Here is a 105258-nt window from a genome sequence, read left to right on the forward strand (position 1 = left end):
TTTTGTTAGGAAGTTTCCTTGAAAGTTCCTTGTTCTTCTTAGCTAAGCGTTTTTTCTTGAACAAATCATCGCTTCCCATTTTTAGGCCTCGACATTTGCAATGTATGGAACAGCACCGTAGCGCCCATCAAGATAACTCGCTTCAAGATTCTCTCTACCCTTACGTGGACTATAGTCTGTAAGCGGGTAAAGTCTTGATTCTCCTGCATTGTTCTTTTCACAAAACCAGATTTGATCCCTTCTAAAAACCTCCTGATTTAAAATAGATGTTTCATGAGTGGTAAAAATAAGTTGTGCACCTGATGTATTAACTGAAGGATTGTTAAATAACCCAACAAGATACATTACAAGCTTAGGGTGAAGGGCGTCATTTAATTCATCAATAAACACCACTCGACCTGTCTGGAAAGAGTCGATCCATGGACCGGCTAAAGAAAAAAGTTTTTGGGTGCCATGTGACTCATCTTCAATGTCAAAGGCAACTAACTCACCTTTGTTGTTTTTATGGTATGTTGTAATATCAAAAACATCTTTATCACTTAAGCTGTCTACCACGGCTTTTTTAATTTCTTCAGGCATCCCCGAAGGTAGGGAGTCAGCATTAAATTTATCCTTATCTACTTTAATGTCTGCAATATCAATATTTGCGTTATTAAGAAATTTTAGTACTTCACTCTTTTTCTCTCCTTGGCAAAGCAAAGCAGAGAATGTATTGTGCCAAACATTTACTCCTGAAATTCGAAGTGTATTACTGAACCAATAATAAATAGGTTTTAACTGGCTACTGTTTAACTGCACAGCCGTTGATAAGAAGAGAGCATTATCTCTAGTTGATTTTTGCCAAATGGCTTTTTCGCCTAGAAGATAGCCGCCATACTCCCAAGCATAATCTCTGGTTTCCTCATCCCATACTCTAGTAAACCATTTCTGGGGACGGCCTTTGGGATAAGCAAATAGCCATTCATCGTGAATCATATTATTGGAAGCAGAAAATCCGTATTGATACCTTACACCCTCAGCAATGAACATAACCTCGAATTCACTAGGCATTTCGATTGAGTCAGTATCTAAAAAGAATGGGGTCACACCCAGTTCATCACCTTCTTGATATTTAGATGCTGAATTTCTGACGATGTCCGCCATTGTTTTCATGGCTAGCATGAAGTTCGTTTTACCCGCAGCATTTGCGCCATAGATAGCAGCTGAACGCAAAACTTTCATGTTAGCGCTTCTGGTATCACTAAAAATGTTTCCTAGCTTATCGTCACTTTTGTTCGCAACTAACGTAAGTGTTTGTTTTTCATGTACTGATAAGTAGTTTTCTACACTAAATTCAACTAACATTTCATACTCCAAGTGACAATGAAACGATTGGCTATCACTTCAGTTTTAAGTTTCATTTTTGACATTCTATACCAAAAAGTTGATTTAGATAGCCGCTCAAGCGTTTACAGCTTGACACTGAACCCTCTAGCACACTTTTACAAGCAATCTTTGTTACTAATTTCAACTGTTGAGATTAAGTTGATAGAACGTTGCTAGTGCAAGATGGCCGCATTGACTGAGATTACCCTCTCAAGAGTAGGGGGGGCTTCAATTTTTCTCGCCAGTCCAACACCATACATTCTTGCGCGCACTCGTAGCCCCGCCACGCCTGCCCGCTTTGTGCAGCGGTTTTCATGCACCTGCATGAGTAGCTCTAAGCCGCGCCGCTGCTGGCCTTTCCTGCCGTTCCGGGGTGCCGTAGAATCATGCGTTTTCATGCAGCATAGACATGCAAGCTCACGCTGACGAGCGCAGGCACAAAAAAGCCCGGCACATGGCCGGGCATCTGTGGGATCTAAAATCAGAGACTCAGAAAATTTTGCGCTTGCGCCGGTCGGTTCTGGCTCCCCTGACAGGATAAGCGCCAGCCAGGCTGATAACGTCATCCCGGAACATCAGCGGCAGGTTTTTATGCGTCCACTTCTCAATGAGGTTCACGGCAAATTTACGGTACAGCGTATCCGCATCGTTCGCTCCTTCAATCACGCCGGGCGCATGAACCGATCCGTTTCGCTCAAACTGGCTGTACTTCATCCTGAGCAGGCTGCCGAGTTCAACGCCGTTCACCATAAAAAATTCATCAATGAGCGTGTCAATACGCTCGTCCGTAATGCCGTCATGGCAGAACACATAGGCATTTGCCTTGCGTCCGGTCACATCGGCCAGCGCGGGCAGCTGCTTTTCCCTTTCTGCAATCAGTCCGGCAAGGTCAGATGCCGTTTCCTGCTGCTCAAGATATTCTGCGCGCAGCGCTTTCATTTCCGGCGTGACGGTGCCGCCGTTCTGCTCGAGCAGCTCACGAAAGCGCGCACGGTTGTCCTGGCTGGCCTGCTCCGTTTCGGCCTGACGCTGGCGCAGCGCGCTGATGTTCTCCTCAGCGGCGGCTTCTGCCTGCTTTGCCTCCAGCCAGGCCAGCATTTTACACTGGAGGTCCTGTACGCGGGCCTGCCAGCCAGCGGGAAGGTCCTTCACCAGTGCGGCCGTGTGGCTGATAACGTCGGCCTCGGGCAGCTTCAGGAGCCATCCCGCATCCTGCAATGGCTTCCGGCTTCTTGCCACGAGCGAGCCAACGAGTTCAGCGGTTGCCTTCATCTCTTGTTCTGTCATGTTCTGCTGTGTCATGTTTTTTTCTCTCTGTCAGGGCTGTGCGTGGCGGTCGCGGCGGGTGCAGGCGTCGCCGTAGCGGCCCAGCGTCTGCGGCTGCCGCGCCGCGCTCAGTGGTTCAGCTGCGGGTTCTGACTCCGCAGGCTTCTGCGGCTTCATGATGATTTTCTCGACGCTTTCCAGCGCGGTGAACGTGCAGGAGCAGTCAAGGTTGGTGCACTGATACCAGGTGCGCTTGACGGTCGCTGACTCGTAGGCGCTGGTGCGTGTGTGCGCGGTGGTGCCGCACTCCGGGCATTTCAGGGCCATTACGCGCCCTCCTGCGAAATCCGGTCCCGGCGCTGCGCAAAGCGCAGGTGCTGTGCGGGCGTGTGGCTGCCCTGACAGTCGCGCAGCATACCGGCCTCCGGGGCAAGGCCCGTTTCGGCCAGCGCGTCCTGATAGGCTGCTGATACCGCCGGGCGCGCCCGCTGCACCTCACGGGCCACGGCGCTGCGCAGCAGCCGTGCGGCCACGTCAAGCCCGCCGGGGCCGTTCAGGAACGGGGCCAGCGCGGAGGTGAGCGTCGGGCCGTGTTCGCTCATAAAACCGCTGAGCGCATCCTCCGTGCAGGCCTCCAGCACCATCCGCTGTGCATAAACGCCCTCGCGCGCGGCGCAGTTAATCTGCCAGTCCAGCACCGCGATGCGCTCGCGCAGCTGCGGCACCCGTTCACTGTAATCAGCCGTATTTTCACCCGCTGTGAGCAGGGTATTCAGCGCCGTTTCGGCCTCCTGACGCTCACTCAGGTGCGTCTGCCACTGGCTGCGGGCGGCGCGGAACTGCTCCAGCGCCTGTGCGGGTGTGTCTGCAACGGTCATTGTGCCTGCTCCTTCTGCGCCATTTCGCGGCGGATCAGCATTCTGTTCCGCGCTGCCGGTGACGGGCCTCTGCTGAGGTCAGTGCGGGCTGCATGATCCGGGAACACACCTGCCAGCCTGAAGGCTGCATCCTCCTCCGGCAGGGCGTCGCACTCAAGCGCAGGGCGCATGATATGTTTTGCGATAAATTCCCTGAGCACGCTTTCCGGGTCGTTGACGCCCCGGACAACGCCGGTGGTGATGGATGCCTCGCGGCCCAGCGTGATTTTCAGCAGGCTCAGCGTCTGAATCAGCGGCCCGCCGTGCGCCTGCATGAAGTCCTGCCACAGCTGCATGGCGCGCAGCCGGACGAATTCGTTATGGGCGCTGATGTAATCTTTCGCGCGGTCGGCAGTCTCCCACGGCAGGAACTCACTTTCCTGTGCGTGCAGGGCCAGCAGGGCGTCAAACTCTTCCAGCGACTCGCGGTCGAGCGCAACTTCCGCGCGCAGCTTCTTCATCTCCGGCGTCATTACGCCGCCGTTCTCACGGAACAGCCTGCGCCATTCGTCATTCTGTGCGGTCGCGTTCGCCTCAGTCTCAGCACGGCGCTGGCGGATGGTGTCAGCCTGCGAGGCTGCTGACTCCTGTTTATGGCGCGTCTCAATCCAGGCGTTTCGGGTAGCGTTAACTTTTTCCAGCGCACTCTGCACGGAAGCAGGGAGCGCATCAGCTGCTGTTACGGTGGCGTTATCGGTCATGGGTATTCCTGTCGGGTTATTTTCGGTCAGTCAATTGTGCCGCGGCTGGCACAGTGCATCTATCTGCTGGTCGTGTGTGGTGGCTGGTACAACGCCGGGCGGTTTTACCGCTGTGGCTGATAACCTGCCTGCCAGAAAAAGAGGATTAAACGCTCCTGCACAACACTGACCTTCGTTTTCCGGTGTAACACGGGTAACAGGTGTTACAGCTATGAATTAAAAGGATATTTTCTTATTCTTCCGGTGTAACACGACGGGTAACACGGTGTAACAGCGCTGACGGATGCGTTACACCTGTTACACCTCACCAGTTAGAGAGGTGTAACAGGCTCAGGCCCTACTGAATGCGGCTGTTACACCCGTTACACCTGTTACCCTTTAAAAATAAGACTCACGCAAAGCCTTTAACGTCAGCCCGGCACCTCGCTGTTGAAGACGTAGAGCCTGCGTACGTTCATTTCTGGCGGGCGGATGCTGGTCTGAAGCTTGCCGTCGGCAGAGGCCAGCAGATAACCCCGGTCCGCGCAGAGGCGCGCCACCTTGCGCGGGTCAAACCCCCTGCAGATTTCCTTCCAGCCGGACGGCATGACGTAGAACGTCGTGGCCGCCTCGGTGCCCTGCGCGGTGTTGCCCTTGTCCACCCTGCGCCAGCCCACCATGTTGCCGGGGCGGTTGCGCTCGTCGTGCCAGTCGGCAAAGCGGCTGTACTGGTTGGCCGTGAAGAAGCTGCGCACCTGCTCCAGCGCGGCAATGTCTTCCTGGTTGGCGGTATGGCCGCGGTCTTTCAGCCAGGCATTCAGGCACACGCGGGTTGCCCGCAGCGCCTCACCTTCCTGCCAGCCCGTAATGCCCAGCCGGGTCGCCAGCTCACCGGCCATTGCCACCAGGGCAAAGCGGTTGACCGCGCGGCCCACCTGATTACCCGCATCCTGCGGGGTCAGGGCGGCGGTGTACTCCTTCAGCAGCGTTTTGGCCTGCGCCGTCAGCCCGTTCAGGTCGGCGGTCAGCGCCTTCAGCCACTCGCGGAACGGCGCGCCGTAGTAGCTGGCCGTGGCCCACTCCAGATGTTCGGCCAGCGCCTTGCCGCTCTCAAAGCCGTGCAGCTCCTCAAACACGCCGAACTTCCCGGAGTCGCTGGGTATCTGGATCATCCTCACCTCCATTCCGGCAAAGGTGCGCTCACCGGCCTTCGCGGCGTGCTCGGTCAGCGACAGTTCACCGGTGGAGAAGAACAGCAGGCGCCACTGCTTGCGGGTGCGCAGCTCGCCATCCGTACCGGCACGGCCCTTGCCCTGACCGTTTGCCAGCATGTAGGCGATGTTGCCCGCCTCGCGTCCGTCCACCTCGCGGATTTCGTCGAGCATCATGGCCGCATCATTGCGGCGGCTGGCGCAGCCCTCCAGCGCGTTGCCGGTAGCGCGCCACGTCTGCCAGTAGTCCGGCCCGCCGCACACGGAGGTGGCCGCCTTCATGGTGGTGGTCTTGCCGTCCGTGGATTCCCCCTTGAGGTGATAGCCGCCGCCGTCCATGCCGACCAGGCGCAGCAGCGGGGCGGCAAAGGCGAGACTGACCGCAAACGCTACGCGGGAGTTGCCGGTGCAGAAGCGGGAAACGTGCTCGCGCCACTCCTGCGCGGTGCCGGACACGCGGAAATCGCGCCCCTGTACGGAGGTGGTCTGGAGTATCACGGCGTCGGCCCCGTCGCCGCTCACCTCGTCCTGGAGGACGTAAACCTGACCGTGCCAGCCGGTGCGGCTCACGCAGGTCACGCGGCGCTCCGGCTTGCACAGCGAGATGTATTCCATCAGGCGCGCGCGGGCCTCGCCGGTGGTGCTGATGTACGACAGGCCGTTGACCAGCAGCACCCGGCGCAGCTCCTCGCCGCTGCCGCTCAGCATCTCCATGGGCATGGCCCAGCGCCTGCGCTCGCCCCAGGTGTCCTCCCACTCCAGCAGGCGGCCAAAGTTGCCGCCGTCGGCGTCGCAGGTGATGGCCGTGACGCGCAGCGGGTTGCAGATTTTGACGTTCTGGATTTCGGTTTCGCCGTTGCGCTGCACCTGCTTTTCATACCAGAGGTATTCCTGCGTCAGCCGGAACCCGTGCGGCAGCTGCGTGCGGCCCTCACCGCACAGCACCAGACCGTTACGGAAGGCTTCGCGGGCGCGGGTCACGCCGTGCTCCCGGTGAAAGTCGTTCCAGTCGGCCTTGATTTCGCCCGGCGGCAGGCTCACCCAGCCACTGACGGCTTTTGCTGCCTTCTCCGCAAACGTCCTGCCGGGGTTCTCACCCACATCCTGAAAATCGTTGTCACCGGCGATGATGATTTTCACCTCCGGCCAGCGCGCCCGCAGCGTCTGCGCCACGTTCGGCAGGTTGCCCGCCGATATCGCGGCCACGACGCACCCGGCGGTCAGCTGGCTTACCGTGAGCGCGGTGGCGTAGCCCTCCGTGATGACCACCTGCACCGGCGGCTCAGGCGGCAGCGGGCTGAGCGCCACAAATGCGCCCTTCATGGTGCTGCCGGGCAGCAGGCTCTTTTCACCCGTGGGAGCAATCAGCTGCGCGCCGGTCACCGCGCCCTCTGATGTGGTCAGCGGCAGCAGCAGGGAACCCGCAGGGAAGGCCGTGCCGCCAACGCGCTGTGCGCTGCCGGTCAGGCAGGCCGGATAACCGGCAAAGCCTTTGCCTGCGAGGTAGGCACTTTCACCGCTGTGGCTGGCCTTCACCAGCGCACCGACGGTGGCGGCCATGTCGCGCTTCGGGGCTTTTTCTCTGGCGGGCTTAACCGGCAGGGCCTGCACGTCACGTACGTCCAGCACCTCTGCCACCGCCTGCGAAGCCTGCTTTACGCCTTTGCCCGTCACCAGCTTCACCAGGTCAAGGCCGTCACCGTGGCCGCAGTGGCTGCAAATCCACGTACCCCGGCCCTCAAGGTCATCCATGCGGAAACGGTCTTTGCCTTCACACTTAGGGCAGGGGCCGTGCCTGCCGCCATCGGGCACGTTCACGCCCAGCATCTGAAGAATGACCGGCCAGCGGCCACGCGCGGCGGCTGTGATGTCTGATACTGAATGTACTGTCATAACGCCTCCTTAATGCCGGTACAGCGACGCGCCGGTGTCGCAGAACGATTCAAACGCCGCCGGAAGCGTGGCGTAAAGCCCTTCCATCACCTCACACCCGCGCGCCGTCAGAGCGGGCGGCGCGGTCAGGAGCGTCGGCTCCACCATGTCGGTAAGCAGGGCCAGCGCCGCCGCAGCGCCGTGCGCTTCGCCATACTCGTTAACCATCGCGCTCTCAATATGCAGGGCGATGGCCATCTCAATGCGCTCCACCGTCATGCGGTGCGGGCCGCGCATTTCGCTGCCGGTGACGGCCAGATGCCTGGCCCGCCATGCGGAGGCAATGGCGCGACGGTACAGTGCCGTGGTCAGCTCGGGCGGGAACACGGATACCTGTGGCTTTTTCATGCACGGTCCTCCTCAATCAGTGCGCAGCAGCGCGTGACGTCGGTCAGGTCGGCGCGCAGGTAGTCCATCAGTGCGGCCAGGCCGGGCACGCTGTGCGCGCTGAATGAACCCGGACAGGAGTGCTCAGAAAACAGGAGCTGGAGCAGGTCGCAGGCTTCCTTTGCGCGGGTCAGCTTCTCAAAAGCGTCTTCCGGCAGGCCGTAGGTAAAGGCGGCAAAAGTACCATTTTCAGGCAAGGGGATGCCCTGAGCACCGTTGTGCCCGATTGAAACTGTCATGATTTACTCCGTTAAAGCTGGCTGTATGTCAGAGGAATTTTGAGTAGTGGCCGTCGTCAGGCTCCGCAGGCTGCTGTGCAGCCCGCTCCCGCCAGCGCTCGTACTTCACCGTGGGATGCAGATTAAACGGGCTGAACCCGCCGCTGCCTCCGGCCGGGGCGGTGAGGCGATGCGGTGCACCGGCAAGCTGGGTGTAGTTTTCCTCAAACCACGCCAGCGGGGAGGAGGTCACCTGACCGTCGCTGTCGTAGCGATACAGCACCTCGTGACTGAACTCAGGGTTAGCGGATGCGACTGACGCAGGCGCATCGGTAAATCGCAGTACCGTCACCGTCCAGCCCTGCGAATGCTGCCAGCGTTCGCCGCTCTGAGGATATTCACGCATGACGGCCTCCGTGGACGGGCAGGCGGCCCGCAAATAGCAGGATGTAATCAGCCGCCATTCGGCTGCGTGCGCTGCGCTCGTCAATGTCAGTAATACGCAGCATGACGGGGCGGCAGGACAACTGAGAACGGTTGATTGCCGCGAAGATCCAGGTAGACTTTTGTCTAGCCATTTTCGTTACCTATTTAACGTTTTGGTTAGACGCCTCGGTGGTGCTGCAAACACTCCGGGGCGTTGCTATTTTTTTTCTATGTGTGTAATGTGTAATTACACACAAACACATTACAACGGGTGTAATTAGCGTGTCAACACACAAAAGCGAAAGACGTGGCAATCCACCATTCCAGTTCCGACTAGATCCTGAATTACGCGAACTCATGGAGCAGGCACAGCAGCAAGATGGTGATGAATCGCTCGCAGCGTGGATCAAGCGCATTCTGCGTAAGGAGCTACAAAATCGAGGATTGGAAACAAGCAATTGATTAACTAAAGGGGAAATTTTTTCTCCCCTTTTTCTCGTTTTCATCATTAAATCTCTCTCATTCTCGGAGATTGATCTTTGACCCATTGCCTGATTTCTTGAGCATCGTAAACAGATACTCTTGTTGAAATGCGTGTAGATTTGGGAAATGAAGGGTTGTTTTTCTCCCATCGCCAGAGAGTAACCGTGCTGATTTGTAGAAAATCAGCAGTTGCGCGTGGGCGGGCATGTCCGTTAATAGGATAAGTTTTTAATGTCATGTAAGTATCTGCCGTATAATGTAATAAACACGGCAGATACTATTCTTGAATAAAAGACTTGAGTAGGTAGCGTAATCAACTTTACCCGTAGAATGCTTTAACTCTACCCCTTTCTTTTTGAACCAGCATGATTAACAGCCAGCCTTAATTTTCTTAAAATTTCTTGCTCGTTTGTAATGAATATTGGTGGTAATTCGCTTAGATGATTTAATATTGAGTTTGTCCATTTTTCAGGGCTTATTTCTTTCCTTGAGCCGCGACACTCTTCGGGATATCTTGATAAAATATATATTGCGGAGTTTAACAATCCTTCTCTGTTTCTGGCATGATGTTCAGCTGTATTATTGATAGATTTTGATATTTTTGTTTTTGAAGACATATTTCCCGTCAATATTCCGGGTAAAGGTCGTCCAGTTTTTACTGATTTCCAGATCAGTTCCAAGTCTCTTCTCATAATTACTAGTTCTTCAAAAGGAATTTCAATGTCAATTTTCCCTTTGTATCTAGCAGTAGCACTAACAATATCATCTCGTATTTTCACTGGCTTAAAAGTGGCCCCGTATTCGGTTTCGATAAAGAATCCATCTTTAACTTCAGGTAATACATAATCGGCATACCAGATACCACATGCAAATCCATCAATATGATATCCATTTTCAAAATGAACAATCGCGTTGTCATCAAATCCATAAAGTATGGTGGATGATTCCATTTCTAGATTTCTGTTTGTTAGTGCTGGGTGCAATAAGTCAGAATCATTTTTTTTATCAGCCTTATCGAAATCAACAGTGAATTCAACATCGATTCCGTCCAGCTTCAAACCAACATTGAATGCACCTATTTCATATAAATGAATTAGATCATCAACCTCGCATCCTAGGAGTCTACCAGCCCTCTCAAACGAACAGTATTCCAAGGGGGGTATTTTTTTTTCGATCCACAAGCTTCCTAAAAAGGTGCTTTCAGTATCTGTTAATGATTGCATAATTGCCTCTGTTTTATAGGGTTATTTTTTAAGGATGCTGACATCTGGCAAATTATAAGGAGGATGATATTCATCTTTGTTTATATCTAAATAGTTCGACCACCATTGCATCATTCGACGTCGTTCCTGCATGTGCTGTGCCAAATGAACATAAGCTGCGCGCACCTCGTTTCGTTCCTGATGACTCATCTGTCTTTCAACAGCATCACGTGACCATAATCCTGATTCAGTTAGGGCAGAGCATGCCATGGCACGGAAGCCGTGTAGGCATACATCAGATTGCGTATCGTAACCCATCGTGCGTAGAGCCTTATTTACGGTGTTCTCGCTCATTGGTTTGTAAGGATTACTGTCACCAGGAAATATAAGTAAATATTCCCCGCTAATCTTTCGAATGTTTTCAAGTACCTCAATTACCTGAGTAGAAAGTGGTACGCAATGTGCTGCGCCCATCTTTGCACCCCGCTCTGAATATTTAACCCCTATTATCTCTTCCCGTTGTCCGGGTATTGTCCAAACCCCTTTTTCAATGTCTATTTCATCCCACCGGGCATGACGCAACTCACTAGACCGCACAAACGTATGCAGCGATAAAAACACTGCCAGCCGTGTCAAAGGCCTACCAGTATAATTTTCAGCTTTTGCCATTAATTCTGGTAAGCGTTCGAGCGGTAGAGCAGGGCGATGTCGTGCTTTAGGTGTAGTGACTGCGCCTTTTAAATCTTGGGCCGGATTGTAATCAACAATGCCTCGCTGTACGGCATAACGGAAAATACTTGCCATAGTGGTTTTTACACGCCCCGTGGTTGTACCAATGCCCACTCTTGTCATTTCAATTAACAATGGCAGCAAGTCACGAGTTTTGAGTGCAACGATGGGTTTTGAACCGATGGCCGGAAACAGATGATTTTCCATTTCACGCAGTATTTTTTGGCGGGTAATTTCTTTCCACTCAGGGTGTCCTATGGAACCTTGATGCCACTCCCGGGCTATAGCCTCAAACGTTGGGGATTTCTCCTCATTAGCAACTGCATTCTTTGCGATCCTTGGGTCTTTATCATCAGCGAGCATTTGCCTAGCTTCATCGCGGCGTTTACGAGCAATTGAAAGCGGTACATCTGGATAAACCCCTAACGCCAAAGTCGCCTGCTTACCATTGAAACGATAATTCATTCTCCAAGCTTTAGTCCCGTTCTTTTTGACTAACAGGTAAAGGCTCCCGCCATCTGTAAGTTTGTAATCAGTTTCTTTAGGCTTGGCGTTTTCAATCTTTTTGGGTGAAAGCTGGTTCAAAGCCATTTCACTAGTCTCATTGCTAAAGTTGATGGTATCGGCATATCGAACCGACGAATACCATCAACGATACCATCACAGAGATGTAATGTCATGAAGGTAACTGAAACCACTATCATGATGCTAAGCTCTGATTTTTCTGGTTTTAAGAGTTTTTTTGGAAGGTTATGAAACATGGTGAAATGAAAGGATATTGTCCCCTGCAGGAATCGAACCTGCAACTAGCCCTTAGGAGGGGCTCGTTATATCCATTTAACTAAGAGGACCGCGGCGTGGAGTATAACGCAAACAGGCCAGCAGATTCACTACATCGCTGTGCGTTTGCTCATTCCGCCAGCAATCCGGCAGTTTGCCTGAGCATGACCAGCCCGGCGGGGCAGAAACCATCGTATCAGGGATAGCGGTGAGTTGTGGGTTGCGGAGGCGGGAAATAACGGCAGAAAGAGGGGCGCGCTGCCAGAGCGGGGTCGGGTTTTACCGCGCTGTTAAAACCCTGTAGCAGCCTGACAGCCTGGTTGCCGTATCATCTGAAAGGCAGACAGGCCTGCTAAAGTGGCGCTGTCTGCCTGATCGTTATTCTGCCTTCTCCTTCTCTTCACTCTGACGGCGCTTCTCCTGTTTACGCTTCTCCGCCTTGGCTTTCGCCACGGCGGCTTCACTCATGTCATTACGGATCTGTGCGTGACTGATCAGAGCAAAAATCAGCGTGCCGCCGGTGATGTTGCCAAGCAGGGTCGGCAGTGCAAACGGCCAGAGGAACTCCTGCCAGCTTATGCTGCCACTGAACACCAGATAGAGCATTTCCACCGATCCCACGACGATATGTGCCAGATCGCCCAGCGCAACCAGCCAGGTCATCATCACAATCACGAGCAGTTTTGCCCCGCCCGCAGATGGAAACATCCAGACCATGGTGGCGATAATCCAGCCGGAGATCACCGCATTGGCAAACATCTCGCCGGGCGTATTCTCCATCACTTTCATACTGATCTCTGTAAACGCCTGACGGGTTGCCTCATCAAATATCGGCATCTCGTTGAATGCCAGCGCACCCAGTGCCGTGCCAATCAGGTTACCGAGCAGAACAATTCCCCACAAACGTAACAGCAGCCCGACATTACCCCAGGTTGGCTTGTGCATCACCGGTAATACGGCCGTCACGGTATTTTCAGTAAAGAGCTGCTGGCGGGCCATGATGACGATGACAAAACCAAAGGTATAGCCGAGATTTTCCAGCAAGAATGCACCCGGTACGCCGTCAAGATGAACCTTAAATATGCCTTTCGCCATCAGTGACGCGCTCATAGAAAGGCCCGCAGCAACCGCGGACCAGAGCAGCGCCATGCCATCGCGCTCCAGCTCTTTTTCCCCATCCTGGCGGATCTCCTCATGGATCGCTGCGGCACGGGAGGGAAGTGCCTCCTCATCGACTTCGATGTCAGTCCCCTGTTCTTTCTCTTCACTGTCTACGTCGTTAGGACCCTGTTCATTACCTGATGAAGGCTTCATATTTTCTCCTGGTGATAATGCTGTCGCGTAATAAGCGTAGCCCTTTTTTATCTGCCGATAATGTTACGGTTAATGCGAATAAGCGTAACAACCTTTTTCGGAACTGCATTTTTATTCAGACACAGAGCGATACCGCACGAATAAGCCGCTGAGAGTAAAACTGAGCGTTGGCTCACACTTCGGCCCACAGCAACATTGTGGTAATATCCCGGCCACTTTTTAGCTGGTGCGATTCCCCCCCTGATGTTGGAAATCATTACGCTCACTTGTGCTTATGACGAACGTTCGCTGTTCCGGCGGCTCTCATTCCGCGTTTCCGCAGGTGACATTGTGCAGATTGAAGGCCCTAACGGCGCAGGCAAGACGTCGCTGTTGCGTCTGCTGGCGGGTCTGAGCCGTCCGGAAGAGGGTGAAATACGCTGGCAGCAGCAGCCAATTCTGCGGCAGCGTGAAAACTGGCATCAGTCGATGCTCTACCTGGGGCATCATCCGGGTATCAAAGGCGTACTCACGCCGCTGGAAAATCTGCGCTTCTTTCATCCCGACTGCAGTGATGCGCAGATCTTTGCGGCGCTTGAGGCAGTCGATCTCACGGGAGAAGAAGAGGTAACGGTCAGCCGATTATCGGCGGGGCAGCAGCGTCGTGTGGCGCTGGCGCGACTCTGGCTCAGCCAGGCGCGCATCTGGATCCTCGACGAGCCACTCACCGCCATCGACAAAGCGGGTGTTGAAAAATTAATGGTGAAATTTTCCCGCCATGCCGATAACGGGGGCGCAGTGATCCTGACTACCCATCAGGATCTGCCCGCGGCGGCGCGGGTGCGTAAAATCCGTCTCGGCGATGAGGAGGCTGACTGATGCTGTTTCGCCTGATCCAGCGTGAGCTACGTATCGCCTTTCGCGGCGGGGCGGATGTGATTAATCCGCTCTGGTTTTTCCTGATTGTGATTACGCTGTTTCCGCTGGGTATCGGACCCGATCCACAGCAGCTGGCGCGCATCGCACCAGGCGTTGCCTGGGTGGCTGCCTTGCTGGCGTCGCTGCTGGCGCTGGAGCGGCTGTTTCGTGACGACTTCAGCGACGGATCACTGGAGCAACTGGCGCTGACGCCCACGCCGCTGCCGGTCATCGTCATCGGCAAAGTGGTCGCGCACTGGCTGGTGACCGGCGTACCGCTGATCGTCCTGTCGCCGCTGGCCGCGCTGCTGCTGTCGCTGGACATGAACGGCTGGTGGGCGATGGCGTTAACGCTGCTGCTTGGCACACCGACGCTCAGTTTTCTTGGGGCGATTGGGGTGGGGCTGACCGTAGGCTTACGGCGCGGCGGCGTGTTGCTCAGCCTGCTTGTGCTGCCGCTGGCTATTCCGGTTCTGATCTTCGCCAGTGCGGCGATGGAGGCGGCCAGTCAGGGATTACCAATCGGCGGCTATCTGGCGATCCTCGGCGCGATGCTGCTGGGCAGCGCCACGCTCTCGCCGTTCGCCACGGCGGCGGCGTTACGCATTACTTTGCAATAACCGGGGTTGCACTCACGCGCATAAAAGACGCGGCAACTCCCTTTTTTCGTTAATGTGAGCACTTGATATGTGGAAAGCGTTACATCAGCTGGGCAGGCCGGAACGGCTCTATCAGTTGTCGGGGCGACTGGTGCCCTGGTTCGCCATTTCAGGGCTGGCGGCGTTGCTGCTGGGCTGGATCTGGGGATTTGGGTTTGCACCCGCTGACTATCAGCAGGGTGACAGTTTTCGCATCATGTACATTCATGTGCCTGCCGCGATGTGGTCGATGGGTATTTATGCTTCCATGGCCATCGCTGCGTTTATCGGGCTGGTGTGGCAGCTGAAAATGGCCGATCTGGTTTCTGCTGCGATGGCACCGGTGGGCGCGATCTTTACCTTTATTGCGCTGGTCACGGGGGCCGCCTGGGGCAAGCCAATGTGGGGCACCTGGTGGATCTGGGATGCACGCCTGACCTCGGAGCTGGTGCTGCTGTTCCTCTATATGGGCGTAATTGCGCTTTATCACGCGTTCGACGATCGCCGTACCGCAGGCCGGGCCGCGGGCGTCCTGATTCTGGTTGGCGTGGTGAATCTGCCCATCATTCACTTCTCGGTGCAGTGGTGGAATACCCTGCACCAGGGGTCGTCGGGCATTCTCCAGCAGGCGATTGCGCCAGTCATGCGCACGCCGCTGCGCTGGGCCATCATCGGTTATCTGCTGCTGTTTGTGACGCTGACGCTGATGCGGCTGCGCAACCTGATTCTGTTAACAGAACGTCATCGTCCCTGGGCGCTGGCGGTCGCGAAAGGGGGAGAGCAGGGATGACGCCAGCCTTTTCCTCCTGGCACGCCTTCTTTGCGATGGGAGGCTACGCCTTCTACGTCTGGCTGGCGGTCGCCTTTACGCTGCTTCCGCTAATCGGTCTGACGCTGCACACGCTGCTGCTGCGCCGCCGCCTGCTGGCTGAGATCCGCCAGCGCGAGGCGCGTGAACGTCGTATCCGCGCAGCTAAATCTAAAAAAACTGCTGCTGAAGCGACAGGAGAGACACTGTGAATATCCGTCGACGCAACCGCCTTTATGCGGCGGTGGCCGTTCTGCTCGGCCTCAGCCTGGCCACTGCGCTGGTCATGTATGCGCTGCGCTCAAACATCGATCTCTTTTATACACCGGGTGAAATTCTTTACGGCAAAGGCGAGGCGCATGAGAAGCCCGAGGCGGGCCAGCGACTTCGCGTGGGCGGCATGGTCATGCCGGGCAGCGTCCGGCGCGATCCGGAAACACTGGCCGTCTCCTTTAAACTTTACGACGCTCGCGGTGTCGTCAGTGTCAGTTTCGAGGGCATCCTGCCGGATCTGTTCCGGGAAGGGCAGGGCGTGGTGGCGCAGGGCGTGCTTACGGCGGGCAACCGGATTGTCGCCAAAGAAGTGCTGGCGAAACATGATGAGAAATATACGCCGCCGGAGATCGAAGACGCGATGAAGAGCAATCCGGGTGGCCCACAGTCGCCTTACTCCGCAGGACGTAAATCATCATGATGCCAGAGATTGGAACCTTTCTGCTCTGCCTGGCGCTGAGCCTTGCCCTGCTGCTGAGCAGCTATCCGCTGTGGGGCGCCGTGCGTCAGGACGCCCGCCTGATGGCGATGGCGCGACCGCTGGCCGCTGGCCTGTTTGTCTGCATCGCGGCGGCGTTTGCGCTGCTGGTCTGGGCCTTTATCCGCAACGATTTTACCGTTGCCTACGTCGTCACCAATTCCAACAGTCTGCTGCCGGTCTATTATCGCATTGCTGCCACCTGGGGCGCGCATGAGGGCTCACTGCTGCTCTGGGTGCTGCTGCTCAGCACCTGGACACTGGCGGTGGCGCTCTTCAGTCGCGGGATGCCGCAGGATGCGCTGGCGCGGGTGCTGGCGGTGATGGGGATGATCAATCTCGGCTTCCTGCTGTTTATCCTGCTGACCTCCAATCCATTTGGCCGCACGCTGCCCGACTTTCCTGTAGATGGTCATGACCTGAACCCGATGCTGCAGGATATTGGCCTGATCTTTCATCCACCGCTGCTTTACATGGGCTACGTCGGTTTTTCCGTGGCGTTCGCCTTTGCCATCGCCTCGCTGATGGCCGGACGGCTGGACACCGCCTGGGCGCGCTGGTCGCGTCCCTGGACAACGGCGGCCTGGGTCTTTCTGACCATCGGAATCGTGCTCGGCTCCGCCTGGGCCTATTATGAGCTGGGCTGGGGCGGCTGGTGGTTCTGGGACCCGGTGGAAAACGCCTCCTTTATGCCGTGGCTGGCGGGAACGGCCCTGATACACTCGCTGGCCGTCACTGAAAAGCGCGGGACCTTCAAGGCCTGGACCGTGCTGCTGGCCATCACCGCGTTTTCACTCAGCCTGCTGGGCACCTTCCTCGTGCGTTCCGGCGTGCTGGTGTCGGTGCACTCCTTTGCCTCCGATCCGGCACGCGGCATGTTTATCCTCGCGTTCCTGGTAATCGTGATCGGCAGTTCGTTGCTGCTCTACGCCATCAAAGGCGGGCAGGTTCGTGGTCGGGTACAGAATGAAACCTGGTCGCGTGAATCGTTCCTGCTGGGGAATAACGTGCTGCTGATTGCCGCCATGCTGGTAGTGCTGCTCGGCACGCTGCTGCCGCTGGTGCATAAACAGCTGGGTCTGGGCAGCATCTCGGTGGGCGAGCCGTTCTTCAATACCCTGTTCAGCTGGCTGATGGCCCCCTTTGCACTGCTGATGGGCATCGGCCCGCTGGTGCGCTGGCGGCGCGATGAGCCGCAGAAGCTGGCAAAACGCCTGGCGCTGGCGCTGGTCGTGACCCTGGCCTGTTCCGTCATTATTCCATGGTGGCTGCAGGATCGCATCGCGGCGATGAGCGTGGTGGGTCTGCTGATGTCTCTCTGGATTATCATCCTGACGCTGCTCGAACTGCATGAGCGCGCCACGCATCGCCATCGTTTCTTTGCCGGTTTACGACACCTGTCGCGCAGTCACTGGGGAATGGTGCTGGGGCATCTGGGCGTGGGCGTCACGGTCATCGGCATCGCGTTCAGCACCCAATACAGCGTGGAACGCGATGTACGCATGAAAGCGGGTGACAGCATTGATATCCACCACTATCACTTTGTCTTCCGCGGCGTGCAGAATCTGCAGGGCCCTAACTACAGCGGCGGCATGGGCATCATTGATGTCACCCGCGACGGCAAACCGGAAGCGACACTGCAGGCAGAAAAACGCTATTACACGGCTGCCCGCACCATGATGACCGAAGCAGCAATCGATGGCGGCTTCAGCCGCGATCTCTATGCGGCGCTGGGTGAAGAGCTGGATGACGGCGGCTGGGCCGTGCGCATCTATTACAAACCCTTTGTGCGCTGGATCTGGGCCGGTGGCGTACTGATGGCGCTGGGCGGCCTGTTCTGCCTGTTTGACCCCCGTTATCGTTCGCGCAAGAAAGCCGGACGTGAGGAGCGGACGTGAATAAAAAAATTCTGTTTATTCCCCTGATGCTGTTTCTGCTATTGGCAGCGGCGCTGCTGTGGCAGCTGACACGCAACGCGGAGGGCGACGATCCCACCCGTCTCGAATCTGCCCTGATTGGCAAGCCGGTGCCGCTGTTCCGGCTGGAAGCACTGGATCAGCCGGGCCAGACCTACGACCAGCGCGTGCTGACGGATGGTAAACCGATCCTGCTGAACGTCTGGGCAACCTGGTGTCCGACCTGCCGCGCCGAACATCACTACCTGAACAGCCTGGCGGAGCAGGGGATTCGGGTCGTGGGGCTGAACTATAAAGACGACCGTCAGAAAGCGGTGAACTGGCTGAATACGCTGGGGAATCCCTATGCGCTGAGTCTTTATGATGGTAACGGCATGCTGGGGCTGGATCTCGGCGTGTATGGTGCGCCGGAGACTTTTCTGATCGACGGCAAAGGCATTATCCGTTATCGCCATGCGGGCGATCTCAATGCGCGCGTCTGGGCGCAGGAAGTGAAACCGCTGTGGGAAAAATACAGTGCGGAGGCGGGATCATGAGATCGCTGATGCTGATCTGCGGCCTGCTGTTCAGCTTTTCACTGTGGGCCGCCATCGACACGTTGCAGTTTGACTCGGTGGCGCAGGAGGAGCAGTACCGCGATCTGACCGCCTCGCTGCGTTGTCCGAAGTGCCAGAACAACAGTATCGCCGATTCGAATGCCATGATTGCCGCTGATATGCGCCTGAAAGTTTATCAGCTGATGAAGCAGGGCCAGAGTCGCCAGCAGATCATCGACTATATGGTGGCGCGTTACGGCAATTTCGTCAGCTATTCGCCGCCGGTTACGCCCTCAACGCTGATTCTGTGGGTGGGGCCTGCGCTGTTTGTCCTGCTGGGCGGCACGGTCATCATCCTGCGTAGCCGTCAGCGTAAAACCCGCAGTGAGCTGAGCGAAGATGAACAACAGCGTCTTAATGCGCTACTGAAATCCGACAGGAAACCGTCATGAGTGCATTCTGGATCACCCTTTTTCTGTTACTGCTGGCGGCCTGTTTGCTGTTTCTGGCCGCAGGCTGGCGGCAGCGTCAGGCCAGCACGGGCGATCGCGACCGTCTTAACCAGCGTTTCTACCATCAGCGGGTCGAAGAGCTGGCGCAGGATGAAGCTCAGGGCGTCGTCGCTGAGCGACCGCTAATGGAGCGGGAACTGCAGCAGACGCTGCTGGCCGATATTCCACTGGCAGAAGCGCAGCCGTCACACCGCAGCAGCCGCTGGATTCTGCTGCCAGGCGTGATGGTGCTGGTTGCGGTCTCGCTGGGCACTTATCTGAAAACCGGCGGTTTGGCCCAATTCACCGGCTGGATGCAGGTCCGACAGGCGTATCCTGAACTGCGGGCCCGGCTGATGGATCCCGGCGCTAAACCGCTGAGTATGGAGGAGCTGGCGCGTTTACAGCTCGGATTGCGTACCGCGCTGCAGAAAGAACCGGATAATCTGGCCGACTGGACGATGCTGGGACGGCTCGGCATGGTGCTCAATAATGCGGAGATCGCCAGCCAGGCATTCGAGCGTGCGCTGCAGCTCGCGCCCAACGATCTGGCGCTGAAGCAGGATTATGCGGAGGTGCTGACGCGATCTGCCGATCCGCAGGATAACCGTCAGGCGACACTGCTGCTGCAATCGCTGCTTAAAGCGGATCCGCAGAATCTGCGGACGCTGAGCCTGCTGGCGTTTAACGCCTATGGACAGCAACAGTACGATCAGGCCATCGGTGCCTGGCAGACTCTGCTGGGGCTGCTGCCCGCGGATGATTCGCGCCATACCATGATTGCCCGCAGTATCGAAAAGGCCCGGAGTGCTGCCGGGCAGCAGAGTCGTCAGCTGGCGCTGACGGTGACGCTGACGCCACAGGCAGAAAAAATGTTACCGCAGGACGGAGTATTGTATATTTCGGTTTCTGACGGGGTTTCATCGGTGCCGGTGGCGGTTAAACGTCTGCCGCTCAGCCACTTCCCGCTGACGCTGACGCTGGATGACAGCAACGCCATGATACCGGATCGGCTGCTGTCGGCGCAGCATCAGGTGGCAGTCCGGGTGCGGATCTCCCGCGACGGCAGCGCCACTCCTCAGCCAGGCGACTGGCAGGGCCAGAGCGCGGTCACGCCCTGGGACGGGCAGCAGCCGATAACGGTAGAGATTAATCAGCAGACCCCCTGATGACGCTCAGCGACAACATCAACAAAGATTCGTGCCATTGCCTGCTGCCTCTGGCACAAAGTCAGCTATGCTCATCGGGTAAGCCGCTTCGATACCCGGCTTTAACCTGCAAGATGGGCAGTTCTTTTTCATCCGCACAGGGAGATTGGAATGAATTATCGCCTGACCAGCCTGGCAGTGGCCAGCGTTCTTCTGGTGGGTTGTGCCAGTTCAAAGCCAGCGAATAGTGATCCTGCCGAGCGCAGCGACCCGTTCGAAAGCTTTAACCGCACGATGTTTAACTTTAACTACAACGTGCTGGACCCCTATCTGTTGCGTCCGGTGGCGGTGGCCTGGCGTGATTACGTACCGGTGCCGGCACGTACTGGCCTGAGTAACTTCCTGGGCAACCTGGAGGAGCCAGCCAGCATGGTTAACGCCATTCTGGTGGGAGATGGACGGGATGCGGGCATTCACTTTACCCGTTTCTTTCTGAACAGCGTGCTGGGCCTGGGCGGTTTCATCGACGTGGCCGGTAAAGCGAACCCGGCGCTGGCGCGTGAAGAGCCGCACCGTTTCGGTACCACACTCGGACACTACGGCGTCGGCTATGGCCCTTACGTTGAACTGCCTGCTTACGGCAGCTTCACGGTCCGTCAGGATGGCGGCGACTATGTGGATACGCTTTATCCGATTCTCGGCTGGCTCACCTGGCCGATGTCAATCGGCAAATGGACGCTTGAAGGGATCGAGACCCGCGCGCAGCTGCTGGACTCCGATGGCATCCTGAAACAGCAGCGCGATCCTTACGCCTTTATCCGTAACGCCTATTTTCAGCGTCACAACTTCCTGGCGCGTGGCGGCAAGTTGAAACCGGAAGAGAATCCAAACGCAGCTGCGATTCAGGATGATCTGAAGGATATCGACGCGCCGTAACGGCAGGGCGCCAGGCGCTCAGAGCCGGTAAGCGATCCGCAGCCATAAAAAAAGGGCGACTCATCAGAGTCGCCCTTTTTGCCAGCGGTCTGTCAGAACTTGTAGTTAAAGTTCGCGCCGTAAAGCCAGGCCTTGCCTTCTGAGTTAAAGGTATAAGGGCCTTCTTTGACGGTGACTTTCTGTCCATGCATATAAGAGATGCCTAAATCCACCGAGGCATCATCGTTAAAGGCATAGGAGGTCCCGGCGCTCAGCCACAGGCGATCCTGGTCCGGAATAGAGATTGAACGCTTATCGGCCGGAACCGGACTGTCATCAAACGCAATACCGGTACGGAACGTCCAGTTTTTGTCGTAAGAGTAGGTGGTGCCCAGTGCAATGCGGTAGGCGTCGTGGAAACTTTCATCTTTATAGAACAGCGTCTGGCCATTCGAGCCGGTCGCTTTCAGCTCCTGGAACTGACTCCAGCTGGTGTAGGCCATGCTGTAGTGCACCGCCCACTGCGGAGCCACTTTATGCCAGCCTGACACTTCCCACATCTCTGGCAGATTCAGGGTTAACGCGCCCGGAACGGTCGTGCCGCTGGTGCCATAAGGGATACCGGTCACGCTCGGATTGTTGACCGCATTCAGACGCGATGAGAGGTTGCTCTTATAATCACCGTCGAAATCGACTTTCACTTCTGAACGGTAGGTAAAGCCGAAGCGGTTATTTTCATCCACTTCATACAGGACACCGGCGTTCCAGCCGTAGCCCCACTCGTCACCTTTCAGGTGGGCTACCTGGGTATCCGCCGGTACGCCCAGTCTGGCGCCGGATTCACCCGCATAGCGCTCAATTTTAGCTTTCGCGTAGACTGCATCAAAACCGACGCCCACGCTGAAATGCTCATTTAACCGATAGGCGGTGCTCAGGTTGAAGTTGCCGGTGACCAGGTCGGTCTTACCGCCATAGCCGCCTGCGGTGTAACCGTTATTAAACTCTGTTGCTAAGCCGTAGTTAGAGGTGGCTGATGCCCCGATCCACCACTGATCGTTAATAGGCTGAACATAATGAATATTCGGCACCCACTGATTCGGGGCAATATTATTCGCATCCAGGCTGCGTCCGCTGGGACTGCGACCACTGATATCCACATCCGGCGCAATATAAACTGCACCGATAGAAAACTCAGGGCGATCCATTAACGCCATGGTTGCCGGGTTACGACTGGCAGATGCTGCCGTATCACCCATTGCCCCTTCGCCTGAATATGCGCGACCTAAACCAATCGAAGAGAACTCATTTAACTGAAATCCAGCTGCGTAAACGTGTGAAGAGACAAGCGCCACTGCAGCCGCCACGGCTGACTTTGCAAACAGGTTTTTATGGTTCATGACCACAACCTCACGTGAATTATTATTTAACGCTATAACGTCGCGTAACATAGGACGGCGGATTGTAGGGACTGACGTAAAGCGCACATATCAGACCAGTGCGGAGAGTATAGGTCCGACCTGTGTACAGGTTGCAATATTGTTTTTAAAATATTTCAGGTTTGATCGTTTAAAATTCGATCTGCATAACAAAACTGCCCTGAATCTCTACAGCATACCGATTCCAGTTTGTTCTGGATCAATTTTTATTGTGATATTCGTCACTTAGCATCCGGCGCGTGGCACATCCTCAGGCAGGCGGGTAAGATTTTGGTCAGAAAATCGCTTCACCACCCGTTTACAGGCCTGGAGAATGAAAATGAGTGATGCCATGAAAAAATGCAGTGCGAATGAAACCGCCGCCTGCTGTTGTGTCGATGTGGGTACGGTAATGGATAACACGGACTGCACTGCCAGCTGGTCAGAGTGGTTCGCCGACCGCGCTGAAGCGGAGGTAAAATTAGCACAGCTGACCCAGCGAGCCCGGGCGGCAGAGTCAGAGCCCTGTGTGATTGAGTCCCGCTTCAGCGACGTCAATCAGGGCGTACAGCTTGATATCGATTTTACCTTCAGCTGCCAGGCGGAAACCCTGATTTTTCAGCTTGGCTTGCGTTAATCCGTCCGACGCCGCGCCCGTGCGGCGTTTTTCATTTTCGTGTTTCTCTTCGCACTTTTTCCTTTCCGGTATTGGCGGCTCACCCGCTTGTGGTTAACACTGATCAGGTCAGACCTCTTCAGGCAATGATGCCATAGTCCCAGCCACAGGTGAGAACAATGAGTAAAGCGCAGCCGCTGCTGACGCGCGATGGTGAACGCATCGCAATAACCCACGGGTTACGTACCCCTTTCCTGCGTCAGGCCACCGGCTTTCATGGCATCCCCGCCGTTGAGCTGGGACGCATGTTAATCAGCGAATTAATGGCGCGCAGTGAGCTACCACCGGCAGTCATCGAACAACTGGTCTTTGGCCAGGTGGTTCAGATGCCGGAAGCACCCAATATTGCGCGCGAGATTGTCCTGAGCAGCGGGCTCGGTGTACAGACAGATGCCTACAGCGTCAGCCGCGCCTGTGCCACCAGTTTTCAGGCGGTCGCCAACGTGGCGGAGAGCCTGATGGCGGGCACCATTTCAGCGGGCATCGCTGGTGGCGCGGACTCCTCTTCGGTGCTGCCGATTGGTGTCACCAAAACCCTGGCGCGTGCGCTGGTGGATCTCAACAAAGCCCGCAGCCTCGGACAAAAACTGCAAATCCTGCGCCGCCTGCGCCCGCGCGACCTGCTGCCGGTTCCGCCTGCGGTGGCAGAGTACTCAACGGGTCTGCGGATGGGTGATACAGCAGAGCAGATGGCGAAGAGTCACGGCATTACGCGTGAAGCCCAGGATGCGCTGGCGCTGCGTTCTCATCAGCGTGCCGCCAGAGCCTGGCAGTCAGGCGTTCTGCAGCAGGAGGTGATGGCAGCCTTCGTGCCGCCGTGGAAAAGCGCCATCGATCAGGACAACAATGTGCGTATGAACGCGAAGGCAGAAGATTACGCCCGTCTGCGTCCGGCGTTTGACCGTCAGCACGGCAGCGTCACCGCCGCCAACAGCACGCCGCTGACCGATGGCGCGGCGGCGGTGGTTCTGATGCGTGAAGGCCGCGCCCGGGAGCTGGGTATCAGCCCGCTGGGCTATCTGCGCAGCTACGCCTTTACGGCAATCGATGTGCAGCAGGATATGCTGCTGGGCCCCGCCTATAGCTCACCGCTGGCGCTGGATCGGGCCGGGGTCACGCTGAACGACCTGACCCTGATTGATATGCACGAAGCCTTTGCGGCCCAGACGCTGAGTAACCTGCAACTGTTCCGCGATGAGCGTTTTGCCCGTGATGTCCTGAATCGTCCGCATGCGCTGGGCGACGTAAATGAAGAGCGCTTCAACGTGCTGGGCGGCTCGATCGCCTATGGTCATCCGTTTGCCGCGACAGGCGCGCGCATGATCACGCAGACACTGAATGAACTCCGGCGACGCGGTGGCGGGCTGGGGCTGGTCACGGCCTGCGCGGCGGGCGGCCTGGGTGCGGCAATGGTTCTGGAGGCCGAATAATGGAGCAGAAAGCGTTTCATCTGACGATGCGCGGGGATCATGTCGGCATCATTACTATCGATGTTCCCGGCGAAAAAATGAACACCCTGAAAGCGGAATTTGCCGCAGAGATAACGGCCATCATTGCGGAAGCACGGCGCGATCCGCAGCTGGCAGGCCTGGTACTGATCTCCGGTAAAGCGGACAACTTTATTGCTGGGGCAGATATCAGCATGATTGATCGCTGCCAGAGCGCGCAGGAAGCCGAGGCGCTGGCAAAGCAGGGCCAGGAGGTGATGGCCGCGCTGGATGCGCTGCCGTTTCCGGTGGTCGCGGCGATTCACGGTGCCTGTCTCGGTGGCGGGCTTGAACTGGCGCTGGCGTGCGACGCGCGTATCTGCTCGCTGGATGATAAAACCCGGATCGGGCTGCCGGAAGTTCAGCTCGGCCTGCTGCCGGGGTCGGGCGGCACCCAGCGATTGCCGCGACTAATCGGCGTCCGCCAGGCGCTGCCGCTGATCCTGACCGGCAAAAGCGTGCGGGCGAAACAGGCACGTAAGCTGGGGATTGTGGACGACGCCGTTCCCCGATCGATTCTGCTGGAAACCGCCATCGCCAGGGTAAAGAAAGGCAAGGTCAGCGGACGAACACTGCCGCTGCGCGATCGTCTGCTGCAGGGACCGGCCGGTCGTCAGGCGCTGTTTACGCTGGCGGCCCGCCAGACGGCTGCGAAAACCCAGGGTAACTATCCGGCCGCACAACGCATTATCGACGTGGTGCGCACCGGGCTGGCGCAGGGCAGCCGGGCCGGACACGACGCGGAAGCACGCGCCTTTGGTGAGCTGGCAATGACGCCTGAATCGGCGGCACTGCGCGGGATTTTCTTTGCGACAACGGCCATGAAGAAGGAGCGGGGCGGGGAGGCCGAACCCGCCAGCGTCAGCCGCGTCGCGGTTCTCGGCGGTGGCCTGATGGGCGGCGGCATTGCAAGCGTGACGGCGATACATGCCGGCTTGCCGGTGCGCATTAAAGATATCAGTCTGGAAGGGGTCAACCACGCGCTGAAAACCAGCTGGGAACTGCTGAGCAAAAAGGTCCGGCGTCGTCAGCTTACCCCGGCACAGCGGCAGCAGCAGATGGCCCGCATCACCGGCAGCATCGATTATCAGGGCTTTTCCCGGCGCGATGTGGTGATCGAAGCCGTCTTTGAGGATCTGGCGCTGAAGCAGCAGATGGTCCGCGACGTGGAGGCACACTGTCAGCCCCATACGCTGTTTGCCTCCAATACCTCTTCACTGTCCATTGCGGAAATCGCCGCTGGCGCGCAGCGTCCGGAGAATGTGATCGGGCTGCACTACTTCAGTCCGGTAGAGAAGATGCCGCTGGTAGAGGTGATCCCTCATCTGAATACCTCCACCGCGACGCTGGTAACTACGGTGGCACTGGCGCGCAGCCAGGGCAAAACGCCGATCGTGGTGGCGGATAAGCCTGGGTTCTACGTTAATCGTATTCTGACGCCTTACATCAATGAAGCAATGCATTGTCTGCTGGAAGGGGAGCCGATTGACCATATTGATCGCGCGCTGGTGAAAGCCGGTTTTCCGGTGGGCCCGCTGCAGCTGCTGGATGAGGTGGGCATCGACGTCGGCAGTAAAATCAGTCCCATTCTGGCGCAGGCTTATGGCGAACGCTTTGCCGCGCCTGCCGCGTTTGCTGCGGTGCTGAAGGATGGGCGTAAAGGCCGCAAAAACCGCAAAGGCTTTTATCGTTATGATCAGCCCCGCTGGCAGCGCAAAAAAACCGATGCCTCACTCTATGCGCTGCTGAAGGTGACGCCGCAGGCCCGGCAGAGCGAAGCAGAGATTGCGGAACGCTGCATGATGATGATGCTCAACGAGGCGGCCCGCTGTCTTGATGAACAGGTGATTGGCAGTGCCCGCGATGGGGATATTGGTGCGGTGTTCGGCATCGGTTTTCCGCCTTTCCTGGGCGGCCCGTTCCACTACATTGATCGGCTGGGGGCGGCAGACGTCGTCAACAGGTTAACCCGGCTTACGCAGCGTTATGGCGAGCGTTTTACACCCTGTGACGCGCTGATTGAGGCGGCCAGAAAATAGACGAAATTTTACATTTCGTAAGACAGTGGAATAACCAACCCAATTCAGCGGGTTAGAAATGCGCCCTCATAGTGTGCGGCGCAGCATGATTCTGAGAAGTGCTTATTTAATAAACAACCGGTTGACTATACTGAAGTCATTAGGGTAAAACACAGCGTTCACTCGCAGAGTGAAGAGTCAGGCGCGACGCGCCGGGCGATATCGACAAACAACAGCGGTGCTTTATGCAAGTTTTTATCATGCGTCACGGCGATGCGGCTCTGGAAGCAGCCAGTGATTCAGTCAGGCCTTTAACCTTATGTGGCTGTGATGAATCCCGTCAGATGGCACACTGGCTCAACAGCCAGACGCCGGAAATTGAGCGTGTCCTGGTGAGTCCCTATTTACGCGCGCAGCAAACGCTCGCTACCGTGCGTGAAGCTTTCTCCCTGCCTGAAAATCAGGATGTTCTGCCGGAGTTGACACCGGGCGGCGATCCGGAGCAGGTCGGATGCTATCTGCAGATGCTGGCGAACGAAGGCGTGAAATCGGCTCTGGTGATCTCACACCTGCCGCTGGTCGGCTATTTAGTCTCTGAGCTCTGCCCGCAGGAAGCGCCGCCGATGTTTGCCACGTCTGCAATCGCCTGCGTAGAGTTCGATCCTGCAGAGCACGGCGGTAAACTGCTCTGGCAGGTCAGTCCGAAAAAGCTGGCAAAAGCCATCTGATCACGCTGGGCCGACCCCATCGGCCCTGTCCTTAAGGGAGTTCTGGCGGTTGCCACTCCTCAATCTCAATCAGCACCAGCAGCGCGGCGTCGCCACCGAAGAGTTTCGGTGCCTGATGAAAGGCCATGACCCACGGATGCTGAGCCAGCCACAGCGGCGTCTGCTGCTTCAGAATATGTTTTCCATGACCGGTCATGACGCTGGCGCAGAACAGATGTTCACGGCGGCAGGCGGCGATCAGTGCGCCCAGTTCCTGTTTAGCCTGCTGCTGAGTCAGGCCGTGCAGGTCGAGGAATATCTCCGGCGTGTAGTCGCCACGACGCAGTTTTTTCAGCTCAAAGTGGCTGACATCAGCGCGCACGTAGCGGGTTGCGCCTTCGGTCGACAGTAGCGGCTGAAACTCATCCGAGAAGTAGTGGCTGTTGTCCGCCTGCTCAGAAAGCAGACGTTTTATCGGCACCTGGCGCGTTTTTACGGGCGCTTTGTGGACAAATGTGTCCTGTTTCAACTGACGCGTGCCAGTCATTAACTGGCGAAACAGCGCCTGATCATCCGGGCTTAAGGGCGTTTTTTTACTCATCGCAGGTCAGTCATATCAGAAAAGGCTGTCATACAGCAGAGCCGATACCTTACCGTTAAGCAGGATTAATTGTCAGCTTTTTCACCTCCCTGCGCTGAATTCTCTGCGGCTTCATGGCACACTACTGGCCGATTTAGCAAAAGGCCTGCGGAGGGCTACGTGGACAAAATTTTCGTCGATGAGGCAGTGAATGAACTGCACACTATTCAGGACATGCTGCGCTGGGCGGTCAGCCGCTTTTCCGCTGCCGGAATCTGGTACGGGCATGGCACAGATAATCCCTGGGACGAAGCCGTTCAACTGGTCCTGCCGTCACTCTGGCTGCCGCTGGACATTCCGGAAGATATGCGCAGTGCGCGTCTGACCGCCAGCGAGCGTCTCTTAATCGTCGAGCGCGTGATCCGTCGCGTAAACGAACGCATTCCTGTCGCCTATCTCACTAACAAAGCCTGGTTCTGTGGCCACGAATTCTTTGTGGATGAGCGCGTGCTGGTACCGCGTTCACCGATAGGCGAACTGATCGAGAACCGCTTTGCCGGTCTGGTCAGCGCGCCGCCACGTCATATTCTGGATATGTGTACCGGCAGCGGCTGTATCGCGATTGCCTGCGCCTACGCCTTCCCGGAAGCGGAAGTCGATGCGGTCGATATCTCTACCGGTGCGCTGGCGGTGGCCGAGCAGAACATTGAAGATCATGGTCTCATTCACCAGGTGACGCCAATCCGCGCTGACCTGTTCCGCGAACTGCCACCGCTGAAATACGATCTGATTGTCACCAATCCGCCTTATGTGGATGCGGAAGATATGGACGATCTGCCCAATGAATATCGCCACGAGCCGGAGCTGGGTCTGGCCGCGGGCAGCGACGGCCTGAAGCTGGTGCGCCGCATTCTGGCCTGCGCGCCTGACTATCTCAGCGAGCAGGGCGTGCTGGTCTGCGAAGTCGGTAACAGCATGGTGCACATGATCGAGCAGTATCCTGATGTGCCGTTCACCTGGCTGGAATTTGACAATGGCGGAGATGGTGTCTTTACACTGACGCGCCAGCAGATTGTCGACGCACAACACCATTTCTCTTTTTACAAAGACTAAAAGTGGGGCGAAGTCTCGCCCGCCGAACTCTGACAAGGAAACAGCATGGCCGGAAACAGCATCGGGCAATTTTTTCGAGTAACCACCTTTGGCGAATCCCACGGTCTGGCGCTGGGCTGTATCGTTGATGGCGTGCCGCCAGGCATTCCGCTGACGGAAGCAGATATTCAGCACGATCTCGACCGCCGTCGTCCTGGCACTTCGCGCTATACCACGCAGCGTCGCGAGCCGGATCAGGTGAAAATTTTGTCGGGTGTTTTTGAAGGGGTCACCACCGGTACCTCTGTTGGTCTGCTGATTGAGAATACCGACCAGCGTTCGCAGGATTACGGTGCTATTAAAGATCTCTTCCGTCCGGGCCATGCTGATTACACCTACGAGCAGAAATATGGTCAGCGCGACTATCGGGGCGGCGGCCGCTCGTCGGCGCGCGAAACCGCCATGCGCGTGGCGGCCGGCGCGATCGCTAAAAAGTATCTGCAGATGAAGCATGGTGTGGTGGTACGCGGTTATCTGGCACAGATCGGTGACGTCGCCTGCGAGCTGAAGGACTGGAGCATCGTCGAACAGAACCCGTTTTTCTGCCCGGATGCCGACAAGCTGGATGCGCTGGATGAACTGATGCGTGGCCTGAAAAAAGAGGGCGATTCCATTGGCGCGAAAGTGACGGTCATGGCGGATAACGTGCCGCCAGGCCTCGGTGAGCCGGTCTTTGATCGGCTGGATGCCGATCTGGCGCATGCACTGATGAGCATTAACGCGGTAAAAGGCGTTGAAATCGGTGATGGCTTTGCCGTGGTGAATCAGCGTGGCAGCCAGCATCGCGACGAAATCCGCCACAATGGTTTCCAGAGCAACCATGCGGGCGGCATTCTGGGCGGCATCAGCAGCGGCCAGACCATCAGCGCCAACCTGGCGATGAAACCGACCTCCAGCATCACCGTACCGGGCAAAACCATTACCCGCGACGGCGAAGAGGTGGAGATGATCACTAAAGGCCGCCACGATCCCTGCGTCGGGATCCGCGCCGTGCCGATCGCTGAGGCGATGATGGCGATCGTCCTGATGGATCATCTGCTGCGCCAGCGGGCGCAGAACGGTGACGTCAACAGCACCGTGCCACGCTGGTGATGGAATGAAGAGACTTCTGCTTATCCTGAGTGCGCTGCTGGTCAGCGCCTCCAGCCTGGCGGCGACGCCGTGGCAGCGTATTCAGCAGCCCATCAGTGGCGCACCGCAGTCCATCGGGGGCTTCGCCAATGGCTGTATTATCGGCGCCGAGGCGCTGCCGCTGAATTCACCGGATTATCAGGTGATGCGTCAGGATCAGCGTCGCTACTTCGGTCATCCCGATCTGATCCAGTTTATTCAGCGACTCAGTAACCAGGTGCATAACCTGCAGCTGGGCAATGTGCTGATCGGCGATATGGGAATGGCAGCAGGCGGCCGCTTCAGCAGCGGTCATGCCAGTCACCAGACCGGACTCGACGTTGACATCTGGCTGCAGCTGCCGAAAACCCGCTGGAGTGCGCAGCAGCTGCTGAAGCCACAGCCGCTGGATCTGGTGGGGCCGGGAGACCGCAATGTGATTGCCCGTCACTGGCAGCCCGAAATCGACAGCCTGATCAAACTGGCGGCGAAAGATGACGACGTCACACGTATCTTCGTCAATCCGGCGATTAAAAAGCAGCTATGTGCCGATGCGGGAAGCGACCGGGCGTGGCTGCGGAAAGTGCGTCCATGGTTCGCTCACCGTGCCCACATGCATGTGCGGCTGCGCTGCCCGGCGGGCAGCCCCGGCTGTGAAGAGCAGCCTGAACCGCCTGTGGGTGACGGCTGTGGCGCCGAGCTGCAAAGCTGGTTCCTGCCGAAGCAGCCGGGTTCAGGCGCACCGGTGAAACGCGAGCCGCCACCGCTTCCGCCTGCCTGTCAGGCCCTGCTGGATAAACATCTACTGTAAGGGATTTCATGGATTGGTTTGTGGTCAGCCCTCTGCTGGTCGTACTGCTGTTTTTAATCGCCATGCTCGCCGGTTTTATCGACTCCATCGCGGGCGGTGGCGGTTTACTGACCGTGCCTTCACTGCTGGCTGCGGGCCTCTCTCCCGCCCAGGCGCTGGCGACCAATAAGCTGCAGTCAGTCGGCGGATCCTTTTCCGCCAGCCTCTATTTTGTCCGGCGCGGCGCGGTCAAACTGAATGAACAGTGGCTGAACATCGCCATGACGCTGCTGGGCTCGGTGCTGGGCGCGATCCTGATCCAGCGACTGCAGGCCGATTTCCTGCGCCAGATGCTGCCGCTGTTCCTAATCGCCATCGGCCTGTGGTTCCTGTTGATGCCGCGCCTGGGAGAAGTGGATCAGACGCGTCGCCTGCACGGCCTTGCCTATGCGCTGGTCGGCGGCGGAGCCGTGGGATTCTACGACGGATTTTTCGGACCCGGTGCAGGATCTTTTTATGCGCTGGCGTTCGTTACGCTCTGCGGCTATAACCTCGCCAAAGCGACCGCCCATGCCAAGGTGCTTAACTTCACCTCTAACGTGGGCAGCCTGCTGTTCTTTATGTTCGGCGGCAAAGTCGTCTGGGGAACCGGCCTGGTAATGATGCTGGGTGCTTTCTGTGGCGCACGTATGGGCGCGCGACTGGTGCTGAGCCGCGGACAGAAACTGATCCGCCCGATGGTGGTAATTGTCTCCGCCGTCATGAGCATCAAACTCCTGTGGGACAGCCACGGCAGCGCCGTTATGGCCTGGCTTGCCACGCTGTAATCGTAACTTTTCACGTGAAATTGTCATGAACCCGACTCACCATTATGAACAGCTGATCGCGCTGTTTGATCGCTGTTTCAGCGAGGACTTTCAGACCCGCCTGATTAAAGGCGACGATGAACCGATCTATCTTCCCGCTGACGACACGTCACCGTGGAACCGGGTGATCTTCGCCCACGGCTTTTACGCCAGCGCCCTGCATGAAATTTCTCACTGGTGCATCGCCGGGGAAGCCCGTCGCAGACTGGTCGATTTTGGCTACTGGTATTGCCCGGATGGCCGCGATGCACAGACGCAGAGCCAGTTTGAAGCGGTGGAAGTGAAGCCGCAGGCGCTGGAGTGGATGTTTTGTACCGCGGCAGGCTTTCCCTTCAACGTGAGTTGTGACAATCTCGACGGAGATTGTGAGCCGGATCGCATTGCGTTCCAGCGCAAGGTGCATGCGCAGGTGATGAATTATCTGACCTCGGGTATTCCCGATCGTCCCGCGCGTTTTATTACCGCTCTGGCGGAATTTTATGGCAGACCGCCATTAACCGCGTCGCAGTTTCCCTGGCCGGACGATCTGTGATGCAGCAAGGCATGATTAAAAGAGGAATTGAGATGATCGCAGAATTTGAAGCGCGTATTCTGGCCCTGATTGACGACATGGTTGATCACGCCAGCGACGATGAGCTGTTCGCCAGCGGTTATCTGCGCGGGCACCTGACACTGGCGGTCGCGGAAGTCGAGCAGCTGGATGACCATAGCCCGGAGGCGCTGCAGATTCAGGTTTCGCGCAGCCTGCAAAATGCCATTGCGGCGGGTGAACTCTCGCCGCGCGACCAGGCGCTGGTCGTCGGCATGTGGGATAACCTGTTTGTTCAGGCTCGCCAGCTTTCCGCCTGATGGTGGCGGGCGGCGTGCCGCCCGTTGCGCCCGCTAGACCGCTTTTCCCTTCAGTAATTTTCTTACCCAGTAACGATTCGGATTGAGCGCCGCCAGCGTGGCAGCATCCAGTGGCTGCGGTTCGCCCGCCAGCTGGGCGGCCAGCACTTCGGCCACCAGCGGCGCACTGCACAGGCCGCGTGAACCCAGGGTACCCGCAATAAACAAGTCGGGCAGGTCGGGCGCTTCAGCGACCTCACCGCCACTGGCCAGACGGCTCTGCAGATCGGCATACTGCGCCAGCGTCGCCGCATGATCGGGCACGCCGCCTGCCATTGGCAGGTGGTCACGCGACGCGCAGCGGACACCCATTCTCGCTTCGCCGTCACTGATATCGACGGCTGCGGCCCATTCGCCGTCCGGCAGACAGTGCATCAGCCGGCTGCGGTTCTCCTGCTGATCTGCTTCGCGATAATCCGTGGTTGTTTCGCCGCGACGATAGCTGGCACCGATGCAGTGGGTGCCGAACTGCGGGCTGATGGGCGTCAGATAACCGTCATAACAGAGCACCGTCTGCAGTGCATCCAGGCCAGGCGTGGAGGGAACATGGCTGACCTGACCCGCCACCGCATAGGCTGGCAGCGGGGCGCTCTGGATAAAGTCAGCAATCGTGTGACCGTTCGCCAGTACGACGCTGGCGTGACGAACCGCCGGACGATCGCGGAAGGTGAGCGTCCACTGCTCATCGTCCCGTGAAAGCGCCTCGACACGATGCAGCCAGTGAATGCGCAATCCCTGGGTTTCACCCCAAGCCAGCATCGCGGTGGTCAGTTCGGCCGGTGAGAGCCAGCCACCCTCTGGATAGAAAATACCGCCGTGACCATGCTTAACGTTCGCCAGCCTTTCTGCCTCGGCCACATCGACTCGATGGGCCATCGTCTCAGGCAGCCCCATTGCCAGCATCTGATCGATCTTTTTGCGGCTCTTCTCATCCCATCCCAGCTGCAGCACGCCGCTCCAGTCATGTTCAAAGCTGACGTTCAGCTGGTCATAAAGCCGCCGGGCGAAGCCAAAGGCCGCCGGGAAGAACGTCGCCAGCGCCGGATCGTGCTGATTGAGAAGCGGATAGAGCGCCCCCTGACGATTGCCGGAGGCGCCCAGCGCGGGGGCGTCATCGGCACAGTAAAGCGTCACCCGCCAGCCACGACGCAGCAGCGCCAGCGCCAGGGTAGCACTGGCCACGCCGCCGCCGATCAGGGCCACCTCGCGCTGTTTAGCGGCGCGGCGGTGATACCATGGCTGCGGACTGGGCAGCGAAGGCGCATCCTGTAATGTGCCGCACAGCATCTCGCGTTTTGGGCCAAATCCTTTACGGCGGATGACCTCAAAACCGGCCTGCTGCAGCCCGCGCCGCACAAAACCGGCGGCGGTGAAGGTGGCAAAGGTCCCCTCCGGTCGCGCCAGCCTTGCCATCATGCCAAACAGCTCTGGCGTCCACATGTCGGGGTTCTTCGCAGGAGCAAACCCATCCAGAAACCAGGCATCTACCTGTCGATGCAGACTTTCATCCAGCTGCCCCATCAGCGCGTTAATATCCCCCAGCCAGAGATCCAGCGTGATGCGGCCGCCATCAAACAGCAGCCGCTGACAGCCGGGCAGGGCAGCGGGCCACTGCGCCTGCAGTGCTTCGGCCCAGGTTGCCAGTTCAGGCCAGTGCTGATGGGCCGCGGCTAAGTCTGCGCGGGTTAATGGAAATTTCTCAAAGCTGATGAAGTGCAGCCGTTTTACTGTGGCATCCGGCTGTTCACGCTGAAAAGCGTCGAACGCCTGCCACAGCGTCAGGAAATTGAGGCCGGTGCCAAAACCGCTTTCCGCCACGATCAGCAGATCGCGCGAATGCTCAGCAAAACGCTGGGGGAAACCGTTGCCGCCAAGAAAGACGTAGCGCGTCTCTTCCAGACCGTTCTCATTAGAGAAATAGACGTCATCAAACGCTCGGGAAACAGGTGTACCCTGTTCATTCCAGTTCAGCTGTGCATGTTCAACCGGGGATAATTTCACGGCAAAGGCTCGTTTTTCAGGCAGTGGCGCGATTTTAACGACCCACGTGACATGACGCAAATTTACAAAAGGAAATAGCTGATCGGACTTGTTCGGCGTACAAGTGTACGCTAGAGTGCATGCCAATTAAGAAGAAGTGGATGAGGAAGATTGAATGAAACGTGCTGTGATTACTGGCTTAGGGATCGTTTCCAGTATTGGTAATAATCAGCAGGAAGTGCTGTCATCTCTGCGTGAAGGACGCTCTGGCATCACCTTTTCTGAAGAGATGAAAGATTCCGGCATGCGTAGTCACGTCTGGGGTAACGTTAAATTAGATACCACCGGCCTCATCGATCGCAAAGTTGTGCGTTTTATGAGTGATGCGTCCATCTATGCTTATCTCTCCATGGAAGAAGCGATTAAAGATTCTGGTCTCAGCGCTGAAATGTATCAGAGCAACCCACGTGTGGGTCTGATTGCAGGTTCAGGCGGCGGTTCGCCACGTTTTCAGGTCTTTGGTGCTGACGCTATGCGCAGCCCGCGTGGTCTGAAAGCCGTGGGTCCCTATGTCGTAACCAAGGCGATGGCTTCCGGTGTCTCTGCCTGCCTCGCCACGCCCTTTAAAATTCATGGCGTAAACTACTCGATCAGCTCCGCCTGTGCCACCTCTGCGCACTGTATCGGTAATGCGGTTGAGCAGATCCAGCTGGGCAAACAGGATATCGTTTTTGCTGGTGGCGGCGAAGAGCTGTGCTGGGAAATGGCCTGTGAGTTCGACGCGATGGGCGCATTGTCTACCCGCTACAACGACACGCCAGAAAAAGCGTCACGCACTTATGATAACGAGCGCGACGGCTTTGTTATCGCCGGTGGTGGTGGCATGGTCGTGGTTGAAGAGCTGGAGCATGCGCTGGCCCGCGGAGCGCACATCTATGCCGAAATCGTCGGTTACGGTGCGACTTCCGATGGCGCAGACATGGTTGCGCCGTCAGGCGAAGGCGCAGTGCGCTGCATGAAGATGGCGATGAATGGCGTGGATACCCCAATCGACTATCTGAACAGCCACGGCACATCTACCCCGGTGGGCGATGTGAAAGAGCTGGGTGCCATCCGCGAAGTGTTCGGCGATAACACGCCTTACATCTCTGCGACCAAAGCCATGACCGGTCACTCTCTGGGTGCTGCGGGCGTGCAGGAAGCGATTTACTCACTGCTGATGCTGGAACATGGTTTTATCGCGCCAAGCATCAACATCAGTTCACTCGACGCGGCGGCAGAAGGTATGAACATCGTTACGCAGCCGATGGAAAAAGAACTGACCACAGTGATGTCCAACAGCTTCGGCTTCGGTGGCACCAACGCCACGCTGACCATGCGTAAATATCAGGCGTAATCATTACGTCAGGATGCTGAAGGGCCGGCTTGCCGGCCCTTTTTATTTGCCCGGCGTCGTGCGGCGCGCTGCTGTGGCGATGACGTTTCGACTGACCTGAGCCGCTTATCCTTCTGACATTTCCCCCCTGCTTAACCCGCCTGAAGCAATGCCAGCAAGGTATCGCATCCCGCCACAATTTCATCCGGCGTCAGCGCCGCGAAACCCAGCATCCAGCCCTGCTGCGCAGTGGAACCGGCATAGAGCGGGCTCAGGCGCGGCAGCAGCAGACCGCGTTGTGCCGCCAGCGCCGTGAGTTGCGCCTCTGTCTTTGACACGTTCTGCTGGAGTTTTACCGTGACCTGCAGGCCACCGCCGCTGGCCATCGGGATGATCCAGGGCGACAGCCGCTGCGTAATCTGCGTCAGTAAAAGATTACGACGGCTGTGATAGAGCTGACGCATCAGCCGCAGATGGCTGGCGAAATGGCCCTGCTGCAGAAAAGTGGCGGTAATCGCCTGCGGCAGCAGGGCACTGTGCCCGTCCAGCACGCTGCGCGCCTGGCCGAGGGGAGTAATCAGTGCAGGCGGAACAACCATCCAGGCCAGCCGCAGCGAAGGAAAAAGCGATTTGGAAAAGGTGCCCAGCGTGATCACCCGCTGATAGCGATCCAGGCCCTGTAATGCCGGAATGGGGCGTTCGTCGTAATGAAATTCGCTGTCATAATCATCCTCGATCAGCCAGCTCTGGTGGCGCTGCGCCCACGCCAGCCACGCCAGACGCCGTGGCAGGCTCAGCGTGACGCCTGTGGGATAGTGATGCGAGGGAGTCAGATACATCAGCCTCGCGCTGCCGCTGGCGGGCAGGGCACCTTCAGCATCCACCTCAATGCCGCGCACTTTTGCGCCTGCGGCCAGAAATGCATTGCGGGCACCGGGATAACCAGGCTCCTCCATCCATACCTCGTCACCGGGATCGATCAGCATCATGGCCAGCAGCTGAAGCGCCTGCTGGGAACTGGTGAGAATGATCACCTGCTCCGGCTGGCACACGACGCCCCGGGCGAGCGAGAGATAATCGGCGAGGGCACTGCGCAGCGGCAAGTAGCCGCACGGGTCACCATACCCCATGGCAGCACTGCCCAGGGCGCGCTGCACGCTGCTGGTCAATCGTCGCCAGAGGTCGTGGGGAAACGCACGTAACTCCGGCGAGCCGGCGGCAAAGGCATGGGGAAAAGGGGGATCCTGACAGCCTCCGGTCGCCAGTACCTGCCAGCCCCGCGCCGAAAAGCGGGCAGGCTGAGGGGGAGCTGGCGGCGAGGGAGGGCTGACGGGAACGGTGATGGCGACAAAGGTACCACGGCCGGTCTCGCGTCGCAGATAGCCTTCACTCTCCAGCTGCCCGTAAGCCGCTTCCACCGTGACGCGAGAGAGCCGCAGGTCCTGCGCCAGCTGTCGGCTGGAGGGTAACTGCTGCCCGGCGTGCAGATGGTGACGGTGGATAGCCAGCCGTAGCGTCGCGCAGAGGCGTTCACGTACGCCGCCGCTCGCCTGATGCTGAAAAAGTTGTAACAGCGGAGAGGTCATATCGGTCTTATGTCTGATGAAATATGGGTATCAGTAATCAGTCCAATTTGCCGTAAACTGCCTGTTCACTACAACAGGAGAATCGCGATGTCATCAGTTTTACGCGTGGCGGCCGCTACGCCGCAGCAAAGTCTTGAGTATCTGCAGGCAAAACTCGCCTGGTATACCGACGCCTGGGATCTGGCGGAAGACCTGGGGCAGCAGCTTACCGATATCGTGGTGATCGATGCACGCGCCCCGGATGCCTATCGCGCCGGGCACATCTGTGGCGCGATTAACTTTCCGCATCGCGAAATGAATGCGGAAACCACGGCCCGACTCGACGCCCGCAAAGTCTATATCACCTATTGCGATGGTATCGGCTGTAACGGTTCAACGAAAGCGGCCCTGAAGCTGGCCTCGCTGGGATTTCAGGTAAAGGAACTGATTGGCGGGCTGGATTTCTGGAAACGGGATGGGCATCCGCTGACCTGGGGAGAGGCGGCGGGAGAATGGCCCGTGACCGGGCCTGCAGCCTCCTGTGGCTGCTGACTCAGAGCACCAGCCAGAAGAGCAGAAAGAGGATTAACAGCGCAACAGACAGGCCCAGCAGAGGACGCTGAGCCAGGGGTTGCAGACCCGCGGGCAGCGAGGCGACAAACGGCGACCAGATGGGCTGAGGCTTGATTTCGCTGGGCGCCAGCGGCTGTTCATGCAGTTTCTCTGCCCGCTCGGCGCGACGGCTGAACAGGAAGTTAAGCAGATCCTGCGTCTGGGTCACGGTAAGCACGGTCTGTGGCATCGCCTGAAAACGCTGCTGGCTGTACTCCTCCAGCTGACTCTGCTCCTGCTTATCCAGCGGCTGTTTCAGGGAGGCTTCCAGCAGCTGCAGCGTCGGTGCGCTGTGCTGACTCAGCGTCTGGCGCACCTGCAGATACTGGGTCAGCAGCGGGAAGTGGCGCGACGGGATCGGATCGCCGCTGGTCAGATTCACCAGCTTCAGGGCCGCCGCCCACAGCTTACCTGTCGATTCACCCGTGGCGGCCGCCAGACGGATCACCTGCTGATTCAGCGTATGATGCTCGGCAGGCAGTAAGGTGCGATCGCTGACGCGGGTCTGCTGCGGCTGGGGAATCGCCATCTGGCCGTTCTGCAGCATGGTCAGCACCTGGTGCAGCTGATCCTGACTCAGTGCACTCAGCACAGTCTGACCAAACTGCTGACGAATAAAATCACTGACCGCCTGACGGTTATTGCCTTTTGGCAGCAGCTCTGTGAGCTGGGTCATCAGCTGACGTGTGCCATGCCCGTTCTGCGCCTGGGTCAGACGACTGTTAAGGTACTGTTCCGCCAATGGAAAATGGCGCGACTGCAACTCAGCTTCACTCTTCACACCGACTTCATGCCGTACGCCCGCCCAGAGTTCAGGCGCTTTGAGATTGCTGAGCGAAGAGATACGCACGATCAGACGTTCTAAGGTGGTGCGCTGGGCAGGGGAAAGCGGCTGCTCACCGGCCACCGAACCGTGACGCGAAGCGCCGGTTTGCGGATTGACAGATGAACGCTCGCCGACCGGCACACCGGGGCCGCTGAGAGGTTGCATGGCGGATTCCTTGGAAAACAGAACAGCGTGGGGTGCGCCGGAAAAAGAATAGGCCATGATAGCAAAAGCCCCCGTGAAATCACACGGGGGACAGCGGTTTGATGCGAGATTTACTCTTCCGCCAGCTTAAGGCGGTGACGACGCCAGCGTTTCCAGAGTGGCGGAACAAGCAGGACCGCGATCGCCAGCACCAGCAGTACTTTGCAAATCAGGCTTTCCCACAGGATCACCAGATTACCATTGCTGATTGACAGGGCGCGACGCAGGTTCTGTTCCAGCATTTCACCCAGCACAAAGCCCAGAATCAGCGGCGACATCGGGAAGTCCATTTTGCGCAGGATATATCCGAATACGCCCAGGCCGACCATCAGCAGCAGATCGAAGGTCGTACTGTGTACGGCGTACACGCCCACGGCGGAAATGGCGGCGATGGCCGGCACCAGGAACCAGAGCGGAATGCTCAGCATCCGGGCAAAAACGTTGATCATCGGGATGTTCATCACCAGCAACATGACGTTACCAATCAGCAGTGCCGCAATCAGACCCCAGACGATATCCGGCTGCTCAACAAACATCGCCGGGCCTGGCGTAATGTTATAGAGCGTTAAGGCGCCGACCATCACTGCGGTGGTGCCGGAGCCAGGGATACCCAGCGTCAGCATCGGGATAAAGGAGCCGCAGGCTGAGGCGTTGTTTGCCGCTTCCGGGGCGGCCACGCCGCGAATATCGCCTTTGCCGAACTGATCGCTGCCGCTGATTTTTTTCTCCGTCATATAGGCGATGGCGCTGGCGATGGTCGCACCGGCTCCGGGCAGAACGCCGACAAAAAAGCCCAGGAAGGAGGAGCGCAGCGTGGCACCGGTTGCCATCGCGGCCTCTTTCAGGTTGAACATCATGCGGCCGCTTGCCCGCACCGCTTTCTGACCGCTGCTGGTGGATTCCAGCATCAGCAGAATTTCACTGACCGAGAAGAGGCCAATCACGACGACCACAAACTGAATGCCGTCGGAAAGGTGAACGCTTTCAAAGGTAAAACGGTAGACGCCGGTATTCGCATCCACCCCGACCGTCGCCATGCCCAGGCCGATTAAGGCGGCAAGGAACGATTTCAGCGGATTGTGGCTCATCATGCTACCCAGGCAGGCGATGGCGAACACCATCAGGGCAAAATATTCAGCCGGTCCGAACGCCAGCGACCAGCTGGCCAGCAGCGGAGCGAACAGAATAATACCCACGATAGCGATGGTAGAGCCGATAAATGAGCTGACTGCTGAAATCGAGAGGGCGACGCCCGCCTTGCCCTGCTGCGCCATCGGATAGCCATCCAGCGCGGTCATGATGGCTCCGGCATCGCCCGGCACGTTGAGCAGAATCGAGGAGATGCGTCCGCCATATTCACAGCCGATATAAACCGTCGCCAGCAGGATCAGCGCCGATTCAGCCGGCAGGTGCAGTGCAAACGCCAGCGGCATCAGAATCGCCACCCCGTTAATCGGGCCCAGGCCAGGCAGCAGACCGACAATGGTGCCGATAAAGCAGCCGATCAGGGCGATCAGCAGATTCTCTGGCGTCATGGCGACGGCAAAGCCCTGCATTAAAAAGGACCAGGTATCCATGATGCTCTCCTTAACTCAGCCAGCTGCCGACCGGAAGCGTAACTTCCAGCAGACGGTCAAATGCATAAAACAGCGCGGTGCCCATCACCAGTCCGGCCAGCGCAGCGGCCCACCAGCGCGCCCCGAACAGCAGGCCGATGCCGAAGGTCAGCAGCGTCGTGCAGATGGGAAAGCCCAGCGTCTCGAACAGCCAGCCGTAGAGCATCATCATCCCCGCCAGCGCCGCCAGCCGTTTTAGCGTACCGCTGGCAGGCCACTGAATCGCATCCGGTTTACGAAATAGCATCAGTACGGCGCAGATGGCCATCAGGCCGAGGATGGCCATCGGGAACGGACGCGGCCCCACCGGTTCGTAGCTGTATTCACTCTGAATCTGCCAGGCCACCACCATGCCGCCAAGGCACAGTGCCAGCCACAGGACAGCAAAAATACGATCGCTCATCATCTGCTCCGGTTATTTAGCCAGGCCAAAGGATTTGGCCTGCTCACGGTAATCCGCTACCTGTTTCTTCACATAGCTGTCGAGCGCCTGACCGGTCAGGTTAAATTCGAACAGTCCGCGCAGGTCGCGCTGCTTTTTGAACTCTGGCGTCTCGACCATCTTTTTAAACGCCGCCTCCCACCACTGATAATCGGCATCGCTGACCTTCGGACCGAGGTAGTAGCCGCGGATTACGGGCCAGACAACGTTAAAACCCTGCTCTTTGGCGGTGGGTATCTCCGCCAGCTGACCCGGCAGACGCTGATCGGCCATCACGGCCAGTACCCGCATTTTGCCGCCCTGTAAGTGCGGCACCATCTCACTCATATCACCGGAAACCACCTGAATATGGTTGCCGAGCAGCGCTGTTACCGGCTCACCGCCGCCCTCAAAGGCGACATAGCGCATCTTGCGGGGATCGATACCGGCTTCGCGTGCCAGCAGGGCGGTCTTCATCCAGTCCTGGCTGCCGATTGACGCGCCGGCACCAACCACCACTTTGGTAGGATCCTCTTTCATGGCAGCCATCAGCTCACCCAGCGTTTTCCACGGCGCATCCTCACGCACCGCCACCATGCCGTAATCGGTGCCGACAGCCGCCAGCCACTTCACGTCGTCAACGGTATAGCGGCCAAATTTGCCCTGAGAAAGGTTGAGCAGCGAGCCACCGGAGAACGCGACAACGGTGCCCGCTTCGGCCGGACGCTGGGCGATAATGGCGTTATAGGCGACCGCGCCCACGCCGCCGGGCATATAGGTGACACGCATCGGCGTCTTAATCTGGCCGGTTTCCTGCAGAGTGACCTGCAGCAGTTTACAGGTCAGATCAAAACCCCCACCGGGTTTCGCGGGCGCAATACATTCGGTACGGCCCGGCTCGTCAGCGGCGACGGCATGCGTCGCCATCAGCGTCAGCAGGGTAGTGGCGAGGGCGGCAGGCATTAATTTTTTCATTGCGGACTCCATTCGTTCATCCAGAGTGTGATTGCGGCTGAAACATCAGCGTTATCGAATTGTTAAAACAGCTACCTTTCATTTACCTTTCAGGAACCGGATTTAATGACAGGATGTGATATGCGTCTCTTACTGGTGGAAGATACCCTTGACCTGGCGCGCTGGCTGCAGAAGGCGCTCACCCAAAAAGGGTTTGCGGTTGATTGGGTGGCAGATGGCGTGGCGGCCGATCACGCATTGCAATGTGAAGCCTATGCACTGGTCGTGCTGGATGTCTCTCTGCCACGGATTGATGGCCTGGAGGTACTGACCCGTCTGCGGCGACGGGGGCAGAGCGTGCCGGTCCTGTTGTTAACGGCGCGCAGTGCGCTGGACGACCGGGTGCGCGGCCTGAATCTGGGTGCGGATGACTACCTGACGAAACCCTTTGAGCTGGATGAGCTGGAAGCGCGGTTGCGGGCGTTGCTGCGGCGCAGCCAGAGCCCGACAGCGCAGAATCAGTCGCTGGGCCAGCTGAGGCTGGACAGTGAGGGCTATTTTCTGCTGGCCGACAGGCCGCTGGCGCTGACCCCGCGCGAATCCAGCATTCTGACGACGCTGATGCAGCGTCATGGCCGGCCGGTTTCACGCCAGTATCTCTATGAGCAGACCTTCAGCCTGACGGATGAAGCCAGCCCGGAAAGTATCGAGCTCTACGTGCATCGCGTAAGGAAAAAACTGGCGGGCAGTGATGTGGCGATCGTGACGCTGCGTGGGCTGGGTTACAGCCTGGAAACGCTGCCATGCGGCTGACGCATTCGCTGCGGGGGGAGCTGCTGGCCTGGTTTGGCCTGCCGCTGCTGTTGCTCTGGGCGCTTTCGGTTTACACCCACTATCAGAGCGGACTGGCGGCCGCGAATCAGGCCTACGATCGTTCGCTGCTGGCGTCCGCGCGGACGGTGGCGGAGCGGCTGGTGGTGCGGCGGCAGCATCTGGAGGTGGACGTGCCCTGGGTCGTGCTCGACAGTTTCGAGCGCAACATGAATGATCAACTCTTCTATCAGGTGATCTCTCCGGAGGGAAAAACTTTATCCGGCTACAACGATTTGCCGCCAATCCCCATCACCAGCAAAATGTCGACCGCCTATCCGGCGCTGGTGCACTTCTATGACGGGCGCTATCACCAGCAACGTATCCGGGTTGCCGCGCTCTGGCAGCCGGTGAGCGAGTCAGGAGTGGATGGCATGGCGCTGGTGCTGGTGGCTGAAACCGTTCACTCCCGCCAGGAGTTTGCCCGCGGGCTGATGCGGACCGCGCTGATCAGCCAGAGCGGACTGGTGCTGATGACACTCCTGCTGGCAGGCCTGATGCTGCGCCGGGTGTTGCGCCCGCTGCGGCGGCTGTCGCGTATCGTGTTGCAGCGCGACGGCGGCGAACTGACGCCACTTCCCTCACTGCCCTGGTCGGAACTGCAACCGCTGATCATCGCCTTTAACCGCTATCTTGCCCGACTGCGGGGGCTGCTGGCACGGCAGGATCGCTTCAGTGCTGACGCGGCGCACCAGCTGCGCACACCGCTCACTATCCTTAAAACTCAGGTCAGCGTCGCGCTCAGCAGTGAACGTCCCGAAGTCTGGCAGGAGAGCCTGATCGGCATGCGCCATACGCTGGATGAAACCATTATTCTGACTGACCGGCTGTTGCAGTTAGCCCGGATCAAAGCGCGTCACGGCGAGGATAAACCGATGGCGCAGGTGGATCTGGCGGCCATCGTACGCGACGCCTGCTTCAGCCGCTATACGGCGGCCCGCACCCGTCAGATTGATCTGGGCTACGAAGGAGAAGAGATCAGCCTGGTCAGAGGCGACGGGGTGCTGATTGGCGAACTGTGTGCCAACCTGCTGGACAACGCGATCAAATATACCCCCTGTCACGGCATCGTTACCGCGCGGGTGGGAACGGACGGGCTGGAAATTGAGGATAGCGGGCCGGGCATCGAGGGAGCCGAGCAGCTGAAAGCGTTACAGCCTTTTCAGCGACTGGACAATGTCGGCATGCAGCCCGGAGCCGGTATCGGCCTGGCGCTGGTGCAGGATATCTGTGTCTGGCATGGCGCAACACTGCAGCTGGACCGCAGCCCGCAGCTGGGCGGACTGCGGGTGACGGTGCGGTTTACAGCCGATGCAGGCCAGCCGTTTTCCGGCGGGTGAGTGGTGTTCGCAGCCGCTGCGCCAGAATCACGCCGGCGAGTGTCAGACCCCCCCCAATCCAGTGATAGCTGTGCAGATGCTCATGCAGAAACAGCACGGCGATCAGGGCGGTAAACAGCGGGATCAGGTTCATAAAGATGCTGGTGGTGCTGGCGCCCAGCCGCTGCACGCCGTGGATCCACAAAAAGGGCGCAATGATCGAGGCGAACAGGCCAGCAAACAGCACCAGCGGCAGGTTATGCAGGTTCAGGGCGACCGCTGGCGCCAGCAGGAAGCCGGGCAGCAGCAACAGCACACCAAAGAAAATCTGCACGTAGAGGCTGTGCCAGATCGGTAGCGGCAGTGCCCAGCGGCGGGTCAGCACGCCATAGAGCGCATAGGCGGCCGAGGCGGCCAGCATCATCAGTTCTCCCGCGCCTAACCCCTGACTCAGCAACTGCGTGACGTTGCCCTCACTCACCAGCCACACCAGACCGGTGAAGGAGATGATGCTGCCGAGCAGGATCCCGAGCGTCGGCGCAATCCGCAGGATCACCACGCTCAGCAGCACGGTAAGCAGCGGGATCAGGGCACCAATGATTCCCATAAAGAGCGCGCTGACGCTGTGCGCGGCGTAATAGGCCAGGCTCTGATAAAGCGCCATTCCCAGCAGGCCGAGCAGTGCCAGCCGTCCCAGGTGCGGCTTAATCGCCTGACGCGCGCGCCAGACGCCGGGCAGCACAAACGGCGTCAGCACCAGCAGCGCCAGCAGCCAGCGATAGAAGGAGATCGCCGAGGGATCGATCGCGCTGGCCGAAAGTTTGCTGACAATCGAGTTGATCGACCAGATCACAACCGCTACAAGCGGATAAAGAAAAAACATGCTGACGCTCCGGATACCCTTAAAGAGGCGCAGTGTACGCTTGTCCGGATTTATCCAGATAGTTAATATCGGACAAAATAAAACACCGGGCGGACAGAATGAGCCTGAAAGTTATTTACCAGCCCCCAGCAGATGCGCCGCAGTTACGCTACTTTATGCGTTATGAGCAGGCCAACGCCTGCACCGAGTATCTGCCGCACACGCACGCCTGGGGCCAGCTGATCATGGTAAAAAGCCATGTGCTGGAGATGCAGGTCGAAGGGAGGCGGCTGCTGACACCAGCAGATGTTCCTGTCTGGATCCCGCCGGGTCAGCAGCACAGCAGCTATAACCATCGTCAGGCCCAGTTCCGGACCTTCAACCTGGCCGCTTCGCTATGCCGCGAGCTGCCGCAGCGCGCCTGTCTGATGCTGGTCGATCCGATCGCGCACGCCATCATGAATGCCTTCGCAGATCAGCAACTTGAGCAACCTGAAACCGAGGCGCAGTGGCGGCTGTGTGAGGTGCTGCGCGACCGGCTGCAGCTGGCGCAGGTTCAGGAGAGCTATCTGCCCACCTCCACAGACAAGTTTCTCGCGCCGGTGTTACAGGCGCTGGAGGCCTGTCCGGGTGATAACACTACGCTGGCAGGCTGGGCGGCGCGGGTCTTCACCACCGAGCGGACGCTGGCCCGGCGCTGTCAGCAGCAGCTGAATATGACGTTCGGCGAATGGCGGCAGCGGCTGCGCTTTCTGCGCGCCATCGGGCTGCTGGCGCAGGGCGAAAGCGTGCAGAGCATCGCGTGGGAACTGGGCTACAGCTCCGCCTCGGCGCTGATCGTGATGTTTCAGCAGCAGGCAGGCACCACGCCGGATCGCTACCGCGCACGGTTGGGCTAACGCGCTGCTTTGTGCCAGAATAATCCCCCTCTTATGTTACTGACAGGAAAGCCGTGGTGAAAATTCTGGTCGATGAAAATATGCCCTATGCCCGTGAGCTGTTCAGCCGGACCGGCGAGGTGGTCACGGTGCCGGGGCGCCCGCTGCCGGTGGCAGAGCTGGCCGATGCCCAGGGGCTGATGGTGCGCTCCGTCACTCAGGTAAATGAGGCGCTGCTGGCGGGCACGCCGGTGACGTTTGTCGGCACCGCCACGGCAGGCACCGATCATGTCGACGAGGCCGGGCTGCAGCGGGCGGGCGTTGCGTTCTCCGCCGCGCCCGGCTGTAACGCCATCGCGGTCGTGGAGTATGTCTTCTCTGCGCTGCTGCTGCTGGCGGAACGCGACGGGTTCCAGCTGCGCGATCGTACCGTCGGGATTGTCGGCGTCGGTAACGTCGGTGGGCGGCTGCAAAAGCGGCTCGAAGCCTGGGGCATCCGGACGCTGCTGTGCGATCCTCCGCGCGCCGATCGCGGTGACGAAGGCGAGTTCCTGTCGCTGGACGCCGTGGCAGAGCAGGCCGACATCCTGACGTTCCACACGCCGCTGTTTAAAGAAGGCCCTTACCGAAGCTGGCATCTGGCCGACGCGGCGCTGCTGATGGGGCTGAAACCCAATACCATTCTGATCAACGCCTGTCGCGGCGCGGTGGTGGACAACGGGGCTCTGCTGGAGGTGCTGAACATGCGGCACGATCTGAGCGTGGTGCTCGATGTCTGGGAGCCGGAGCCGGATCTCTCGCTGGCGCTGCTGGATAAGGTCGATATCGCCACGCCCCATATCGCGGGTTACACGCTGGAAGGTAAGGCGCGTGGCACGACCCAGGTGTTCGAAGCCTGGTGCGACTTCATCGGGCAGCCGCAGCAGGTACCGCTCAGCGACTTACTGCCGCTGCCGGAGTTCAGCGAGATCACGCTGAATGGCCCGCTGGATCAGCCAACGCTGAAACGCCTGGCGCATCTGGTGTATGATGTGCGCCGCGATGATGCCCCCTTGCGTAAAGTGGCGGCAAAACCCGGTGAGTTTGATCGCCTGCGCAAGCAGTATCAGGAGCGCCGCGAGTGGTCATCGCTGCAGGTAAACTGTGATGATGCCGCCACGGCCGCGATGCTGAACCAGCTGGGCTTTAACGCACGCTTCTCCCCGGAATAACGCCCGCTGCGGGCCGGTTGACCGCTTCCTTATGGAATCAGACGGAACAGAGGCGGTGCGCAGTGCTGACGCCCGACAGGGCGGCGGGTTAAAGGGGGGGATAAATCTGAATCCCCGGGCGGTGAATATCACCGCCTTCTGTTTTTATGTCATTGTCTGGAGTAAACCAACATGTCTGACGGCTGGAATATTGCGCTACTTGGCGCGACAGGCGCAGTAGGGAACGCTGTACTGGAACTGCTGGCGGAACGCCAGTTCCCGGTTGGTGAATTATATTTACTGGCCAGCGAGAACAGCGCGGGTGAAACAAAACGCTTCGACGGCCGCTCGCTGCGGGTCGAAAATGCAGAGTCGTTCGACTGGTCCCAGGCGCAGCTGGCCTTTTTCGTGGCGGGACGCGACGCCTCGGCACGCTATGCCGATGACGCCGCCAACGCGGGCTGTCTGGTGATCGACAGCAGCGAGCTGTTTGCGCTGGAACCCGATGTGCCGCTGGTGGTGCCGGATGTGAACCCGCACGTGCTGGCGGATTATCGCAATCGCAACATCATCAGCGTGGCCGATAACCTGGTGAGCCAGCTGCTGACGGCCATCAAACCGCTGGTGGATGCGGCGGGCCTGGGGCGTCTGCAGGTCACGAATCTGCTCTCCGTCTCCAGCTACGGCAAAGTGGCCGTGGATGCGCTGGCGGGTGAAAGTGCCCGTCTGCTGAACGGTATTCCGGCCGATGAGCACCATTTTGGTCGTCAGCTGGCCTTCAACCTGATGCCACAGCAGACCGATGCCGAAGGCAGCGTGGAGAGTGAACGCCGTCTGATTGATCAGGTGCGTAAGGTGTTGCAGGACGACGGCTTACCGATTGCGGTCAGCAGCGTGCAGGCACCCGTGTTCTACGGTAATGCGCAGATTGTCCACATCGAAAACCTGCGTCCGCTCTCGGCGGAAGAAGCACGTGCCGAGCTGGCGCTGGCGGCAGATATTCGCCTGAGCGAAGAGGATGAGGTACCGACGCCGGTGACGGATGCGTCGGGCAATGGCGAGCTCAGCATCGGCTGCGTGCGTAACGACTACGGTATCCCGGAACTGTTGCAGTTCTGGTCTGTGGCGGACAACATTCGCTTTGGTGGCGCGCTGATGGCGGTAAAAACGGCTGAGAAACTGGTTCAGGAGTATCTGTAACCATGTCAGAAGGTCAGACGCACAAGCTGGCGCTCGGCATTGAGTATGACGGCAGTCACTACTATGGCTGGCAGCGCCAGAATGAAGTCCGCAGCGTGCAGGAGAAGGTGGAACGCGCTCTGTCGAAAGTGGCCGACCATCCGGTCAGCATTTTCTGCGCGGGCCGCACCGATGCGGGCGTACACGGAACCGGACAGGTGGTGCATTTCGAAACCACCTCGCAGCGGCCGGATGGGGCGTGGACGCTGGGTGTTAACGCCAATCTGCCGCCGGATATTGCGGTTCGCTGGGTAAAGGCGGTGCCGGACGCGTTTCATGCCCGCTTCAGCGCCACGGCGCGCCGCTATCGCTACCTGATCTACAATCAGCGCCTGCGTCCGGCGGTGCTGGCGAAGGGAGTGACGCACTTCTACCATCCTCTGGATGTGGAGAAAATGCATCGCGCCGGGCAGTGCCTGTTGGGCGAGAATGATTTCACCTCGTTCCGCGCAGTGCAGTGTCAGTCACGTACGCCGTGGCGCAACGTGAGCCACCTTAACGTGACGCGTCAGGGCGCGTACGTCATTGTGGATATCAAGGCCAACGCCTTTGTGCATCACATGGTGCGCAATATCGTGGGCAGCCTGATGGAGATAGGCTGCGGCAATCAGCCGGAGTCATGGATGGCAACGCTGCTGGCGGCGAAGGATCGGACATTAGCCGCCGCCACGGCCCGGGCAGAAGGGTTGTACCTGGTCGCGGTGGATTACCCATCGCATTTTGCGTTACCACAGCCGCCGATGGGACCGTTGTTCCTCGCGGATTAATTCACTTTCAGGACTTTAAAGGGCGCACTATGGAGTTTCTCCATTTTCTGGTTGATTTTATTTTGCACATAGATGTGCATCTTGCCGAACTGGTTGCACAGTACGGTGTCTGGATTTACGCTGTTTTGTTCCTGATTCTGTTCTGCGAAACCGGCCTGGTCGTCACGCCGTTTCTGCCAGGTGACTCGCTGCTGTTTGTGGCAGGCGCACTGGCAGCCCTGCCGGGTAACGATCTCAATGTGCATCTGATGGTGACATTGCTGGTGGTGGCGGCGGTGCTGGGCGATGCGGTGAACTACACCATTGGCCGTCTCTTTGGCGAGCGGTTGTTCAGTAATCCGGACTCGAAAATTTTCCGTCGCAGCTATCTGGATAAAACCCACGCGTTTTATGCCCGTCACGGCGGAAAAACCATTATCCTGGCGCGTTTTGTGCCGATTGTCCGGACCTTTGCGCCGTTTGTGGCCGGAATGGGCCACATGTCCTATCGCCACTTTGCGCTGTTTAACGTCACCGGTGCGCTGCTGTGGGTGCTGCTCTTCTCCTATGCTGGCTATTTGTTTGGCGATCTGCCGGTGGTGCAGGAAAACCTGAAGCTGCTGATTGTGGGCATTATCCTGGTCTCGATTCTGCCCGGTGTCATCGAAGTCTGGCGTCATCGCCGTCAGGCTAAGCAGCAGAAGCTGCCCTGACGTTTCGCTCAGGGGTAAGACCAGATTTTTATCCACAGTCTGAACAGGTTGTGGTTTAATGAGCGACATTTACCGTCTGCTGAAGCGGTTTTCAGCAGTATCAAGACGACTGGACCAGGTCAGTTTTAAACAGAAAGGTCATCAATGAGCTGGATTGAACGCATTCTTAATAAGAGCACCACAACGCCTGCGCGCAAAGCTAGCATCCCGGAAGGGGTGTGGACGAAGTGTGACAGCTGTGGACAGGTGCTTTACCGCGCTGAACTGGAGCGCAACCTTGAGGTCTGCCCGAAGTGTGACCACCACATGCGTATGCATGCCCGTGAGCGCCTTGGCAGCTTCCTCGATCAGGGCACCATGGTTGAGCTTGGCAGTGAACTCGAGCCTAAAGATCTGCTCAAGTTCCGCGATTCCAAAAAGTATAAAGATCGTCTGGTCGCCGCCCAGAAAGACACCGGCGAAAAAGATGCATTGATCGTAATGAAAGGTCAGCTGCACGGCATGCCGGTTGTGACGGCCGCCTTTGAATTTGCCTTTATGGGCGGTTCCATGGGCTCTGTTGTCGGTGCACGTTTCGTCCGTGCCGTTGAGCAGGCGCTGGAAGATAACTGCCCGCTGATCTGCTTCTCCGCCAGTGGGGGTGCCCGTATGCAGGAAGCGCTGATGTCGCTGATGCAGATGGCGAAAACCAGTGCGGCGCTGGCAAAAATGCAGGAACGCGGTCTGCCTTACATTTCTGTGCTGACTGACCCGACCATGGGCGGCGTCTCCGCCAGTTTTGCGATGCTGGGCGACCTCAACGTCGCGGAACCGAAAGCGCTGATCGGCTTTGCCGGTCCACGCGTGATTGAGCAGACCGTGCGTGAAAAACTGCCGCCGGGCTTCCAGCGCAGTGAGTTCCTGATTGAGAAGGGCGCGATCGACATGATCATTCGCCGTCCGGAAATGCGCTATAAACTGGCGAGCCTGCTGGCAAAAATGATGAACCTGCCGGCACCGCTGCATGACGGTGAACAGTCCGTTCCTGCGACGACTGAATCGGAAAGCAACGAGGCCTGACAGGAGATAGAGAGGCACGCCCGTCGTGCCTCTTACCAATGCACCGTATACCGCAGCATCAGTCTGGCGGGTATCAATAAGCAAAACGGGACATATGGACAATCTTCACCTTCCTCAAGCCACGTCGCCTTTGGCCACGTGGCTTTATTATCTTGAGCACCTGCATACTCAGGCCATCGAACTGGGTCTGGACCGTATTCGTCAGGTAGCACTTCGTCTCGACCTGCTCAAACCCGCTCCCTTTGTCTTTACCGTGGCCGGAACCAATGGCAAAGGCACCACCTGTCGCACGCTGGAAACGCTGCTGCTTGCCGCAGGCTATCGCGTGGGCGTCTACAGTTCGCCACATCTGGTGCGCTACACCGAGCGCGTCCGGGTACAGGGTAAAGAGCTGAGTGAGGCGCAGCACTGCGCCAGCTTCGCGGAAATTGAGGCCGGACGGGCAGATATCTCACTGACCTACTTTGAATTTGGCACGCTCTCGGCGCTAAACCTGTTCCGCCAGGCGCAGCTCGATGTCGTGATCCTGGAAGTCGGTCTGGGCGGACGGCTGGATGCCACCAATATTGTGGATGCCGATGTTGCCGTTATCACCAGCATCGCGCTGGATCACACTGACTGGCTTGGCCCGGATCGCGAAAGCATCGGGCGAGAGAAAGCCGGTGTCTTTCGTGCCGGAAAGCCTGCTGTGGTCGGTGAAGCCGATATGCCGCAGAGCATTGCCCGCGTCGCGCAGGAAAAAGGCGCGCAGCTGTTACAGCGCAATGTGGAGTGGTCCTGGCATGCGCAGACGGAGAGCTGGTCGCTGCGCGATGCGCGCGGTGAGCTGAACGATCTGCCGCTGCCGCAGGTGCCGCTGCCGAATGCGGCGACTGCGCTGGTGGCGCTGCGGGTTTCCGGCCTTGCGGTCAGCGAGGCGCAGATCCGCGCCAGCCTGCCGCTGGCGATGCTGCCGGGGCGTTTTCAGACACTCAGCGAGTCACCGCGCGTGATTCTGGATGTCGCGCACAATCCGCACGCGGCGACGTATCTGGCGTCGCGGCTGGCGGCGCTGCCGAAACGCGGCAACGTGCACGCCGTCGTGGGTATGCTGCATGATAAAGATATTGCCGGTACGCTGGCGGCGCTAGCGCCGGTAGTCGATGCCTGGTACTGCGCGCCGCTGGCGGGGCCGCGCGGGGCCACGGCTGAGCAGCTGCTGGCCGTGCTGCCGCAGGGCGAGGCGTTCGATTCGGTTGAGCTTGCCTGGCAGCAGGCGCGCCAGCGTGCTGCGCCGCAGGATATTGTGCTGGTCTGTGGTTCATTCCACACCGTGGCACAGGTCATGGAATCGATTGAAACGGAGAAAGGACGTGGCAAGTAAGTTTCAGAACCGTTTAGTCGGTACCGTTATTCTGGTTGCCGTGGGCGTGATTGTGCTGCCCGGGCTGCTGGATGGGCAGAAGAAGCATTACAAAGAGGAGTTCGCCGCCATTCCGCTGGTGCCGAAACCTGACGATCAGCAGGACAGCGAGATGGTGCCGCCGGTCACGCAGTCGCTGCCGGCTCAGCCGCCGGAAGGCGCGGGCAGTGCGGTCAGCGGCAACAACAGCGGCAGGGACAGTGCTACGGCAGAGCAGGGGCGGACGCAGCCCGAGGAAGAGAGCGAGCCAGCCGTTGTGTCGCCGCCGCCGGTGCATCAGTCTGTGCCTGCACAGACGGTGACGAAGCCGAAAGTGGAAGAGACACGTAAGCCGAAGGTTAACGAGCAGACGAAGCCAAAAGCGGTTGAACAGCAGAAACCAAAAACGGTGGAGCAGCCTAAACCGAAGACGGCAGAGCAGCCAAAAGTGGTGGAGCAGCCGAAGCAGGAAGAGTCGCCGAAAGCCGCAGAGAGCACGGCCCCGGCCGGGCAGGCTTATGTTGTACAGCTGGGTGCGCTGAAAAACGCCAGCAAAGTGAATGAGATCGTCGCGCAGCTGCGTCTGTCGGGCTACCGCGCCTTTACCGTGCCTTCGACGCCGGTTCAGGGGCAGATCACCCGCATTTATGTGGGACCGGATGCCTCGAAAGCCAAAATGCAGAGTGCGGTGGGCGAGCTGAAAAACATCTCCGGGCTGGGTGGCGTCGTGAAGCCGTACAGCGCACGCTAACGCGTTCATTGGCGCTGCCGATAGCAGTAACAGGCAGCGTCTTTGGGCCGCAAGAACCGCCGGGTAAGCGAGTCTGCGGCAGGAAAATTTGAAGATTTTCAACGGATTGTCTGGCTGAAAATCATCCGGGCGATGGTCTTTTTTTTCATCGCCTTTTTTATGGATGCAGAAAGGGAAAACCGCTACGCAAACGTTTTCTTTTTCTGTTAGAATGCGCCCCGAACTGGATGCAGGGGTGCAATTGCACTGGCGCTGGAAAAGTTCATGATCTGGATTGATTACGTCATTATTGCGGTAGTTGGTTTTTCGGCTCTGGTCAGCCTGGTTCGCGGGTTTGTCCGGGAAGCCTTATCTCTCGTTACCTGGGGATGTGCGTTTTTTGTCGCCAGTCATTACTACGCCTACCTTGCAGTCTGGTTTACAGGTTTTGACGACGAACTGGTTCGTAACGGTATCGCCATCGGTGTGCTGTTTGTAGCTACCCTGATTGTGGGGGCTATCGTGAACTACGTTATCGGCTCGCTGGTGGAGAAAACCGGCCTGTCGGGAACCGACCGGGTGTTGGGCGTCTGTTTCGGGGCGTTGCGGGGTGTGCTGATTGTAGCCGCTTTGCTGTTCTTCCTTGATACATTCACTGGCTTTTCCAGAAGTCCGGACTGGCAGCAGTCCCAACTCATTCCCGAGTTCAGTTATATCATCAGGTGGTTTTTTGATTACCTGAAAAGCACGTCGAGTTTTTTACCCCGGTGATGTGACCGGGAGTGCGGCTTAATGAGGAAATGACAACATGTGCGGTATTGTCGGTATCACCGGTTTCATGCCGGTCAACCAGTCGATCTATGACGCGTTAACGGTGCTCCAGCACCGCGGGCAGGATGCCGCAGGCATTTGTACTATCGATGCGCTGAAATGTTTCCGCCTGCGAAAGGCAAATGGCCTTGTCAGCGACGTTTTCGAAGCACGCCACATGCAGCGTCTGCAGGGCAACATGGGGATTGGTCACGCGCGTTATCCTACAGCGGGAAGCTCCAGTGCCTCTGAAGCGCAACCTTTCTATGTAAATTCGCCCTATGGGATTACCCTGGCGCACAACGGTAATCTGACCAACGCCCACGTGCTGCGTAAGCACCTATTTGAAAAGGGCCGCCGTCACGTTAACACCACGTCAGATTCTGAAATCCTGCTGAATATCTTTGCGCAGGAGCTGGATCGTTTCCAGAATGACCCGCTGGAAGCCGACAACATTTTTGCGGCGGTCGCAGCCCTGCATCAGCAGGTGCGGGGTGCCTATGCCGTCGTCGCAATGATTATCGGTCACGGTATGGTCGCCTTCCGCGATCCGAACGGCATCCGTCCGCTGGTGCTGGGTAAGCGCGTGATCGCCGATGGCCGCACCGAATATATGGTTGCTTCCGAGAGTGTGGCACTGGATACGCTGGGCTTTGAGTTCATCCGTGACGTGGCGCCGGGCGAAGCGGTCTATATTACCGAGCAGGGCCAGCTCTCAACCCGCCAGTGTGCGGAAAACCCGAAAAGTAACCCGTGCCTGTTCGAATATGTCTATTTTGCCCGCCCGGACTCCTTCCTGGACAAAATTTCGGTCTACAGTGCCCGTGTCCGTATGGGCACCAAGCTGGGCGAGAAGATTGCCCGCGAATGGGAAGATCTTGATATCGATGTGGTGATCCCGATTCCGGAGACCTCAACCGATATTGCGCTGGAGATTGCACGCATTCTCGATAAACCCTATCGTCAGGGCTTTGTGAAGAACCGCTACGTCGGCCGGACGTTTATCATGCCAGGCCAGCAGTTGCGTCGCAGTGCGGTACGCCGCAAGCTCAACGCTAACCGCGCCGAGTTCCGCGATAAAAACGTGCTGCTGGTGGATGACTCAATCGTCCGCGGCACCACCTCTGAGCAGATTATTGAGATGGCGCGTGAAGCGGGCGCGAAACAGGTCTATCTGGCCTCTGCGGCCCCGGAGATCCGTTTCCCGAACGTCTACGGTATTGATATGCCAAGCGCCACCGAACTGATTGCACACGGTCGCGAAGTGGAAGAGATTCGCCAGCTGATCAAAGCCGATGCGCTGATTTTCCAGGACCTGGACGATCTGATCGAGGCGGTGCGCGAAGAGAACCCGGAGATTGCACAGTTTGAGTGCTCCGTGTTTAACGGCGTTTACGTGACCAAAGATGTCGATCAGCAGTATCTGGAGTATCTCGAATCCTTGCGCAATGATGATGCTAAAGCCCTTCAGCGTCAGAACGAAGTTGAGAACCTTGAGCTGCACAACGAAGGCTGATGCAGCACTGAGCCAGGTAGTGTAAAGCAGGGCGGGAGCAATCCCGCCCTGTTTGTTTTCAGAATCCCGCTGGCCGCGTATGATGGCGCACTGGCAGATATAAGGTTGGACTATGAAACGACTCATCATTGGCATCTCTGGCGCAAGCGGGGTGATCTACGGCGTGCGCCTGCTGCAGGTGCTGCAGCAGGTGGAAGGGGTGGAAACGCATCTGGTCATGAGCAACGCAGCGCGTCAGACCCTGGGGCTGGAGAGCGACTATTCGCTGCGCGAGGTGCAGGCGCTGGCCGATGTCGTGCATGACGTGCGCGATATTGCCGCAAACATCTCGTCCGGCTCGTTTAAAACCCTGGGCATGGCGATCCTGCCCTGCTCGATGAAAACGCTGTCGGGCATCGTGCACAGTTACAGCGATTCGCTGCTGACCCGGGCCGCGGATGTGGTGCTGAAAGAGCAGCGCAAACTGGTGCTGTGCGTGCGGGAAACCCCGCTGCATGTGGGACATCTGCGGATGATGACCACGGCCGCAGAGCTGGGGGCGATTATCATGCCGCCCGTACCGGCATTTTATCATCGCCCCGAAACTATCGACCAGCTGATCGATCAGACGGTGAACCGGGTCATTGACCAGTTTGATATTGAATTGCCGGAAGATCTTTTCATGCGCTGGCAGGGTGCATAAAGTTCCGCTGGCGCACTTATTTAGTGCATAAGCGCGCCAGGGATCACTCTTCGTGCATTTGATGCACCAAAAGTTAACAACGTCGCTTTTTCTCTTTTACTTCGCTGTTATATTCCCCTCACAAACACAGCATTTTCACCGGTCTGACGTCACGCTAACCGCGTGGATTACTTGCAGAACTGGCATGAAACATGCAGATTGATCTGCGCAAACACATCACGAACCACATAACAAAAAGCACTTTACTTGAGGGTAATCTATGAAAAAGCGTGTTCTGGCTCTTTCCCTGATGCTGGGCTTATCCAGTGCTGCCAGCGTTTTTGCGGCGGTGCCGGGTTCGATCCGTATTGGTACAGATCCAACTTACCCACCGTTTGAGTCGAAAAACGCGCAAGGCAAGTTAGTGGGCTTCGACATCGATCTTGCTAACGAAATCTGTAAACGCATTCATACTCAGTGTACCTATGTTGAAAGCGACTTTGATGCGCTGATCCCGTCGCTAAAAGCGAAGAAAATCGACGCCATCATCTCCTCACTTTCAATCACCGCTAAACGTCAGGAAGAGATCGCCTTCTCGGAAAAACTCTACGCCGCCAATGCGCGTTTAGTGGCACCGAAAGGATCTAAGATTGAACCCACCATTGAGTCGCTGAAAGGGAAAAATATCGGTCTGCTGCAGGGCACTACCCAGGAAACCTATGCCAACGAGAACTGGCGGCCAAAAGGCGTGACCATTACGCCTTATGCGAACCAGGATCTGGTCTATCAGGATCTGAATGCCGGGCGTATCGATGCGGCTTTCCAGGATGAAGTGCAGGCGAGTGAAGGTTTCCTGAAGCAGCCGGTCGGTAAGAACTACGCGTTTGCCGGTCCTGCCGTAAAAGATGACAAGATTTTTGGCGTCGGCACCGGCATGGGACTGCGCAAAGATGACAGCGAGCTGAAAGCGGCTATCGATAAAGCGTTTACCGAGATGCGCAAAGATGGCACCTACGACAAGATTGCGAAGAAATACTTCGACTTTAATGTGTACGGCGACTAACTATCCTGTCGCTTTATCCTCTGTGCCCTATGCTGTTCTGCCCGCCTGAGCCGGTTCGCTCGGGGCAAACGGTCTCTGCAAAGATGAGATAGAGCTAAACTGCCCGTCAAACGCTGGCGGGCAGCGTTTCGTTTTCACCTCACGACAGGACCCTCTCGATGCTGTATGGCTATTCTGATGTTATTCTTCGGGGCACCCTGGTAACGCTGGAGCTGGCGCTTACCTCCGTGCTGCTGGCGGTGCTGCTGGGCCTGATTGGCGCAGGCGCGAAACTGTCACGCAACCGCCCACTGGCGTTCATTTTTGAAGGTTACACCACGCTGATTCGCGGTGTGCCTGATCTCGTGCTGATGCTGCTGATCTTCTACGGCCTGCAGATTGTCCTCAATCAGGTGACCGATGCGCTGGGCATAGCCCAGTTTGATATCGACCCGATGGTCGCCGGTATCATCACGCTCGGCTTTATCTATGGTGCTTACTTTACCGAAACCTTTCGTGGCGCGTTTATGGCGGTGCCGAAAGGGCAGATTGAAGCGGCGACCGCGTTCGGTTTTACCGGTGCGCAGGTATTCCGCCGCATTCTGTTCCCCGCCATGATGCGCTATGCCCTGCCGGGGATCGGCAACAACTGGCAGGTCATTCTGAAAGCCACCGCACTGGTTTCGCTGCTGGGACTGGAGGATGTGGTGAAGGCGACCCAGCTGGCGGGCAAAAGCACCTGGCAGCCGTTTTACTTCGCGATTGTCGCCGGTGTGATCTATCTGGTGTTTACCACGCTGTCTAACGGCGTGCTGTGGTGGCTGAACCGTCGCTATACCGTCGGCGTGAAGAGGGCGAGTTATGATTGATATTATTCAGGAATACTGGAAAGCGCTGCTCTGGACCGACGGCTACCGTTTTACCGGCGTCGCCATCACGCTCTGGCTGCTGATCCTGTCGGTTACCCTTGGTGGATGTCTGGCGATTGTGCTGGCGATAGCGCGGGTTTCCCCTAACCGCTTTATCAGTTTTCCGGTCTGGCTTTTCACCTACGTGTTTCGCGGTACGCCACTTTATGTCCAGCTGCTGGTGTTCTATTCAGGCATGTATACGCTGGAAATTGTCAAAGGTACGGAGCTGCTGAACGCTTTTTTCCGCAGCGGACTGAACTGTACGCTGCTCGCGTTTACGCTGAACACCTGCGCCTATACCACAGAAATCTTCGCGGGGGCGATTCGCTCGGTGCCCCACGGCGAGATTGAAGCAGCGCGGGCCTATGGCTTCTCCACCTTTAAGCTTTATCGCTGCATTATCCTGCCTTCGGCGCTGCGGACGGCGCTGCCGGTTTACAGCAATGAAGTGATTCTGATGCTGCACTCCACGGCGCTGGCTTTTACTGCCACAGTGCCGGATCTGCTGAAAATCGCGCGGGATATTAACTCCGCGACCTACCAGCCGTTTACCGCCTTTGGTCTGGCGGCTGTGCTTTATCTGATTATCTCTTACGTGTTGATCAGCCTGTTCCGCCTGGCGGAACGCCGCTGGCTGGCCCACGTGAAACCCTCTTCATCGCATTGAGTAGAACTATGGCTGACAATAAATTAAGCGTCACCGAATTGCATAAGCGTTACGGTGAACATGAAGTGCTGAAAGGGGTCTCGTTGACGGCTCAGGCGGGCGATGTGATCAGTATCATTGGCTCGTCCGGTTCAGGGAAAAGTACCTTTTTACGCTGTATCAATTTCCTCGAAAAACCGAGTGAAGGCACCATTGTGGTCAATAACCAGCAGATTACGCTGGTGCGCGACAAAGATGGCCAGCTCAAAGTGGCTGATAAGGAGCAACTGCGGGCGTTACGCACCAGCCTGACGATGGTGTTCCAGCACTTTAATCTCTGGAGCCACATGACGGTGCTGGAGAACGTGATGGAAGCGCCGATTCAGGTGCTGGGATTGAGCAAAACAGACGCGCGTGAACGCGCCATCCGGTATCTCGATAAAGTCGGCATTGATGCGCGCGCTCAGGCGAAGTATCCGGTACATCTTTCAGGTGGCCAGCAGCAGCGCGTGTCGATTGCGCGCGCACTGGCGATAGAGCCCGAAGTGCTGCTGTTTGACGAACCAACGTCAGCACTGGATCCGGAACTGGTGGGCGAGGTGCTGCGCATCATGCAGAAGCTGGCGGAAGAGGGCAAAACCATGGTGGTGGTCACCCATGAGATGGAGTTTGCGCGCCATGTCTCCAGCCATGTGATTTTCCTGCATCAGGGCAAAATCGAAGAGCAGGGGCCGCCCGCGGAGCTTTTCGGCAACCCGAAAAGCCCGCGTTTACAGCAGTTCCTCAAAGGGTCGCTGAAGTAACCTGGCGGAGCGTGACGGTGGGGGCTGCAGGGCGCCGGCGCAAAGTGCCCTGACAGACCAAGCATGGGCCGGGTCCGGGCATGTGCGGGATTAACGCGTTCGGCCTGCCCTGGCTGCCTCCTGGCTGAGCGATCACGTCTGCAAAAGCTTCAGCGCCGTATCCTCATCTGTCACCAGCCCCGATATCCAGCCGCCCTGTAAGGCGGCCCGGATGGCCGGATACTTGCGCTCGCTCCCCGCGAAGCCAATGATTTTGCGCTGCGTCTGACTTTCCAGCTGCACGCTGGTCAGCAGCGCATCCGTTTCTCCCCACACCCGTTCACCCTGCTGATTGAAGAAGTGCCCGAGCATTTCGCCCACCACGCCGCGCCCGTTCAGCGCCGCGACCTGCGCATCGGTAATAAATCCTTCGGCGTTTAACGGGCAGCCGGGCATCACTTCTCCGATCCCTGCAAAGGCCACATCCGCCTGTAAGGCGCGATCGATGACGCGCTGATAGACCTTATGCTGCACCCACATCGCTTTGTCCTGTGGCGTATCGGCGTAGAGCGGCGCAGGGATAAAGAAATACTTGCCCTGCATCTTTTCGGCCATCTTCAGCGGCACGTCATAGCGTGTGCCGGAATCATCCCGTGCGATGGCACCAATCATGGAAACGCAATGATGCTGCGGGCGTTCAACCCAGGGCAGCGCATCAATAATGGCGCGCAGCGTTTTGCCGGAGCCAATGCCAAACACCTGCGGTGTTTCCTCATTGATGAATTGTGTCATCACTGACGCACCTTCGACAGCCAGCATCTGTTGAATAGCCTCATCATTCAGACTGGCTGATGGCACCACACGGCACAAATCCAGACCAAACTTCGCCTGAACCTCACGCGCCAGCTGCAGGCAGTGTGTGATGGGATGATCGATTTTTACGTGCACCATGCCCATTTCGCGGGCACTGGATACCAGACGCTGCGCGACCTGCCGAGACAGTCCCAGTGCCTGTGCGATCTCCTGCTGCGTCACGCCCGCGACGTAATACATCCATGCGGCACGTGCGGCCAGCTCCTGCTTTTTTTCTTCTTTGCTCATCAGGCTGTTCCGTCGGATTGGGCAGAACATCTTAACGCCGCACGAGAGGAAAAGCATCAATTGAGCAAAAGCCCGCAAGAAGAGCAAATGTATTATTTGTGACCCGGCTCGCAGAAGCATCGCCGTAAAGCGCACTATGCTTAACGCCATCGGGCAAATGCCCTTCGTTGTGGCAAATGTTTAAATGAGGCGATTATGAATAACCAATCAGTGTGGATGCACATCGGTGCGGGATCTTTTCATCGGGCACATCAGGCGTGGTATCTGCACAAGCTGCGTGAGCAGGGCGACGAAAGCTGGGGCATTGCACTCGGCAATATCCGCAATGATGCGGTGCCACTGCTTGAACAGCTCGCGGCGCAGCAGGGCGAATATGTGCTGGAAACCGTGACGCCTGAAGGCAAGCGCGACTACGAAACCATCACCTCATTGCGTAAAATTCTGCCCTGGGACAGTGAACTCCGTGCGCTGAGTGAGCAGGGCGCGCGTGAGGAAACGCGTGTCATCAGCTTTACCGTCACCGAAGCGGGTTACTACCTGACCCCCGCATTTACCCTGGATCTTGATCATGCGGATGTGCAGGCCGATCTGGGTGGCGATATCCGCACGCTCTACGGCGCACTCAGCCGGATTCTGACACAGCGCGTTGCGCAGGGCGGTGCGCCGGTGACGCTGCTGAACTGCGACAATCTGCGCCACAACGGCGCGCGTTTCCGCGAGGCTTTCCTGGCGTTTCTGATGGCCAAAGGCGACAACGGACTGGCCGACTGGGTGCGCTCCCAAACCCGCTCACCGAATACCATGGTCGATCGCATTACTCCGCGTCCGACGCCGGAGGTGGCCGAACGCGTGCAGGCGGCGACCGGCAAACAGGATGGCGCCGCCGTGATGGCCGAATCCTTTATTCAGTGGGTCATTGAGGATGACTTTATTGCCGGGCGCCCGTCGCTGGAAAAGGTGGGCGCTGAACTGGTGGCATCGGTCCTGCCGTGGGAAGAGGCGAAAATTCGCATTCTCAACGCAACCCATGCCGCGATCGCCTGGGCCGGTACGCTGATTGGGCTGAACTATATCGATGAGAGCACACGCCATCCGGCGATTTATCGACTGGCACACGACTATGTTACGCAGGATGTCATTCCCTCCCTGTCGCCCAGCCCGCTGGATCTGGCGGACTATCGCGACGTCGTGCTGGCCCGCTTTAGCAACCCTTACATCAAAGACACTAACCAGCGCGTGGGTGCCGATGGTATGTCTAAAATCCCCGGCATGGTGACGCCAACCCTGCAGGCGTGCTATCAGCGCGGTACGCAGCCTGTCGCAACGGCGGTGATTCCGGCGCTGTTCTTCCTGTTTATGCAGCGTTGGGCTCATGACGATCTGCCATATTCCTATCAGGACGGTGCGCTACAGGCCGATGCGCTGCGTAAGCAGTTTGCCAGCGCCGGTCCACTTCATGCTTTCCTGAGTGATAACGCCCTGTTTGCGGAACTGGCCTCTGATAAGGCGTTTCACGCGTTGGTGACTCGCCGTGTCGCGGAATTACAGCAGTGGCTGAAACAGCCAGAACTGGCGGCGGTGTAACTATGTATCTCGGCATTGATATCGGCACCTCAGAACTTAAAGCGCTGATGATTGATACGCAGGGCGAGATTGTGGCGTCACAGCACGCCACGCTTACTGTGCAGCGCCCGCATCCCCACTGGGCAGAACAGGATCCCGAACGCTGGTGGCAGGCCTGCATCGAAGTGCTGGCGGCATTGCGTCGTCAATCGCCGGAAGAATGGGCCGCGATCCGTGCCATCGGCTTATCCGGCCAGATGCACGGAGCCGTGCTGCTGGATGCAGACGGTAAAGTACTGCGTCCATGCATCCTGTGGAACGACACGCGCAGCGCGCCGCAGTGTGAAAGACTGAAAAATAGCCATCCCCGGATCACCGAAATCAGCGGCAACATGATCATGCCCGGCTTTACGTTGCCAAAACTGCACTGGGTTGCGGAACATGAGCCGGAAATTTTCAGCCGGATTGACAAGATCCTGCTGCCAAAAGATTACCTGCGCTGGCGGCTTACCGGGCACTTTGTCAGTGAGCCTTCGGATGCGGCCGGCACGCTGTGGCTGGATGTCTCCCGGCGTGACTGGTCGGATGAACTGCTGGCCATTACCAGACTGACGCGCGCGCAGATGCCTGAACTGGTGGAAGGCAGCGCGATAAGTGGCCGTCTGCAACCGGCGCTGGCAAGCGAGTGGGGCCTGTCTGCCTCTGTCACAGTCGCGGGGGGTGGCGGGGACAATGCTGCATCGGCCGTCGGTGTAGGGGCGGTGAGTCCGGGTGATGCGTTTATCTCCCTGGGCACATCCGGCGTGATTTTCGTCGTAAACGACCGCCTCCAGGCCGATCCCCGCTCTGGTGTGCATGCTTTCTGCCATGCACTACCGGGTCGCTGGCATCAGATGAGCGTGATGCTCAGCGCCGCGAGTTGCCTGCGCTGGCTATGCAATCTGCTGTCGGTGAGTGAAAGCCAGCTGATGGAGGAGATGGCGCAGCTCAGTGACGAGCAACTGCGCAGCGCCCCGGTTTTCCTGCCTTATCTGTCGGGTGAGCGCACGCCGCATAACGATCCTGACGCTACCGGTGCTTTCTTTAATCTGCGTCATGAAACGCCGCGCGCCCTGCTGGGCTATGCAGTAACAGAAGGCGTGGCATTCGGGCTGGCTGATGGTCTGGAGGTGCTCGGCGAGACCACTCATGGCATTCAGCAATGCAGCCTGACCGGTGGCGGGGCACGCAGTGCACTGTGGGCTCAGCTGCTGGCCGATGTGCTGCAATTGCCGATTGTGACCCACCCGGCCAGCGCATCGGGCGCGCTGGGTGCGGCACGCTTAGCGTGGCTGGCTGATGGCGGCGCTGAGCATGAGGTGTGCCTGAAGCCGGCTGTACAGGCGCGCTACCAGCCGGACGCGACGCGGGGGGACTGGCTGCAACAGCGGCGGCGTCTGTTCCGGACACTTTACATCCAGCAACAGCAGGTGCGCAGTTTACTGCCTGCATAACGACTAACCAGACAGAAGGTCATTGTGATGCAATCGAACGAATACTGGTTTGGCTTACCGAAAAAGATGTTCTGGGGCTTCCTCGCTATCGCCATCTTTATGGCAGGTGATGGCTTTGAAATGGCGTTTCTGTCGCGTCATATCACCGATATGGGCTTTACGCCCGCGCAGTCAGCGGTCGTCTTCACCTTCTATGGCTTAGCGGCCGCCGTGGCGGCCTGGGCCTCGGGGGTGGTCGCCGAGTTGATCACGCCGCAGCGCGCGATGATGATTGGCTTTGTGCTCTGGATCGTGATGCACACGCTGTTTATGTCGCTGGGGTTGGGCCTGCGTAACTATCCGCTGATGGTGCTGTTCTACGGCATTCGCGGGCTGGCTTATCCGCTGTTTATCTACTCGTTTATGATGATGCTGGTGCAGGTTCTGCCACGCGAAAAACTGGCGGCGGCAACCGGCTGGTTCTGGGCGATGTATTCTGTCGGCATCGGCGTGGTGGGCAGCTACCTGCCCAGTCTCACCATCCCGATGCTGGGGGAAACCGGGACGCTCTGGCTGGCGATCGTCTGGGTCGCCTGTGGCGGGATCCTCGCCTGGTTCAGCCTGCGCAGGGTGCCCGTGGATCGTTCCCGTGTTAATCTGCCGATGCGTGACAAGATGACAGAGATGGGGCGTGCCGTGACTATCCTGTTCACCAATCAGCATGTGTTTTATGCCTGTCTGATTCGCATCATCAATACGCTATCGCTGTTTGGCTTTGCGATTATCATGCCGCTGCTGTTTGTGGACCGGCTGGGTTTCTCCATTTCTGAATGGCTACAGATCTGGGCGGTGTTCTTCTTTGTCACCATCTTTACGAATATCTTCTGGGGTCTTACGGGCGAGAAGCTGGGCTGGATCCGTCAGGTGCGCTGGTTTGGTTGCCTGGGGATGGCCATCTCCAGCCTGACCTTTTATTACCTGCCGCTGTATGCGGGACATAACTTCTGGGTCGCGTTAATCCCTGCGGTCATGCTGGGGATCTTTGTCGCTGCCTTTGTTCCGATGACCGCCGTGTTTCCGACACTGGAACCACATCACAAGGGTGCCGCGGTCTCGATTTATAACCTCTCCGCCGGGCTCAGCAACTTTGTGGCTCCGGCTATCGCCTCGGTCATCCTGCCGTTCTTCGACATTGTCGGTGTGGTGTGGGCCTATACGGCGCTCTATGTGTTCGCGGGCGTGCTGACCTTTATCATTCGTGTGCCACAACCGGGGCACACGCTTAACGAAAGGGCCATGAAGTCTCCGGTCGCGGAGCCGCGCAGCTGATCAAAACAGGGCGGCTCAGAGCCGCCCTGTTTTAGCCTGCGACATCCTGCAATGCCTCCTGCAGATCGTACCAGCGGAAGCCAAAGCCGGAGGCTTCCAGCCGCTTTGGCAGCACATGCTGTCCGCCCAGCACCAGAACCGATGACTCCCCCATCATCAGCTTAATGGCGCTGGCCGGGGTACGCATAAAGGCCGGACGATGCATTACCTGGCCCAGCGTGGCGGCAAACTGCTCATTACGCACGGCATAAGGCGCGACCATGTTGAACGGGCCGCGCAGATCGTCATGATCCAGCAGCCAGAGAATGGCGTTGATCATATCGTCCAAATGGATCCACGGCATATATTGCTTGCCGCTGCCGAGCGGGCCGCCGATCCCCATCTTAAAGGGCAGCTTCATCCTGCTGAGCGCGCCGCCTTCACGGGCCAGCACCACGCCGGTGCGCAGCAGACAGACGCGGGTGCGTTCACTCTCTGCCGCCAGCGCAAGCTGCTCCCAGCGGGCGCAGAGCTGATGGGTAAACTCGTCGTGTCCCTGATCCTCTTCCGTCAGCACCAGATCGCCGGTATTGCCATAATAACCGGTCGCCGATCCTGAGATCAGCACGGCGGGCGGCGTGCTGCTGGCGTTGATCAGGGAAACGATCTGCTCGGTGATCTGCCAGCGGCTCTCGCACAGCTGCTGCTTGTGCGGCTCCGTCCAGCGTTTGTCGGCGATCGGTTCGCCCGCCAGGTTAATCACCGCATCGATATTATCCAGGTTCGGCTGTTGTGCCAGACCGGACCAGAGCGCGACCTGCTCGCCGAGCTTTTCCCGCGCGCTGACCACATCCCGTGTCACCACGCTGATCTGATGCCCCAGCTGCTGCAGGCGCGGAATCAGGTGACGGCCAATCAGTCCCGTGCCACCGGTAATGAGAATGTGCATGTTGCGGCTCCCTTGATGTTTTTGTTATTTGCACCTTTCAGCATAGAAGAGTCGTGCCACTCTATCGTGCGTCGCGTCGCGCTTTCTTCTTCCGGCGGCAGAGATCGGATGAGCCCGGCGTTGCCTTCGCAAAAAAAAATCGGTAAACATGATGCAACCCTGACAGCCAATTGAGGTAACCGATGGATTATCCGCCCATCACCCTGTGGTCAGATTCATCATTTTTCAGTCCTTATGCCATGTCGGCCTATGTTGCCCTTTCCGAAAAAGGGATCCCCTTTCAGCTTAAACGCGTCGATTTGTCTCAGAATCAGCACTATGCCGAGGCGTACCGCGCGCTGTCGCTGACCTGCCGGGTGCCGACCCTGCAGATCGACACCTTCCTGTTAAGCGAATCCTCGGCGATTACCGAATATCTTGAAGAGCGCTTCCCGGCACCCGGGTTTGAGCGCCTCTATCCGCGCGATCGTGAGAAGCGCGCCCGCGCGCGGGAAATCCAGGCCTGGCTGCGCAGCGACTTCCTCTGGATCCGTCAGGAGCGTCCGACCGAGGTGCTGTTTGCCGGCGAACGCTTTGCGCCGCTGACGGCCTCCGCGCAGCAGGCGGTAGATAAACTGGTTATGGCGGTCGAACGCCTGCTGCCGGACGGGCAGCAGAACCTGTTTGGTGAGTGGTCAATTGCGGATACCGATCTGGCAGTGATGCTTAACCGGCTGGTTCTGCATGGCGATCCCTTGCCCGATCGTCTGCGGCATTATGCTGAGTTTCAGTGGCAGCGAGCCTCGGTACAGCTGTGGTTAGCAGAAAGTGGTAAAAATCGGTAACCGCCAGGGCTTGCTCAGGCTGGCGGAAGTGATTACCTTACGCCACATAAAAATAACGACGTGGCAAACTGCGTACCCAGGTGTACGCCAAACTGGAAAGGGTTACTGATGGTGGAACAAACGGCGGGTGACGGCATCGAGTGGGTCGATATCGTAAACGAAGAGAATGAAGTCGTTGCTCAGGCGACACGTGCGCAGATGCGTGCGCAGTGTCTGCGTCATCGCGCCACCTATATCGTGGTTCATGACGGTATGGGCAGGATTCTGGTGCAGCGCCGCACAGAGAGTAAAGATTTTATGCCGGGCAAGTTGGATGCGACCGCAGGCGGTGTGGTGCAGAGCGGTGAGGATATGCTGGAGTCTGCGCGCCGTGAAGCGGAAGAGGAGCTGGGGATCGCCGCGGTGCCGTTTGCCGAGCATGGCAAATTCTATTTTGAAGATCAGCACTGCCGCGTCTGGGGCGGTCTGTTCAGCTGCGTTTCGCACGGGCCTTTCGCCATGCAGGAGTCGGAAGTCGATGAGATTATCTGGATGACGCCCGATGAGATCACTGCCCGCTGTGACGAGTTCACCGACGACTCGCTGAAAGCGCTGTCACTCTGGATGAGCCGCAACGGCGAAAACCGTGCCTGAGTGAATGCTCCCGGTCGCGTGACCGGGCGGGTCGCAGAACTACCGGTAAAAAAAAGGCATGCCCAGGGGCATGCCTTTTTCATGAGTGCCGGAGGCTTAGCCTTCTGCCTGCTGAGACTGGATAGCCGTCAGGGCGATGGTGTAGACGATGTCGTCTACCAGCGCGCCGCGCGACAGGTCGTTGACCGGCTTACGCATACCCTGCAGCATCGGCCCGATGGAGATCAGGTCGGCTGAACGCTGTACCGCTTTATAGGTGGTGTTACCGGTGTTGAGATCCGGGAAGATAAACACCGTTGCGCGACCGGCAACCTGCGAGTCTGGCGCTTTTGATTTCGCCACATCTTCCATGATCGCGGCGTCATACTGCAGCGGACCATCAATAACCAGATCCGGACGTTTCTCCTGGGCGATACGGGTCGCTTCGCGGACTTTCTCCACATCGCTGCCTGCACCTGACGTGCCGGTAGAGTAGGAGATCATTGCAACGCGCGGGTCGATACCAAAGGCTTTGGCAGAATCGGCCGACTGAATAGCGATCTCAGCCAGCTGCTCAGCCGTCGGATCAGGGTTAATCGCGCAGTCGCCGTAGACCAGCACCTGCTCCGGCAGCAGCATAAAGAATACCGAGGAGACCAGTGAGCTGTTCGGGGCAGTTTTGATCAGCTGCAGGGGCGGACGAATGGTGTTGGCGGTGGTGTGTACCGCACCGGAAACCAGACCATCGACTTCGCCGCTCTCCAGCATCATGGTGCCCAGCACCACGTTATCTTCCAGCTGCTCCTGAGCGACCACTTCGGTCATGCCTTTGTTTTTACGCAGTTCAACCAGGCGCGGCACGTAGTTTTCGCGCACCACTTCCGGATCAACAATCTCAACACCTTTGCCCAGCTCCACGCCCTGCGCTGCGGCAACGCGCTGGATCTCATCCGGGTTGCCTAACAGGACGCAGGTCGCGATACCGCGCTCGGCACAGATAGCCGCCGCTTTTACCGTACGCGGCTCATCACCCTCTGGCAGCACCACGCGCTTACCGGCTTTACGCGCCAGCTCGGTCAGCTGATAGCGGAAGGCCGGTGGTGAGAGGCGACGGCTGCGCTCGGAGGTCGCGGTCAGAGACTCAATCCAGTCCGCGTTGATGTAACCGGCAACATACTCCTGCACTTTCTCAATGCGCTGCGTATCGTCAGCCGGGACTTCCAGGTTGAAGCTCTGCAGGCTCAGTGAGGTCTGCCAGGTATTGGTTTTCACCATAAATACCGGCAGGCCGGTCTGGAAGGCGCGGTCACAGAGACGGGCGATGCGGTCGTCGATCTCGTAGTTACCGGTCAGCAGGATGGCACCAATCTCGATGCCGTTCATCGCGGCCAGGCAGGCGGCGACCAGCACATCCGGGCGGTCGGCTGAGGTCACCAGCAGCGAGCCCGGACGGAAATGTTCCAGCATGTGCGGGATGCTGCGGGCACAGAAGGTGACCGATTTGACCCGGCGGGTCTGAATCTCACCTTCGTTAATGATGCGGGCATCCAGATGGCGACACATATCGATCGCACGGGTCGCGATCAGATCGAAACTCCACGGTACGCAGCCCAGCACCGGCAGCGGGCTGTCGGAGAAGAGCTGTTTAGGATCAATATTGGCGATGCTGGCTTTTGACGAGTCATCAAAAATCTCTGACAGATCAGGGCGGGTACGTCCCTGATCGTCCACCGGCGCGTTGAGTTTGTTAATAATCACACCGGTAATGTTTTTGTTCTTCTGGCCGCCGAAGCTGCTCTGGGTCAGCTCGATGCGCTCTTTGAGCTGTGCCGGCGAGTCATTGCCCAGCGCCATCACAAAGACGATTTCCGCGTTCAGTGTTTTGGCGATTTCATAGTTCAGCGCGTTAGCGAACTGGTGCTTACGGGTCGGCACCAGACCTTCAACCAGCACCACTTCAGCATTCTGACTGCTGGCATGATAACGGGAGATGATCTCTTCCATCAGCGCATCCTGCTGGTTCGACCCTAGCAGTGACTCGACGCGTGACATCTGCAGCGGTTCGGCGGCAGGGATAGAAGAGTTCTTACGGATGATGGTGGTGGTCTGATCGGGGTTGTCGCCCCCGGAGCGTGGCTGGGCAATCGGCTTGAACACGCTGAGGCGGACGCCTTTGCGCTCCATCGCACGGATCACACCGAGACTGACACTGGTCAGGCCGACGCTGGTGCCGGTCGGAATGAGCATAATTGTACGTGACACGTTTTAACCTCTCAGTCATGGCAGGGTGTCAAAAACAACTCCGTCAGCCTGGGCTGACGGAGAAAAAGACTCAGGCTGTCAGACGCGCAGCGTCCTGGGCGATGACCAGCTCTTCGTTGGTCGGGATCACCAGCGCCGGGCGGGTACCTTCCTTATTGATGTAGCCTGACTTGCCGAAACGGGCTGCCAGGTTGCGATCGTGGTCGATGTCAAAGCCCAGCAGTGCAAGTTTTTTCAGTGAAAGTTCACGCACCATTGCGGCGTTCTCGCCGATGCCGCCGGTAAAGACGACGGCGTCAAGACGGCCATCCATCAGCGCTGTGTAGCTGCCGATATATTTTGCCAGACGATGGCAGAAGACATCCATCGCACGTTTCGCATCTTCTTTGGTGTCGTAGTTATCTTCGACATAACGGCAGTCACTGGTAACTTCGGTCAGGCCCAGCAGGCCAGACTCTTTGGTCAGCAGCTTATTGATGGCATCGACGCTCATTCCCAGCGTGTCATGCAGGAAGAAAACGATGGCCGGGTCGATGTCACCGCTGCGGGTGCCCATTACCAGACCTTCCAGTGGAGTCAGACCCATGGAGGTATCTACACACTCGCCGTTGCGAATCGCCGAAACGGAACCGCCGTTGCCGAGGTGGCAGGTGATGATATTCAGTGACTCAAGCGGCTTATTCAGCATTCTGGCGGCTTCGTGGGTCACATAGAAATGGCTGGTGCCATGTGCGCCATAGCGACGAACGCCATGCTCTTTATACAATCTGTAGGGCAGGGCGTAGAGATAGGACTCTTCCGGCATTGTCTGATGGAAAGCGGTGTCAAATACCGCCACATTCTTATCTGACAGGTGAGGGAAGTTTTTCATCGCTTCATCAATCCCGATCAGGTGAGCCGGATTATGCAGCGGTGCAAAAGAAGCGGCGTCTTTGATGCCCTGCACAACCGCGTCCGTAATGATAACGGACTGCGTCAGTTTTTCGCCGCCGTGAACGATGCGATGACCAATTGCAGCAATTTGTGCCGAAAGCTCAGGTTTTTGTGCCAGAATGGTTTTAACGATAAAGTTCAGCGCTTCGCTATGCGCTGCGCCAGCACCCAAAGGCGCTTCCTGTTTTTCGCCTTCCAGCTTCCATTTGATGCGGGCTTCAGGAAGATGGAAACATTCTGCCAGGCCTGACAGGAATTCTTCACCGCTTGCGGGGTTGAGGATGGCAAACTTAAGGGAAGAGCTGCCACAGTTCAGGACCAGAACTAACTTACTCGACATGGAAGTACCTACTTTTTGAGAGTGGCTAAATTAAACGCAATCAGACTAACAGCGTAGCCCATGAAAGCTGGTAGATTAATGACAAACATCATGCGGTAGACAGAAACCTGCATTCCCGCAAAAAATTTCGTTAATCTTACGTGAAAATTTGAAAATTGCCTTGTCGAAAATCGGGTTCAGGCCTCTTCCCAAAGGCGCATTTCGCTGCCGACAGGTATCGGAGCGGCGTCAGAATAGCCGGAGTCCACTTCAAAGACAAAAATAATTGAAGGATGTCACGTAAAGTTGTGTAGTTATAACTATTTTTTAATCTTTGCAGTATTAGTTGAGGTGAGCCATGGCGAATGAATCTGGCAGTACCAGTTGGTTTCGGATGTTTCAGCGCGGCCAGCATTATATGAAGACATGGCCTGCTGATAAGCGCCTGGCCCCGATATTCCCGGAAAATCGCGTTTCAACGGCGACCCGCTTTGCCATTCGTTTTATGCCGCCTCTGGCCGTTTTCACGCTGACCTGGCAGATTGCGATGGACGGTCAGTTAGGTCCGGCCGTGGCGACGGCGCTGTTTGCCTGCAGCCTGCCGATGCAGGGATTATGGTGGCTGGGTAAACGCTCCATCACGCCGCTGCCGCCGACGCTGCTGAACTGGTTTCATGAAGTGCGTGCCCGGTTGGAAGAGGCGGGGCAGGCGATCGCACCGGTAGAAGGCAAGCCAACCTATCAGGCGCTGGCCGATCTGCTAAAGCGGGCCTTTAAACAGCTCGACCGCACCTTCCTCGACGATCTCTGATCTTTCCCGGGTCGGCGGTAAAATATTTACCGCTGACCTGCGGCCAAATCAATGAAAGGCGATACGGCGATGTCCGTGTCGTTCGCGCTGTGCAATCATCACGCTATTGTCGGTTAACTGAGCGGTCTCTGACCGGGAGCGAATGATGGAAATGACCCATGCACAGCGTCTGATACTTACCAACCAGTATAAAATCATGGCCATGCTTGAGCCGGAGAATGCCGGGCACTTTTGCCGCTATCAGACCATCATCGAACGCGGTTACGCGCTGCAGATGCGGGAGCTGGATAAAGAGTTCGGTGAACTCAGCGAGGCGGTCTGCCGCAAGATTATCGACATCATGGAGATGCATCACGCGCTTCACATCTCCTGGTCAAACCTCAAAGAGCGCCCGCAGCTGGATGAACGCCGGCTCGCTTTTCTGGGCTTCGATGCCGCAACGGAAGCCCGCCTGCTGGGCTATGTCCGCTTTATGGTCAATACGGAAGGACGTTACACCCACTTCGATTCCGGCACGCACGGGTTTAATGCCCAGACCCCGATGTGGGAAAAGTATCAACGCATGCTGGCTTTATGGCAGACTTGTCCGCGCCAGTACCATTTAAGTGCAAATGAAATTGCGCAAGTGATCAATGCCTGAGGAGGAGCGCGTGACCTACAGAGGTTTTCTTTTTGATTTAGACGGCACGCTGGTGGATTCCCTGCCAGCCGTTGAACGAGCCTGGAGCCAGTGGGGGGCCCGTCATGGCATCGCGGCGGATGAGATCCTGGATTTCATTCACGGCAAACAGGCGATTACCTCTCTGCGTCATTTTATGGCAGGCCAGCCGGAAGCCGCGATTCAGGCTGAATTTGTCGCGCTGGAACAGGCGGAAGCGGCGGACACCGAGGGCGTACAGGCGCTGCCGGGCGCAGTGTCGCTGCTCAACCGGCTTAATGCGCTGCAGATCCCCTGGGCAATCGTCACCTCCGGGTCGATGCCGGTGGCGCAGGCGCGTCATCGGGCGGCGGGCTTACCGATGCCCGACGTGTTCATTACTGCAGAGCAGGTCGCAAAAGGGAAACCCGAGCCCGATCCCTATCTGCTGGGCGCAGAAAAGCTCGGCTTAGCGGCATCATCCTGTGTAGTGGCCGAAGATGCCCCTGCAGGCATCTTATCCGGCCTGAGCGCCGGCTGTGCGGTCATTGCTATCAAACCATCTGCGCACACGCCGCGTCTGAATGAGGTGGCGCTTCAGCTCGACTCACTGGCGCATCTGACGATAACCCGTGAGTCTGACGGGAGTTTCAGCTTCACGCAGAAGCCGTAAGCCTGGCCCGGCGGCCTGGCCGTCGGGTTACAGCGGCGTATCCTGCGAGATCTCATCCAGCGACAGGCTGAAACTCGGAATAAATACCTCAACAAAGTAATCCATCTCCGGTGAGCGCCGCTGCGCCAGCGTCTTCTCCAGCCGCGCTTTGGCCAGCAGGAACTCGTTGTTGCCGGCAGAGAGCTCCTCAAGGCACTTCACATAGGCACAGAGCGCATCCGCCTGTTTCACCACGGCCTGCTCCTCTTCGCTGTGCAGATGCTCATCGATCAGTGGCGCATAGACCGCCTGAAACTCGTCGGGCAGCATCGCAATCAGCTTCTGCTGGGCAATCTTCTCGATCTTCTTATATTCGTGGGCGATCTGGGCGTTGTAATATTTTACCGGCGTCGGTAAATCCCCAGTGAGCACCTCGCTGGCGTCGTGATAGAGCGCCAGCATCGCGATGCGATCGGCATTGAGCGATCCGCTGAATTTAAGATTTTTGATCACGGCCAGGGCGTGCGCCACCATGGCGACCTGCAGGCTGTGCTCAGACACGTTTTCGGTGCGCACGTTGCGCATCAGGGGCCAGCGATTGATCAGCTTAAGACGGGAGAGGTGAGCAAAGAAATGGCTTTGAGTCATGCGCGTTCCTGTTGGCCGACAGGGGAGAGACAAGCCCTCCCCAAATAGCGTCAGTATACGCGGGCGCGATTACTGACGATAGCCTTGCAGGAAACGGCCAAACTTATTGATCGCCATCTCCAGATCGTCCACGCGCGGCAGCGTCACGATGCGCAGATGGTCGGGCCATGGCCAGTTAAACGCACTGCCCTGAACCAGCAGCACCTTCTCCTGTAACAGGAAATCCAGTACCATCTTCTGGTCATCGAAGATATTGAATTTTTTAGCGTCAATTTTCGGGAACATATAGAGCGCGCCCTGCGGCTTCACGCAGCTGACGCCCGGAATGTCGTTGATCAGTTCCCACGCACGCTGGCGCTGCTCGTAAAGACGACCGCCGGGCATGATAAATTCACTGATGCTCTGGTAGCCGCCCAGTGCCGTCTGAATGGCATGCTGTGCCGGCACGTTGGCGCAGAGTCGCATCGAAGCGAGCATTTCAAGCCCTTCAATATACCCTTTGGCGTGCTTTTTCGGCCCGTTCAGCACCATCCAGCCCTGCCGGAAACCGGCAACGCGATAGGTTTTGGACAGGCCATTAAACGTGACCGTCAGCAGATCGGGTGCCAGCGCCGCAATGGAGTGATGCTGTGCTTCGTCATAAAGGATCTTGTCGTAGATCTCATCGGCGAAGATGATCAGGTTATGCTGACGCGCAATCTCAACGACCTCCAGCAGCAGCTCTTTGCTATACACCGCGCCGGTCGGGTTGTTGGGATTGATGATGACGATCCCGCGCGTGCGCGGCGTGATTTTACTGCGGATATCGTCCAGGTCCGGGAACCAGCCTGCAGACTCGTCACACAGATAATGCACCGCTTTGCCGCTGGAGAGCGAAACCGCAGCGGTCCATAGCGGATAGTCCGGGGCGGGAACCAGCATTTCATCGCCGCTGTTCAGCAGCGCCTGCATCGCCTGCACAATCAGCTCTGAAACACCGTTGCCAATATAGATGTCTTCTACCGTGACATCGCGCATTTCGCGCGCCTGGTAGTGCTGCATAATCGCTTTACGGGCGGAATAGAGACCCTTGGAATCGCAATAGCCCTGCGCGCTGGGCAGATTACGAATCACATCAACCAGAATCTCATCGGGCGCTTCAAAACCAAAGGGGGCAGGGTTGCCGATGTTCAGTTTAAGAACCTTGTTGCCTTCTTCTTCGAGACGCTTAGCCTCTTTCAGTACCGGGCCACGGATGTCATAGCAGACGTTATCGAGTTTTCCGGATTTATCAATTTGAAAAGTCATTGTTACCGCCTTAATGGGCAGCATCCTTTCGGCTGCCACAGAAATCGAACCAGCACAATGTACTCTCCTCACGGACACAAAAGAAGGGTGTCGCCCCGTTTTGGCGGGTTCAACAACTTTTCACACTGTGGGTAGCTTAAAAATGATTAAAGCGGAGATAGCCTGGTTAATAAAACCAGAAAGAAAAGATTTTAAGAATTTTTAATCTGAAGAAAGCGGGCCTGAGCCCACTTTTTGCTTTGCACAGAGGCGGGCTACCGTGAGGATAGTAAAGCACGATTTTTTGTAAAAACGGAAATATCCACTTAGTGAAATAGTTAAAAGATATTTTATAAACGATCGATTTTCAGGCGGTTTCTGGCTGGCCGTCATGGCAACGCCTTAACAGGTCTTAAGCGTCGCCGTATTAAGTCCAGAGAACAGCAGGAAACATGCCCTTAAAAGAGGTTCATCTGAGACTTTCTTCGCAGGATTGTGAGCCTCACTTAACACTTCTTCACTAAATTTCAGAATGCTGAAGGCTTAAAAAGCGATCAATAATATGGCATAAGGGTGCCTGGATGCATTTAGCACAAAATTTACAGCGCTTTTCACAAAATCATTTCCATTTTGAAGTCAAAAATGATTAAGTATAATTTATTATTTAATGCACTTTGCCGCTTCGCACTGCGGGCGCGCAAAATGCGCTTTTTATCCCGTCCGACACGTCCGGAGGGAATTGAGACAATTACGCAGCTTTCTGCATTTCCGTACTCAGTGCCATCGGTTCAGAAGTTGTCTCTGTCTTGAAGCGTATTATGACCCCGTCAGGGACGTCATCAGCGCAGGTTCCACATGAAAATTTCTTTGTGTCAGTCTTCACACATGACTGTCATTGAGCACCATTACGGCTTATCACTTTGATAAGCCTGTAATAACACCAGGGTAGTAGTTCGTAAAAATCTTATAAGTGAAGAAAAAACATGACTAATGCAAATCGTCCGATACTGAATCTCGACCTCGATCTGCTGAGAACTTTCGTTGCCGTTGCGGATTTGAATACCTTTGCAGCCGCCGCTGCAGCGGTCTGCAGAACCCAGTCAGCAGTCAGTCAGCAGATGCAGCGTCTGGAACAATTGGTAGGTAAAGAGCTGTTTGCCAGACATGGACGTAATAAGCTGCTGACAGAGCACGGGATCCAGCTTTTAGGCTATGCCCGAAAAATTCTTCGTTTCAACGACGAAGCCTGTACCTCTCTGATGTACAGCAACATTCAGGGCGTTCTGACCATTGGTGCCTCTGATGACACCTCAGACACGATTCTGCCATTCCTGCTTAACCGGGTTACCTCGGTTTATCCCAAGCTGGCAATCGACGTTCGGGTCAAACGCAATCCATTTATGATGGAGATGCTGAATCAGGGTGAAGTGGACCTGGTTGTGACCACCTCCAGCCCGGGCAACTTTACCTATCAGGTGCTGCGTACGTCGCCTACATTGTGGTACTGCGCAGCTGATTATATCTTCCAGCGCGGTGAAGCCATTCCACTGGTGCTGCTGGATGAGCCAAGCCCTTATCGTGATATGGCGATTGACCACCTTAATGAGGCGGGCATCCCATGGCGTATCTCATACGTCGCGTCGACTCTGGCGGCTGTGCGTGCCGCAGTGAAAGCGGGTCTGGGTGTTACTGCGCGTCCGGTTGAGATGATGAGTCCGGAGCTGCGTGTAATGGGTGCAGCCGAAGGTCTGCCGGTCCTGCCAGATACCCAGTATCTGCTGTGCCGCAATCCGGATAGCGACAATGAGCTGGCGCTGGCTATCTTTAATGCCATGCAGTCCACCAATGATCCTTACAACCTGAGCAATAATCCGGACGGTGCTCTGCTGCTGGATGACGAAGAGTAACATCGTTAACGTATTCTCCTCATCATCAGCCACACTGCCTTAATAAACGCTTATAAATAAGCCTCTCATTCCCTGAACAGAACGAGAGGCTTTTTTTATACCCGAACCCCTCTTTACTTACTTTTCAGTTCACTCCCCGCCATTCAGCCCGTCTGTAAGTTCCAGTTAAGTCTGAACTGAAATTTACCTGCCGAAAAAATGAACTCACTATTCCGGATCGTTCTGCGAAATGGAGAAAATTCACGCAAAAAGGGCAAAAGTGTGTTTTGGATCAAGAAAATACCCCTGGCATGGGGAAGGAAAACCGAGTGATACCTGTCAAAATATGTTTGTTAATTGCACGATCCATGCATGTGAATACCCGCTACACTAAAATTAACCCTACAGACTGAAGCGATTTAGCTGGAAAGCGGGGCATCATTTGTTAATAATATGATGCAGGTGTGAAATAATGTTTGGATACTTTTGTCAAAGTTGACAAAAGGTTATAGAAAGGAGTAAAAACCCCATAAAATTGCTGTTTATTAAAGAATAACAGCAAGCTTTAAAAGGTTTTTACCCTTCCCTTGAATCGATGTGGTCAGTTTGCTGCGGGAAACGCGTGCAGGATGCCAGCGCCACTTTTGATGAGTAAGCAATGAGTATGTCAACTACCACCGAAATCATCGCTCAGCATTGGGCGTTTATCGTCTTTATCGTTATCGCCTTTGGCCTGTGTGCTTTCATGCTAACCGGAGGATGGCTGCTTGGCGGCAGAGCACGCGCTCGCTACAAGGAGACGCCATTCGAATCGGGCATTGAATCCGTGGGTGATACCCATATCCGCCTGTCGGCAAAATTTTATCTGGTTGCGATGTTTTTCGTCATTTTCGACGTCGAAGCCCTCTTTTTATACGCATGGGCGACCTCCATTCGCGAAAGCGGCTGGGTCGGCTTTGTGGAAGCCGCAATTTTCATTTTGGTGCTCCTGGCGGGTCTGGTCTATCTGGTACGCATCGGCGCACTGGACTGGGCGCCAGCTCGTCGTCGCGTAGTTGTGAAAACGACTACGGTCAGCCACACCAATCCTCATAAGCAGTAAAAGAGAGGCAATAAGATGGACTATACGCTCACCCGCATAGACCCGAACGGTGGTGAGAACGACCGTTATCCTCTGCAAAAGCAGGAAATCGTCAGCGATCCGCTGGAGCAGCACGTTCATCGCAGCGTTTATATGGGCAAACTCGAAAATGCCCTGCATGACATGGTGAACTGGGGGCGCAAAAACTCCCTCTGGCCTTACAACTTCGGCCTGTCCTGTTGTTACGTCGAGATGACCACCTCCTTCACCGCGGTTCACGACGTTGCCCGTTTCGGTGCAGAAGTTATGCGTGCCTCGCCACGTCAGGCTGACTTTATGGTCATCGCCGGTACGCCATTTACCAAAATGGCACCGGTGATTCAGCGTCTTTACGATCAGATGCTGGAACCGAAATGGGTCATCTCTATGGGGGCCTGTGCTAACTCAGGCGGCATGTATGACATCTATTCAGTCGTGCAGGGTGTCGATAAATTCCTGCCGGTGGATGTGTATATTCCTGGCTGCCCGCCACGTCCGGAAGCTTACATGCAGGCGCTGCTGCTGCTGCAGGAGTCAATCGGCAAAGAGCGCCGTCCGCTCTCCTGGGTGGTTGGCGATCAGGGCGTTTATCGCGCCAATATGCAATCGGAGCGTGAGAGAAAACGCGGCGAGCGCATCGCAGTCACAAACCTGCGCAGCCCGGACGAAGTTTAAAACCGTATGGATGGACAATCGCGCCTGCAGCAGAACATCACAATTTAATGCATGGCCCCATCCTGACGCCTTCATTTGAGTGCCTGAGACCAGGCCGGAATGGTGAGTAACGTATGACAGATTTGACCACGCAAGATCTCGCTCAGCCATCATGGCAAACCCGTGATCACCTTGATGACCCGGTGATCGGCGAGTTGCGTAACCGTTTTGGGCCGGATGCCTTTACTGTTCAGCCCACCCGTACCGGTATTCCGGTGGTGTGGGTAAAGCGTGAACAGATACTGGAAATCATTGAATTCCTGCGTAAATTACCTAAGCCTTACGTCATGCTGTATGACCTGCATGGTGTTGATGAGCGTTTACGTACCCACCGCGCAGGCCTGCCTGCAGCGGATTTTTCCGTTTTCTATCACCTGCTGTCGATTGAACGCAACCGCGACATTATGCTCAAGGTGGCGCTGTCTGAAAACGATATGCACCTGCCGACCATCACCCGTCTGTTCCCGAATGCCAACTGGTATGAGCGTGAAACCTGGGAGATGTTTGGTATTACCTTCGACGGTCACCCACACCTGACGCGCATTATGATGCCGCCAACGTGGGAAGGGCATCCGCTGCGCAAAGATTATCCGGCGCGCGCCACCGAATTCGATCCCTTTACGCTGACGAAGCAGAAAGAAGATTTAGAGATGGAGGCGCTGACCTTCAAGCCTGAAGACTGGGGCATGAAGCGCAGCACCACCAACGAAGACTTCATGTTCCTGAACCTCGGGCCTAACCACCCGTCGGCGCACGGTGCGTTCCGCATCATTCTGCAGCTGGATGGCGAAGAGATCGTCGACTGCGTGCCCGACATCGGTTATCACCATCGTGGTGCCGAGAAGATGGGCGAGCGCCAGTCCTGGCACAGCTACATTCCTTACACCGACCGTATCGAATATCTCGGCGGCTGTGTCAACGAGATGCCTTACGTTCTGGCGGTGGAAAAGCTGGCGGGTATTGTGGTGCCCGATCGCGTTAACGTGATCCGCGTCATGCTCTCTGAGCTGTTCCGCATCAACAGCCATCTGCTCTATATCTCTACCTTCATTCAGGACGTCGGCGCCATGACGCCGGTGTTCTTTGCCTTTACCGACCGTCAGAAAATTTACGACGTCGTTGAAGCTATTACCGGTTTCCGTATGCACCCGGCCTGGTTCCGTATCGGTGGCGTGGCGCATGATCTGCCACGCGGCTGGGAACGTCTGCTGCGTGACTTCCTGGACTGGATGCCGAAGCGCCTGAAAGAGTATGACAAGGCTGCACTGCGTAACTCGGTGCTGATTGGCCGTTCCAAAGGCGTCGCCGCTTACAATATGGAAGAGGCGCTGGCGTGGGGGACTACCGGTGCCGGTCTGCGCGCTACCGGTCTGGACTTTGACGTGCGCAAATGGCGGCCGTATTCAGGCTATGAAAACTTCGATTTTGAAATCCCGGTCGGATCGGGCGTCAGTGATGCCTACAGCCGTGTGCAGCTGAAAATGGAAGAGATGTGGCAGTCGCTGCGTATTCTTGAGCAGTGTCTCAACAATATGCCAGAAGGGCCGTTCAAGGCGGACCATCCGCTGACCACGCCGCCGCCGAAAGAGCGCACGCTGCAGCACATCGAAACCCTGATCACGCACTTCCTGCAGGTTTCGTGGGGACCGGTCATGCCCGCCAATGAATCCTTCCAGATGATTGAGGCGACCAAAGGGATCAACAGCTACTACCTGACCAGCGACGGCAGCACCATGAGCTACCGCACCCGCGTGCGCACGCCGAGCTTCCCGCATCTGCAGCAGATTCCTTCGGTAATCCGCGGCAGCCTGGTATCCGACCTGATCGTATATCTGGGTAGTATCGATTTTGTTATGTCAGACGTGGACCGCTAATTATGCACGATCAACACATTGCCATTAAAACGATCGACCCTGATGAGGTCTTCGTGCTGAGCGCGGAAGAACATCACGCCATTGAGCACGAAAAACACCACTATGAAGATGCGCGTGCAGCCTCCATCGAAGCGCTGAAGATCGTGCAGAAGCAGCGCGGCTGGGTGCCGGATGGTGCCATCAACGCGATTGCCGAGGTGCTGGGCATTCCGGCGAGTGACGTTGAAGGCGTGGCGACGTTCTACAGCCAGATCTTCCGTCAGCCGGTTGGCCGTCATGTGATTCGCTACTGTGACAGCGTGGTCTGTCATATTACGGGTTATCAGGGCATTCAGGCGGCGCTGGAGCAGCAGCTGAACATTAAACCGGGCCAGACCACAGCCGATGGCCGCTTTACGCTGCTGCCAACCTGCTGTCTGGGCAACTGTGACAAGGGGCCAACGATGATGGTGGATGAAGATACCCATGTTCATCTGACGCCGGAAGGTATCCCGACTTTGCTGGAGCAGTATCAATGACAATTAAAACGATCATTCGTACTGCTGAAACCCATCCGCTGACCTGGCGGATGCGTGATGACAAACAACCTGTCTGGTTTGACGAATACCGCAGCAAGAACGGCTATGCCGGTGCGGATAAAGCGCTGAAGACCATGGCTCAGGATGAAATTGTCGCGGCAGTGAAAGATTCCGGCCTGAAAGGGCGCGGCGGTGCAGGCTTCTCTACCGGACTGAAGTGGAGCCTGATGCCGAAAGATGAGTCAATGAACATCCGTTACCTGCTGTGTAACGCGGATGAGATGGAGCCGGGCACTTATAAAGACCGTCTGCTGATGGAACAGATGCCGCACCAGCTGGTGGAAGGCATGCTGATCAGCGCCTTTGCCCTGAAAGCCTATCGCGGATACATCTTCCTGCGCGGCGAATATATCGAAGCTGCGGTGCATCTGCGCCGTGCGATTGCCGAAGCGACGGAAGCGGGCTATCTGGGTAAAAATATCCTCGGCACCGGTTTCGACTTTGAGCTGATCGTCCACACCGGCGCGGGTCGCTATATCTGCGGCGAAGAGACGGCGCTGATTAACTCGCTGGAAGGCCGTCGTGCAAATCCGCGTTCCAAACCGCCATTCCCGGCGAGTGCGGGCGCCTGGGGCAAACCGACCTGCGTCAATAACGTCGAAACCCTCTCTAACGTTCCGGCGATTCTGGCCAACGGTGTGGAGTGGTACAAAGGCCTTTCGAAAAGTGAAGATGCCGGCACCAAGATGATGGGCTTCTCCGGACGGGTGAAAAATCCCGGTGTCTGGGAGCTGCCGTTTGGCATCACCGCACGTGAGATCCTGGAAGATTATGCCGGTGGTATGCGCGACGGGCTGAAATTTAAAGCCTGGCAGCCGGGCGGCGCCGGTACGGACTTCCTGACCGATCAGCATCTTGATCTGCCAATGGAGTTCGCCAGCATCGGTAAAGCCGGTAGCCGTCTGGGCACTGCGCTGGCGATGGCGGTGGATCACGAAATCAACATGGTTTCGCTGGTGCGTAATCTGGAAGAGTTCTTTGCGCGTGAATCGTGCGGCTGGTGTACGCCGTGCCGTGACGGTCTGCCGTGGAGTGTGAAAATTCTGCGTGCGCTGGAGCAGAAGCAGGGGCAGCCAGGGGATATCGAAACCCTGCTGCAACTCTGCCGTCAGCTTGGCCCGGGGAAAACCTTCTGTGCGCATGCGCCGGGTGCGGTTGAGCCGCTGCAGAGTGCGATCAAATATTTCCGTGAAGAATTTGAAGCCGGCATGGCACCGCAGGTGTTTGGTAACACCCGCGCGATTGGCGGTATTCAGCCTAACCTGCTGAAAGCACGCTGGTAATCCGCCGCAGAGCACGGAACAGGCCTGGTGCCGCCGCCCCGACAATGTCGTGTGCCGGGGCAAGAATATGATTAACGCTCGTCTCTGACGAGCCTGACGGAAGCATGTCACTATGGCTACAATTCATGTAGACGGTAAAGAGTATGATGTGAACGGAGCGGACAACCTGCTACAGGCATGTCTCTCTCTGGGCCTTGATATTCCTTACTTTTGCTGGCATCCGGCGCTGGGAAGCGTTGGGGCCTGCCGCCAGTGTGCGGTAAAGCAATTCCAGAATGCCGAAGATACCCGTGGTCGTCTCGTCATGTCCTGCATGACGCCGGCCTCTGACGGCACATTCATCTCCATCGATGATGGTGAAGCGAAAGAGTTCCGCGAAAGCGTGGTGGAGTGGCTGATGACCAACCACCCGCACGATTGCCCGGTGTGCGAAGAGGGCGGTAACTGTCACCTGCAGGATATGACAGTGATGACCGGCCACAGTTTCCGCCGCTATCGCTTCACCAAACGTACCCACCGTAATCAGGATCTCGGTCCGTTTATCTCCCATGAGATGAACCGCTGTATCGCCTGTTATCGCTGCGTGCGTTACTACAAAGATTACGCCGATGGCAAAGATCTGGGTGTCTACGGTGCGCACGACAACGTCTATTTCGGCCGCCCGGAAGATGGCACGCTGGAGAGCGAGTTCTCCGGTAACCTCGTTGAGATCTGCCCGACCGGCGTCTTCACCGATAAGACCCACTCCGAACGCTATAACCGTAAATGGGATATGCAGTTTGCGCCGAGCATCTGCCAGCAGTGTAGCGTCGGCTGTAACACCAGCCCGGGTGAGCGCTATGGCGAACTGCGCCGTATCGAAAACCGCTACAACGGCAGCGTAAACCACTACTTCCTCTGCGACCGTGGCCGCTTCGGCTATGGCTATGTGAACCGTCAAGATCGTCCGCGTCAGCCGATGCTGCTGCGCGGCAACGACTGGGTGACGCTGAACGCAGAGCAGGCGGTCAACGCCGGTGCCGATTTGCTGCGTCAGGCGAAAAAAGTGATTGGTATCGGCTCGCCGCGCGCCAGCATCGAAAGCAACTTCGCGCTGCGTGAGCTGGTGGGTGCAGAAAACTTCTCTACCGGGATGCCCGCCGGTGAGCAGGCACGACTGGAACTGATGCTGAAAGTGCTGCGTGAAGGCGGGATCTATACGCCTTCTCTACGCGAAATTGAAAGCTATGACGCGGTGCTGGTGCTGGGTGAAGACCTGACGCAGGTCGGCGCCCGCGTCGCGCTCTCGGTGCGTCAGGCGGTGAAAGGCAAAGCCCGCGAAATGGCGGCGGCGCAGAAGGTGGCCGACTGGCAGATCGCCGCGATCCTGAACATTGGTCAGAACGCGAAGCATCCGCTGTTTGTCACGCACGTTGATGAAACCCGTCTGGATGATATCGCCGCGTGGAGCTATCGCGCGCCGGTTGAAGATCAGGCACGTCTTGGTTTTGCGATCGCCAGTGCGCTGGATGAATCCGCGCCTGCGGTTGCCGATTTCGACCGCGCGCTCAGCGGAAAAATGGATGTGATTGTTCAGGCGCTGGCTGGTGCGAAAAAACCCTTAATCATCTCCGGCACCCACGCGGGCAGCACGGCGGTCATTGAAGCGGCGGCGAACGTAGCCAGAGCCCTGAAAGCACGCGGCGCGGATGTCGGCATTACCCTGCTGGCCGATCACGCCAACAGCATGGGCTTGGGCATGATTGGTGGTAACCCGCTGGAGCAGGCGCTGGAGCAGCTGAGCAACGGTGAAGCCGATGCGCTGGTGGTGCTGGAAAACGATCTCTACCGCCATGCTCCGAAAGCACTGGTGGATGCCGCACTGGCCCAGACTACTAACGTTATCGTGGTTGACCATCAGCGCACAGCGACGCTGGAGAAAGCCGGTCTGGTATTATCGACCGCCAGCTTTGCGGAAAGCGATGGCACCTCGATCAACCATGAAGGCCGCGCACAGCGTTTCTTCCAGGTTTACGATCCGGCTTACTACGACAACAGCGTGGTGATGCTGGAGAGCTGGCGCTGGCTGCATTCGCTGCACAGCACGCTGGAAAGCCGTCATGTGGACTGGACCCAGCTCGATCACGTGATCGATGCCGTGGTCGCACGTCTGCCGCAGCTGGCCGGGATCAAAGAGGCGGCACCAGATGCCAGCTTCCGTATTCGCGGTCAGAAACTGTCGCGTTCGCCTATCCGTAACAGCGGACGTACGGCGGCGCGTGCCAACATCAGCGTCCATGAACCGCGTCAGCCGCAGGATCAGGACACCATGTTTGCCTTCTCTATGGAGGGGAACAACCAGCCTTCGGCACCCCGTTCGCAGATTCCGTTTGCCTGGGCACCAGGCTGGAACTCACCGCAGGCGTGGAACAAGTTCCAGGCCGAAGTGGGCGGCAAACTGCGTCATGGCGATCCGGGCGTACGCCTGTTTGAGGCCGGCAGTGCTCAGTTGCCGTGGTTCACTACTGTACCAAAAGCCTTTAGCCGTGATACGCAGTGGCGTGTAGCTCCGCTTCACCGTCTGTTCGGCAGTGAAGAGATGTCACAGCGTTCACCGGTCTTCCAGCAGCGTATGGCCGAGCCTGCGCTGGTGATTAACCCGGAGGATGCGGCGAAACTGGGCCTGAACCAGGGCGCGGCGGCAGAGTTCATCTGTGCCGGTGAAACCGTGCGTCTGCCAGTCCGTTTCTCGGCGTCACTGCAGGCGGGACAGATTGGTCTGCCGCTGGGCATGCCGGGCGTTCCGCCATTCCTGGCAAACAGTAAAATCGACACTCTGCAGGAGGCGGCGCAATGAGCTGGTTAACACCGGACGTTATCGACATTCTGCTGGCCATTGTTAAAGCCATCGTCATTCTGCTGGTGGTTGTGGCCTGCGGCGCGTTCATGAGCTTCGCCGAGCGTCGTTTGCTCGGTCTGTTCCAGAACCGTTACGGACCCAACCGCGTTGGCTGGGGCGGCTCGCTGCAGCTGGTTGCGGACATGATCAAAATGTTCTTTAAAGAGGACTGGGTCCCGCCGTTTACCGATCGCTTTATCTTTACCCTGGCGCCGGTTATCGCCTTTGTTTCGCTACTGCTGGCCTTTGCTATCGTGCCGGTGTCGCCCACCTGGATGGTGACAGACCTGAATATCGGTCTGCTCTTTTTCCTGATGATGGCGGGCCTGGCCGTCTATGCCGTGCTGTTTGCTGGCTGGTCGAGTAACAACAAATACTCGCTGCTGGGTGCCATGCGCGCCTCGGCGCAGACCCTGAGCTATGAAGTGTTCCTGGGGCTGTCGTTGATGGGTGTGGTGGCGCAGGCGGGCTCGTTCAATATGAACGATATCGTCAACAGCCAGACGCATCTGTGGAACATCATTCCGCAGTTCTTTGGTTTCCTGACCTTCTGTATTGCGGGCGTCGCGGTATGTCACCGTCACCCGTTTGACCAGCCGGAAGCGGAACAGGAGCTGGCTGATGGTTATCACATCGAATATGCCGGTATGAAATTCGGCCTGTTCTTTGTTGGCGAATATGTGGCGATTACCACCGTTTCAGCGCTGATTGTGACGCTGTTCTTCGGTGGCTGGCATGGACCCTTCCTGCCGCCGTTCATCTGGTTCGCCCTGAAAACGGCGTTCTTTATGATGATGTTCATCCTGATCCGTGCTGCGCTTCCGCGCCCGCGTTACGACCAGGTGTTGTCATTCGGCTGGAAAGTGTGTCTGCCGTTGACGCTGCTGAACCTGCTGGCTACGGCCGCAGTGATTCTCTACACAGCGTCGTAAGGGGTTAACAAATGACTTTGAAAGATATTGTCACAGGCTTTGGCACAACAGTTCGCAGTATCTGGCTGATTGGCCTGCACGCCTTTGCCAAACGTGAAACTCAGATGTACCCGGAAGAGCCGGTTTATCTGCCGCCACGCTACCGTGGTCGTATCGTATTAACCCGCGATCCGGATGGTGCAGAGCGTTGCGTTGCCTGTAACCTTTGTGCGGTGGCCTGCCCGGTTGGTTGTATTTCGCTGCAGAAAGCAGAAACCAAAGATGGTCGCTGGTATCCGGAGTTCTTCCGCATCAACTTCTCACGCTGCATCTTCTGCGGTATGTGTGAAGAGGCCTGTCCGACCACGGCGATTCAGCTGACTCCCGATTTCGAACTGGGTGAGTTCAAGCGTCAGGATCTGGTTTACGAAAAGGACGATCTGCTGATTTCGGGGCCGGGTAAATATCCGGAGTACAACTTCTACCGCATGGCGGGTATGGCGATTGACGGTAAAGATAAGGGCGACGCGGAAAACGAAGCGAAGCCGGTCGACGTCAAAGGCTTATTACCTTAAGGAGCAGGGCATGGAATTTGCGTTTTATCTTTGCGGACTGGTGGCGGTGCTGACGACGTTGCGCGTCATTACCCACACTAATCCGGTACATGCGTTGCTGTACCTGATCGTGTCGCTGTTATCGATCGCGGGTGTCTTCTTCTCAATGGGCGCCTACTTCGCCGGTGCACTGGAGATCATCGTTTACGCCGGGGCCATCATGGTGCTGTTCGTTTTCGTGGTCATGATGCTGAACCTGGGCAAACAGACCGAGAAGCAGGAGCGCGAGTGGCTCAGCCCGTCACTGTGGATTGGTCCGGGCCTGGTTTCATTGCTGCTGCTGGTGGTGATGGTCTATGCCATTCTGACGGCCAACGATCAAGGCATTGATGGCACCGTTATCGACGCGAAAGCGGTTGGTATCAGCCTGTTTGGTCCTTATGTCCTGGCGGTTGAGCTGGCTTCAATGCTGCTGCTGGCGGGGCTGGTCGTGGCGTTCCACATTGGTCGTGAAGAGCGTCAGGGTGAAGTCCTGAGCAACCGTCCTGCTGACGCCGCACAGGTGAAAAAGGAGAGCGCATGATCCCGTTACAACATGGATTGATTCTTGCCGCCGTGCTGTTTGTTCTTGGACTGACATCGCTGGTGATACGCCGCAATCTGCTGTTTATGCTGATCGGCCTTGAAATCATGATCAACGCCGCCGCTTTAGCTCTGGTGGTTGCCGGAAGCTACTGGGGTCAGGCCGACGGACAGGTGATGTATATCCTGGCGATCAGCCTGGCGGCAGCGGAAGCCAGCATCGGTCTGGCACTGCTGCTTCAGCTCTATCGTCGTCGTCAGACGCTGAACATTGATACTGTGAGCGAGATGCGCGGATGAATCTTCTCTATTTAACTGTCTTGTTTCCGCTAATCGGCTTTCTGCTGTTAGCGTTTTCGCGCGGTCGCTGGTCTGAGAACCTGTCGGCCACGGTGGGTATGGGATCGGTGGGTCTGGCGGCCCTGACCACAGCGATGATCGGTTTCGACTTCTTCGCTAACGGCCAGCAGGCTTACACCCAGTCACTCTGGACCTGGATGCATGTCGGCAACTTTGACATGAAGGTCAACCTGACGCTGGATGGCCTGTCGCTGACCATGCTGTCGGTCGTGACCGGCGTCGGCTTCTTCATTCACATGTTCGCCTCCTGGTATATGCGTGGAGAAGAGGGCTATTCCCGCTTCTTCGCCTACACCAACCTGTTTATCGCCAGCATGGTGGTTCTGGTGCTGGCCGATAACCTGATGCTGATGTATCTGGGCTGGGAAGGGGTAGGGCTCTGCTCCTATCTGCTGATCGGCTTCTACTACAGTAATCCGGAAAATGGCAAAGCGGCGATGAAAGCGTTCATCATCACCCGCGTCGGCGACGTCTTCCTGGCGTTTGGTTTGTTCATCCTCTACAACGAGCTGGGCACGCTGAACTTCCGCGAGATGATGGAGCTGGCGCCGGCGCATTTCGCCGCCGACAACCACATGCTGCAGTGGGCGACACTGATGCTGCTGGGTGGCGCGGTCGGTAAATCGGCGCAGCTGCCGTTACAGACCTGGCTGGCGGATGCGATGGCCGGTCCGACACCGGTTTCGGCGCTGATTCACGCCGCGACCATGGTGACGGCGGGGGTCTATCTGATCGCCCGCAGCCACGGCCTCTTCCTGCTGACGCCGGAAGTGCTGCATCTGGTGGGGATTATCGGGGCAATTACGCTGGTGCTGGCAGGTTTTGCGGCGCTGGTACAGACCGACATCAAACGTGTTCTCGCTTACTCCACCATGAGTCAGATTGGCTACATGTTCCTGGCGCTGGGTGTTCAGGCCTGGGACGCGGCGATTTTCCATCTGATGACGCATGCCTTCTTTAAAGCACTGCTGTTCCTCTCGTCGGGTTCGGTGATTCTGGCCTGCCATCACGAGCAGAACATTTTCAAAATGGGTGGCCTGCGTAAGAGCATTCCGCTGGTCTACACCTGCTTCCTGGTCGGCGGCGCGGCGCTGGCAGCTCTGCCGCTGATTACGGCGGGCTTCTACAGTAAAGATGAGATCCTGTTTGGCGCACTGGCTAACGGGCACATCAATCTGATGGTGGCGGGTCTGGTGGGGGCGTTCCTGACCTCTATCTACACCTTCCGCATGATCTTTATCGTGTTCCACGGTGAAGAGAAAATCCACGCGCACGCTGGCAAGGGCATTACTCACCATCTGCCGCTGATCGTGCTGCTGCTGCTCTCCACCTTTATTGGTGCGCTGATCACGCCACCGCTGGCGGGCGTTCTGCCAGCCAATGAATTTGGTGAAGCGGGCAAAGTGGGACTGGAAATCACCTCAGGCGTTGTCGCAATCGTCGGCATTCTGATTGCGGCTGCGCTGTGGCTGGGCAAACGTGAGCTGGTTACCCGTATCGCAAACAGCGCACCGGGCCGTTTCTTCGGCACCTGGTGGTTTGCGGCGTGGGGCTTCGACTGGCTCTACGACAAAGTGTTCGTCAAACCTTATCTGGGCATTGCGTGGCTGCTGAAGCGCGACCCACTGAATGGCGTGATGAACCTGCCTGCACTGCTGTCACGTGTGGCTAATAAAGGGCTTGTCGTCAGTGAAAACGGCTACCTGCGCTGGTACGTGGCATCGATGAGCGTCGGTGCCGTGGTGGTGCTGGCTCTGCTGCTGGTGATTTAAAGATTGATGAGCGGGGTGAGTTCGCCCACCCCAATGAAGAATGTCAAAATAACCTGAGTAATGAGCGTTATCGTCGCAGCCAGTTTCATCACCGCCAGCGCACAGCAACCGGAGCATACCGAGGTATGTGAGGATTGCGAGCACTGCCGGGGTTGAAAATGGCAAGTAAGATAGCTCAGAAAAGGAAATATAAGGGAAGTGTGCCGTGTTATTACCTTGGCTAATTATCATACCCTTCGTCGGCGGTCTGATCTGCTGGCTCACTGAGCGCCTTGGCGCGAAGGTGCCACGCTGGATCGCGCTGATCACCATGGGGCTGACGTTGGCGCTTTCGCTGCAACTCTGGTTGCAGGGAGGCTATTCACTGACGCAGGCAGCGGGCATTCCGCAGTGGCAGTCAAGTTTCTCCGTTCCCTGGATCCCACGCTTCGGCATCAGCTTCCATTTAGCCATTGATGGGCTGTCGCTGCTGATGGTGGTGCTGACCGGCCTGCTGGGTCTGATGGCGGTGCTCTGTTCCTGGAATGAGATCTCAAAATATCAGGGCTTTTTCCACCTGAACCTGATGTGGATCCTGGGCGGCGTGATCGGTGTGTTCCTTTCCATCGACCTGTTCCTGTTCTTCTTCTTCTGGGAAATGATGCTGGTGCCGATGTACTTCCTCATCGCGCTCTGGGGTCATAAAGCATCAGACGGTAAAACCCGTATCTCCGCGGCGACCAAATTCTTCATCTATACCCAGGCATCGGGTCTGGTGATGCTGATTGCGATTCTGGGCCTGGTCTTTGTTCACTACAATGCGACCGGCGTCTGGACGTTCAGCTATGAGCAGCTGCTGCAGACCCCGATGTCAAACGGTGTGGAATACCTGCTGATGCTGGGCTTCTTTATCGCTTTCGCCGTGAAGATGCCTGTCGTGCCTTTACACGGCTGGCTGCCGGATGCGCATAGTCAGGCACCGACTGCGGGCTCCGTCGACCTGGCCGGTATTCTGCTGAAAACCGCGGCTTATGGTTTACTGCGTTTCAGTCTGCCGCTGTTCCCGAACGCCTCCGCTGAGTTTGCACCGATTGCCAACTGGTTAGGCATCATCGGTATCTTCTACGGTGCCTGGATGGCCTTCTCGCAGACCGATATCAAGCGTCTGATCGCCTATACCTCGATTTCGCACATGGGCTTTGTGTTGATTGCCATCTACACCGGCAGCCAGCTGGCGCTGCAGGGGGCGGTGATTCAGATGATTGCGCACGGTCTCTCCGCTGCCGCACTCTTCATCCTGTGTGGTCAGCTCTATGAGCGCCTGCATACCCGTGATATGCGTCAGATGGGCGGCCTGTGGTCACGCATCAAGTGGATCCCGGGTCTGTCGCTGTTCTTCGCGGTCGCCAACCTCGGTATGCCGGGCACCGGTAACTTCGTCGGCGAATTTATGATCCTGACAGGCAGTTTCCAGGTGGTTCCAACGATTATCGTCATCGCGACCTTTGGTCTGGTGTTCGCCTCTGTTTACTCGCTGGTGATGATGCAGCGCGCTTACTACGGCGAAGCGAAATCGAAAGATCCGCTGCCAGGCATGTCCCCGCGTGAGTTTATGACCATCGGTGTTCTGGTGGTGCTGCTGGTGCTGCTGGGCGTCTATCCACAGCCGATTCTGGATACTTCGCACGCTGCCATGAGCAATATTCAGCAGTGGTTTACCGCTTCAATTTCAACTACAAGGCCGTAATTCGCCATGACAATAACTCCTCAACAATTGATTGCGTTGCTGCCGCTGTTAATCGTCGGATTGACGGTGGTGGTTGTGATGCTGTCCATTGCCTGGCGACGCAACCACTTCGTTAACGCCACGCTAACGGTGGTTGGCCTGAACCTGGCGCTGCTCTCGCTCTACTTTGTCGGGCAGGTCGGCGCAATGGATGTGACGCCGCTGTTGCGTATCGACGGCTACGCGATGTTCTATACTGCGCTGGTGATGCTGGCCAGCCTGGCAACCTGCACTTTTGCCTATCCGTGGCTGGCAGGTTTCCCGGACAACAAAGATGAGTTCTATCTGCTGGTCCTGATTGCGGCCCTGGGCGGCATTGTGCTGGCCAGCGCCAACCATCTGGCCTCGCTGTTCATCGGGATTGAACTGCTGTCACTGCCGCTGTTTGGTCTGATTGGCTACGCCTTCCGCCAGAAACGTTCGCTGGAAGCGGCGCTGAAGTACACCATTCTGTCAGCGGCAGCCTCTTCATTCCTGCTGTTTGGCATTGCGCTGATCTACGCAGATTCGGGCAACCTGAGCTTCGTGGCGCTGGGCAAGAGTCTGACTGACAGCATGATCCACGAACCGCTGCTGCTGGTGGGTCTGGGCATGATGATTATCGGTCTGGGCTTTAAGCTCTCGCTGGTGCCGTTCCACCTCTGGACGCCGGATGTCTATCAGGGTGCGCCTGCGCCGGTCTCCACCTTCCTGGCCACCGCCAGTAAGATTGCGATTTTCGGTGTCATCATGCGCCTGTTCATGTACGCGCCAGTGACCGACAGCGAAGCCGTGCGCACCGTGCTGGCAGTGATCGCCTTCGTATCGATTCTGTTCGGTAACCTGATGGCGATTTCGCAGAGCAACATCAAGCGCCTGCTGGGTTACTCCTCGATCGCGCACCTCGGCTATCTGCTGGTGGCGCTGATTGCGGTGAAAGATCATCAGCTGTCGCTGGAAACCTCAGGCGTCTATCTGGCAGGTTATCTCTTCAGCAGCCTGGGTGCCTTTGGCGTGGTGAGCCTGATGTCCAGCCCGTATCGTGGCCCGGATGCCGACTCACTCTACTCCTATCGTGGTCTGTTCTGGCATCGTCCGATCCTCTCTGCGGTCATGACCGTGATGATGCTGTCACTGGCCGGTATTCCGATGACGCTGGGCTTTATCGGTAAGTTCTACGTGATCGCGTCAGGCGTCAGCGCCCACCTCTGGTGGCTGACCGGCGCCGTGGTAGCGGGCAGTGCGATTGGCCTTTACTACTACCTGCGTGTGACCGTGAGTCTCTACCTCAGCCCGCCGGAACTACATACCCGCGATACGCCGGCAAACTGGGCGTTTACGGCCGGTGGTGTGGTGGTACTGATCTCTGCCATTCTGGTGCTGCTGTTAGGGGTTTACCCACAGCCGCTCATCAGGCTGGTGCAGCTGGCGCAGCCACTGATGTAATCCGCACTCTGCGACGAATCAATCAGGCCTTCGGGCCTGATTTTTTTTGTCTGAAGATTGGCTGACCGGCAGATGCGGGCCGGGGCGCGCTGATGTAATGTATCCCTTTCATTCCGCAGTGAGAGACGATGAATATTGACTGGTATGACAGACATCACAGTGAACTCACGCCACATGAGCTCTATGCGCTGCTGGCGTTGCGCAGTGCCGTGTTTGTAGTGGAGCAGCAGTGCGCCTATCTCGATGTGGATGGCAACGATCTGCGGGCGGACAACCGCCACCTGCTGGGCATGGCAGAGGGGCAGCTGGTGGCCTATGCGCGTCTTCTCTCCCCGCAAGAGGTGAACAGCCCGGTGAAAATTGGACGGGTCATCGTTTCTGATCGGGTGCGGGGCGCGCGGCTGGGTAACAGGTTGATGGAGCAGGCCATCGGCCGCTGCCAGCAGCACTGGCCGGGGCGTGACCTTTTTCTTTCCGCGCAGGCCCATCTGGAAAGTTTTTATCAGCAGCACGGGTTCATCGCGGTGGGGGAGGCGTATCAGGAGGATGGTATCCCGCACATCGATATGCGGAAAAACGCGATATAAGAAAAGGCGAGACCAGGGTCTCGCCTTTTTTTCATCAACCGACCGTCATCTGGCGGTCATCGACATATTTACGCTGATCCGGCGCAGGCGGGAAGTACTGATAGAGCCAGGTTTCGCTCAGCGTCTCCTCTTTGCTACGCAGGAACAGACGCATCTCTACCGGCTGCGTGGAGTCGCTGTTCGGATACCAGTCAAACAGGATGCGGTAGCCTTTCAGCGGATCAACATAGAGGATCTCAACCTGCTTCACGGTTCCGGATGAGACAGTGATCACCGGCTCAATGCCTTTCGGCGCGGCGGCCTGCAAATCACCACCAATGAAGTCGATGGCGAAGCGACGGCACCAGGTTTCCGGGAAGTGTTCGCCAGGCGCCCAGCCTTCCGGGAAACCACCGATACCGGTACGGGTGGCGTCAACGCGCGCCAGACCGCTGCGCACCGGCGGCAGGCCACTCCAGTAGAGCTTATAGGCGAAGCTCAGCGCACTGCCTGCTTTAACCGGCTCAGCGGGCTGCCAGAAGCAGACGATATTATCCAGCGTTTCACCGGTGGTCGGAATCTCCATCAGATTAACCGCGCCTTTGCCCCACTTACCAACCGGCTCAACCCACAGGCTGGGCCGTTTGTCATACCAGCCAATCACATCCTGATAATCTTTGAAATCGTGATTAAGCTGCAGCAGACCAAAACCACGCGGGTTCTCATCTTCATAGGCATTAAACTGCAGACGCTGTGGATTGTTCAGCGGACGGGCGATCCATTCACCTTTCCCGGTCCACATCGCCAGACGATCGGAGTCATGGATTTGCGGATGGTAGGTGTTACACATGCGGCGTTCGTTGGTGCCACAGCTGAACATACTGGTCATCGGCGAGATGCCAATCTGACGGATCTCTTTACGGGCAAACAGGTGGTTTTCCACCTCCATCACCACACGCTTCTCTTCGCAGTGGATAATAAACTTATAAGCGCCGGTAAGGCTGGCACCATCGAGCAGAGCGTAACAGGTGAAAGTGGTGTCCTCCGCTTTTGGCGTTTCAAACCAGAAAGCAGTGAAATCCGGGAACTCCTCCTGTCCATTACTGAAGGTGTTTATCGCCACGCCGCGTGCAGAGAGACCGTACTGGTAGGTATCGTCAACTGCACGGAAGTAGCTTGCGCCGAGAAAAGAGACGATGTCGCGGCGGGCCAGCTCCGGCTTTTTAAAGGCGCGGAAACCGGCGAAGCCGAGGTCAGTTTTGCCCTCCAGCTGCTTTGTATCCACGTGGGCGTCGTTGTAGTTGAACAGCTCGGGGCGGAAGTGAATTTCACGCGCTTCGCGGCTCTCGCCATCCACAGAGAACATGCGGATGCGCCGCTTAAAGCCCATACCCACATGGAAAAACTGCACATCCAGCTGACGATCGGGCAGGTTGTTCCACAGCGAGTGATTCGCATCATACTGAATTTCGTTGTACGCCTGCGGCGTCAGGGTGGCCAGCGTCTCTGGCAGTGCGCCAGGTGCGCCACCCCAGGGTTTTTTTGCCAGGGCAGCCGCGTTTTTTTTCAGTACGTCGAAATCAAAGCGCACGGCGTTCCCGTCAGCAATGCCATCTTCAGCCCATGCGGATTGCGCAAACAGCGTGGAGAGGCCGGTCATGCCACTGACGGCAGAGAAGGCCATTGACGCTTTCATAAACATTCTTCGATTCATGCCAGAGATCATTCCTTAGCTGTTCGAGGGTGTCGTGACTGTCGTGCAGAATGCACTTTCATGGCCCGATAATCACAGGCAACAGAGGGGTACGACAGCAGGGTTACTGGAAAATTCAGTCACGTTAAAATTTATCAGATTAATCAAAGAAGCGAAGCGAAATTCAGGCATTGCTGCTGCCGCTTACACCTCTTTACGCAGCGAAGCGGCAGGCCGCCTGGATCGTCCATTTTTAGCAGATGAAAAATCAGGGGATTCCTGGCGCAGGAAATCGGCAGTTCGCCAGATTATAGCTATAGTTAATGAACTGCTTTGCAATTCACACGGAGGAAACGATGGTAAATCAGACAAATCAATTCGAAACGGGCCTCGATGACGATATTGCGTTACTGACCGAAACGCTGGAAGAAGTGCTTAAATCATCAGGCGATCCGGCCGACCAGAAGTACATTGAGCTTAAAAGCAAAGCCGAACAGGCGTTGCACGACGTGAAATCCCGTGTCAGCCAGGCGTCCGACAGCTACTACTATCGTGCAAAACAGGCCGCATACCGTGCTGACGACTATGTGCACGAAAAACCATGGCAGGGCGTCGGTATCGGCGCAACGGCTGGACTGGTTCTGGGGCTGCTGCTGGCGAGTCGCTAATCGCGATTGTCAGACAGCCTTAACGTGAATAAACGGCGGGCAAATCCCGCCGTTTTTGTTTCCCTCTCCTGCGCCACTTTCCCCCCTCTTATACGCAACATGCTGCCCCACATTTTCACATTCGCCGGTTAATTGTGTTTCGCGGTCAGACTTCCTACAGTTAAGCAAACGTAAAAGGAGAAACGACGTGATGAGAGTAGAGATGCTGTCGACCGGAGATGAGGTGCTGCATGGCCAAATCGTCGATACCAATGCCGCCTGGCTGGCGGATGTGCTGTTTCAGCAGGGTCTGCCGATGACCAGCCGCACCACGGTGGGCGATTCCCTTGAGTCGCTGATTGCTACGCTGCAGGCGCGCAGCCATGAGGCCGATGTGCTGATTGTGAATGGCGGGCTGGGGCCGACCAGCGACGATCTCAGCGCACTGGCCGCTGCCAGAGCCTGTGGCGTCGGGCTGGAGATGCAGCACGAATGGCTGGCGCAGATGGAAGCGTGGTTCGCCAGCCGGGGACGTGTCATGGCGGCCAGCAATCGCAAGCAGGCTGAAATCCCGGCGAATGCGGAACTGATCGATAATCCTGTGGGCACCGCCTGCGGTTTTGCCCTGCAACTCAATCGCTGCTGGATGTTCTTTACGCCCGGCGTGCCGTCAGAATTTAAAGTGATGGTGGAGCAGCAGATTATCCCACGGCTGAAAGCGAAATTTTCGCCGCCTGAGCCACCGATCTGTCTGCGGCTGACGACCTTTGGTCGCGGCGAAAGCGACATCGCGGCAGAGCTGGAGACACTCCCGCTGCCCGAAGGGGTAGTGATGGGCTATCGCTCCTCCATGCCGATCATTGAGATCAAACTCACGGGGCCGGCAAGCCAGCGGGTCGCAATGGAGCAGGTGTGGCAGCAGGTACGTCTGCAACTGGCAGAGTGCACGATTTTTGAAGGGACGGAAGGTTTACCGGCGCTGCTGGCCCGTGAGCTTGCGCAACGCGGTGAGCAACTGGCGGTCAGCGAGCAATACACCGCCGGATTGCTCTGCTGGCAACTGGCGTCTGCCAGCGTGCCGCTGCGTGGTGGGGATATCTTACCGCCGCAGCCGGAGACGCTGGCGCAGCAGGTCGCCCGCACCCGCCATCTTGCGACGCAGCAGCAGTCGGCACTGGCGCTCTCGGTCGGCAGTCTGGATCAGGAGGCGATTTCAATTGCGCTGCACACGCCGGACGGCAGCACAGGGCAGCGTGTGAAATTCAGCACCGGTCGCCATAATCTGGAGACGCGGCAGAAGGTGGTGGCGATGATGGCGATGAACATGCTGCGCCGCTGGCTGCACGGCAGCGAGGTGAGTACAGGCCACGGCTGGATTGATGTCGTGGAAACGGTCCGGCAGTGATCCCCGCAAAAGAGAACGGGCGCCTGAGGCGCCCGTTTTATTCTGACTGCTGGCCAGATTAGCCCTAATGGCTGCCAGATCGAGCCTGCGCATGGAATCCGGTCAGATCGGAAAGACGCAAACAGCGTCATCCCTGACTGCTCGGCCCGCGCCGTCCATGGCGCGGGACGCTTTCCTTTTCTGACCGGGTTCCCTGCGCTTTTACTTAGCCATTGCGGTGAGTTTCACCCGCATTCAGGCAGCGTCGCAGTCAGAGAGATAGCTACATCAGTTACAACTCAAGCTCAATCTCGCCTTTGGCTTTGCAGCAGCAGGGCAGGATCTCATCCTGCTGCACAAAGGCCAGCGGCTGCTGCGGATAATGTACTTCGCCTTTCAGCAGCCGCATCCGGCAGGAGCCGCAGTAACCTTCACGACACTGGAACTCCACGCAGAGATTATTCGCTTCCAGCAGCGTCAGCAGATTGGTGTGCTCGTCCGTGCATTCCAGCCGGGTGCCGGAACTGCGCAGAATAACAACGTCGCGGCTCATAATTACAGCTGGAAGTCGTCGAAGTCGTTAGCGCCCACTTCAGAATCGATCTGGCCCACCAGATAGGAGCTGACCTCCACTTCCTGTGGGGCAACCTGCACGTTGTCAGACACCAGCCAGGAGTTGATCCACGGAATCGGGTTTGAGCGGGTCTGGAATGGCAGATCGAGGCCCACCGCCTGCATACGGATGTTGGTGATGTACTCAATGTACTGGCAGAGAATATCTTTGTTCAGGCCGATCATTGAGCCGCCACTGAACAGATAGTCTGCCCACTCTTTCTCCTGCTCGGCGGCCTTTTTAAACAGCTCGAAGCACTCTTCGCGGCACTCTGCGGCGATCTCTTTCATCTCCGGATCGTCTTCACCGCTGCGCAGCAGGTTCAGCATGTGCTGCGTACCGGTCAGGTGCAGGGCTTCGTCGCGGGCGATCAGTTTGATGATTTTGGCGTTGCCTTCCATCAGTTCACGCTCTGCGAAAGCAAACGAGCAGGCGAAGCTGACATAGAAGCGGATCGCTTCCAGCGCATTGACGCTCATCAGGCAGATATAGAGCTGCTTTTTCAGCGCGCGCAGGCTGACGACAACCTGTTTGCCGTTGACCTGATGTGTGCCTTCGCCCAGCTGATGCCAGTAGTTGGTCATCTCGATCAGATCGTCGTAATAGCGCGAGATATCCTGCGCACGGGCCAGGATCTGCTCGTTGGTAACGATATCGTCGAACACCAGCGCCGGATCGTTAACGATATTGCGGATGATATGGGTGTAAGAGCGGGAGTGGATCGTCTCCGAAAATGCCCAGGTTTCGATCCAGGTTTCCAGTTCGGGTATGGAGATCAGCGGCAGCAGCGCCACGTTCGGGCTGCGTCCCTGGATCGAATCCAGCAGCGTCTGATATTTCAGGTTGCTGATGAAAATATGTTTTTCATGCTCAGGCAGCGCCTGATAGTCGATGCGGTCGCGTGAGACGTCCACTTCTTCCGGACGCCAGAAGAAGGAGAGCTGCTTTTCGATCAGCTTTTCAAAGATGTCATATTTTTGCTGATCGAAGCGCGCCACGTTTACCGACTGACCGAAGAACATCGGCTCTTTCAGCTGATCATTTTTGTTCTGTGAGAAAGTGGAGTAAGCCATAAATGTTGTCCAAAAAAGTAGACGAAGCCAGGCCTCGTGAAATGAATGAGGCGGGAGGAATTTCCCGCCTGACCATTAGATCTTACAGGCGCCGCTCTCGCAGCCATCATCCTGGATAGAAGGTGCCAGGTCATCCTGCGCATCTTCCGCACCGTCACGGGTGTTCTGATAGTAGAGCGTTTTCACACCGAACTTGTACGCCGTCAGCAGATCTTTCAGCAGCTGCTTCATCGGCACCTTGCCGTTGGCAAAGCGGGACGGATCGTAGTTGGTGTTGGAGGAGATCGCCTGGTCGATGAACTTCTGCATCAGACCCACCAGCTGCAGGTAACCGTCGTTGTTTGGCATTTCCCACAGCAGCTCATACTGATCTTTCAGACGCTCATACTCCGGCACCACCTGGCGCAGAATGCCATCTTTCGATGCTTTGATGCTGATATGGCCGCGTGGCGGCTCAATGCCGTTAGTGGCATTGGAGATCTGCGACGAAGTTTCCGACGGCATCAGCGCCGACAGCGTGGAGTTACGCAGGCCGTGCGTTTTGATCGCTTCACGCAGCGTTTCCCAGTCGAGATGCAGTGGTTCGTTGGTGATCGCATCCAGGTCTTTCTTATAAGTGTCGATCGGCAGAATGCCCTGCGCATAGGTGGTTTCATTGAACCACGGGCAGGCACCTTGCTCTTTCGCCAGTTCGTTTGAGGCTTTCAGGAGGTAGTACTGAATGGCTTCAAAGGTTTTGTGCGTCAGGCCATTTGCGCTGCCGTCGGAGTAGCGCACACCGTGTTTGGCCAGGTAGTAGGCGAAGTTGATCACGCCGATACCCAGAGTACGACGGCCCATCGCGCCACGCTGTGCAGCCGGGATTGGGTAGTCCTGATAATCGAGCAGGGCATCGAGGGCGCGGACGGCCAGGGTTGCCAGCTCTTCCAGGTCATCAAGGCTCTCGATCGCGCCGAGGTTGAACGCCGAGAGCGTACAGAGGGCGATCTCACCGTTTTCGTCGTTAACGTCTTCCAGCGGTTTGGTCGGCAAGGCGATTTCCAGGCAGAGGTTAGACTGGCGAACCGGTGCGATGGCGGGATCAAACGGGCTGTGCGTGTTGCAGTGGTCAACGTTCTGGATGTAGATACGGCCGGTGGAGGCGCGTTCCTGCATCATCAGCGAGAAGAGATCGACCGCTTTCACGCGCTGTTTACGGATGCTCTGATCCTGCTCATATTTAGTGTAAAGGCGCTCAAACTCATCCTGATCGGCGAAGAAGGCGTCATACAGGCCAGGCACGTCAGACGGGCTGAACAGCGTGATATCTTCACCTTTCAGCAGGCGCTGATACATCATCTTGTTGAGCTGTACGCCGTAGTCCATGTGACGCACGCGGTTGCCTTCAACGCCCCGGTTGTTTTTCAGCACCAGCAGGCTTTCGATTTCCAGATGCCACATCGGGTAGAACAGCGTAGCGGCACCGCCACGCACGCCGCCCTGAGAACAGGACTTCACTGCGGTCTGGAAATGTTTGTAGAACGGGATACAGCCGGTGTGGAACGCTTCACCGCCACGGATCGGGCTGCCCAGCGCACGGATGCGACCCGCGTTGATGCCGATACCGGCACGCTGAGAAACATATTTCACGATGGCGCTGGAGGTGGCATTGATAGAGTCGAGGCTGTCGCCGCACTCGATCAGCACGCAGGAGCTGAACTGACGCGTCGGGGTACGCACGCCGGACATGATCGGGGTCGGCAGCGAGATTTTGAACGTCGAGATCGCATCATAGAAGCGCTTGATGTAATCCATACGCGTGTCGCGCGGATAGCCAGAGAAAAGACAGGCCGCAACCAGAATGTAGAGGAACTGCGCGCTCTCGTAGATTTCGCCGGAGACGCGGTTCTGCACCAGATATTTGCCTTCCAGCTGCTTCACGGCAGCATAGGAGAAGTTCATGTCGCGCCAGTGGTCGAGGAACCCGTCCATCTGTGCGAACTCTTCCTGGCTGTAATCTTCCAGCAGGTGGCGATCGTATTTGCCCAGATCAACCATTTTAACCACCTGGTCGTAGAGCTTCGGCGGCTCAAACTGACCGTACGCTTTTTTGCGCAGGTGGAAGATTGCCAGGCGGGCAGCCAGGTACTGATAGTCAGGGGCATCGCGAGAGATAAGGTCTGCTGCGGCCTTGATGATGGTCTCATGAATGTCAGAGGTTCTGATGCCATCATAGAACTGAATGTGAGAGCGCAGTTCCACCTGTGAGACAGAGACGTTGTTCAGCCCTTCGGCAGCCCAGTCCAGCACACGGTGAATTTTGTCGAGGTCAATGCGCTCCTGGCGGCCATCGCGTTTAGTAACGAGCAGACTCTGGTTCATGTCGCGTTTTTACCTTTGCGTGAGTATCCAAAAATTAAAAGAAATCCCGGTTTATACACAGCCTATTCATTGTGAATAATATGTGGATAAACACTACATCTAGGGGGTGATGGGAAAAGCCATAACTACATGGGGGCATATTTTAGTATTTTGCGGCGGGTTAACAAGAGCAAAAAATGATGGCTGGAGGGGTTGTATTTCTGCCGAAAATTCTCAGGCCACGCCTTATAAGGCCTGCCATCGTGTCAACCAGATCACACTTTTTTTTCTAACTTTGATCGGGCGCGTATTTCTTATTCAATCTTCCGGATTCTTCACCAGAAGGGAGGAAAAATAGTCAAAAACCGCTAGCGGGCTCTTCTGCAGTCTGAAATTCGTTGGCTGCAACCGCAGCCTGACAGTCGTAACCTGCTGGTAAGACTCAGAATAGCGTGGAACGAAAGAGAGGAGGCCGGTGATGATGCCCGCCCGGAGTCGGGCAGGCGGCTCGCTTACATGGCGCGGTGGGTGTGCACCATGTAATTGACGTCGGTGCCAGGCGCCAGTTTGAAGCGGTTCGTCACCGGGTTGTAGTGCAGGCCAATGATGTGGCGTTCGCGCAGCGCGGTTTCATCAACCCAGCCCAGCAACTCGGAAGGTCGGATAAACTTTTTCACGTCATGCGTGCCGCGCGGCAACATGCGCAGTACATATTCGGCGCCAAACACCGCCAGCAGCCAGGCTTTTGGATTGCGGTTCAGCGTAGAGAAAAAGACCTCGCCGCCCGGTTTAACCAGCTTTGCACAGGCGTGGATCACTGAACGTGGATCCGGAACGTGCTCCAGCATCTCCATGCAGGTCACCACATCATATTTTCCTGCGTTCTCTTCCGCATGGGCTTCCACGGTCTGCTGCACGTAGTCCAGTGTCACGCCACTCTCCTGTGCATGCAGGCGTGCCACGGCCAGCGGTTCTGCACCCATGTCCAGGCCGGTGACGATTGCGCCTTCACGCGCCATGCTTTCGGCTAAAATACCGCCGCCGCAGCCGACGTCGAGCACGGTTTTACCAAACAGGCCGTTGCTGTGCTCGGCGATATAGCCCAGGCGCAGAGGGTTGATACGGTGCAACGGTTTAAATTCACCCTCCAGATCCCACCAGCGCGAGGCAACGGCCTCAAACTTGGCAATTTCCTGTGCATCGACGTTCTGCTGATGATTCTGCGGTTGTGCATTCATTGAATCGTAACTCCTGACAAAATGTGTCCACAGTATAAACGCTTAACCGCCGATGGCACACCTTTCAGAGGGAAGGAAAAGCAGGCGATATCGGTGGTTAACGTTCACCAGAGGATTGCAGTGTGATATACTTTCGCACCTTTAAAATCCGGGATTAAGTAGAGGGATAGCGGCTCCATGAGCGACCTTGCGAGAGAAATTACACCGGTCAATATCGAAGAAGAATTAAAAAATTCTTACCTCGGTTACGCCATGTCGGTCATCGTTGGCCGAGCTTTACCCGATGTGCGTGATGGCCTGAAGCCGGTTCATCGTCGCGTACTTTATGCGATGAGCGTACTGGGTAACGACTGGAACAAACCCTATAAAAAATCTGCCCGCGTCGTCGGTGACGTTATCGGTAAATATCACCCGCATGGTGATTCCGCCGTTTACGACACCATCGTACGTATGGCCCAGCCTTTCTCCCTGCGTTACATGCTGGTGGACGGACAAGGCAACTTCGGTTCCATCGACGGCGACTCCGCCGCGGCGATGCGTTATACCGAAATTCGCATGTCAAAAATCGCCCACGACCTGTTAGCTGACCTGGAAAAAGAGACCGTTGATTTCGTGCCGAACTACGACGGCACTGAGCAGATCCCTGACGTTCTGCCGACCAAAATCCCGAACCTGCTGGTGAACGGTGCCTCCGGTATCGCCGTAGGCATGGCAACCAATATTCCGCCGCACAACCTGCGTGAAGTGATTAACGGCTGCCTGGCTTACATTGAAGATGAGAACATCAGCGTGGAAGCGCTGATGGAACACATTCCGGGGCCTGACTTCCCGACCGCCGCCATCATCAATGGTCGCCGCGGCATCGAGGAGGCGTACCGCACCGGACGCGGTAAAATCTACATTCGTGCGCGTGGCGAAGTCGAGGCCGATGCAAAAACGGGCCGCGAAACTATCGTCATTCATGAGCTGCCTTATCAGGTGAACAAAGCCCGCCTGATCGAGAAGATTGCGGAGCTGGTGAAAGAGAAGCGCGTCGAAGGCATCAGCGCACTGCGCGATGAGTCTGACAAAGACGGCATGCGTATCGTGATTGAAGTCAAGCGCGATGCGGTCGGTGAGGTGGTGCTGAATAACCTCTACTCGCTGACGCAGCTGCAGACCTCGTTTGGCATCAATATGGTTGCCCTGCATCAGGGCCAGCCAAAGATTATGGCGCTGAAAGAGATTCTGGACGCCTTTGTTCGCCACCGTCGTGAAGTTGTGACGCGTCGTACCATCTATGAACTGCGTAAAGCCCGTGACCGCGCCCATATCCTGGAAGGTCTGGCGATTGCGCTGGCGAATATCGATCCGATCATTGAGCTGATTCGTCGTGCGCCGACCCCGGCAGAAGCGAAAGCGGGTCTGATCGCGCAGGCATGGGATCTCGGTAACGTGTCGGCAATGCTGGAGCGTGCAGGCGATGACGCTGCGCGTCCGGAGTGGCTCGATGCACAGTTTGGTATTCGCGATGGTCGCTACTATCTGACCGAGCAGCAGGCTCAGGCGATTCTGGATCTGCGTCTGCAGAAACTGACCGGCCTGGAGCATGAGAAGCTGCTGGACGAGTACAAAGCACTGCTGGAGCAGATTGCTGAACTGCTGCACATTCTGTCGAGCGCCGAGCGTCTGATGGAAGTGATCCGCGAAGAGCTGGAGCTGATGCGCGATCAGTTTGGTGACGATCGTCGTACCGAGATCACCGCGAACTCTGCCGATATTAATATCGAAGACCTGATCAATCAGGAAGACGTGGTGGTGACGCTGTCGCATCAGGGCTACGTGAAGTATCAGCCGCTGAGCGACTATGAAGCGCAGCGTCGTGGTGGTAAAGGCAAGTCAGCCGCGCGTATCAAAGAAGAGGACTTCATTGATCGTCTGCTGGTGGCCAATACCCACGATACGATCCTGTGCTTCTCCAGCCGTGGCCGTCTCTACTGGATGAAGGTGTATCAGCTGCCGGAAGCCAGCCGTGGTGCGCGTGGACGTCCAATCGTCAACCTGCTGCCGCTGGAAGCCAACGAGCGTATTACGGCGATTCTGCCGGTTCGCGAGTATACCGAAGGCTTCAATATCTTTATGGCGACCGCGCTGGGCACCGTGAAGAAGACCGCGCTGAAAGAGTTCAGCCGTCCACGCAGCGCGGGTATTATCGCCGTGAACCTGCGTGACGACGATGAGCTGATCGGTGTGTCGCTGACCAACGGTAACGATGAAGCGATGCTGTTCTCCGCAGCCGGTAAAGTGGTGCGTTTTGCAGAAACCGCTGTCCGTGCGATGGGGCGTACTGCCTCCGGTGTACGCGGCATCAAGCTGGCGGAAGGCGATCGCGTCGTCTCACTGATTGTACCGCGTGAAGAGGGTGCCATCATGACCGTGACGCAGAATGGTTACGGTAAGCGAACGGCCAACAGCGAATACCCGACCAAGTCGCGTGCGACTCAGGGGGTGATTTCCATCAAAGTGACCGAGCGTAACGGTCCGGTGATTGGCGCGGTTCAGGTTGTCGATAGCGATCAGATTATGATGATCACCGATGCCGGTACGCTGGTGCGTACCCGCGTGTCAGAAGTGAGCGTCGTGGGTCGTAATACCCAGGGTGTGATTCTGATTCGTACGGCAGAAGATGAGAACGTCGTGGGTCTGCAGCGTGTTGCTGAGCCGGTTGAAGAAGAAGAGCTGGATTCAATCGACGGTAGCGTAGCGGAAGGCGAAGATGATATTGCGCCGGAAGCTGAGATCGAAGATGAAGAGATTGCACCGGAAGAGGATGCTGACGGTGAAGACGACCTGGCAGAAGACGAAGAGTAATTTGTCTGACATAAGCTAAAGTCGTGGCAGAAACGGCAGGTCTGGGGAAACCCGGCCTGCCGTTTTTTTTGTCTGCTGGATGGAGATGGGATGGGGTGCTGTGAGCCGGGTGCTGCCGAAAGGCCCGCCACGCCCGATCGCAAAGGAGGCCCGCATCCCTGCGGATCGGCCACGCCATCCCTGGCGTG

General features: G+C 57.2%; 101 protein-coding genes and 1 tRNA gene (1 of these 102 running past the window's edge). 66 read left to right on the forward strand and 36 right to left on the reverse strand.

Going from position 1 to position 105258, the window contains the following annotated elements:
• From RT657_RS08560 to RT657_RS08610, 11 genes are all read right to left on the reverse strand, one after another.
• Nucleotides 1–79, reverse strand: partial view of an RloB family protein gene (locus tag RT657_RS08560; RefSeq protein ID WP_313653784.1) — the 5' end (the start) only. Its footprint begins 632 nt before the window's first position; only the first 79 of its 711 coding nucleotides appear in the window; it begins with the start codon at nucleotides 77–79; its stop codon lies off the left edge, out of view.
• 2 nt (nucleotides 80–81) lie between these two features.
• Nucleotides 82–1344 carry an ATP-binding protein gene (locus tag RT657_RS08565; RefSeq protein ID WP_313653786.1) on the reverse strand — a complete coding sequence of 421 codons (1263 nt, stop codon included), beginning with the start codon at nucleotides 1342–1344 and terminating at the stop codon, nucleotides 82–84.
• Between the two features lie 510 nt (nucleotides 1345–1854).
• Nucleotides 1855–2667 carry a hypothetical protein gene (locus RT657_RS08570; protein WP_313653787.1) on the reverse strand — a complete coding sequence of 271 codons (813 nt, stop codon included), beginning with the start codon at nucleotides 2665–2667 and terminating at the stop codon, nucleotides 1855–1857.
• Between the two features lie 15 nt (nucleotides 2668–2682).
• Entirely contained in the window at nucleotides 2683–2958 is a 276-nt protein-coding gene (locus RT657_RS08575) for an ogr/Delta-like zinc finger family protein (protein WP_313653788.1), read from the reverse strand.
• Nucleotides 2958–3509 (reverse strand): phage polarity suppression protein, encoded by a 552-nt coding sequence (locus tag RT657_RS08580; RefSeq protein WP_313653789.1) that lies wholly within the window; start codon nucleotides 3507–3509, stop codon nucleotides 2958–2960. Before RT657_RS08580 ends, RT657_RS08575 begins: the two co-directional genes overlap by 1 nt.
• Nucleotides 3506–4249, reverse strand: coding sequence for a septation initiation protein (locus RT657_RS08585; protein ID WP_313653790.1), 744 nt, complete (start codon nucleotides 4247–4249; stop codon nucleotides 3506–3508). The genes RT657_RS08580 and RT657_RS08585 overlap by 4 nt, the downstream gene beginning before the upstream one ends.
• A 410-nt stretch (nucleotides 4250–4659) precedes the next feature.
• A complete protein-coding gene (locus tag RT657_RS08590; protein WP_313653791.1) occupies nucleotides 4660–7332 on the reverse strand; it encodes a DUF927 domain-containing protein in 2673 nt (890 codons plus the stop codon).
• 9 nt (nucleotides 7333–7341) lie between these two features.
• Nucleotides 7342–7719, reverse strand: a complete 378-nt coding sequence (locus RT657_RS08595; protein WP_313653792.1) for a DUF5375 family protein — start codon at nucleotides 7717–7719, stop codon at nucleotides 7342–7344.
• A complete protein-coding gene (locus RT657_RS08600) occupies nucleotides 7716–7997 on the reverse strand; it encodes a hypothetical protein (protein WP_313653793.1) in 282 nt (93 codons plus the stop codon). The genes RT657_RS08595 and RT657_RS08600 overlap by 4 nt, the downstream gene beginning before the upstream one ends.
• Before the next feature lie 28 nt (nucleotides 7998–8025).
• Nucleotides 8026–8382 (reverse strand): hypothetical protein, encoded by a 357-nt coding sequence (locus tag RT657_RS08605; protein ID WP_313653795.1) that lies wholly within the window; start codon nucleotides 8380–8382, stop codon nucleotides 8026–8028.
• Nucleotides 8375–8554 carry a host cell division inhibitor Icd-like protein gene (locus tag RT657_RS08610; RefSeq protein ID WP_313653796.1) on the reverse strand — a complete coding sequence of 60 codons (180 nt, stop codon included), beginning with the start codon at nucleotides 8552–8554 and terminating at the stop codon, nucleotides 8375–8377. Before RT657_RS08610 ends, RT657_RS08605 begins: the two co-directional genes overlap by 8 nt.
• 130 nt (nucleotides 8555–8684) lie before the next feature.
• Here RT657_RS08610 and RT657_RS08615 point away from each other — a divergent pair, with 130 nt between their 5' ends.
• Nucleotides 8685–8864: a hypothetical protein gene (locus RT657_RS08615; protein ID WP_313653798.1), complete on the forward strand. Its 180-nt coding sequence runs from the start codon at nucleotides 8685–8687 to the stop codon at nucleotides 8862–8864.
• 46 nt (nucleotides 8865–8910) lie between these two features.
• Here the strand turns inward: RT657_RS08615 and RT657_RS08620 are convergent, their stop codons facing one another.
• From RT657_RS08620 to RT657_RS08640, 5 genes are all read right to left on the reverse strand, one after another.
• The gene (locus RT657_RS08620; RefSeq protein ID WP_313653800.1) at nucleotides 8911–9123 is read right to left on the reverse strand and encodes a helix-turn-helix transcriptional regulator; all 213 of its coding nucleotides are present in this window, start codon (nucleotides 9121–9123) and stop codon (nucleotides 8911–8913) included.
• A gap of 103 nt (nucleotides 9124–9226) precedes the next feature.
• Nucleotides 9227–10108: a hypothetical protein gene (locus RT657_RS08625; RefSeq protein ID WP_313653802.1), complete on the reverse strand. Its 882-nt coding sequence runs from the start codon at nucleotides 10106–10108 to the stop codon at nucleotides 9227–9229.
• Between the two features lie 21 nt (nucleotides 10109–10129).
• The gene (locus RT657_RS08630) at nucleotides 10130–11407 is read right to left on the reverse strand and encodes an integrase arm-type DNA-binding domain-containing protein (protein WP_313653804.1); all 1278 of its coding nucleotides are present in this window, start codon (nucleotides 11405–11407) and stop codon (nucleotides 10130–10132) included.
• A gap of 188 nt (nucleotides 11408–11595) precedes the next feature.
• A tRNA-Arg gene (locus tag RT657_RS08635) sits at nucleotides 11596–11667 on the reverse strand.
• 307 nt (nucleotides 11668–11974) lie between these two features.
• A complete protein-coding gene (locus RT657_RS08640; RefSeq protein WP_313653805.1) occupies nucleotides 11975–12910 on the reverse strand; it encodes a formate/nitrite transporter family protein in 936 nt (311 codons plus the stop codon).
• Between the two features lie 243 nt (nucleotides 12911–13153).
• On the opposite strand from RT657_RS08640, the gene ccmA reads away from it, so the two are divergent.
• The 10 genes from ccmA to mlaA all read left to right on the forward strand — a co-directional run bounded on the left by ccmA (nucleotide 13154) and on the right by mlaA (nucleotide 21031).
• Nucleotides 13154–13768 carry a cytochrome c biogenesis heme-transporting ATPase CcmA gene (gene ccmA / locus RT657_RS08645; RefSeq protein ID WP_313653807.1) on the forward strand — a complete coding sequence of 205 codons (615 nt, stop codon included), beginning with the start codon at nucleotides 13154–13156 and terminating at the stop codon, nucleotides 13766–13768.
• Nucleotides 13768–14427: a heme exporter protein CcmB gene (ccmB, locus tag RT657_RS08650; RefSeq protein WP_313653808.1), complete on the forward strand. Its 660-nt coding sequence runs from the start codon at nucleotides 13768–13770 to the stop codon at nucleotides 14425–14427. The genes ccmA and ccmB overlap by 1 nt, the downstream gene beginning before the upstream one ends.
• Before the next feature lie 67 nt (nucleotides 14428–14494).
• A complete protein-coding gene (locus RT657_RS08655) occupies nucleotides 14495–15235 on the forward strand; it encodes a heme ABC transporter permease (protein ID WP_313653811.1) in 741 nt (246 codons plus the stop codon).
• On the forward strand, nucleotides 15232–15465 hold the full coding sequence (gene ccmD / locus RT657_RS08660) for a heme exporter protein CcmD (protein WP_313653814.1): 234 nt from the start codon (nucleotides 15232–15234) through the stop codon (nucleotides 15463–15465). The genes RT657_RS08655 and ccmD overlap by 4 nt, the downstream gene beginning before the upstream one ends.
• Nucleotides 15462–15947: a cytochrome c maturation protein CcmE gene (gene ccmE, locus RT657_RS08665; protein ID WP_313653817.1), complete on the forward strand. Its 486-nt coding sequence runs from the start codon at nucleotides 15462–15464 to the stop codon at nucleotides 15945–15947. The genes ccmD and ccmE overlap by 4 nt, the downstream gene beginning before the upstream one ends.
• Nucleotides 15944–17902, forward strand: coding sequence for a heme lyase CcmF/NrfE family subunit (locus tag RT657_RS08670; RefSeq protein ID WP_313653819.1), 1959 nt, complete (start codon nucleotides 15944–15946; stop codon nucleotides 17900–17902). Before ccmE ends, RT657_RS08670 begins: the two co-directional genes overlap by 4 nt.
• A complete protein-coding gene (locus tag RT657_RS08675) occupies nucleotides 17899–18456 on the forward strand; it encodes a DsbE family thiol:disulfide interchange protein (protein WP_313653821.1) in 558 nt (185 codons plus the stop codon). Before RT657_RS08670 ends, RT657_RS08675 begins: the two co-directional genes overlap by 4 nt.
• A complete protein-coding gene (locus tag RT657_RS08680) occupies nucleotides 18453–18908 on the forward strand; it encodes a cytochrome c-type biogenesis protein (protein WP_313653823.1) in 456 nt (151 codons plus the stop codon). Before RT657_RS08675 ends, RT657_RS08680 begins: the two co-directional genes overlap by 4 nt.
• A complete protein-coding gene (gene ccmI / locus RT657_RS08685) occupies nucleotides 18905–20116 on the forward strand; it encodes a c-type cytochrome biogenesis protein CcmI (protein WP_313653825.1) in 1212 nt (403 codons plus the stop codon). The genes RT657_RS08680 and ccmI overlap by 4 nt, the downstream gene beginning before the upstream one ends.
• A gap of 150 nt (nucleotides 20117–20266) precedes the next feature.
• Nucleotides 20267–21031, forward strand: a complete 765-nt coding sequence (mlaA, locus tag RT657_RS08690; protein ID WP_313653827.1) for a phospholipid-binding lipoprotein MlaA — start codon at nucleotides 20267–20269, stop codon at nucleotides 21029–21031.
• A 92-nt stretch (nucleotides 21032–21123) separates the two neighbouring features.
• On the opposite strand, the gene fadL is transcribed toward mlaA, so the two are convergent.
• Nucleotides 21124–22407: a long-chain fatty acid transporter FadL gene (fadL, locus tag RT657_RS08695; RefSeq protein WP_313653830.1), complete on the reverse strand. Its 1284-nt coding sequence runs from the start codon at nucleotides 22405–22407 to the stop codon at nucleotides 21124–21126.
• A 358-nt stretch (nucleotides 22408–22765) separates the two neighbouring features.
• On the opposite strand from fadL, the gene RT657_RS08700 reads away from it, so the two are divergent.
• The 4 genes from RT657_RS08700 to sixA all read left to right on the forward strand — a co-directional run bounded on the left by RT657_RS08700 (nucleotide 22766) and on the right by sixA (nucleotide 27334).
• Complete coding sequence (locus RT657_RS08700) at nucleotides 22766–23062, forward strand: YfcZ/YiiS family protein (protein WP_313653831.1); 297 nt, start codon at nucleotides 22766–22768, stop codon at nucleotides 23060–23062.
• Between the two features lie 158 nt (nucleotides 23063–23220).
• Nucleotides 23221–24531 carry an acetyl-CoA C-acyltransferase FadI gene (gene fadI, locus RT657_RS08705; RefSeq protein ID WP_313653833.1) on the forward strand — a complete coding sequence of 437 codons (1311 nt, stop codon included), beginning with the start codon at nucleotides 23221–23223 and terminating at the stop codon, nucleotides 24529–24531.
• The gene (gene fadJ, locus RT657_RS08710; RefSeq protein WP_313653834.1) at nucleotides 24531–26627 is read left to right on the forward strand and encodes a fatty acid oxidation complex subunit alpha FadJ; all 2097 of its coding nucleotides are present in this window, start codon (nucleotides 24531–24533) and stop codon (nucleotides 26625–26627) included. The genes fadI and fadJ overlap by 1 nt, the downstream gene beginning before the upstream one ends.
• A 224-nt stretch (nucleotides 26628–26851) precedes the next feature.
• Nucleotides 26852–27334, forward strand: a complete 483-nt coding sequence (gene sixA / locus RT657_RS08715) for a phosphohistidine phosphatase SixA (RefSeq protein WP_313653836.1) — start codon at nucleotides 26852–26854, stop codon at nucleotides 27332–27334.
• A 31-nt stretch (nucleotides 27335–27365) separates the two neighbouring features.
• On the opposite strand, the gene smrB is transcribed toward sixA, so the two are convergent.
• On the reverse strand, nucleotides 27366–27914 hold the full coding sequence (gene smrB / locus RT657_RS08720; RefSeq protein WP_128085456.1) for an endonuclease SmrB: 549 nt from the start codon (nucleotides 27912–27914) through the stop codon (nucleotides 27366–27368).
• 159 nt (nucleotides 27915–28073) lie between these two features.
• Between smrB and prmB the strand changes: the two genes are divergently transcribed.
• Genes prmB through RT657_RS08750 form a run of 6 tightly spaced genes read left to right on the forward strand, consistent with a single transcriptional unit; the run spans nucleotide 28074 to nucleotide 32660 of the window.
• Nucleotides 28074–29006 carry a 50S ribosomal protein L3 N(5)-glutamine methyltransferase gene (gene prmB, locus RT657_RS08725; RefSeq protein WP_313653840.1) on the forward strand — a complete coding sequence of 311 codons (933 nt, stop codon included), beginning with the start codon at nucleotides 28074–28076 and terminating at the stop codon, nucleotides 29004–29006.
• A gap of 45 nt (nucleotides 29007–29051) precedes the next feature.
• Nucleotides 29052–30137 carry a chorismate synthase gene (gene aroC / locus RT657_RS08730; RefSeq protein ID WP_313653842.1) on the forward strand — a complete coding sequence of 362 codons (1086 nt, stop codon included), beginning with the start codon at nucleotides 29052–29054 and terminating at the stop codon, nucleotides 30135–30137.
• Between the two features lie 4 nt (nucleotides 30138–30141).
• Nucleotides 30142–30966: a penicillin-insensitive murein endopeptidase gene (gene mepA, locus RT657_RS08735; RefSeq protein ID WP_313653844.1), complete on the forward strand. Its 825-nt coding sequence runs from the start codon at nucleotides 30142–30144 to the stop codon at nucleotides 30964–30966.
• An 8-nt stretch (nucleotides 30967–30974) separates the two neighbouring features.
• Nucleotides 30975–31772, forward strand: coding sequence for a sulfite exporter TauE/SafE family protein (locus RT657_RS08740; RefSeq protein ID WP_313653847.1), 798 nt, complete (start codon nucleotides 30975–30977; stop codon nucleotides 31770–31772).
• Nucleotides 31773–31797: 25 nt separating this feature from the next.
• Entirely contained in the window at nucleotides 31798–32343 is a 546-nt protein-coding gene (locus RT657_RS08745; protein WP_313653848.1) for an elongation factor P hydroxylase, read from the forward strand.
• 32 nt (nucleotides 32344–32375) lie between these two features.
• A complete protein-coding gene (locus tag RT657_RS08750; protein WP_313653849.1) occupies nucleotides 32376–32660 on the forward strand; it encodes a YfcL family protein in 285 nt (94 codons plus the stop codon).
• 33 nt (nucleotides 32661–32693) lie between these two features.
• Here the strand turns inward: RT657_RS08750 and mnmC are convergent, their stop codons facing one another.
• Nucleotides 32694–34700, reverse strand: coding sequence for a bifunctional tRNA (5-methylaminomethyl-2-thiouridine)(34)-methyltransferase MnmD/FAD-dependent 5-carboxymethylaminomethyl-2-thiouridine(34) oxidoreductase MnmC (mnmC, locus tag RT657_RS08755; RefSeq protein WP_313653850.1), 2007 nt, complete (start codon nucleotides 34698–34700; stop codon nucleotides 32694–32696).
• Between the two features lie 154 nt (nucleotides 34701–34854).
• Between mnmC and fabB the strand changes: the two genes are divergently transcribed.
• The gene (fabB, locus tag RT657_RS08760; RefSeq protein ID WP_111140438.1) at nucleotides 34855–36075 is read left to right on the forward strand and encodes a beta-ketoacyl-ACP synthase I; all 1221 of its coding nucleotides are present in this window, start codon (nucleotides 34855–34857) and stop codon (nucleotides 36073–36075) included.
• Between the two features lie 131 nt (nucleotides 36076–36206).
• Here fabB and RT657_RS08765 read toward each other — a convergent pair whose 3' ends face one another.
• Nucleotides 36207–37640 (reverse strand): PLP-dependent aminotransferase family protein, encoded by a 1434-nt coding sequence (locus tag RT657_RS08765; RefSeq protein ID WP_313653851.1) that lies wholly within the window; start codon nucleotides 37638–37640, stop codon nucleotides 36207–36209.
• Nucleotides 37641–37727: 87 nt separating this feature from the next.
• Between RT657_RS08765 and RT657_RS08770 the strand changes: the two genes are divergently transcribed.
• On the forward strand, nucleotides 37728–38171 hold the full coding sequence (locus tag RT657_RS08770) for a rhodanese-like domain-containing protein (RefSeq protein WP_313653852.1): 444 nt from the start codon (nucleotides 37728–37730) through the stop codon (nucleotides 38169–38171).
• Between the two features lies 1 nt (nucleotide 38172).
• Here RT657_RS08770 and flk read toward each other — a convergent pair whose 3' ends face one another.
• The 4 genes from flk to RT657_RS08790 all read right to left on the reverse strand — a co-directional run bounded on the left by flk (nucleotide 38173) and on the right by RT657_RS08790 (nucleotide 42261).
• Complete coding sequence (gene flk / locus RT657_RS08775; protein WP_313653853.1) at nucleotides 38173–39222, reverse strand: flagella biosynthesis regulator Flk; 1050 nt, start codon at nucleotides 39220–39222, stop codon at nucleotides 38173–38175.
• Nucleotides 39223–39332: 110 nt separating this feature from the next.
• Nucleotides 39333–40838, reverse strand: a complete 1506-nt coding sequence (locus tag RT657_RS08780) for a tripartite tricarboxylate transporter permease (RefSeq protein ID WP_313653854.1) — start codon at nucleotides 40836–40838, stop codon at nucleotides 39333–39335.
• A gap of 10 nt (nucleotides 40839–40848) precedes the next feature.
• Entirely contained in the window at nucleotides 40849–41280 is a 432-nt protein-coding gene (locus RT657_RS08785) for a tripartite tricarboxylate transporter TctB family protein (protein ID WP_313653855.1), read from the reverse strand.
• Nucleotides 41281–41292: 12 nt separating this feature from the next.
• Nucleotides 41293–42261: a Bug family tripartite tricarboxylate transporter substrate binding protein gene (locus tag RT657_RS08790; protein WP_409520989.1), complete on the reverse strand. Its 969-nt coding sequence runs from the start codon at nucleotides 42259–42261 to the stop codon at nucleotides 41293–41295.
• A gap of 132 nt (nucleotides 42262–42393) precedes the next feature.
• Here RT657_RS08790 and tctD point away from each other — a divergent pair, with 132 nt between their 5' ends.
• A complete protein-coding gene (gene tctD / locus RT657_RS08795; protein ID WP_313653859.1) occupies nucleotides 42394–43065 on the forward strand; it encodes a transcriptional regulator TctD in 672 nt (223 codons plus the stop codon).
• A complete protein-coding gene (locus RT657_RS08800; RefSeq protein ID WP_313653860.1) occupies nucleotides 43056–44462 on the forward strand; it encodes a sensor histidine kinase in 1407 nt (468 codons plus the stop codon). Before tctD ends, RT657_RS08800 begins: the two co-directional genes overlap by 10 nt.
• On the opposite strand, the gene RT657_RS08805 is transcribed toward RT657_RS08800, so the two are convergent.
• Nucleotides 44425–45324, reverse strand: a complete 900-nt coding sequence (locus tag RT657_RS08805; protein WP_313653861.1) for a DMT family transporter — start codon at nucleotides 45322–45324, stop codon at nucleotides 44425–44427. The genes RT657_RS08800 and RT657_RS08805 overlap by 38 nt on opposite strands.
• A 98-nt stretch (nucleotides 45325–45422) precedes the next feature.
• Between RT657_RS08805 and RT657_RS08810 the strand changes: the two genes are divergently transcribed.
• From RT657_RS08810 to hisP, 15 genes are all read left to right on the forward strand, one after another.
• Entirely contained in the window at nucleotides 45423–46202 is a 780-nt protein-coding gene (locus tag RT657_RS08810; RefSeq protein WP_313653862.1) for a helix-turn-helix transcriptional regulator, read from the forward strand.
• A 56-nt stretch (nucleotides 46203–46258) separates the two neighbouring features.
• Nucleotides 46259–47392 carry a 4-phosphoerythronate dehydrogenase PdxB gene (gene pdxB, locus RT657_RS08815; RefSeq protein ID WP_313653863.1) on the forward strand — a complete coding sequence of 378 codons (1134 nt, stop codon included), beginning with the start codon at nucleotides 46259–46261 and terminating at the stop codon, nucleotides 47390–47392.
• A gap of 171 nt (nucleotides 47393–47563) precedes the next feature.
• Nucleotides 47564–48571, forward strand: coding sequence for an aspartate-semialdehyde dehydrogenase (locus tag RT657_RS08820; RefSeq protein ID WP_313653864.1), 1008 nt, complete (start codon nucleotides 47564–47566; stop codon nucleotides 48569–48571).
• A 2-nt stretch (nucleotides 48572–48573) separates the two neighbouring features.
• Nucleotides 48574–49377, forward strand: coding sequence for a tRNA pseudouridine(38-40) synthase TruA (truA, locus tag RT657_RS08825; RefSeq protein WP_313653865.1), 804 nt, complete (start codon nucleotides 48574–48576; stop codon nucleotides 49375–49377).
• Nucleotides 49378–49406: 29 nt separating this feature from the next.
• Nucleotides 49407–50069: a DedA family protein gene (locus tag RT657_RS08830; protein WP_313653866.1), complete on the forward strand. Its 663-nt coding sequence runs from the start codon at nucleotides 49407–49409 to the stop codon at nucleotides 50067–50069.
• Nucleotides 50070–50213: 144 nt separating this feature from the next.
• Nucleotides 50214–51128 (forward strand): acetyl-CoA carboxylase, carboxyltransferase subunit beta, encoded by a 915-nt coding sequence (accD, locus tag RT657_RS08835; RefSeq protein WP_313653867.1) that lies wholly within the window; start codon nucleotides 50214–50216, stop codon nucleotides 51126–51128.
• Nucleotides 51129–51222: 94 nt separating this feature from the next.
• Nucleotides 51223–52491 (forward strand): bifunctional tetrahydrofolate synthase/dihydrofolate synthase, encoded by a 1269-nt coding sequence (folC, locus tag RT657_RS08840; RefSeq protein WP_313653868.1) that lies wholly within the window; start codon nucleotides 51223–51225, stop codon nucleotides 52489–52491.
• Nucleotides 52481–53260: a cell division protein DedD gene (gene dedD, locus RT657_RS08845; RefSeq protein WP_313653870.1), complete on the forward strand. Its 780-nt coding sequence runs from the start codon at nucleotides 52481–52483 to the stop codon at nucleotides 53258–53260. The genes folC and dedD overlap by 11 nt, the downstream gene beginning before the upstream one ends.
• A 264-nt stretch (nucleotides 53261–53524) precedes the next feature.
• Nucleotides 53525–54010 carry a colicin V production protein gene (gene cvpA / locus RT657_RS08850; protein WP_111140455.1) on the forward strand — a complete coding sequence of 162 codons (486 nt, stop codon included), beginning with the start codon at nucleotides 53525–53527 and terminating at the stop codon, nucleotides 54008–54010.
• Between the two features lie 37 nt (nucleotides 54011–54047).
• A complete protein-coding gene (gene purF / locus RT657_RS08855; protein WP_313653872.1) occupies nucleotides 54048–55565 on the forward strand; it encodes an amidophosphoribosyltransferase in 1518 nt (505 codons plus the stop codon).
• Between the two features lie 112 nt (nucleotides 55566–55677).
• Nucleotides 55678–56247, forward strand: coding sequence for a UbiX family flavin prenyltransferase (locus RT657_RS08860; protein ID WP_313653873.1), 570 nt, complete (start codon nucleotides 55678–55680; stop codon nucleotides 56245–56247).
• A 259-nt stretch (nucleotides 56248–56506) separates the two neighbouring features.
• The gene (gene argT / locus RT657_RS08865; RefSeq protein ID WP_111140458.1) at nucleotides 56507–57289 is read left to right on the forward strand and encodes a lysine/arginine/ornithine ABC transporter substrate-binding protein ArgT; all 783 of its coding nucleotides are present in this window, start codon (nucleotides 56507–56509) and stop codon (nucleotides 57287–57289) included.
• A gap of 158 nt (nucleotides 57290–57447) precedes the next feature.
• Nucleotides 57448–58137, forward strand: coding sequence for a histidine ABC transporter permease HisQ (locus RT657_RS08870; protein WP_313653874.1), 690 nt, complete (start codon nucleotides 57448–57450; stop codon nucleotides 58135–58137).
• A complete protein-coding gene (locus RT657_RS08875) occupies nucleotides 58130–58846 on the forward strand; it encodes an ABC transporter permease (protein WP_313653876.1) in 717 nt (238 codons plus the stop codon). Before RT657_RS08870 ends, RT657_RS08875 begins: the two co-directional genes overlap by 8 nt.
• Nucleotides 58847–58854: 8 nt before the next feature.
• Nucleotides 58855–59628 (forward strand): histidine ABC transporter ATP-binding protein HisP, encoded by a 774-nt coding sequence (gene hisP / locus RT657_RS08880; protein WP_313653878.1) that lies wholly within the window; start codon nucleotides 58855–58857, stop codon nucleotides 59626–59628.
• A 132-nt stretch (nucleotides 59629–59760) separates the two neighbouring features.
• On the opposite strand, the gene RT657_RS08885 is transcribed toward hisP, so the two are convergent.
• Nucleotides 59761–60708 carry a sugar-binding transcriptional regulator gene (locus RT657_RS08885; protein WP_313653880.1) on the reverse strand — a complete coding sequence of 316 codons (948 nt, stop codon included), beginning with the start codon at nucleotides 60706–60708 and terminating at the stop codon, nucleotides 59761–59763.
• A 195-nt stretch (nucleotides 60709–60903) separates the two neighbouring features.
• Between RT657_RS08885 and dalD the strand changes: the two genes are divergently transcribed.
• From dalD to RT657_RS08900, 3 genes are read left to right on the forward strand one after another with little or no spacing between them, the layout of a single operon-like run.
• Complete coding sequence (dalD, locus tag RT657_RS08890) at nucleotides 60904–62292, forward strand: D-arabinitol 4-dehydrogenase (RefSeq protein ID WP_313653881.1); 1389 nt, start codon at nucleotides 60904–60906, stop codon at nucleotides 62290–62292.
• A 2-nt stretch (nucleotides 62293–62294) separates the two neighbouring features.
• The gene (gene xylB / locus RT657_RS08895; protein WP_313653882.1) at nucleotides 62295–63764 is read left to right on the forward strand and encodes a xylulokinase; all 1470 of its coding nucleotides are present in this window, start codon (nucleotides 62295–62297) and stop codon (nucleotides 63762–63764) included.
• A 27-nt stretch (nucleotides 63765–63791) separates the two neighbouring features.
• Nucleotides 63792–65072 carry an MFS transporter gene (locus RT657_RS08900; RefSeq protein WP_313653883.1) on the forward strand — a complete coding sequence of 427 codons (1281 nt, stop codon included), beginning with the start codon at nucleotides 63792–63794 and terminating at the stop codon, nucleotides 65070–65072.
• A gap of 31 nt (nucleotides 65073–65103) precedes the next feature.
• Here the strand turns inward: RT657_RS08900 and RT657_RS08905 are convergent, their stop codons facing one another.
• On the reverse strand, nucleotides 65104–66000 hold the full coding sequence (locus tag RT657_RS08905) for a TIGR01777 family oxidoreductase (protein WP_313653884.1): 897 nt from the start codon (nucleotides 65998–66000) through the stop codon (nucleotides 65104–65106).
• Between the two features lie 182 nt (nucleotides 66001–66182).
• Between RT657_RS08905 and yfcF the strand changes: the two genes are divergently transcribed.
• A complete protein-coding gene (gene yfcF, locus RT657_RS08910; protein ID WP_313653886.1) occupies nucleotides 66183–66824 on the forward strand; it encodes a glutathione transferase in 642 nt (213 codons plus the stop codon).
• 108 nt (nucleotides 66825–66932) lie between these two features.
• Nucleotides 66933–67457: an NUDIX hydrolase YfcD gene (gene yfcD, locus RT657_RS08915; protein WP_313653887.1), complete on the forward strand. Its 525-nt coding sequence runs from the start codon at nucleotides 66933–66935 to the stop codon at nucleotides 67455–67457.
• A gap of 96 nt (nucleotides 67458–67553) precedes the next feature.
• On the opposite strand, the gene pta is transcribed toward yfcD, so the two are convergent.
• Together pta and ackA are read right to left on the reverse strand one after the other, a co-directional pair.
• Nucleotides 67554–69683, reverse strand: coding sequence for a phosphate acetyltransferase (gene pta, locus RT657_RS08920; RefSeq protein ID WP_313654159.1), 2130 nt, complete (start codon nucleotides 69681–69683; stop codon nucleotides 67554–67556).
• 85 nt (nucleotides 69684–69768) lie between these two features.
• A complete protein-coding gene (gene ackA / locus RT657_RS08925; protein WP_313653888.1) occupies nucleotides 69769–70971 on the reverse strand; it encodes an acetate kinase in 1203 nt (400 codons plus the stop codon).
• Between the two features lie 337 nt (nucleotides 70972–71308).
• Here ackA and yfbV point away from each other — a divergent pair, with 337 nt between their 5' ends.
• From yfbV to RT657_RS08940, 3 genes are all read left to right on the forward strand, one after another.
• Nucleotides 71309–71761, forward strand: coding sequence for a terminus macrodomain insulation protein YfbV (gene yfbV / locus RT657_RS08930; protein ID WP_313653891.1), 453 nt, complete (start codon nucleotides 71309–71311; stop codon nucleotides 71759–71761).
• Between the two features lie 145 nt (nucleotides 71762–71906).
• Nucleotides 71907–72401 carry a YfbU family protein gene (locus RT657_RS08935; protein WP_313653893.1) on the forward strand — a complete coding sequence of 165 codons (495 nt, stop codon included), beginning with the start codon at nucleotides 71907–71909 and terminating at the stop codon, nucleotides 72399–72401.
• 10 nt (nucleotides 72402–72411) lie between these two features.
• Nucleotides 72412–73071, forward strand: coding sequence for a sugar phosphatase (locus RT657_RS08940; protein ID WP_409520988.1), 660 nt, complete (start codon nucleotides 72412–72414; stop codon nucleotides 73069–73071).
• A gap of 27 nt (nucleotides 73072–73098) precedes the next feature.
• Here the strand turns inward: RT657_RS08940 and yfbR are convergent, their stop codons facing one another.
• Together yfbR and RT657_RS08950 are read right to left on the reverse strand one after the other, a co-directional pair.
• The gene (gene yfbR / locus RT657_RS08945) at nucleotides 73099–73698 is read right to left on the reverse strand and encodes a 5'-deoxynucleotidase (RefSeq protein ID WP_313653897.1); all 600 of its coding nucleotides are present in this window, start codon (nucleotides 73696–73698) and stop codon (nucleotides 73099–73101) included.
• Between the two features lie 69 nt (nucleotides 73699–73767).
• Entirely contained in the window at nucleotides 73768–74985 is a 1218-nt protein-coding gene (locus tag RT657_RS08950; protein WP_293771996.1) for a pyridoxal phosphate-dependent aminotransferase, read from the reverse strand.
• Nucleotides 74986–75947: 962 nt separating this feature from the next.
• Between RT657_RS08950 and lrhA the strand changes: the two genes are divergently transcribed.
• The 15 genes from lrhA to RT657_RS09025 all read left to right on the forward strand — a co-directional run bounded on the left by lrhA (nucleotide 75948) and on the right by RT657_RS09025 (nucleotide 93253).
• Nucleotides 75948–76871 (forward strand): transcriptional regulator LrhA, encoded by a 924-nt coding sequence (gene lrhA, locus RT657_RS08955; RefSeq protein ID WP_003854247.1) that lies wholly within the window; start codon nucleotides 75948–75950, stop codon nucleotides 76869–76871.
• 637 nt (nucleotides 76872–77508) lie between these two features.
• Nucleotides 77509–77952 (forward strand): NADH-quinone oxidoreductase subunit A, encoded by a 444-nt coding sequence (locus tag RT657_RS08960; RefSeq protein WP_128084688.1) that lies wholly within the window; start codon nucleotides 77509–77511, stop codon nucleotides 77950–77952.
• Nucleotides 77953–77967: 15 nt separating this feature from the next.
• The gene (locus tag RT657_RS08965; protein WP_009089012.1) at nucleotides 77968–78645 is read left to right on the forward strand and encodes a NuoB/complex I 20 kDa subunit family protein; all 678 of its coding nucleotides are present in this window, start codon (nucleotides 77968–77970) and stop codon (nucleotides 78643–78645) included.
• 113 nt (nucleotides 78646–78758) lie between these two features.
• On the forward strand, nucleotides 78759–80558 hold the full coding sequence (nuoC, locus tag RT657_RS08970; RefSeq protein ID WP_313653901.1) for an NADH-quinone oxidoreductase subunit C/D: 1800 nt from the start codon (nucleotides 78759–78761) through the stop codon (nucleotides 80556–80558).
• A 2-nt stretch (nucleotides 80559–80560) separates the two neighbouring features.
• On the forward strand, nucleotides 80561–81076 hold the full coding sequence (gene nuoE / locus RT657_RS08975) for an NADH-quinone oxidoreductase subunit NuoE (RefSeq protein WP_313653903.1): 516 nt from the start codon (nucleotides 80561–80563) through the stop codon (nucleotides 81074–81076).
• Nucleotides 81077–81078: 2 nt separating this feature from the next.
• The gene (nuoF, locus tag RT657_RS08980; RefSeq protein ID WP_313654162.1) at nucleotides 81079–82419 is read left to right on the forward strand and encodes an NADH-quinone oxidoreductase subunit NuoF; all 1341 of its coding nucleotides are present in this window, start codon (nucleotides 81079–81081) and stop codon (nucleotides 82417–82419) included.
• 112 nt (nucleotides 82420–82531) lie between these two features.
• Nucleotides 82532–85255, forward strand: a complete 2724-nt coding sequence (gene nuoG / locus RT657_RS08985) for an NADH-quinone oxidoreductase subunit NuoG (RefSeq protein WP_313653905.1) — start codon at nucleotides 82532–82534, stop codon at nucleotides 85253–85255.
• Complete coding sequence (gene nuoH / locus RT657_RS08990) at nucleotides 85252–86229, forward strand: NADH-quinone oxidoreductase subunit NuoH (protein ID WP_313653906.1); 978 nt, start codon at nucleotides 85252–85254, stop codon at nucleotides 86227–86229. Before nuoG ends, nuoH begins: the two co-directional genes overlap by 4 nt.
• An 11-nt stretch (nucleotides 86230–86240) precedes the next feature.
• On the forward strand, nucleotides 86241–86783 hold the full coding sequence (gene nuoI / locus RT657_RS08995) for an NADH-quinone oxidoreductase subunit NuoI (protein ID WP_313653907.1): 543 nt from the start codon (nucleotides 86241–86243) through the stop codon (nucleotides 86781–86783).
• A 10-nt stretch (nucleotides 86784–86793) separates the two neighbouring features.
• Nucleotides 86794–87345 carry an NADH-quinone oxidoreductase subunit J gene (nuoJ, locus tag RT657_RS09000; protein WP_128084685.1) on the forward strand — a complete coding sequence of 184 codons (552 nt, stop codon included), beginning with the start codon at nucleotides 86794–86796 and terminating at the stop codon, nucleotides 87343–87345.
• Complete coding sequence (nuoK, locus tag RT657_RS09005) at nucleotides 87342–87644, forward strand: NADH-quinone oxidoreductase subunit NuoK (RefSeq protein ID WP_003854236.1); 303 nt, start codon at nucleotides 87342–87344, stop codon at nucleotides 87642–87644. Before nuoJ ends, nuoK begins: the two co-directional genes overlap by 4 nt.
• The gene (nuoL, locus tag RT657_RS09010) at nucleotides 87641–89476 is read left to right on the forward strand and encodes an NADH-quinone oxidoreductase subunit L (protein ID WP_313653908.1); all 1836 of its coding nucleotides are present in this window, start codon (nucleotides 87641–87643) and stop codon (nucleotides 89474–89476) included. The genes nuoK and nuoL overlap by 4 nt, the downstream gene beginning before the upstream one ends.
• Nucleotides 89477–89681: 205 nt before the next feature.
• Nucleotides 89682–91202 carry an NADH-quinone oxidoreductase subunit M gene (gene nuoM, locus RT657_RS09015; RefSeq protein ID WP_313653909.1) on the forward strand — a complete coding sequence of 507 codons (1521 nt, stop codon included), beginning with the start codon at nucleotides 89682–89684 and terminating at the stop codon, nucleotides 91200–91202.
• A 6-nt stretch (nucleotides 91203–91208) separates the two neighbouring features.
• The gene (gene nuoN, locus RT657_RS09020; protein WP_313653910.1) at nucleotides 91209–92666 is read left to right on the forward strand and encodes an NADH-quinone oxidoreductase subunit NuoN; all 1458 of its coding nucleotides are present in this window, start codon (nucleotides 91209–91211) and stop codon (nucleotides 92664–92666) included.
• Between the two features lie 128 nt (nucleotides 92667–92794).
• Nucleotides 92795–93253 (forward strand): GNAT family N-acetyltransferase, encoded by a 459-nt coding sequence (locus RT657_RS09025; protein WP_313653912.1) that lies wholly within the window; start codon nucleotides 92795–92797, stop codon nucleotides 93251–93253.
• A 34-nt stretch (nucleotides 93254–93287) separates the two neighbouring features.
• Here RT657_RS09025 and RT657_RS09030 read toward each other — a convergent pair whose 3' ends face one another.
• Nucleotides 93288–94946 (reverse strand): glucan biosynthesis protein, encoded by a 1659-nt coding sequence (locus RT657_RS09030; RefSeq protein ID WP_313653913.1) that lies wholly within the window; start codon nucleotides 94944–94946, stop codon nucleotides 93288–93290.
• Nucleotides 94947–95281: 335 nt separating this feature from the next.
• Here RT657_RS09030 and elaB point away from each other — a divergent pair, with 335 nt between their 5' ends.
• Together elaB and RT657_RS09040 are read left to right on the forward strand one after the other, a co-directional pair.
• Complete coding sequence (gene elaB / locus RT657_RS09035) at nucleotides 95282–95593, forward strand: stress response protein ElaB (RefSeq protein ID WP_313653914.1); 312 nt, start codon at nucleotides 95282–95284, stop codon at nucleotides 95591–95593.
• 187 nt (nucleotides 95594–95780) lie between these two features.
• A complete protein-coding gene (locus RT657_RS09040; protein WP_313653915.1) occupies nucleotides 95781–96977 on the forward strand; it encodes a nicotinamide mononucleotide deamidase-related protein YfaY in 1197 nt (398 codons plus the stop codon).
• A 271-nt stretch (nucleotides 96978–97248) separates the two neighbouring features.
• Here the strand turns inward: RT657_RS09040 and yfaE are convergent, their stop codons facing one another.
• The 4 genes from yfaE to ubiG form a co-directional block, all read right to left on the reverse strand.
• Nucleotides 97249–97509, reverse strand: coding sequence for a class I ribonucleotide reductase maintenance protein YfaE (gene yfaE, locus RT657_RS09045; protein WP_128084679.1), 261 nt, complete (start codon nucleotides 97507–97509; stop codon nucleotides 97249–97251).
• 2 nt (nucleotides 97510–97511) lie between these two features.
• Nucleotides 97512–98642 (reverse strand): class Ia ribonucleoside-diphosphate reductase subunit beta, encoded by a 1131-nt coding sequence (gene nrdB, locus RT657_RS09050; RefSeq protein WP_313653916.1) that lies wholly within the window; start codon nucleotides 98640–98642, stop codon nucleotides 97512–97514.
• Between the two features lie 75 nt (nucleotides 98643–98717).
• Complete coding sequence (gene nrdA / locus RT657_RS09055; RefSeq protein WP_313653917.1) at nucleotides 98718–101003, reverse strand: class 1a ribonucleoside-diphosphate reductase subunit alpha; 2286 nt, start codon at nucleotides 101001–101003, stop codon at nucleotides 98718–98720.
• A 491-nt stretch (nucleotides 101004–101494) separates the two neighbouring features.
• A complete protein-coding gene (gene ubiG / locus RT657_RS09060; RefSeq protein ID WP_313653918.1) occupies nucleotides 101495–102220 on the reverse strand; it encodes a bifunctional 2-polyprenyl-6-hydroxyphenol methylase/3-demethylubiquinol 3-O-methyltransferase UbiG in 726 nt (241 codons plus the stop codon).
• 177 nt (nucleotides 102221–102397) lie between these two features.
• On the opposite strand from ubiG, the gene gyrA reads away from it, so the two are divergent.
• Nucleotides 102398–105070, forward strand: coding sequence for a DNA topoisomerase (ATP-hydrolyzing) subunit A (gene gyrA / locus RT657_RS09065; protein ID WP_313653921.1), 2673 nt, complete (start codon nucleotides 102398–102400; stop codon nucleotides 105068–105070).
• Nucleotides 105071–105258: the final 188 nt, after the last annotated feature.

It is taken from the genome of Pantoea sp. (assembly GCF_032114055.1).
In the GTDB taxonomy this organism is placed as follows: Bacteria; Pseudomonadota; Gammaproteobacteria; order Enterobacterales; family Enterobacteriaceae; genus Pantoea.

Coding starts and splice junctions, on each gene's coding strand:
- RT657_RS08565 (WP_313653786.1), bottom strand. CDS start 1,344: ATGTTAGTTGAATTTAGTGTAGAAAACTACTTATCAGTACATGAAAAA.
- RT657_RS08570 (WP_313653787.1), bottom strand. CDS start 2,667: ATGACACAGCAGAACATGACAGAACAAGAGATGAAGGCAACCGCTGAA.
- RT657_RS08575 (WP_313653788.1), bottom strand. CDS start 2,958: ATGGCCCTGAAATGCCCGGAGTGCGGCACCACCGCGCACACACGCACC.
- RT657_RS08580 (WP_313653789.1), bottom strand. CDS start 3,509: ATGACCGTTGCAGACACACCCGCACAGGCGCTGGAGCAGTTCCGCGCC.
- RT657_RS08585 (WP_313653790.1), bottom strand. CDS start 4,249: ATGACCGATAACGCCACCGTAACAGCAGCTGATGCGCTCCCTGCTTCC.
- RT657_RS08590 (WP_313653791.1), bottom strand. CDS start 7,332: ATGACAGTACATTCAGTATCAGACATCACAGCCGCCGCGCGTGGCCGC.
- RT657_RS08595 (WP_313653792.1), bottom strand. CDS start 7,719: ATGAAAAAGCCACAGGTATCCGTGTTCCCGCCCGAGCTGACCACGGCA.
- RT657_RS08600 (WP_313653793.1), bottom strand. CDS start 7,997: ATGACAGTTTCAATCGGGCACAACGGTGCTCAGGGCATCCCCTTGCCT.
- RT657_RS08605 (WP_313653795.1), bottom strand. CDS start 8,382: ATGCGTGAATATCCTCAGAGCGGCGAACGCTGGCAGCATTCGCAGGGC.
- RT657_RS08610 (WP_313653796.1), bottom strand. CDS start 8,554: ATGGCTAGACAAAAGTCTACCTGGATCTTCGCGGCAATCAACCGTTCT.
- RT657_RS08620 (WP_313653800.1), bottom strand. CDS start 9,123: ATGACATTAAAAACTTATCCTATTAACGGACATGCCCGCCCACGCGCA.
- RT657_RS08625 (WP_313653802.1), bottom strand. CDS start 10,108: ATGCAATCATTAACAGATACTGAAAGCACCTTTTTAGGAAGCTTGTGG.
- RT657_RS08630 (WP_313653804.1), bottom strand. CDS start 11,407: ATGGCTTTGAACCAGCTTTCACCCAAAAAGATTGAAAACGCCAAGCCT.
- RT657_RS08640 (WP_313653805.1), bottom strand. CDS start 12,910: ATGAAGCCTTCATCAGGTAATGAACAGGGTCCTAACGACGTAGACAGT.
- ccmA (WP_313653807.1), top strand. CDS start 13,154: ATGTTGGAAATCATTACGCTCACTTGTGCTTATGACGAACGTTCGCTG.
- ccmB (WP_313653808.1), top strand. CDS start 13,768: ATGCTGTTTCGCCTGATCCAGCGTGAGCTACGTATCGCCTTTCGCGGC.
- RT657_RS08655 (WP_313653811.1), top strand. CDS start 14,495: ATGTGGAAAGCGTTACATCAGCTGGGCAGGCCGGAACGGCTCTATCAG.
- ccmD (WP_313653814.1), top strand. CDS start 15,232: ATGACGCCAGCCTTTTCCTCCTGGCACGCCTTCTTTGCGATGGGAGGC.
- RT657_RS08670 (WP_313653819.1), top strand. CDS start 15,944: ATGATGCCAGAGATTGGAACCTTTCTGCTCTGCCTGGCGCTGAGCCTT.
- RT657_RS08680 (WP_313653823.1), top strand. CDS start 18,453: ATGAGATCGCTGATGCTGATCTGCGGCCTGCTGTTCAGCTTTTCACTG.
- ccmI (WP_313653825.1), top strand. CDS start 18,905: ATGAGTGCATTCTGGATCACCCTTTTTCTGTTACTGCTGGCGGCCTGT.
- mlaA (WP_313653827.1), top strand. CDS start 20,267: ATGAATTATCGCCTGACCAGCCTGGCAGTGGCCAGCGTTCTTCTGGTG.
- fadL (WP_313653830.1), bottom strand. CDS start 22,407: ATGAACCATAAAAACCTGTTTGCAAAGTCAGCCGTGGCGGCTGCAGTG.
- RT657_RS08700 (WP_313653831.1), top strand. CDS start 22,766: ATGAGTGATGCCATGAAAAAATGCAGTGCGAATGAAACCGCCGCCTGC.
- fadI (WP_313653833.1), top strand. CDS start 23,221: ATGAGTAAAGCGCAGCCGCTGCTGACGCGCGATGGTGAACGCATCGCA.
- fadJ (WP_313653834.1), top strand. CDS start 24,531: ATGGAGCAGAAAGCGTTTCATCTGACGATGCGCGGGGATCATGTCGGC.
- sixA (WP_313653836.1), top strand. CDS start 26,852: ATGCAAGTTTTTATCATGCGTCACGGCGATGCGGCTCTGGAAGCAGCC.
- smrB (WP_128085456.1), bottom strand. CDS start 27,914: ATGAGTAAAAAAACGCCCTTAAGCCCGGATGATCAGGCGCTGTTTCGC.
- aroC (WP_313653842.1), top strand. CDS start 29,052: ATGGCCGGAAACAGCATCGGGCAATTTTTTCGAGTAACCACCTTTGGC.
- mepA (WP_313653844.1), top strand. CDS start 30,142: ATGAAGAGACTTCTGCTTATCCTGAGTGCGCTGCTGGTCAGCGCCTCC.
- RT657_RS08740 (WP_313653847.1), top strand. CDS start 30,975: ATGGATTGGTTTGTGGTCAGCCCTCTGCTGGTCGTACTGCTGTTTTTA.
- RT657_RS08745 (WP_313653848.1), top strand. CDS start 31,798: ATGAACCCGACTCACCATTATGAACAGCTGATCGCGCTGTTTGATCGC.
- RT657_RS08750 (WP_313653849.1), top strand. CDS start 32,376: ATGATCGCAGAATTTGAAGCGCGTATTCTGGCCCTGATTGACGACATG.
- fabB (WP_111140438.1), top strand. CDS start 34,855: ATGAAACGTGCTGTGATTACTGGCTTAGGGATCGTTTCCAGTATTGGT.
- RT657_RS08765 (WP_313653851.1), bottom strand. CDS start 37,640: ATGACCTCTCCGCTGTTACAACTTTTTCAGCATCAGGCGAGCGGCGGC.
- RT657_RS08770 (WP_313653852.1), top strand. CDS start 37,728: ATGTCATCAGTTTTACGCGTGGCGGCCGCTACGCCGCAGCAAAGTCTT.
- flk (WP_313653853.1), bottom strand. CDS start 39,222: ATGCAACCTCTCAGCGGCCCCGGTGTGCCGGTCGGCGAGCGTTCATCT.
- RT657_RS08780 (WP_313653854.1), bottom strand. CDS start 40,838: ATGGATACCTGGTCCTTTTTAATGCAGGGCTTTGCCGTCGCCATGACG.
- RT657_RS08785 (WP_313653855.1), bottom strand. CDS start 41,280: ATGAGCGATCGTATTTTTGCTGTCCTGTGGCTGGCACTGTGCCTTGGC.
- RT657_RS08790 (WP_409520989.1), bottom strand. CDS start 42,261: ATGCCTGCCGCCCTCGCCACTACCCTGCTGACGCTGATGGCGACGCAT.
- tctD (WP_313653859.1), top strand. CDS start 42,394: ATGCGTCTCTTACTGGTGGAAGATACCCTTGACCTGGCGCGCTGGCTG.
- RT657_RS08800 (WP_313653860.1), top strand. CDS start 43,056: ATGCGGCTGACGCATTCGCTGCGGGGGGAGCTGCTGGCCTGGTTTGGC.
- RT657_RS08805 (WP_313653861.1), bottom strand. CDS start 45,324: ATGTTTTTTCTTTATCCGCTTGTAGCGGTTGTGATCTGGTCGATCAAC.
- RT657_RS08810 (WP_313653862.1), top strand. CDS start 45,423: ATGAGCCTGAAAGTTATTTACCAGCCCCCAGCAGATGCGCCGCAGTTA.
- RT657_RS08820 (WP_313653864.1), top strand. CDS start 47,564: ATGTCTGACGGCTGGAATATTGCGCTACTTGGCGCGACAGGCGCAGTA.
- truA (WP_313653865.1), top strand. CDS start 48,574: ATGTCAGAAGGTCAGACGCACAAGCTGGCGCTCGGCATTGAGTATGAC.
- RT657_RS08830 (WP_313653866.1), top strand. CDS start 49,407: ATGGAGTTTCTCCATTTTCTGGTTGATTTTATTTTGCACATAGATGTG.
- accD (WP_313653867.1), top strand. CDS start 50,214: ATGAGCTGGATTGAACGCATTCTTAATAAGAGCACCACAACGCCTGCG.
- folC (WP_313653868.1), top strand. CDS start 51,223: ATGGACAATCTTCACCTTCCTCAAGCCACGTCGCCTTTGGCCACGTGG.
- cvpA (WP_111140455.1), top strand. CDS start 53,525: ATGATCTGGATTGATTACGTCATTATTGCGGTAGTTGGTTTTTCGGCT.
- purF (WP_313653872.1), top strand. CDS start 54,048: ATGTGCGGTATTGTCGGTATCACCGGTTTCATGCCGGTCAACCAGTCG.
- RT657_RS08860 (WP_313653873.1), top strand. CDS start 55,678: ATGAAACGACTCATCATTGGCATCTCTGGCGCAAGCGGGGTGATCTAC.
- argT (WP_111140458.1), top strand. CDS start 56,507: ATGAAAAAGCGTGTTCTGGCTCTTTCCCTGATGCTGGGCTTATCCAGT.
- RT657_RS08870 (WP_313653874.1), top strand. CDS start 57,448: ATGCTGTATGGCTATTCTGATGTTATTCTTCGGGGCACCCTGGTAACG.
- RT657_RS08875 (WP_313653876.1), top strand. CDS start 58,130: ATGATTGATATTATTCAGGAATACTGGAAAGCGCTGCTCTGGACCGAC.
- hisP (WP_313653878.1), top strand. CDS start 58,855: ATGGCTGACAATAAATTAAGCGTCACCGAATTGCATAAGCGTTACGGT.
- RT657_RS08885 (WP_313653880.1), bottom strand. CDS start 60,708: ATGAGCAAAGAAGAAAAAAAGCAGGAGCTGGCCGCACGTGCCGCATGG.
- dalD (WP_313653881.1), top strand. CDS start 60,904: ATGAATAACCAATCAGTGTGGATGCACATCGGTGCGGGATCTTTTCAT.
- xylB (WP_313653882.1), top strand. CDS start 62,295: ATGTATCTCGGCATTGATATCGGCACCTCAGAACTTAAAGCGCTGATG.
- RT657_RS08900 (WP_313653883.1), top strand. CDS start 63,792: ATGCAATCGAACGAATACTGGTTTGGCTTACCGAAAAAGATGTTCTGG.
- RT657_RS08905 (WP_313653884.1), bottom strand. CDS start 66,000: ATGCACATTCTCATTACCGGTGGCACGGGACTGATTGGCCGTCACCTG.
- yfcF (WP_313653886.1), top strand. CDS start 66,183: ATGGATTATCCGCCCATCACCCTGTGGTCAGATTCATCATTTTTCAGT.
- yfcD (WP_313653887.1), top strand. CDS start 66,933: ATGGTGGAACAAACGGCGGGTGACGGCATCGAGTGGGTCGATATCGTA.
- pta (WP_313654159.1), bottom strand. CDS start 69,683: ATGCTCATTCCGACCGGCACCAGCGTCGGCCTGACCAGTGTCAGTCTC.
- ackA (WP_313653888.1), bottom strand. CDS start 70,971: ATGTCGAGTAAGTTAGTTCTGGTCCTGAACTGTGGCAGCTCTTCCCTT.
- yfbV (WP_313653891.1), top strand. CDS start 71,309: ATGGCGAATGAATCTGGCAGTACCAGTTGGTTTCGGATGTTTCAGCGC.
- RT657_RS08935 (WP_313653893.1), top strand. CDS start 71,907: ATGGAAATGACCCATGCACAGCGTCTGATACTTACCAACCAGTATAAA.
- yfbR (WP_313653897.1), bottom strand. CDS start 73,698: ATGACTCAAAGCCATTTCTTTGCTCACCTCTCCCGTCTTAAGCTGATC.
- RT657_RS08950 (WP_293771996.1), bottom strand. CDS start 74,985: ATGACTTTTCAAATTGATAAATCCGGAAAACTCGATAACGTCTGCTAT.
- lrhA (WP_003854247.1), top strand. CDS start 75,948: ATGACTAATGCAAATCGTCCGATACTGAATCTCGACCTCGATCTGCTG.
- RT657_RS08960 (WP_128084688.1), top strand. CDS start 77,509: ATGAGTATGTCAACTACCACCGAAATCATCGCTCAGCATTGGGCGTTT.
- RT657_RS08965 (WP_009089012.1), top strand. CDS start 77,968: ATGGACTATACGCTCACCCGCATAGACCCGAACGGTGGTGAGAACGAC.
- nuoC (WP_313653901.1), top strand. CDS start 78,759: ATGACAGATTTGACCACGCAAGATCTCGCTCAGCCATCATGGCAAACC.
- nuoE (WP_313653903.1), top strand. CDS start 80,561: ATGCACGATCAACACATTGCCATTAAAACGATCGACCCTGATGAGGTC.
- nuoG (WP_313653905.1), top strand. CDS start 82,532: ATGGCTACAATTCATGTAGACGGTAAAGAGTATGATGTGAACGGAGCG.
- nuoH (WP_313653906.1), top strand. CDS start 85,252: ATGAGCTGGTTAACACCGGACGTTATCGACATTCTGCTGGCCATTGTT.
- nuoI (WP_313653907.1), top strand. CDS start 86,241: ATGACTTTGAAAGATATTGTCACAGGCTTTGGCACAACAGTTCGCAGT.
- nuoJ (WP_128084685.1), top strand. CDS start 86,794: ATGGAATTTGCGTTTTATCTTTGCGGACTGGTGGCGGTGCTGACGACG.
- nuoK (WP_003854236.1), top strand. CDS start 87,342: ATGATCCCGTTACAACATGGATTGATTCTTGCCGCCGTGCTGTTTGTT.
- nuoL (WP_313653908.1), top strand. CDS start 87,641: ATGAATCTTCTCTATTTAACTGTCTTGTTTCCGCTAATCGGCTTTCTG.
- nuoN (WP_313653910.1), top strand. CDS start 91,209: ATGACAATAACTCCTCAACAATTGATTGCGTTGCTGCCGCTGTTAATC.
- RT657_RS09025 (WP_313653912.1), top strand. CDS start 92,795: ATGAATATTGACTGGTATGACAGACATCACAGTGAACTCACGCCACAT.
- RT657_RS09030 (WP_313653913.1), bottom strand. CDS start 94,946: ATGAATCGAAGAATGTTTATGAAAGCGTCAATGGCCTTCTCTGCCGTC.
- elaB (WP_313653914.1), top strand. CDS start 95,282: ATGGTAAATCAGACAAATCAATTCGAAACGGGCCTCGATGACGATATT.
- yfaE (WP_128084679.1), bottom strand. CDS start 97,509: ATGAGCCGCGACGTTGTTATTCTGCGCAGTTCCGGCACCCGGCTGGAA.
- nrdB (WP_313653916.1), bottom strand. CDS start 98,642: ATGGCTTACTCCACTTTCTCACAGAACAAAAATGATCAGCTGAAAGAG.
- nrdA (WP_313653917.1), bottom strand. CDS start 101,003: ATGAACCAGAGTCTGCTCGTTACTAAACGCGATGGCCGCCAGGAGCGC.
- ubiG (WP_313653918.1), bottom strand. CDS start 102,220: ATGAATGCACAACCGCAGAATCATCAGCAGAACGTCGATGCACAGGAA.
- gyrA (WP_313653921.1), top strand. CDS start 102,398: ATGAGCGACCTTGCGAGAGAAATTACACCGGTCAATATCGAAGAAGAA.